Source organism: Streptomyces xanthochromogenes (assembly GCF_014650455.1).
Classification (GTDB): Bacteria; Actinomycetota; Actinomycetes; order Streptomycetales; family Streptomycetaceae; genus Streptomyces; species Streptomyces xanthochromogenes.
Map to the genome: position 1 here is coordinate 501,039 of NZ_BMUZ01000005.1, position 103,291 is coordinate 604,329.

The 103,291-nt window shown below is 72.2% G+C and carries 91 protein-coding genes, 1 tRNA gene and 1 pseudogene (1 of these 93 running past the window's edge); 49 read left to right on the top strand and 44 right to left on the bottom strand.

Annotated features, from left to right (window positions below; all coding sequences use genetic code 11):
• Together IE267_RS16395 and sp36 are read right to left on the bottom strand one after the other, a co-directional pair.
• Positions 1-22, bottom strand: the start of a protein-coding gene (locus IE267_RS16395; RefSeq protein ID WP_161250157.1) for a RidA family protein. The gene continues 446 nt to the left of window position 1, outside the view; only the first 22 of its 468 coding nucleotides appear in the window; the start codon lies at positions 20-22; its stop codon lies off the left edge, out of view.
• Positions 19-180, bottom strand: a complete 162-nt coding sequence (gene sp36 / locus IE267_RS16400; protein WP_003975360.1) for a Sp36 family protein — start codon at positions 178-180, stop codon at positions 19-21. Before sp36 ends, IE267_RS16395 begins: the two co-directional genes overlap by 4 nt.
• A gap of 156 nt (positions 181-336) precedes the next feature.
• Here sp36 and bagA point away from each other — a divergent pair, with 156 nt between their 5' ends.
• Together bagA and bagB are read left to right on the top strand one after the other, a co-directional pair.
• Entirely contained in the window at positions 337-1,299 is a 963-nt protein-coding gene (gene bagA, locus IE267_RS16405) for an ATPase BagA (protein ID WP_167158933.1), read from the top strand.
• Positions 1,296-2,825 (top strand): ArsA family ATPase, encoded by a 1,530-nt coding sequence (gene bagB / locus IE267_RS16410; RefSeq protein ID WP_189763704.1) that lies wholly within the window; start codon positions 1,296-1,298, stop codon positions 2,823-2,825. Before bagA ends, bagB begins: the two co-directional genes overlap by 4 nt.
• A 13-nt stretch (positions 2,826-2,838) precedes the next feature.
• Here the strand turns inward: bagB and IE267_RS16415 are convergent, their stop codons facing one another.
• Entirely contained in the window at positions 2,839-3,207 is a 369-nt protein-coding gene (locus IE267_RS16415) for a WhiB family transcriptional regulator (protein WP_189763779.1), read from the bottom strand.
• 416 nt (positions 3,208-3,623) lie between these two features.
• On the opposite strand from IE267_RS16415, the gene IE267_RS16420 reads away from it, so the two are divergent.
• Positions 3,624-5,900, top strand: coding sequence for a transglycosylase domain-containing protein (locus IE267_RS16420; RefSeq protein ID WP_167158929.1), 2,277 nt, complete (start codon positions 3,624-3,626; stop codon positions 5,898-5,900).
• Between the two features lie 154 nt (positions 5,901-6,054).
• Here the strand turns inward: IE267_RS16420 and IE267_RS16425 are convergent, their stop codons facing one another.
• The gene (locus IE267_RS16425; protein ID WP_100573834.1) at positions 6,055-6,519 is read right to left on the bottom strand and encodes a GatB/YqeY domain-containing protein; all 465 of its coding nucleotides are present in this window, start codon (positions 6,517-6,519) and stop codon (positions 6,055-6,057) included.
• Between the two features lie 78 nt (positions 6,520-6,597).
• Between IE267_RS16425 and IE267_RS16430 the strand changes: the two genes are divergently transcribed.
• From IE267_RS16430 to IE267_RS16440, 3 genes are all read left to right on the top strand, one after another.
• On the top strand, positions 6,598-7,524 hold the full coding sequence (locus tag IE267_RS16430; RefSeq protein ID WP_161250165.1) for a metallophosphoesterase: 927 nt from the start codon (positions 6,598-6,600) through the stop codon (positions 7,522-7,524).
• A gap of 99 nt (positions 7,525-7,623) precedes the next feature.
• Positions 7,624-8,436: a Pr6Pr family membrane protein gene (locus tag IE267_RS16435; protein ID WP_189763705.1), complete on the top strand. Its 813-nt coding sequence runs from the start codon at positions 7,624-7,626 to the stop codon at positions 8,434-8,436.
• A gap of 29 nt (positions 8,437-8,465) precedes the next feature.
• Positions 8,466-8,539: transfer RNA gene (locus IE267_RS16440), tRNA-Pro, on the top strand.
• Between the two features lie 218 nt (positions 8,540-8,757).
• Here IE267_RS16440 and IE267_RS16445 read toward each other — a convergent pair.
• From IE267_RS16445 to IE267_RS16460, 4 genes are all read right to left on the bottom strand, one after another.
• Positions 8,758-9,396 carry a TetR/AcrR family transcriptional regulator gene (locus IE267_RS16445; protein ID WP_167158925.1) on the bottom strand — a complete coding sequence of 213 codons (639 nt, stop codon included), beginning with the start codon at positions 9,394-9,396 and terminating at the stop codon, positions 8,758-8,760.
• A gap of 688 nt (positions 9,397-10,084) precedes the next feature.
• A complete protein-coding gene (locus tag IE267_RS16450; RefSeq protein ID WP_167158923.1) occupies positions 10,085-10,588 on the bottom strand; it encodes a PaaI family thioesterase in 504 nt (167 codons plus the stop codon).
• Between the two features lie 176 nt (positions 10,589-10,764).
• Positions 10,765-11,409: a TetR/AcrR family transcriptional regulator gene (locus IE267_RS16455; RefSeq protein WP_167158921.1), complete on the bottom strand. Its 645-nt coding sequence runs from the start codon at positions 11,407-11,409 to the stop codon at positions 10,765-10,767.
• 117 nt (positions 11,410-11,526) lie between these two features.
• A complete protein-coding gene (locus IE267_RS16460) occupies positions 11,527-15,387 on the bottom strand; it encodes a type I polyketide synthase (protein ID WP_189763706.1) in 3,861 nt (1,286 codons plus the stop codon).
• A gap of 287 nt (positions 15,388-15,674) precedes the next feature.
• On the opposite strand from IE267_RS16460, the gene IE267_RS16465 reads away from it, so the two are divergent.
• From IE267_RS16465 to IE267_RS16575, 23 genes are all read left to right on the top strand, one after another.
• The gene (locus tag IE267_RS16465; RefSeq protein WP_167158917.1) at positions 15,675-16,490 is read left to right on the top strand and encodes an alpha/beta fold hydrolase; all 816 of its coding nucleotides are present in this window, start codon (positions 15,675-15,677) and stop codon (positions 16,488-16,490) included.
• Positions 16,491-16,553: 63 nt separating this feature from the next.
• A complete protein-coding gene (locus tag IE267_RS16470) occupies positions 16,554-17,378 on the top strand; it encodes an oxidoreductase (protein ID WP_167158914.1) in 825 nt (274 codons plus the stop codon).
• A 28-nt stretch (positions 17,379-17,406) separates the two neighbouring features.
• Positions 17,407-18,642 (top strand): MFS transporter, encoded by a 1,236-nt coding sequence (locus IE267_RS16475; protein WP_189763707.1) that lies wholly within the window; start codon positions 17,407-17,409, stop codon positions 18,640-18,642.
• A 97-nt stretch (positions 18,643-18,739) separates the two neighbouring features.
• Positions 18,740-19,204 carry a PPOX class F420-dependent oxidoreductase gene (locus IE267_RS16480; RefSeq protein WP_229861229.1) on the top strand — a complete coding sequence of 155 codons (465 nt, stop codon included), beginning with the start codon at positions 18,740-18,742 and terminating at the stop codon, positions 19,202-19,204.
• Between the two features lie 34 nt (positions 19,205-19,238).
• Positions 19,239-20,384 (top strand): FAD-dependent monooxygenase, encoded by a 1,146-nt coding sequence (locus IE267_RS16485; RefSeq protein WP_167158910.1) that lies wholly within the window; start codon positions 19,239-19,241, stop codon positions 20,382-20,384.
• A gap of 28 nt (positions 20,385-20,412) precedes the next feature.
• Positions 20,413-21,510 carry an amino acid adenylation domain-containing protein gene (locus IE267_RS16490; RefSeq protein WP_167158907.1) on the top strand — a complete coding sequence of 366 codons (1,098 nt, stop codon included), beginning with the start codon at positions 20,413-20,415 and terminating at the stop codon, positions 21,508-21,510.
• Positions 21,511-22,863 (top strand): aldehyde dehydrogenase family protein, encoded by a 1,353-nt coding sequence (locus IE267_RS16495; protein ID WP_189763708.1) that lies wholly within the window; start codon positions 21,511-21,513, stop codon positions 22,861-22,863.
• 42 nt (positions 22,864-22,905) lie between these two features.
• Positions 22,906-24,108, top strand: a complete 1,203-nt coding sequence (locus IE267_RS16500) for an acyltransferase family protein (protein WP_167158903.1) — start codon at positions 22,906-22,908, stop codon at positions 24,106-24,108.
• A gap of 126 nt (positions 24,109-24,234) precedes the next feature.
• Positions 24,235-24,750 carry a hypothetical protein gene (locus tag IE267_RS16505; protein WP_189763709.1) on the top strand — a complete coding sequence of 172 codons (516 nt, stop codon included), beginning with the start codon at positions 24,235-24,237 and terminating at the stop codon, positions 24,748-24,750.
• 51 nt (positions 24,751-24,801) lie between these two features.
• Complete coding sequence (locus tag IE267_RS16510) at positions 24,802-26,034, top strand: 3-deoxy-7-phosphoheptulonate synthase (protein ID WP_189763710.1); 1,233 nt, start codon at positions 24,802-24,804, stop codon at positions 26,032-26,034.
• A 129-nt stretch (positions 26,035-26,163) separates the two neighbouring features.
• Positions 26,164-26,694 carry a hypothetical protein gene (locus tag IE267_RS16515; protein ID WP_229861231.1) on the top strand — a complete coding sequence of 177 codons (531 nt, stop codon included), beginning with the start codon at positions 26,164-26,166 and terminating at the stop codon, positions 26,692-26,694.
• The gene (locus IE267_RS16520) at positions 26,681-28,384 is read left to right on the top strand and encodes a GH3 auxin-responsive promoter family protein (RefSeq protein WP_189763711.1); all 1,704 of its coding nucleotides are present in this window, start codon (positions 26,681-26,683) and stop codon (positions 28,382-28,384) included. Before IE267_RS16515 ends, IE267_RS16520 begins: the two co-directional genes overlap by 14 nt.
• 52 nt (positions 28,385-28,436) lie before the next feature.
• A complete protein-coding gene (locus IE267_RS16525) occupies positions 28,437-29,294 on the top strand; it encodes a class I SAM-dependent methyltransferase (protein ID WP_167158897.1) in 858 nt (285 codons plus the stop codon).
• 1 nt (position 29,295) lies between these two features.
• Positions 29,296-30,735: an NAD(P)/FAD-dependent oxidoreductase gene (locus tag IE267_RS16530; RefSeq protein ID WP_189763712.1), complete on the top strand. Its 1,440-nt coding sequence runs from the start codon at positions 29,296-29,298 to the stop codon at positions 30,733-30,735.
• Positions 30,732-31,886, top strand: coding sequence for a hypothetical protein (locus IE267_RS16535; RefSeq protein ID WP_167158893.1), 1,155 nt, complete (start codon positions 30,732-30,734; stop codon positions 31,884-31,886). Before IE267_RS16530 ends, IE267_RS16535 begins: the two co-directional genes overlap by 4 nt.
• Complete coding sequence (locus tag IE267_RS16540; RefSeq protein WP_167158891.1) at positions 31,883-32,638, top strand: DUF6182 family protein; 756 nt, start codon at positions 31,883-31,885, stop codon at positions 32,636-32,638. Before IE267_RS16535 ends, IE267_RS16540 begins: the two co-directional genes overlap by 4 nt.
• Complete coding sequence (locus IE267_RS16545) at positions 32,631-33,269, top strand: LysR substrate-binding domain-containing protein (protein WP_189763713.1); 639 nt, start codon at positions 32,631-32,633, stop codon at positions 33,267-33,269. Before IE267_RS16540 ends, IE267_RS16545 begins: the two co-directional genes overlap by 8 nt.
• Complete coding sequence (locus IE267_RS16550; protein WP_189763714.1) at positions 33,266-34,084, top strand: alpha/beta fold hydrolase; 819 nt, start codon at positions 33,266-33,268, stop codon at positions 34,082-34,084. Before IE267_RS16545 ends, IE267_RS16550 begins: the two co-directional genes overlap by 4 nt.
• Positions 34,078-34,926: a class I SAM-dependent methyltransferase gene (locus IE267_RS16555; RefSeq protein ID WP_189763715.1), complete on the top strand. Its 849-nt coding sequence runs from the start codon at positions 34,078-34,080 to the stop codon at positions 34,924-34,926. The genes IE267_RS16550 and IE267_RS16555 overlap by 7 nt, the downstream gene beginning before the upstream one ends.
• Before the next feature lie 48 nt (positions 34,927-34,974).
• Positions 34,975-36,312, top strand: coding sequence for a cytochrome P450 (locus IE267_RS16560; RefSeq protein WP_167158883.1), 1,338 nt, complete (start codon positions 34,975-34,977; stop codon positions 36,310-36,312).
• 49 nt (positions 36,313-36,361) lie between these two features.
• Positions 36,362-38,188, top strand: coding sequence for an AMP-dependent synthetase/ligase (locus IE267_RS16565; RefSeq protein WP_189763716.1), 1,827 nt, complete (start codon positions 36,362-36,364; stop codon positions 38,186-38,188).
• Between the two features lie 188 nt (positions 38,189-38,376).
• The gene (locus IE267_RS16570; protein WP_229861266.1) at positions 38,377-39,777 is read left to right on the top strand and encodes an MFS transporter; all 1,401 of its coding nucleotides are present in this window, start codon (positions 38,377-38,379) and stop codon (positions 39,775-39,777) included.
• A 99-nt stretch (positions 39,778-39,876) separates the two neighbouring features.
• Entirely contained in the window at positions 39,877-40,524 is a 648-nt protein-coding gene (locus IE267_RS16575; protein ID WP_167158879.1) for a helix-turn-helix transcriptional regulator, read from the top strand.
• Here the strand turns inward: IE267_RS16575 and IE267_RS16580 are convergent.
• The 3 genes from IE267_RS16580 to IE267_RS16590 form a co-directional block, all read right to left on the bottom strand.
• The gene (locus IE267_RS16580; RefSeq protein ID WP_167158877.1) at positions 40,490-42,043 is read right to left on the bottom strand and encodes a long-chain-fatty-acid--CoA ligase; all 1,554 of its coding nucleotides are present in this window, start codon (positions 42,041-42,043) and stop codon (positions 40,490-40,492) included. The genes IE267_RS16575 and IE267_RS16580 overlap by 35 nt on opposite strands.
• Complete coding sequence (gene hemA, locus IE267_RS16585) at positions 42,040-43,290, bottom strand: 5-aminolevulinate synthase (protein WP_189763717.1); 1,251 nt, start codon at positions 43,288-43,290, stop codon at positions 42,040-42,042. The genes IE267_RS16580 and hemA overlap by 4 nt, the downstream gene beginning before the upstream one ends.
• Positions 43,291-43,358: 68 nt before the next feature.
• Positions 43,359-44,939 (bottom strand): class I adenylate-forming enzyme family protein, encoded by a 1,581-nt coding sequence (locus IE267_RS16590; protein WP_189763718.1) that lies wholly within the window; start codon positions 44,937-44,939, stop codon positions 43,359-43,361.
• A 470-nt stretch (positions 44,940-45,409) separates the two neighbouring features.
• Between IE267_RS16590 and IE267_RS16595 the strand changes: the two genes are divergently transcribed.
• The 6 genes from IE267_RS16595 (at position 45,410) to pdxR (IE267_RS16620) (ending at position 53,571) form a co-directional block, all read left to right on the top strand.
• The gene (locus IE267_RS16595; RefSeq protein ID WP_229861232.1) at positions 45,410-46,144 is read left to right on the top strand and encodes a DUF3761 domain-containing protein; all 735 of its coding nucleotides are present in this window, start codon (positions 45,410-45,412) and stop codon (positions 46,142-46,144) included.
• Positions 46,145-46,371: 227 nt separating this feature from the next.
• On the top strand, positions 46,372-47,100 hold the full coding sequence (cseB, locus tag IE267_RS16600) for a two-component system response regulator CseB (protein WP_268251555.1): 729 nt from the start codon (positions 46,372-46,374) through the stop codon (positions 47,098-47,100).
• Between the two features lie 5 nt (positions 47,101-47,105).
• The gene (locus tag IE267_RS16605; protein ID WP_229861234.1) at positions 47,106-48,386 is read left to right on the top strand and encodes a sensor histidine kinase; all 1,281 of its coding nucleotides are present in this window, start codon (positions 47,106-47,108) and stop codon (positions 48,384-48,386) included.
• A gap of 155 nt (positions 48,387-48,541) precedes the next feature.
• On the top strand, positions 48,542-49,324 hold the full coding sequence (locus IE267_RS16610) for an ABC transporter ATP-binding protein (protein WP_189763720.1): 783 nt from the start codon (positions 48,542-48,544) through the stop codon (positions 49,322-49,324).
• A gap of 59 nt (positions 49,325-49,383) precedes the next feature.
• A complete protein-coding gene (locus tag IE267_RS16615; RefSeq protein ID WP_189763721.1) occupies positions 49,384-51,945 on the top strand; it encodes an ABC transporter permease in 2,562 nt (853 codons plus the stop codon).
• Between the two features lie 60 nt (positions 51,946-52,005).
• The gene (gene pdxR, locus IE267_RS16620; RefSeq protein WP_189763722.1) at positions 52,006-53,571 is read left to right on the top strand and encodes a MocR-like pyridoxine biosynthesis transcription factor PdxR; all 1,566 of its coding nucleotides are present in this window, start codon (positions 52,006-52,008) and stop codon (positions 53,569-53,571) included.
• Here the strand turns inward: pdxR (IE267_RS16620) and IE267_RS16625 are convergent.
• The 10 genes from IE267_RS16625 to IE267_RS16670 all read right to left on the bottom strand — a co-directional run bounded on the left by IE267_RS16625 (position 53,543) and on the right by IE267_RS16670 (position 63,488).
• Positions 53,543-54,979 carry a UbiD family decarboxylase gene (locus tag IE267_RS16625; RefSeq protein ID WP_189763723.1) on the bottom strand — a complete coding sequence of 479 codons (1,437 nt, stop codon included), beginning with the start codon at positions 54,977-54,979 and terminating at the stop codon, positions 53,543-53,545. The genes pdxR (IE267_RS16620) and IE267_RS16625 overlap by 29 nt on opposite strands.
• Entirely contained in the window at positions 54,976-55,347 is a 372-nt protein-coding gene (locus IE267_RS16630; RefSeq protein WP_189763724.1) for a chorismate mutase, read from the bottom strand. Before IE267_RS16630 ends, IE267_RS16625 begins: the two co-directional genes overlap by 4 nt.
• A complete protein-coding gene (locus IE267_RS16635; protein WP_161248212.1) occupies positions 55,344-55,688 on the bottom strand; it encodes a cupin domain-containing protein in 345 nt (114 codons plus the stop codon). Before IE267_RS16635 ends, IE267_RS16630 begins: the two co-directional genes overlap by 4 nt.
• A gap of 61 nt (positions 55,689-55,749) precedes the next feature.
• Complete coding sequence (locus IE267_RS16640) at positions 55,750-56,421, bottom strand: flavodoxin family protein (RefSeq protein ID WP_167158862.1); 672 nt, start codon at positions 56,419-56,421, stop codon at positions 55,750-55,752.
• Between the two features lie 136 nt (positions 56,422-56,557).
• Complete coding sequence (locus IE267_RS16645; protein WP_189763725.1) at positions 56,558-57,862, bottom strand: TrpB-like pyridoxal phosphate-dependent enzyme; 1,305 nt, start codon at positions 57,860-57,862, stop codon at positions 56,558-56,560.
• Between the two features lie 60 nt (positions 57,863-57,922).
• On the bottom strand, positions 57,923-59,152 hold the full coding sequence (locus IE267_RS16650; protein WP_229861236.1) for an MFS transporter: 1,230 nt from the start codon (positions 59,150-59,152) through the stop codon (positions 57,923-57,925).
• Between the two features lie 2 nt (positions 59,153-59,154).
• On the bottom strand, positions 59,155-60,369 hold the full coding sequence (locus IE267_RS16655; RefSeq protein WP_167158859.1) for an ATP-grasp domain-containing protein: 1,215 nt from the start codon (positions 60,367-60,369) through the stop codon (positions 59,155-59,157).
• Positions 60,370-60,440: 71 nt separating this feature from the next.
• Positions 60,441-61,220 (bottom strand): B3/B4 domain-containing protein, encoded by a 780-nt coding sequence (locus IE267_RS16660; protein ID WP_189763726.1) that lies wholly within the window; start codon positions 61,218-61,220, stop codon positions 60,441-60,443.
• Positions 61,221-61,377: 157 nt separating this feature from the next.
• Entirely contained in the window at positions 61,378-61,968 is a 591-nt protein-coding gene (locus IE267_RS16665; protein WP_167158855.1) for an anthranilate synthase component II, read from the bottom strand.
• A complete protein-coding gene (locus IE267_RS16670) occupies positions 61,965-63,488 on the bottom strand; it encodes an anthranilate synthase component I family protein (protein ID WP_205380408.1) in 1,524 nt (507 codons plus the stop codon). The genes IE267_RS16665 and IE267_RS16670 overlap by 4 nt, the downstream gene beginning before the upstream one ends.
• A gap of 304 nt (positions 63,489-63,792) precedes the next feature.
• Between IE267_RS16670 and pdxR (IE267_RS16675) the strand changes: the two genes are divergently transcribed.
• Positions 63,793-65,193 carry a MocR-like pyridoxine biosynthesis transcription factor PdxR gene (gene pdxR / locus IE267_RS16675; RefSeq protein ID WP_167158853.1) on the top strand — a complete coding sequence of 467 codons (1,401 nt, stop codon included), beginning with the start codon at positions 63,793-63,795 and terminating at the stop codon, positions 65,191-65,193.
• 57 nt (positions 65,194-65,250) lie between these two features.
• Here the strand turns inward: pdxR (IE267_RS16675) and IE267_RS16680 are convergent, their stop codons facing one another.
• Positions 65,251-65,793: a GNAT family N-acetyltransferase gene (locus tag IE267_RS16680; protein ID WP_161244821.1), complete on the bottom strand. Its 543-nt coding sequence runs from the start codon at positions 65,791-65,793 to the stop codon at positions 65,251-65,253.
• Positions 65,794-66,017: 224 nt separating this feature from the next.
• On the opposite strand from IE267_RS16680, the gene IE267_RS16685 reads away from it, so the two are divergent.
• Positions 66,018-66,527 (top strand): molybdopterin-dependent oxidoreductase, encoded by a 510-nt coding sequence (locus IE267_RS16685; protein WP_229861238.1) that lies wholly within the window; start codon positions 66,018-66,020, stop codon positions 66,525-66,527.
• Here IE267_RS16685 and IE267_RS16690 read toward each other — a convergent pair.
• The 6 genes from IE267_RS16690 to IE267_RS16715 all read right to left on the bottom strand — a co-directional run bounded on the left by IE267_RS16690 (position 66,482) and on the right by IE267_RS16715 (position 71,866).
• Positions 66,482-67,759 (bottom strand): 4-hydroxybenzoate 3-monooxygenase, encoded by a 1,278-nt coding sequence (locus tag IE267_RS16690; protein ID WP_189763729.1) that lies wholly within the window; start codon positions 67,757-67,759, stop codon positions 66,482-66,484. The genes IE267_RS16685 and IE267_RS16690 overlap by 46 nt on opposite strands.
• Positions 67,746-68,918 carry a bifunctional 3-oxoadipate enol-lactonase/4-carboxymuconolactone decarboxylase PcaDC gene (gene pcaDC / locus IE267_RS16695; protein WP_189763730.1) on the bottom strand — a complete coding sequence of 391 codons (1,173 nt, stop codon included), beginning with the start codon at positions 68,916-68,918 and terminating at the stop codon, positions 67,746-67,748. The genes IE267_RS16690 and pcaDC overlap by 14 nt, the downstream gene beginning before the upstream one ends.
• A 209-nt stretch (positions 68,919-69,127) precedes the next feature.
• On the bottom strand, positions 69,128-69,697 hold the full coding sequence (gene pcaG, locus IE267_RS16700; RefSeq protein WP_189763731.1) for a protocatechuate 3,4-dioxygenase subunit alpha: 570 nt from the start codon (positions 69,695-69,697) through the stop codon (positions 69,128-69,130).
• Entirely contained in the window at positions 69,694-70,401 is a 708-nt protein-coding gene (gene pcaH / locus IE267_RS16705) for a protocatechuate 3,4-dioxygenase subunit beta (RefSeq protein ID WP_189763732.1), read from the bottom strand. The genes pcaG and pcaH overlap by 4 nt, the downstream gene beginning before the upstream one ends.
• Positions 70,398-71,066, bottom strand: coding sequence for a 3-oxoacid CoA-transferase subunit B (locus IE267_RS16710; protein ID WP_167159768.1), 669 nt, complete (start codon positions 71,064-71,066; stop codon positions 70,398-70,400). Before IE267_RS16710 ends, pcaH begins: the two co-directional genes overlap by 4 nt.
• Before the next feature lie 20 nt (positions 71,067-71,086).
• Positions 71,087-71,866, bottom strand: coding sequence for a CoA transferase subunit A (locus IE267_RS16715; protein ID WP_167158843.1), 780 nt, complete (start codon positions 71,864-71,866; stop codon positions 71,087-71,089).
• A 189-nt stretch (positions 71,867-72,055) separates the two neighbouring features.
• Between IE267_RS16715 and IE267_RS16720 the strand changes: the two genes are divergently transcribed.
• The 3 genes from IE267_RS16720 to IE267_RS16730 all read left to right on the top strand — a co-directional run bounded on the left by IE267_RS16720 (position 72,056) and on the right by IE267_RS16730 (position 76,277).
• Positions 72,056-73,753, top strand: a complete 1,698-nt coding sequence (locus IE267_RS16720; protein WP_189763733.1) for an IclR family transcriptional regulator domain-containing protein — start codon at positions 72,056-72,058, stop codon at positions 73,751-73,753.
• Positions 73,754-73,950: 197 nt separating this feature from the next.
• Complete coding sequence (locus tag IE267_RS16725) at positions 73,951-75,156, top strand: cytochrome P450 (RefSeq protein WP_373300142.1); 1,206 nt, start codon at positions 73,951-73,953, stop codon at positions 75,154-75,156.
• 29 nt (positions 75,157-75,185) lie between these two features.
• A complete protein-coding gene (locus IE267_RS16730) occupies positions 75,186-76,277 on the top strand; it encodes a type III polyketide synthase (protein ID WP_167158839.1) in 1,092 nt (363 codons plus the stop codon).
• A gap of 46 nt (positions 76,278-76,323) precedes the next feature.
• Here IE267_RS16730 and IE267_RS16735 read toward each other — a convergent pair whose 3' ends face one another.
• The 3 genes from IE267_RS16735 to IE267_RS16745 form a co-directional block, all read right to left on the bottom strand.
• Positions 76,324-76,845, bottom strand: coding sequence for a hypothetical protein (locus IE267_RS16735; protein ID WP_189763734.1), 522 nt, complete (start codon positions 76,843-76,845; stop codon positions 76,324-76,326).
• Positions 76,846-77,015: 170 nt separating this feature from the next.
• Positions 77,016-78,542 (bottom strand): alkaline phosphatase, encoded by a 1,527-nt coding sequence (locus IE267_RS16740; protein ID WP_205380407.1) that lies wholly within the window; start codon positions 78,540-78,542, stop codon positions 77,016-77,018.
• A gap of 175 nt (positions 78,543-78,717) precedes the next feature.
• Positions 78,718-80,238 (bottom strand): LCP family protein, encoded by a 1,521-nt coding sequence (locus IE267_RS16745; protein ID WP_167158834.1) that lies wholly within the window; start codon positions 80,236-80,238, stop codon positions 78,718-78,720.
• A gap of 173 nt (positions 80,239-80,411) precedes the next feature.
• Between IE267_RS16745 and tatA the strand changes: the two genes are divergently transcribed.
• The 4 genes from tatA (at position 80,412) to IE267_RS16765 (ending at position 85,145) form a co-directional block, all read left to right on the top strand.
• Entirely contained in the window at positions 80,412-80,687 is a 276-nt protein-coding gene (gene tatA, locus IE267_RS16750; RefSeq protein WP_189763735.1) for a Sec-independent protein translocase subunit TatA, read from the top strand.
• Between the two features lie 26 nt (positions 80,688-80,713).
• On the top strand, positions 80,714-81,676 hold the full coding sequence (locus tag IE267_RS16755; RefSeq protein WP_189763736.1) for a threo-3-hydroxy-L-aspartate ammonia-lyase: 963 nt from the start codon (positions 80,714-80,716) through the stop codon (positions 81,674-81,676).
• An 83-nt stretch (positions 81,677-81,759) separates the two neighbouring features.
• Positions 81,760-83,544 carry a S9 family peptidase gene (locus tag IE267_RS16760; RefSeq protein ID WP_161256634.1) on the top strand — a complete coding sequence of 595 codons (1,785 nt, stop codon included), beginning with the start codon at positions 81,760-81,762 and terminating at the stop codon, positions 83,542-83,544.
• Between the two features lie 791 nt (positions 83,545-84,335).
• The gene (locus tag IE267_RS16765; protein WP_167158830.1) at positions 84,336-85,145 is read left to right on the top strand and encodes an SURF1 family protein; all 810 of its coding nucleotides are present in this window, start codon (positions 84,336-84,338) and stop codon (positions 85,143-85,145) included.
• Positions 85,146-85,166: 21 nt separating this feature from the next.
• Here IE267_RS16765 and IE267_RS16770 read toward each other — a convergent pair whose 3' ends face one another.
• The 7 genes from IE267_RS16770 to IE267_RS16800 all read right to left on the bottom strand — a co-directional run bounded on the left by IE267_RS16770 (position 85,167) and on the right by IE267_RS16800 (position 91,714).
• The gene (locus tag IE267_RS16770) at positions 85,167-86,363 is read right to left on the bottom strand and encodes a hypothetical protein (RefSeq protein WP_189763737.1); all 1,197 of its coding nucleotides are present in this window, start codon (positions 86,361-86,363) and stop codon (positions 85,167-85,169) included.
• Positions 86,364-86,461: 98 nt separating this feature from the next.
• Positions 86,462-87,136 carry a SigE family RNA polymerase sigma factor gene (locus IE267_RS16775; RefSeq protein WP_161248158.1) on the bottom strand — a complete coding sequence of 225 codons (675 nt, stop codon included), beginning with the start codon at positions 87,134-87,136 and terminating at the stop codon, positions 86,462-86,464.
• 267 nt (positions 87,137-87,403) lie between these two features.
• Complete coding sequence (locus IE267_RS16780) at positions 87,404-88,462, bottom strand: aspartate-semialdehyde dehydrogenase (RefSeq protein WP_167158826.1); 1,059 nt, start codon at positions 88,460-88,462, stop codon at positions 87,404-87,406.
• A complete protein-coding gene (locus tag IE267_RS16785) occupies positions 88,459-89,730 on the bottom strand; it encodes an aspartate kinase (RefSeq protein ID WP_161248162.1) in 1,272 nt (423 codons plus the stop codon). Before IE267_RS16785 ends, IE267_RS16780 begins: the two co-directional genes overlap by 4 nt.
• A 209-nt stretch (positions 89,731-89,939) precedes the next feature.
• Positions 89,940-90,605, bottom strand: coding sequence for a DUF5063 domain-containing protein (locus tag IE267_RS16790; RefSeq protein WP_167158824.1), 666 nt, complete (start codon positions 90,603-90,605; stop codon positions 89,940-89,942).
• A gap of 47 nt (positions 90,606-90,652) precedes the next feature.
• A complete protein-coding gene (recR, locus tag IE267_RS16795; RefSeq protein WP_167158822.1) occupies positions 90,653-91,252 on the bottom strand; it encodes a recombination mediator RecR in 600 nt (199 codons plus the stop codon).
• 126 nt (positions 91,253-91,378) lie between these two features.
• Positions 91,379-91,714, bottom strand: a complete 336-nt coding sequence (locus IE267_RS16800; RefSeq protein WP_100573786.1) for a YbaB/EbfC family nucleoid-associated protein — start codon at positions 91,712-91,714, stop codon at positions 91,379-91,381.
• Between the two features lie 475 nt (positions 91,715-92,189).
• Here IE267_RS16800 and IE267_RS16805 point away from each other — a divergent pair, with 475 nt between their 5' ends.
• A complete protein-coding gene (locus IE267_RS16805) occupies positions 92,190-92,933 on the top strand; it encodes an SLATT domain-containing protein (protein ID WP_189763738.1) in 744 nt (247 codons plus the stop codon).
• A gap of 84 nt (positions 92,934-93,017) precedes the next feature.
• On the opposite strand, the gene IE267_RS16810 is transcribed toward IE267_RS16805, so the two are convergent.
• The 4 genes from IE267_RS16810 to IE267_RS16825 all read right to left on the bottom strand — a co-directional run bounded on the left by IE267_RS16810 (position 93,018) and on the right by IE267_RS16825 (position 98,458).
• The gene (locus IE267_RS16810) at positions 93,018-93,668 is read right to left on the bottom strand and encodes a putative DNA-mimic protein (RefSeq protein ID WP_161252664.1); all 651 of its coding nucleotides are present in this window, start codon (positions 93,666-93,668) and stop codon (positions 93,018-93,020) included.
• Between the two features lie 180 nt (positions 93,669-93,848).
• Positions 93,849-96,296: a dolichyl-phosphate beta-glucosyltransferase gene (locus tag IE267_RS16815; RefSeq protein ID WP_189763739.1), complete on the bottom strand. Its 2,448-nt coding sequence runs from the start codon at positions 96,294-96,296 to the stop codon at positions 93,849-93,851.
• Positions 96,272-96,943 carry a GntR family transcriptional regulator gene (locus IE267_RS16820; RefSeq protein WP_161252660.1) on the bottom strand — a complete coding sequence of 224 codons (672 nt, stop codon included), beginning with the start codon at positions 96,941-96,943 and terminating at the stop codon, positions 96,272-96,274. The genes IE267_RS16815 and IE267_RS16820 overlap by 25 nt, the downstream gene beginning before the upstream one ends.
• Before the next feature lie 153 nt (positions 96,944-97,096).
• A complete protein-coding gene (locus IE267_RS16825; protein ID WP_167158818.1) occupies positions 97,097-98,458 on the bottom strand; it encodes an aspartate aminotransferase family protein in 1,362 nt (453 codons plus the stop codon).
• Between the two features lie 295 nt (positions 98,459-98,753).
• Here IE267_RS16825 and IE267_RS16830 point away from each other — a divergent pair, with 295 nt between their 5' ends.
• Positions 98,754-100,316: a serine/threonine-protein kinase gene (locus IE267_RS16830; protein ID WP_189763740.1), complete on the top strand. Its 1,563-nt coding sequence runs from the start codon at positions 98,754-98,756 to the stop codon at positions 100,314-100,316.
• On the opposite strand, the gene IE267_RS16835 is transcribed toward IE267_RS16830, so the two are convergent.
• Positions 100,313-101,083, bottom strand: a complete 771-nt coding sequence (locus tag IE267_RS16835) for a polysaccharide deacetylase family protein (RefSeq protein ID WP_167158814.1) — start codon at positions 101,081-101,083, stop codon at positions 100,313-100,315. The two genes, IE267_RS16830 and IE267_RS16835, sit on opposite strands and share 4 nt — an antisense overlap.
• A 147-nt stretch (positions 101,084-101,230) precedes the next feature.
• Positions 101,231-101,635, bottom strand: coding sequence for a hypothetical protein (locus IE267_RS16840; protein ID WP_189763741.1), 405 nt, complete (start codon positions 101,633-101,635; stop codon positions 101,231-101,233).
• Positions 101,636-101,791: 156 nt separating this feature from the next.
• Here IE267_RS16840 and IE267_RS16845 point away from each other — a divergent pair, with 156 nt between their 5' ends.
• From IE267_RS16845 to IE267_RS16855, 3 genes and pseudogenes are all read left to right on the top strand, one after another.
• Positions 101,792-102,628, top strand: a complete 837-nt coding sequence (locus IE267_RS16845; RefSeq protein ID WP_189763742.1) for a helix-turn-helix domain-containing protein — start codon at positions 101,792-101,794, stop codon at positions 102,626-102,628.
• A complete protein-coding gene (locus IE267_RS16850) occupies positions 102,625-102,825 on the top strand; it encodes a DUF397 domain-containing protein (RefSeq protein WP_189763743.1) in 201 nt (66 codons plus the stop codon). The genes IE267_RS16845 and IE267_RS16850 overlap by 4 nt, the downstream gene beginning before the upstream one ends.
• 254 nt (positions 102,826-103,079) lie before the next feature.
• Positions 103,080-103,291, top strand: a pseudogene (locus IE267_RS16855) (hypothetical protein); the annotation flags it as partial.

The following is a 103,291-nucleotide window of genomic DNA, read 5'->3' on the forward strand; positions in this document are numbered from 1 at the left end:
GCTTGGCCTCGACGGCGCTCATGCCTGCTTCTCCCGCTTCAGGTAGGCCACCAGCTGCTCGGGGTTGTTCGGCCCGGGGACGACCTGGACAAGCTCCCAGCCGTCCTCGCCCCAGGTGTCCAGAATCTGCTTGGTCGCGTGCACGAGAAGGGGCACGGTCGCGTATTCCCACTTGGTCATGGGCCCGACTGTAGCCGCTGCCCGCCGCCCCCTCGCGCGGGCTCCTTACGCCGACCACATGCGCGGCCACATGCACGGCCACGCGCACAGCCGCCCGCACAGGTCTTACGCCGACCACATGCGTAGGTCGCGGGCGGACTGGTTAGGCTCGAAGGTGTGAGCAGGCTCCAGGTCGTCAGCGGCAAGGGCGGTACCGGCAAGACCACGGTCGCCGCAGCACTCGCGCTCGCCCTCGCGACGGAGGGCAGGCGCACGCTCCTCGTCGAGGTCGAGGGCAGACAGGGCATCGCGCAGCTCTTCGAGACGGAAGCCTTTCCGTACGAGGAGCGCAAGATCGCCGTGGCGCCCGGTGGCGGGGAGGTGTACGCACTGGCCATCGACGCGGAACGGGCGCTCCTCGACTACCTCCAGATGTTCTACAAGCTGGGCGGCGCGGGCCGGGCACTGAAGAAGCTCGGCGCGATCGACTTCGCGACGACCATCGCGCCGGGGGTACGGGACGTGCTCCTGACCGGCAAGGCGTGCGAGGCGGTGCGCCGCAAGAACAAGCAGGGCGCGTACGCGTACGACTACGTCGTGATGGACGCTCCGCCCACCGGGCGCATCACCCGCTTCCTGAACGTGAACGACGAGGTGGCGGGCCTGGCGAAGATCGGCCCGATACACAATCAGGCGCAGGCCGTCATGCGGGTCCTCAAGTCCCCTGAAACGGCAGTGCACTTGGTGACCCTCCTGGAGGAGATGCCCGTCCAGGAGACGGTCGACGGGATCGCCGAGCTGCGCGGGGCCGAGCTGCCGGTCGGCAAGGTGATCGTGAACATGGTCCGCCCGCACGTCCTGGACGAGGCTGCGGTCCGCGCGGTCACCGGCGACCGGCGCAAGGAGGTCGCCAGGACGCTGACGCGGGCCGGGGTCTCCGGCTCGGCGAAACTGGTGACACCGCTCCTGGAGCAGGCCGCCGAGCACGCCGAGCGGGTGGAGCTGGAGCGTGAACAGCGCGCGGTTCTGGGCACGTTGGGACTTACCACGCACGAACTGCCGTTGATCGGCGAGGGAATGGACCTGGCCGGGCTCTACCGCCTGGCTTCGGAACTGCGCAAGCTCGGGGTGGGTGAGTGACGTTGGACGCGGCCGGGACACTGGCGATCGATCCGCTGCTCGACGATGCGGGCACCCGCATCATCGTGTGCTGCGGGTCGGGCGGAGTCGGAAAGACAACTACCGCCGCCGCACTGGGAGTTCGGGCGGCCGAGCGGGGCCGCAAGGTCGTGGTGCTCACCATCGACCCGGCCCGCAGGCTCGCCCAGTCCATGGGCATCGACTCGCTCGACAACACCCCGCGCCGGGTCAAGGACGTCGAGGGTGACGGCGAACTGCACGCCATGATGCTCGACATGAAGCGGACCTTCGACGAGATCGTCGAGGCGCACGCGGACCCCGAGCGGGCCAAGGCGATCCTGACGAATCCGTTCTACCAGTCCCTGTCGGCCGGCTTCGCGGGCACGCAGGAGTACATGGCGATGGAGAAGCTGGGGCAGCTGCGGGCCAGGGACGAGTGGGACCTGATCGTGGTGGACACCCCGCCGTCGCGGTCCGCGCTCGATTTCCTGGACGCGCCCAAGCGGCTCGGTTCGTTCCTGGACGGCAAGTTCATCAAGCTCCTCATGGCGCCCGCGAAGATGGGCGGCCGGGCCGGGATGAAGTTCCTCAACGTCGGCATGTCGATGATGACCGGCACGCTCGGCAAGCTGCTCGGCGGACCGTTCCTGCACGACGTGCAGACCTTCGTGGCGGCCATGGACACGATGTTCGGCGGGTTCCGGACCAGGGCGGACGCCACCTACCGGCTGTTGCAGGCACCCGGTACGGCGTTCCTCGTCGTCGCCGCGCCCGAGCGGGACGCGCTGCGCGAGGCCGCGTACTTCGTGGAGCGCCTGGCCGCCGACGACATGCCGCTCGCCGGGCTCGTACTGAACCGCGTGCACGGCAGCGCGGCGGCCCGGCTCTCGGCCGAGCGCGCCCTGGCCGCCGCGGAGAGCCTGGAGGAGACACCGGAGGAGACCCCGGACACGGCGGATCACCCGACCCGAAGCCCCGCGGCGAACGCGGCAGAAATGCCTGCCGAAAATCTTGACGAACGCGGCATTGTGGATCAGGAGGCCGGGAAGGCTGATGGTCGTGGCGCCGGCGTTCCCTCTCCCGAAGCCGCCAAGACCGCCAAGGCCGTCGAAACCGCGGAAGTCGCCCCAGAAGCCGCAGCAGTCGCAGAAGCCCCCGGCCCCTCCGAGGCCGCCGCAACCGGCGGGACCACCGGAGCCACCGGAACCGCCGAAGATCCCGAAGACGAAGATCCCGAAGGCACTGCCGGTGCCGCCGAGCCCGCGAACCATGCCCTGACGGGGGCCGATTCCGTATCGGCGGACGATTCCGTCGAGCGGCTGACCGCAGGATTGCTGCGGCTGCATGCCGAGCGGATGCAGGTGCTCGCGCGTGAACAGCGGACGCGCGCCCGTTTCGCCGCACTTCACCCCGAGGTCAAAGTCGCCGAAGTGGCCGCCCTGCCGGGCGATGTGCACGACCTCGCGGGTCTCCGGACCATCGGGGACCGGCTCGCGGCCGGTGGATCTCCGGCCGGAGCTGCCTGAGTCCCCGGCTCCGTCAGCCCACTGCCGCGTACGCCTCGTCTCCGAAGGAATGCGGGTAGTCGTAGTCCGCGTCCTCCTCCGCGCACACGGGCAGGATTCCCGTGCTGCGCTCGTACTCGGTGCGCGCGGTCTCCAAGAGGCGGTGCCACGAGGTGACGGTGGGGCGCCTGCGCAAAAGGGCGCGTCGCTCCCGTTCCGTCATGCCGCCCCACACGCCGAACTCGACACGATTGTCGAGCGCGTCGGCCAGGCACTCGGTCCGCACCGGGCAACCGGTGCACACCGCCTTGGCCCTGTTCTGCGCTGCACCCTGTACAAACAGTTCGTCCGGATCGGTAGTGCGGCAGGCTGCCTGCGCACTCCAGTCGGTTACCCAGCCCATGCCGGCGCCGTCCTCTCCCGAATCGAGGCTCCCCCACGGCGGCAGAGGCATATTCACCGCTGCCAGTTGAGGACGTTACGGAAGGTGGGCACAGCGCAACACCCCCGTCGGGCCCAATCTTGAATGGCCCGAACGGACTATGCGTACGCGGCAGATCACCCAACGGAGTGAGCGGAGGACATGCGTGACGAATCCGAAATAATGGGACGTATCAGCTGAGGCGCAACGGACACGAGATGACGCATGAGGCGCAATCGGACATCAACTGGGCTGGTTCCCGCCGGATTCGGGGACGGCGGATCACTTCCACACGCGGCCGGGGTCTTGATGCGCAGCCGCACTGCTGTGACAGTTGAGAGCAGCTTAGGCCAGAGCCTTCACCTGTGTCCGGCGATTGAGAACGTAGGCTGCCCTCCATGGCAATGAAGCGATCGGGCGGAGGCCTGACCGGGACCCAGCAGGCGGCCAAGTTCCTCGGCGTGAGTGTGTTGGCGGGGGCGGTGCTCGCCGGGATCGCCCTGCCGGCGGCCGGCGCCCTGGGGCTCGCGGCCAAGGGCACGGTCGAGGGGTTCGACGAGATCCCGGCCAACCTGAAGACCCCGCCGCTGAGCCAGCGCACCACGATCCTGGACAACAAGGGCGGCACGATCGCCCAGGTGTACTCGCGCGACCGCACCGTGGTGCCGCTCGCCGACATCTCCCCGTACATGCAGAAGGCGATCGTCGCGATCGAGGACTCGCGCTTCTACGAGCACGGCGCGATCGACGCCAAGGGCGTCCTGCGCGCGCTGAACAAGAACGCGACCAGCGGCGGTGTGGCCCAGGGCGCGTCCACGCTCACCCAGCAGTACGTGAAGAACGTCTTCGTGGAGGAGGCCGGCGATGACCCCGACAAGGTCGCCGAGGCCACCCAGCAGACGATCGGCCGCAAGGTCAAGGAGCTGAAGTACGCGATCCAGGTCGAGGAGGAGCTCGGCAAGAAGAAGATCCTGGAGAACTACCTCAACATCACGTTCTTCGGGCAGCAGGCGTACGGCATCGAGGCCGCCGCCAAGCGCTACTTCTCCAAGTCGGCCAAGGACCTCACCCTGGACGAGTCGGCGATGCTGGCCGGCATCGTGCAGTCGCCCAGCCGGTACGACCCCGTCAACGATGCCCAGGAGTCCAAGAAGCGCCGCAACACGGTGCTCCAGCGGATGGCCGACATGAAGGACATCTCGCAGGGCGAGGCCGACAAGGCCAAGGAAGAGCCGATCAAGCTCAATGTGAGCCGGCCCAAGAACGGCTGCATCACCGCCGTCGAGGGCGCGGGCTTCTTCTGCGACTACGTGCGCGAGGTCTTCCTGTCCGACCCGGTCTTCGGCAAGACGAAGGAGGAGCGGGCCAAGCTCTGGAACCAGGGCGGGCTCACCGTCCAGACCACGCTCGACCCGCAGGCCCAGAAGTCGACGCAGGAATCGATCAAGTCGCACGTCTACCAGAAGGACTCGGTCGCGACGGCCGTCACGCTGGTCCAGCCCGGCAGCGGCAAGATCCTCGCGATGGGCCAGTCGAGGCCGTACGGCTTCGGGGACACCGAGACGCAGATCAACTTCTCGGTCAACCGCCAGATGGGCGGCTCCAATTTCGGCTTCCCGGTCGGCTCGACGTTCAAGCCGTTCCTGGCCGCGGCCGCGATCGAGGGCGGCAAGCCGCCGACGCAGCAGTACTCCGCGCCGTACGAGATGGACTACCCGAACGTCCAGACGTGCAACAGCGGCAAGCCGTGGGTCAACGACGGCAAGCCCCAGCCGTATCACCTGGAGAACGAGAACGAGTCCGAGGTCGGTCCGTTCTCGCTCAAGGAGGCGATGGCCAAGTCGGTCAACACGTACTTCGTGCAGATGCTCGGCGACATCGGCATGTGCCCCGTCTCCCAGATGGCGGACAAGCTGAAGGTCATCCAGGGCAACGGCGAGAAGCTCCCCATGGTGCCCTCGGCACTGACGCTCGGTTCCACCGGTATGTCGCCGCTGACGATGGCCTCCGCGTACGCGGCCTTCGCCAACCGGGGCACGTACTGCACGCCGATCGCCATCGAGTCCATCAAGAAGGTGGACGGCTCGCCGCTGCCGGTGCCGAAGTCCGCCTGCTCGCAGGCGATGTCGCAGAACACCGCGGACAGCATCAACACGCTGCTGCGCGGCGTGGTCGACTCCGGTACGGGTGCCGAGGCCGGCCTCAAGGACCGTGACAACGCGGGCAAGACGGGTACCACCGACGGCCGCAAGAACGCCTGGTTCGTCGGCTACACCTCGAACCTGTCGGCCGCGGTCTGGGTCGGCAGCCCCTCCCAGCGGGTCGAGATGAACAACATCACCATCGGCGGCCAGTTCGTGGAGCAGGTCTACGGTGGCCAGGTCCCCGGCCCCATCTGGCGGGACGCCGTGACCGGCGCGCTGCAGGGGCAGAACTCGGCGCCGTTCGTCAACGTCAACATCCCCGACAACGGCGGCCAGAAGCCGGGCGGCGACCCGGCCACGACGGCCGGCGCGCAGGGCAACAACGGCGACAAGAGCAAGAACAAGGGCAAGCACAAGCCGAAGCCGGGCGGCGACAACAAGCCTCCGGGCCGCGGCGGCCAGGACCCCTTCCCCGGCATCTCCCTCCCGCCCGGCGTGGTGGGCGGGGACTCGGGCGGCTGGCCGCAGTAGCGGTGTCGCGGTACCGGTGACGGACCCGTGCCGACCGCACGGGAAACGGACACCCGCCGATCCGCACAGGAAAGGGGCGCCCCGGGAAGCGATTCCCGGGGCGCCCCTTTCCGTACGTGTGCTCCGGGCCGGGTCGGCCCGTAGGTGCTCCGGCTCAGCCGGCCAGGCGCTGCTTCACCGCGGCGGCGACGCGGCCGCCGTCGGCGAGGCCGGCCACCTTCGGGTTCACGATCTTCATGACGGCGCCCATCGCGCGCGGCCCCTCGGCACCGGCGGCCTTCGCCTCGTCGACGGCGGCGGCGACGATGGCCGCGAGCTCGTCGTCGGAGAGCTGCTTGGGCAGGTACGCGTCGAGGATCTCGCCCTCGGCCAGCTCACGGGCGGCGGACTCGGCACGGCCGCCCTTGTCGAAGGCCTCGGCCGCCTCGCGGCGCTTCTTCGCCTCCTTGGCGATCACCTTGAGGACCTCGTCGTCGGAGAGCTCACGCGCGGCCGTGCCGGCGACCTCTTCCTTGGCGACGGCGGTGAGGGTCAGCCGGAGCGTGGACGAGCGGAGTTCGTCGCGCGCCTTCATGGCGGTGGTGAGGTCGTCCTTGAGTCGGGCCTTGAGCGTGGTCATGTCCCCAGTGTGTCAGGTGCCGTGGGCTGCCCGCCCGCCGATTAATGCCGCCGCCGCCCGGTCTGCGACGATGGACGCATGCGCGCGCGATACGGAATTCCCTTGGGTGTCACGGCGGTCGGGGCCGCCGGTCTCGCCTATGCGGCCGGCTTCGAGGTGAGATCGTTCCGGCTGCGCCGGGTGACGGTGCCGGTGCTGCCGCCGGGGGCGCGCCCGCTGCGCGTGCTCCAGGTCTCGGACATCCACATGGTGTCCGGCCAGCGGAAGAAGCGGGCGTGGCTGCAGTCGCTCGCGGGCCTGCGCCCCGACTTCGTGGTGAACACCGGGGACAACCTGTCCGACCCGGAGGGCGTCCCCGAGGCGCTCGACGCCCTCGGCCCGCTGATGGAGTTCCCCGGCGTCTACGTCTTCGGCTCGAACGACTACTACGGCCCGAAGCTGCGCAACCCGGCCCGGTACCTGTTCGAGAAGGCGCAGGGCAAGCACGGCCTCAACGGCAACGCGCCGGCCGTCGGCGTCGTGCACAACCCGTGGGAGGACCTGCGGGACGCCTTCGACTCGGCGGGCTGGGTGAACCTGAGCAACGCCCGGGGCCGCCTCAAGCTCGACGGGATGGAGCTGGCCTTCACCGGCCTGGACGACCCGCACATCAAGCGCGACCGGTACGAGCGGGTGGCCGGCGGCCCCGAGACGGGCGCGGACCTGTCGATCGCGGTGGTCCACGCGCCCTATCTGCGCTCCCTGGAGTCGTTCACGGCGGACGGCTATCCGCTGATCCTGGCCGGCCACACCCACGGCGGCCAGCTCTGCATCCCCTTCTACGGCGCCCTGGTCACCAACTGCGACCTGGACACGGACCGCGTGAAGGGCCTGTCCACGCACGAGGCCGAGGGCAACCGCGCCTACCTCCACGTCTCGGCGGGCTGCGGCACCAACCGCTACACCCCGGTCCGCTTCGCCTGCCCGCCGGAGGCCACGCTCCTGACGCTGGTGGGGCGGCGGTAGGGCGCTGATGGGACGGCGTGGGGCGCCGGCCCGGGGTGCCCGCCCTGCCCGCCTCCCCCTGTACCGGCGGGCCCGGGGGCGACCCCCTACCGTGAACGCATGCGGTACGACCGGATTCCCTCTCATTCGCCCCGTACATCCCCTGCGTCCGGCTCCTCGCGGGACACGACCCTGCCGGGCGGCGCGGGCACGGCGGACGCGCCCGCCTCCGCCGTGCTGCCGACCGTCCGCCGCCCGTACGCGGCGGCCTTCCGCGCGCTGATCTGCGCGGCGGCGGTGACCGGCATCGTGATCGACCTGGCGGTGGGCAGCCCACCGCGCGTCCTGAGCTACTTCACGGTCCAGTCGAACCTGCTGGTGGCCGTCGCCTTCGGCTGGTCGGCGGTGCGCGCCTGGCGGGGCCGGCCCCCGCTCCCGGCCCGGGTCACCGGGGGCGTGCTCCTCTACATCTCGATCACCGGCCTGGTCTTCCACCTGGTCCTCGCGAACAGCTCCAGCGGCTTCTCGATGACGGGCGACCAAGCGGTCGCCGTGACCGGCTGGCGCACGGTCTCCAACCAGCTCCTGCACACGGTCACACCGCTCGCCGCGGCCCTGGACTGGCTGCTCCTGACCCGCCCCGGCGGCCTGCGCCCGCGCCACGCCGCGCAGTGGCTCCTGTATCCGCTGGCCTACTTCGCGTTCGCCCTGATCCGGGGCGCCCTGCTGTCCCCCGGCACCACCGCCCGCTACCCGTACCCCTTCCTGGACGTCGCCCAGCACGGCTATGCCGGCGTGCTGACCAACGCCGTGGTCTTCGGCCTCGCCTTCTACGCCCTGGCCCTGACGATCACCGGCCTGGACCACGTCCGCCCCTGCCTGCGGGGCCCCCAAAACCGGATTTCGTCTCCGGGCGCCAGTGGGCTAAAGTAAACGACGTCGCCGCGACAAGCGGAGACAATCGGGGTGTAGCGCAGCTTGGCAGCGCGCTTCGTTCGGGACGAAGAGGTCGTGGGTTCAAATCCCGCCACCCCGACAGCCGCAAGAACACATCGGGCCCGGTTCTCCTTCACGGAGAACCGGGCCCGATGTGCGTTCCGGAACCGCCGGGAAGTGATCCGGGACGCCCGCCGGTCGCGCCGTGGGTGACAGCCGCGATGCGCACCACCCGGAGCAAGGCGGCGCAGGACAGGCGTCGTTCGCCGGGGCGGTGGGGCTGCTGTTTCTCCGGCGGCCGGCCGGGGGTCCGGCTCGTCAGCCGGGCCGGTGGGGGCTGTCGCTGAGGATGCCGGGCAGGACGATGTCCAGGACGCGCTGCAGCTCGACCCCCAGGTCGACGTCCTTCGCGTCGCTGCGGCACAGCCGGAACAGCGCCCCCAGGTAGGCGTCGCGCAGGAGATGCCCCACCTGCATGGGTTCCGTGTCGGCGCGGATCTGGCCCCTCGCGACGCCGGTCCGGATGACGTCCGCGAACACCTCGGCGGTGTAGGGGTGTTCGCTGATCGGCAGGCCCGCGCGGACCCAGCACATGAGCATGACCTGGTTGAGCTCCGCCGCCTCCCCGTCGTTGATGTCGACGAGCGCGGTCATGCACCGCCCCAGGGTCCTGCTCACGTCCGCTTCCGTGAGCACCTCCTGTTGCAGCTTGTCCTCCAGCCGTTCTCTGCGCTGGTTGCTCCAGGTGGTGATGAGCTCTTCCTTGTGCTGGAAGTGGTTGAAGAACGTACCCCGCGCGACATCGGCACGCTCGGTGATGTCGTCGATCGTGGTCTGCTCGAAACCCTTCTCGGCGAAGAGGCTCAGGGCGGCGGAGAAGATGCGTCCCCTCATCCGCTGCTTGTTGCGTTCCCGGCGGCTCGTCGCTACAAGTGTGACGGAGCTTTCGTCGGCCATGCGTTCTCCTGTGGCGAGGGTGTCGATTCTTGAAGCCCTGCTCCACGGATGGGGGGCTCTTCGACCACCGACTCGGCGCCCGTACAAGCCCGCGGAGGGCTGGGGCGGCCCTTGCGTATTTATACTCGGGTTTAAATTTAGAGTAACATACCATCTTAATGTTTTGTTGAGGTCCAGGCCCGGCCGACCGGGAATAGTCGGCTCCCCGCACCGCAGCGCCGGACCCGCCGCGGCCGGGGCGGAAGGCGACAACCGCATGTCGGCCCCCGCCCGGTCGGGCGCGGTGCCATGGTCATCGACCAGGGCGGGCGGACCGCGGCGGCATGTGCGGCGCCCGGCGCCGTGTCCGAATGGCGGCCGCCGCTGCCCTCGTCGACCGGCGCCCGGGTCGGCGTCCCGCACCCGTGCGGCCGGAAGTCGCGCCGACTCGGCTCACTGCCGGTCGAGTTGAGCGTGCCGTGCCGGACCGAACGGCATGGCTCGGCCCGCGCTCGCGGCCCCGGTCCCCTCGGGCGTCAGGTAGAACGGCCCACCCGGGCGGGACCGGTCGCCCCCACCCATGGTGAGAGCGGGCCCCTGCCGCGGCAGGGGCCCGTCGGTGGCGGGTGCGGGGACGGCACCGATGCGGGACGGTCCGGAAGCGGGATCGTGCGGATGCGGGACCGTGCGGGTGGGGAGGGGCAGGGCGTCAGTGGGACGCGCCCGCGCCCTTCGGAGCCGCGTCCCGGATCAGGCACGTCAGGCGGGAGGTGCAGACACGGCGGTCCTGGTCGTCGGTGATGACGACCTCGTACGTCGCCATGGTGCGGCCGCGGTGGACCGGAGTCGCCGTGCCCGTGACGATGCCCGAGCGCAGGCCCCTGTGGTGGGTGCAGTTCAGCTCGACACCGACCGCCACCTTCGCGGGGCCCGCGTACAGCGTCGCGCCGATCGAACCGAGGTGTTCGGCCAGGACCGCCGAGGCGCCGCCGTGCAGGAGGCCGTAGGGCTGCGTGTTGCCCTCGACCGGAAGCGTGCCGACGACGAGGTCGGAAGAGGCTTCGATGAGCTCCACGCCCATGCGGTTGCCGAGGTGGCCGCCGGCGAACATCGACTCCAGGTCGACGCCCGCGTCGGCGAAACGGCTGAGGACCTCAGGCTGGATCTTCGCCCCCGCGCGCGGCGGGGTCTGCGTCTGGGTCTGCTCACCCATGAGTGCGGCTCCGATCGGGTCGAGAGTCGAGAAGGATCGCTCGTTGAATGGAACTCTTGCACCAACTGTTCGGCGTAACACGGTGATCGGCGTCTCGCGGCGGGACGTCGACTGCCCTGACGCTCCGTCATCTTGGGGGAGTGGCAGGGATGTTGCCCTGCCACTCCCCGTTACGGCTACTTCGTGGCTGCGACCGCGGGGCTGTCGCTGACGATGCTGGGCAGAATGAATGCCACGATGCCCTGCAGTTCCGCGGCCAGGCCTTCGGCCTTCAGGTCTCCGCGACACCATCGGAACAGCGCCCCCAAGTAGGCGTCGCGCAGCAGGTATCCGACCTGCACGGGATCCACGTCGGACCTGATCCTGCCTTCCGCCAAGCCGGTCCGAATCACGTTGGCGAAGACCTCGGCCGTGCGTGGCGGTTCGGTGATCGGCAGGCCCGCTCTCACCCACGAGGTGAGCATGACCCGGTTGAGCCCCGGTTCCTCCTCCTCGTTGACCTCGACGAGTGCCGCCATGCACCGTCCGAGGGTGACGGACAGGTCGTCGTTCTCGAACGTCCCCTGCCGCAATTTTTCCTCGAATCGCGATAGGCGTTGACTGCTCCAGGTGGTGACGAGCTCTTCCTTGTGCTGGAAGTGGTTGAAGAACGTGCCGCGCGCGACGTCGGCGCGCTCCGTGATGTCGTCGACCTTCGTCTGCTCGAAGCCCTTCTCGGCGAACAGACTCAGGGCAGCGGAGAAGATGCGTGCCCTCATCCGCTGCTTGTTGCGTTCGCGGCGGCCCGTGGCAACGGGCGCGGCAGGGGATTCAGCAGACATACGTTCTCCAGCGACAAGGGAGGGGACCTTGTAACCATGTGGCGCGGCCCGTACGGCTGGGCCTGGTTCTCCTCTACAGTTTTATACCAGAATTTAACTTTGATGCAAAGTATTCGTTTACATCTTGGTCGCCGCCACCAGTTGGCCGATGCTCTCCCGGCCGAGCAGGCGCCCCACGGGCAGGTCGATTCCCATGGCGTTCCGTATCCGCTGGCGCAGCCTGACGGCCGTGATGGAGTCGAGGCCGAGCTCGCGCAACGGGCGTCGGCGGTCGATGCGTTCGGGCCGCATGCCGAGGAGCGCCGCGGCATGTGTCAGAACGGCCGCCTCACCGTCGGCGGCCGGCTCGGGCGCGGATTCGGGCGCGGATTCGGGTACGGGTACGGGTCCGGGCAGGTCCGCCACGGCCGGATGTGCCGGCCCGGTCGCCCCCGCCGCCCCGGCCCGCTGCCGCGGCGGGGTGTCGCGGGCTTCCGCCGCGCCGGGTGAGCCGGTCACCTGCAGGAGTTGGACCCCGTGCAGCTCCGCCAGTACGCGTTCCCCGTCGTCCGCGTGGATCACGACGTCCGCGCGGACGATGGAATCCCAGGAATCCGTGCCGTCCTGCGCCACCGGCCGGAGCACGGCCGAGCTCCACACCGGCCCCGTCAGGTCGGCCGAATCGCCGTGCACCTCCACGGAGTCGAGGCCGACGGGCAGATACGTGTAGCTCGTGCCGTCCGGTCCGCTGCGGGGCAGCACCGCGAGCAGCGGCTGCAGCGGTATCTCCCACGCCCCGGCGTGTCCGGGTTCCGGCAGACGCATCCGGGCGACCGCACGCCCCGCCCGGCGCCAGAGCCGGCCGACGCCCGCGAGGTCGCCGGGGACCTCGTACCCGTACCCCCGGAGCTCGTCGTAGAAGTCCGGTCCCGGCAGGTACTCGGTGCAGTGCGCGAGCAGCGCGTCCAGGCTCTCGGTCGTCCCGCCGCCCTGGAGCGGGGCCGAAGTGACGCGGGCCGTAAGGCAGTTACGGGCCGGCTCGCCGGTCGACCCCGGGGCAACGACCTGGACCGTCACGAGGTGGTCGGCGCCCTGGGGGCGCAGCTTGACCCGCACGGAGGCCCCGAGTGCCTGCCTGCGGTCGATGAGTTTCCCGGTCAGCGCGATGTCCTCGATGCGGTGCTCTCCGCCGAGTTCGGAACGCACCGCGCTGAGCACGGCGTCCACGTACAGCATCGGCGGCACGACCGCCCTGCCGCGGAACGAGAGCCCCAACCCCTCGACGCCCAGCGGCCGTTCGTAGGTGAAACCGGTGGCCGTCGGCGGGGCAGCCGGTTCCCGCAGGTGCTCGTTGTCCCAGGGGTACCGGGGCAGTGGTACGGGGCGTGCCGCGTCCCGGAACCACCGGGAGAAGTCGATGGCGGCGCCGGCGGCGTGGAGGCGCCCGGCCGCGCGGGCGAGCTCGACACCCTCGTCCTCCTTGCGGTGCAGGGAGGCGACGGTGAGGAAGCGGACACCGATCGCGTCCAGGGTCTCCTCCACGGCCGAGGTCAGCAGCGGGTGCGGGCTGATCTCCAGGAAGACGCTCTCCTCCTGTTTCGCCAGCTGCGACACCGCGCCGGCGAAGCGCACGGGACGCCGCAGGTTGTCCATCCAGTACCGCGCGTCGAGGGCCGTCCCGGGGACGGACTCGGCGCGCACGGTGGAGTAGAGCGGCAGCGACGTCTCGCGCGGCCCGATGTCGGCCAGGGCGTCGAGGAGTTCGGACCGCAGCGCGTCCATGTCGGGAGAGTGGGAGGCCACGCTGACGTTCACGAACCGGGCCAGTCGGCCGCGCTCCGCCATGCCTTCGGCGAGCCTGCCCAGGCTTTCCGGGTCTCCGGCGAGGACGGTGGAGTGCGGCGAGTTCTCCACCGCGACGCACACGTCGGGATACCGGGCGGCGACCAGATCGGCCTCGTCCGGCGACAGGTCGGTGGCCAGCATGCGGCCCCGGCCGCCGAGCCGGCGCATCAGCCGGCTGCGCCGGCAGATGACCGCGGCCGCGTCGCGCACCGGCAGCGCGCCGGCGATCACGGCGGCGGCCGTCTCGCCCATGCTGTGCCCGATGCACGCGGAGGGGCTGACACCGAGGTCCTGCCAGAGGGCGGCCAGCGACACCTCCATCGCCCACAGCGCCGGCTGGACCACGTCGATCTCGGTGGGGAACTCCTCCTGCTCGCGCCGCAGTAAGGCGATGACGGACCAGCCCAGTTCCGCCTGGATCGCGGCATCGCACTCGGCCATGCGCTCACGGAAGGCGGGGAAGGCGTCGAGCAGCCTGCGCCCCATGCCCGGCCACTGCGCTCCCTGCCCCGGGAAGACGAACACCGTCTGGCGCTCCGCGCCGAAACCGGCCTCGCCGCGTCCGCCGTCGGCGATCTCCTCGCCCGCGGCCAGCGCCGCCAGCCGGCCGGCGATCTCCTCGTGGCTGGTGCCGATCACCCACATCCGGTAGGGATGGTGGTCGCGGCGCAGGGCGGCCGCGGCGCAGATGTCGTGCAGGGGCTCCTCGTGGCCCGCGCCACCGGGCCGCAGATGGCGGGCGTAGGACGCCGCGAGCCGTTCCAGGGAGCGCTGCGAACGGGCGCTGATCACCAGCAGCTCGGGGCGCCCGTCCGCGACGACGGGAGCGGGCTCCGAGCCGGGGCCCTCGGGGTGCCTGCCCACGACGACATGGGCGTTGGTTCCCGACAGGCCGAAGGAGCTGACCCCGAGGTACGTCCCGTCGCGGTCTTCGAGGGGTTCGTTCTCGGTGACCACGTGGACGGGGGAGTTCGGGCCGGCGAGCAGCGCGTGCGGGCTGTTCAGGTGGAGCGAGGCGGGGATCACGCCGTTGCGGGCGATCAGGACGGTCTTGATCAGTCCCGCGATGCCGGCGGCCGCCTCCGCGTGGCCGATGTTGCTCTTCACCGACCCGGTCCGCAGCGGCCGGTCCGGGTCGCGCTCCGAGCCCATCACCGCTGCCAGCGCGGCCAGTTCGACGGCGTCCCCGACGGAGGTGCCGGTGCCGTGCGCCTCCACGTAGGCGAGGTCGGCCGGGGTGATCCCCGAGCTGCGGCAGGCCTCGCGGAGCATGTCGACCTGGCCCGAGACGGAGGGCTTGACCAGCAGCCCGCTGCTGCGTCCGTCGTTGTTCACCGCGCTGCCGGCGAGCACCGCAAGGACCGGGTCGCCGTCGCGCCGGGCGTCCGCGAGGCGCTTGAGCAGGACGACGCCGACGCCGTCACTGCGGACGAACCCGTCGGCGTCGGCGTCGGCGAACGCACAGCGCCCCTCCGGGGAGAGCATGTCCGCCTGCGAGTAGGCGATGGAGTCCCGAGGTGAGAGGACCACGTTGGCGCCGCCGACGACGGCGAGGTCGCTCTCCCCGGTGAGCAGGCTCTGCCGGGCCAGGTGCACCGCCACCAGGGACGAGGAGCAGGCGGTGTCGAGGACGACGCTGGGGCCGCGCAGGTCCAGGGCGTACGAGATGCGTCCCGAGGCCATGGCCCGCAGCTGGCTGCTGATGGTGAACCGGATGTCCTGCTCGGTCAACGGCCTCGGCTCGTCGCCGTATTCGGCGGTCGCCTGGCCGACGAAGACACCGGTCCGGCTGCCGGCCAGGGCGGAGGGGCGGATGCCCGCGTCCTCCAGCGCCTCCCACACGACTTGGAGCAGGACGCGGTGCTGTGGGTCGATGGCGCGGGCCTCGGCCGGCGAGATGCCGAAGAAGCCGGGGTCGAAGGCGAAGGGATCGGCGATGAACCCGCCTTTCGCCGATACCGACTTGCCCGGGGTGGCCGCGTGGGGAGCGTGGTACGCGGCCGCGTCGTACCGGTCGGCGGGAATCGCCGTGACGCTGTCGGCATTGCCGATCAGCCGCTCCCAGAACTCGTCGACGTTCGCGGCGCCCGGCAACCTGCATCCCAGGCCGATGACGGCGATCGAGCGATCGGACGCTACTTCAGGCTGATCCATGTGGCGTGCCTGCCTTCCCCGTGAGCGAAGCATCGGTGCTGCACAAGTGATAGTCGTCCAATCATTGATGCGAGGTCAAGATTGGACCGACGCCGCCTACTTGCATCGCTGGCCACCCGATACGCCCCCACCTGCACCGCACGCCAATTTGCCCCGTGGGCGTCAACTCCCGTTCCCGGTACGGGCAGTCCGCTTACTTGGCTTGCAGTTAAAAGTGATACTTGCATCTAACCTCGACTCGTGGTCCCATCTTGTCCGGCAGTTGACCAATCTCGAGGAGGCACCACATGCCGAGTGCGGGGATACGGATCAGCGGCGGCGATGCCGACGTCGCGTACGGCATCGACGGCATCGGCCCGGCCCTGCTGCTGGTGCACGGCACCGGCACGCGCGGCGACGCCTGGGCCCAGCAAGTCGATGCGCTCAAGGGCCGGTTCACCGTCGTCACCCCGGACCTGTCCGGTTCCGGCGGGACGGTCGACCACGGCGGGCCGCTCACCCTGGACGACCTGGTCGCCGAGGTGCTGGCGGTGGCCGACCACGCCGGCCTCGACACCTTCCACCTCGCCGGTCACTCCCTCGGCGCGGTGGTGGCGCTCCGCCTCGCCGCCGAGCACCCCGAGCGCGTGCGCTCGGTCGTCTCGCACGCCGGCTGGGCGTACACCGACGAGCGGATGACGACCGACTTCCGGTACTGCCTCGATCTGCTGCGCACCGACGCGGAGTTGGGGACCTCGCTCGTCCCGCAGATGTTCCCCCTGGCCACGCTCGGCCCCCGGTACTGGGCGGCGACGGACGAGGCGTCGCACCAGAAGCTGGTCCAGCAGATCGCGGAGAACGCCCAGCCAGGCACGGCCCGGCAGTTCGAGGTCGGCCTCACCGTCGACCTGCGTCCGCTGCTCGGCCGCATAGCCGCGCCGACGCTGGTGTTCGCCAGCGAACACGACCGCGTCTGCGGAGCGAACCAGCAGCAGCTGCTGCGCGAAGAGATCCCCGGTGCGGCCTACGCCGAGATCGACGCGGGCCACAACGCGCTGGCGGAAGACCCCCAGGGGTTCGCCGCGGTGCTCGGCTCGTTCCTCGCCCAACACGCCGGCGCCTGAGCACGGCACCCGCGGAACCCGGCCCCCCGGCCCACGCAACACACCGAACGTTGGAGGAAGTTCATGTCCGTTTGGCTGATCACCGGCAGCTCCCGTGGCCTTGGCCTGCACATCGCCCGGGAGGCGCTGGCCGCCGGGAATCAGGTCGTCGCGACGGCCCGCGACGCTGAGGTCGTGCGCGCCGCGCTCGGCAAGGACGGCGGTGAGCTGCTGTGCCTGCCGCTCGACGTGACCGACGAGCAGCAGGCCCGGGAAGTGGCGCAGGCCGCCGTCGAGCGCTTCGGCCGGATCGACGTCCTGGTGAACAACGCCGGCCGGGGCCTGCTCGGAGCCGTGGAAGAGGCCTCGGACGCCGAGGCCCGCGCGGTCTTCGACATCAACGTCTTCGGTCTGCTCGCCGTCACCCGGGCGGTGCTGCCGCACCTGCGCCGCGAGCGCGCCGGCCGGATCTTCAACATCAGCTCCGTCGGCGGCTTCACCGCCGGCTCGGGCTGGGGCATCTACAACAGCACCAAGTTCGCCGTCGAGGGCCTCAGCGAGGCCCTGCGCGCCGACCTCGCCCCGCTCGGCATCCACGTCACCATCGTCGAACCCGGCGTGTTCCGGACCGACTTCCTGGACGACTCCTCGCTGCACAGCACCACGTCGATCGAGGACTACGCGGGCACCGTCGGCAAGACCCGCCAGTGGGCGCTGGACAACAACCACCAGCAGCCCGGCGACCCGGTCAAGGCCGCCCGGGCGATCGTGACCGTGGCCGGGGCGGACGCTCCCCCGATGCGCCTGCCGCTCGGCGCGGACTGCGTCGCCCGCGTCGAAAGCAAGCTCGAGACCGTCGCCAAGGAGGTCGAAGCCTGGCGCGAGCTCGCGCTGGACACGGCCATCTGATCAACCGTCCCCGGAAAGGAATACTCCGATGTCCTCGGTGAGTTCGGCCGGGCGGGTGGACCCGCGGGTGTGGCTGCTCGCGCTCGGAACATTCGCAACCGGCACCGACCTGTTCATCGTCTCCGGACTGCTGCCGGCAGTGGGACGGGACCTGCACCTCTCGACGGCGCTCGCGGGCCAGACCTCCACCGCGTTCGCCGCCGCGTACGCGGTGGGAGCGCCGATCCTGGCCGGACTCACCGCCAAATTCCGCCGCAAGCCGCTGCTCATCTCGGTCATGCTGGTCTTCGGCCTCGGCAACGCCCTGTCGGCCTTTTCGGCCAACTTCACCGTGCTGCTGATCAGCCGGGTGATCACCGGCGCGGGCGCCGCCCTGTACTCGGCGAACGCCTCCGCGGTCGCCGCCCGCATCAGCCCGCCCGAGGTGCGTGGCCGGGCCCTTGCCATCGTCTACGCGGGCATGACCAGCGCCATCGCCTTCGGTGTGCCGATCGGCAACTGGATCGGCGAACTCGCCTCCTGGCGCTGGGCGTTCGGCCTGGTCGCGGTCCTCGCGGCCGTGACGGTCGCCGGCATCCAGCTCTTCCTGCCGCACGTGCCCACCGGCCCCGGTGCCACGGTACGGGAGCGGATGGCCGCGATCCGTATCCCGCAGGCGCGCACGCACCTGCTGGTGACGGCCGCCTGGACCGCCGGAACGTTCACCGTCTACACCTATCTCGGCTCCATCCTTGAGCAGATCACGGGACTGTCCGCCGGCCGGCAGTCGTGGGTCCTGCTGCTCTTCGGCGTCGGCAGCTTCGGCGGTGTCTTCGTCGGCGGCCGGCTGGCCGACCGGTTCGGCTCGGTCGTCGGCCTCACGCTCACCATCACCGCGCTCGGCCTCTGGCTGGTCGTGCTCACCCCGGCCATCCACTGGCCGCTGGCCGCGGCGATCGCCGTCGGCATCTGGGGCCTCGTGCACTGGCCCAGCTTCCCGCTGCTGCTGCACCGGGCCCTGGGCATCGGCGGAGACCGCGGCGACATGCTCCTCGCACTGAACAACAGCGCCGTCTACGTGGGCCAGATGATCGCCGCCGCGGTCGGCGGGCTGCTGGCCAACGCGGGGATGCTCCGCTGGAACCCCCTGGCCGGCGCCGGCTTCGAGGTGCTCGCCGGCATCGCCCTGGTCGTCAGCGTGGGCGCGCTCCGCGGCCGCGGGCGCCCGCGGCCCGCCGAAGTACCCAGCAACGCCGAGGAGTCCAGTCCCGCGCTGCGGGGCTGAACCTCCGCCCGGGCCGCGCCCCGGCACCCGCTCCGTCCTGCCGCACGAAGGAACCGCATCCCGAAGAAGGAACCGCATCCCGAAGGAAGGACACAGCATGCCCCCTCACCAGGAGATGGAGGTCGAGGCGGGACCCCGTCTCGCCCCCGAGGTCCGCGCTCTCGCGGACGGGCCGAACTTCGCCGCCCTGACCACCCTGATGCGCGACGGAACCCCGCAGACCCAGATCGTGTGGGTCTCCACCGTGGGTGACCACCTCGCCCTCAACAGCGAGGTGGCCCGGCAGAAGGTGCGCAATCTGCGCCGCGATCCGCGGGCCACCGTCACCATCTGGCAGCACGACGACCCCCTGAACTTCGCGGAGATACGCGGCCGGGTGGTCAAGGAGGTCCTCGGCGCAGAGGCCCGCGAGCACATCGACGAGCTGTCCACCAAGTACCTGGGCGGCCCCTTCGCGGACGAGTTCATCGCCTCGGACCGCGTCATGCTCCTCGTCGAACCCGACCGCCAGCTCGTCCGCAACCACGCGCGCTGGGTGGCGGGGCTGTCTCAGCACCAGTGACCCGGAATCGTCCACTCATGCGTGAGGAGTCACAGTGAAACGCCGCATCCTGATCATCGGAGGGGGCATCGGCGGACTCGCCGCCGGTGCCGCGCTCGGACAGCAGGGCATCGAGACCACCGTCGTCGAGATCCAGTCGGAGAACGTCGTCGCCGGCGTCGGCATCAACATCCCGGGCAACGCGCTGCGGGCCCTGAAACAGCTCGGCCTGCTCGACGAGGTCCTCGACCACGGCTTCACCTTCGACCGGGTCGATTTCCACGACTCCGCCTCCCGGCTGCTGCTCGGGCTGCGGTCGAAGCTGGGCGTCGGCGGCGTACCCGCCAACTGCGCCATCCAGCGCAGGGATCTGGCCCGCATACTGGAAAAGGCCTGCGTCGACGTGGGGACCACGGTCCGCTACGGCACCTCCGTGGCCGAGATGCAGAACACCGCGGACGGCGGGGTCTCGGCCACCCTCACCGACGGCAGCACCGAGCACTACGACCTCGTGGTCGCGTTCGACGGAATCCGGTCCTCCTTCCGCAAGGCGGCCCTCGGCGTCGAGCCCCGGTTCACCGGCTACTCGGTGTGGCGGGTGGCCATCGAACGGCACCCCGACGTCACCCGGAACATGTACTTCCAGGGCATGGGCACCAAGGCGGGCCTCTTCCCGCTCAACACGGACGTCATGTACCTGCTGCACGTGACGCCGGAGCCGGACAACCCGCGCCACCAGAAGGAGCGGTTCTACGGCCATCTCACCGAGCGGCTGGCCGGCTACACGGGTCTGATCGGCGAACTGCGCGACAGCATCAAGCCCGACGACGACATCGTGTACGCGCCGATCGAGGAGGTGCTCCTCCCGCTGCCCTGGTACCACGAGGGGCTGCTGCTGCTCGGCGACGCCGCCCACGCCATGGCGCCGCACCGCACCCAGGGCGCGGCCATGGCCATCGAGGACGCCGCCGTACTCGGCGACGTGCTCGGCCGGGACGGCGAACTCCGGGGCCTGCTGGCCGAGTTCCAGGACCGCCGCTTCCCCCGCGCCAAGATCGCCCAGGACGCCTCCCGCAACATCCTCCTGGCCGAGATGAACACCGTCGACCAGGCATCCCTCGACCGGCAGACCGACTTCCTCAGGAACGGCCTGGAAGTGGTGGCCCACCAGGTGGACGACGCGCTCAACCAGCCGTTCTGACGCCGCACAGCTCCGAAGGGACGAACGCGTGACCATCACTCCCGCCCAGCCACCCGGCCCGCACCGGCCACCTTCCGGGCAGGCCGACTTCGACGCCCATGTCCGCGCCATGACGGCCTGGCACTTCGACGACCGTACGGGCTCGCCGTTCTGGCTCGCCCGCCGCTCGCAGCTGGGCTTCGACCCGCTCACCGATGTCACCGGCGCGCCCGACCTGGTCCGCTTCCCCGATGTCAGCCGCGAACTGCGCACCACCCCGGCGGCCGACCTCATACCCAGGGGGGCCGCACCGGGACAGGTCTTCCGCGTCTACGAGTCCGGCGGCACCACCGGCGCCCCCAAGCGGATCGTCGACGGTGCCTACCGCTCGCGGATGGGCGTCTGGACCCGGCAGCGGCTGACCGACCACGGCGTACCCGAGACCGGCGACTGGCTGCACCTGGGGCCCACCGGCCCGCACGTGGTGGCCTTCGACACCTCGCGGTACGCCGAGCCCGCCGGCGGCCTGTGCTACACCGTCGACCTCGACCCGCGCTGGGTCAAACGCCTGCTCGGCTCCGGGCGGCAGCAGGAGGCCGACGACTACATCGACCACCTCCTCGACCAGGCGCGCGAGATCCTGCTGAGCCAGCCGGTGCGCGTCCTGAGCACCACGCCCCCGCTGATCGAGGCCATCTGCGCGCGGCCGGACCTTTACGAACTCGTCGCCTCCCGCATCGAGGCCATCATCTGGGCCGGCACCTCCTTCAGCCCGGAGAGCCTGCGGCTGGTCCAGGAGGACTTCTTCCCCACCGCCCGCCTGGTCGGGATCTACGGGAACAGCCTCATGGGTGTGGCCCCCCAGCGCGTGCGGACGCCCGAGGACACCCATCCCTGCGTCTTCGAGCCGTTCGCCGAGACCACCCGCCTCGACCTGGTGGACGAGGACGGCCGGCAGGTCGGCTACGGCGAGCGCGGCCGGGTCCGGGTGAACCTGGTCAGCGAGGAGATGTTCCTGCCCAACGTGCTGGAGCGGGACACCGCCGTGCGGGTCCGGCCGTCCTCGGACGGCGGCGTCGACGGCCTCGCGGAAGTCGCGAGCGTGGCGACCTACGAGGACGCCGACGTCGTGGAGGGGGTGTACTGAGTGCTCACCATCGACCCCTTCGTCGCCGGTGAGAGCCGGCCGAGCGCCGACCGCGGCGTCCTTGCGGACGTGCACGGCGAACCGCTCGCGGACGTCGGCCTCGCCCCCAGGCTGGCCGCCCAGGCCGCCGTCAACCGGCTGCGCCGCTCGGCCGACGGCCTGCCGCCCGAGCCGGAGGTGTTCCGCACGGCCGCGCGGCTGTTCGCCACGGCCGAGCTGGACGGCGAGAGCGCCGACGCCTATGTGCACCGCACGGTGCGCGGCACCGGCCTCGCGTCCACCACCGTCCGGCGGGCCCTGACGGACATGGCCACCGAGATCGAGGAACTGCCCGCCACCGCCGCGGCGGACCTGCCGGCCGCGCAGTTGCGTCCGACCCACCGCGTCCACCGGGCGCCGTCGGGCCGGGTCTTCACGGCCGTGATGGCCAGCAACCACCCGCTGCCGCACGCCTCGTGGGTGCAGCCGCTCTACCACGGCTACAGCGTCGCCGTCCGGCCCGGCAGCCGCGATCCGTTCACTCCGCGCCGGCTGGCCGCCGCCCTGCTGTCCGCCGGACTGCCCCCGGAGAAGCTGGCCTTCCTGCCGAGCCCGCACGCCGTCGGCTCGTTCCTGCTGAACGCGGCGGACCGCGGCATCATCTACGGCAACGAGCAGGCGGTGAGCACCTGGACCGATCACGCCCGGGTGGCCACCCGCGGCCCGGGTCGCTCCCGGGCCCTGCTCGACGTGCCGCTGACCGACGCCCTCCTGGATCACCTGACCACGAGCGCCGCCTTCGACGGCGGCACCCGTTGCACCAATCTCTCCGCCGTCCTGACCAGCAACGCCGTTCACGACACCGCGGCCGCGCTCGCCGAACGGCTGGCCCGCGTCCCGGTGCTGCCCGTCGCGGAACCGGAGAGCGTGCTCCTCGCCGTCGGGCGCGAGCGCGCCGACGCGCTGCGCCGGCAGATGGCGAAGCTGGCCACCGAACTCACGGACCACAGCAGCCCGTTGTACGGCGACGACTTCCTCGTCGACCTCGGCGACGGCTCGTTCCTGCCGCGCCCCATGGTCCTCGCCGCCGACCGCGCGGACCATCCGGCCGTCGGTACGGAGCTGGCCTTCCCGTTCGTCGTGGTCGCCCCCTGGAGCCCGGCCGACGGCATCGCTCCGCTGCGGCCGTCGCTGGTGCTCAACCTGCTGACCGACAACGCCGCGATCACCGGACAGGCGCTGCTCGACCCGTCCGTCCGGAAGATCACCGATGGTGCCGTCCTGCCGTGGGACCTGGTGCCGGGCATGCCGCACGACGGCAACTACACCGAGTTCCTCCTGGACGCCAAGGGCGTAGTCACACCGGCCGGTTGACCCGGTCGCCAACCGCTCACCACACATCGGGGAGTCTTCACCATGTCCAGAGCAGACAGGACGACCGTGCCCGCGTCCGCGCGCTTCGCACGGCTGCCCTCGCTGACCGGCATGCGGTTCTTCGCCGCGTTCTCGGTCTTCCTCTTCCACTCCACGCTGCCGCCGTACACGCCGTTCAGCGGCGGCAGCGCCGAAACCGTCACGCACGTCGTCAGCAAGGCGGGCTGGCTGGGTGTCGGATTCTTCTTCGTGCTCAGCGGCTTCGTGCTGACCTGGTCGGCACGCCCGGGCGACCGGCCCCGGCAGTTCTGGCGGCGCCGGATCGTCAAGATCTACCCCAACCACGTGGTGACCTTCGTCGCCGCGCTGGCGCTGTTCGCCTGGGCCCACAACACCTGGAAGCAGGAGGTGCCCAACCTGCTGCTGCTGCACACGTGGATACCCGACGCGAAGACGTTCCAGAGCGTCAACCCGCCCAGCTGGTCGCTCTCCGTGGAGATCGTCTTCTATCTGTGCTTCCCGTGGCTGCACCGGGTGATCCAGCGCATCCGGCCGGAGCGGCTGTGGCTGTGGGTGGGCATCCTGGCCGCCGCGGTGTTCGCCATCCCGGCCATCGCCTACGCGGTCCTGCCCGGCTCCCCCACCATGCCGCTGGGCTTCCGGGCCTCGGTGTGGCAGTACTGGTTCGTCTGGCAGCTGCCGCCGTTCCGGATGCTTGAGTTCGCCGTGGGCATCCTGATGGCCCGGATCGTCATGACCGGCCGCTGGATCAACTTCCGGGTCGTCCCGGCGCTGCTCCTGGTCGCCGTCGCCTACGTGGCCGAGATGTGGGTGCCGTGGCTGTTCGGGATGAGCGCCGTGACGCTGGTCCCGGTCGCGCTGCTGATCGCCGCGATGGCCACGACCGACATCGCGGGCCGCGGCTCGGTCCTGCGGCACCGGGCCTTCGTGTGGCTCGGCGAAGTCTCGTTCGCCTTCTACCTGGTGCACGACATCACCGTGCACGTCTTCGTCGACCGCTTCGGCCTCAGTCCGGTGCACAGCGCCCCGGCCGCGGCCGGGCTGCTCGCCCTGGAGGCGGCCATCAGCGTCTTCTTCTCCTGGCTGCTCCACATCGGCGTGGAACGGCCGCTGATGAACCGCTTCGGACGCACCCGCCCGCCGCTGCCGCGCGACTCCGCGGGCCCCACCGGCAGCACCGAGCCCTCCCACAACGAGCCGGCCGAAGCGGCGCGGGCCAGCTGACGCACGCAACCCTCCAGCAGGGGTGGCCGCGCACATCCCCCCGGCGTGGCCACCCCCTCCCTCGTACTGGCGCGATCGCCGGACCCTCCCTCTCCAGCACACCAAGGGCAGCCCAGGAGACCAATGATGACCACGCTCCAGCCGACGCCCGAACTGAGTGCCAGCACCCGCATGCTGCTGGCCTGTGACGGTTCCACCACCCTGCTCCTGCAGGCCCTCACCGGCCACAACCTGTCGATCCGGGTCGATGCCCAGGGCGATACCCCGGCAGGCCGGCTCCCGCGCGGCATACGGTCCGCGCTCGGACTCGTGGACACCTCCGTCGTACTGGAGCGCCGCTCCTGCCTGGTGACCTCCGAACAGGAGGTGGTCAGCATCAACCGGGTGGTGTTCGACGGGGCGGCCCGCAAGCGGATGGGGGTGCCCGACTCACTCACCCCCATCGGCCTGCAGCTCCGTGACCAGCAGGTGCACCAGCACCGCGAGCAGTTGTCCACCGGGCTCATGCGCTGGCGCGACAGCCTCACCGAGCGGTGGGTGGACTCCGCCTTCAAGGAGTACGTCATCCACTACGCCGCCGGCGGACGGGCCTATGTGCACGAGCAGTTCAACCCGCACATGGTCCATCTCGCGGATGCCTAGGCCCGAGACGCCACCCGCCCGATCGCCGTTCGACCCAGCGAAGGAACTCTCATGCCCCAGGCCCTCGCGGCCGCTGAAGAAGCGGCCCGTACTCCGCATTCCCACGCCGGGGACCAGACCGGCTGGCGCTTCTACCGAGCAGGCCAACAGCCCTCCTGGGCCGACCCGGCCCGGCGTGACGAGGTCTGCGCCGACCTATCCGGCCGTCCCGTCCTCACCCGGCTGCCCGACCTGCTCCGGTTGCGCCGCGAACTCGCGGGCGTCGCGGCCGGCGACAGCCATGTTCTGCAGGCCGGCGACTGCGCGGAGGACTTCGCCGAGTGCACGCCCGAGCACGCCGCCCGCAAGGAGGCGGCCCTGGCGCGGCTCGCGGGCGTCATCGCGGCCCCGACCGGGCTCCCGGTCGTCCGGATCGGCAGGCTGGCCGGCCAGTTCGCCAAGCCGCGGTCCGCTGCCACGGAGGACGTGAACGGCCGCCGGCTGCCGGCCTTCCGCGGCCACATCGTCAACTCCGAGGCCCCGGACCCCGCGTCGCGCAGGCACGACCCCGACCGCATGCTGCGCGCCTACCGGGCCGCCAAGGCGGTGGCCGATGCCCTCGACGGGCGGCACGCCCGGAATCCGGCGGACGGCACGCGCACCTGGATCAGCCACGAGGCCCTGGTGATGGACTACGAGACGGCCCTGGTGCGGTTCGACGAGTCCGCAGGCGGCTGGTTCCTCGGCTCCACCCATCTCCCGTGGATCGGAGAGCGCACCCGGCACAGCATGGGCGCGCACGTCCGGCTCCTTGCGGACGTGATGAATCCGGTGGCCTGCAAGGTGAGCGGCAAGGTGCAGGTGCGGGACCTGCTCGACGTCGTCGAGCGTCTCGACCCCGGGCGCGAGCCGGGCCGCCTGACGCTGATCGCGCGGTTCGGCAGGGACGACGTGCGCACGCTGCTGCCGCCCCTCGCACAGGCCGTGAAGAACGCGGGCCACCCCGTCGTCTGGCTCTGCGACCCGATGCACGGCAACACCTACAAGGCGTCGAACGGACTCAAGACCCGCCGCCTCGACGACATCTGCGACGAGATCCGGGGATTCGTCTCCGCCCTGCGCGGCGTCGGAGTCCGCCCCGGCGGCCTGCACCTGGAGACCGCCGCCGAGGACGTCACCGAGTGCGTGGGCGCGGACGTGCCCGACGAGGCGGCCCTGACGGCGCGCTACACCAGCCTCTGCGACCCGCGGCTCAGCCCGGTGCAGGCGGGGCTGGCCGTCGACACCTTCGTGTCGGCCCTGTAGAGGAGGTTTCCCATCGACTTCGACACCGAGCACCCGCCCTTCTGCGTACTCCTTGGCCCCGACTACTCGGGCAAGTCGTCGGCATTCGACCAACTCGCCCGCACCGAACCACGGTTGACGCTCCTGTCCGTGGACGACGGCCGCCTCTCCCCCGAGCACGCCCTCATCGGCCGGCTGCGCCGCAACGTCGTCAAGGACGTGGCGCCGTACCGGAGCACCTGGTCCGCGGACTTCTTCACCACGCTCGTGCAGACCGCCGTCGTCCACCTGCGCGACCAGTTGCTGCGCACCGACGCCGGCAGCCCTGTCGTCGTCGACTCCTACTACTACAAGCTGCTGGCCAAATGCCGCCTCGCCGGGGCCGCGGAAAGCCCCCTGCTGGCCTGGTGGCGCACCTTTCCCCGGCCGGCCCGGGTGATCTACCTCGACGTACCACCCGAGACGACCTGGCAGCGCAGCCACCGGGGAGCCGATCTCAACCTCCTGGAGCACTACGGTCCGCGGCCGGCCTGGGACGGCTTCCGGCGGTACCAGACCGACCTGGCCAAGGTCATGAGGGACGAGATCCAGGACCTGCCCGTCACCGTCATCGAGGAAATGGATCGCCCGGAACCCACCGCCGCGGCGATACGAGAGGTGCTCACCCATGAATTCGGCTGAAGCCTGGGCCGACCCCGACCGCCTGCGGCGCTACCGCGAGCGCGTCTTCGCCGAACGGCAGGCCCTGCGGACCGCGTTCGCCGACCCCGTCGGCCGGCAGCGGCGGGTCCTGGCCGACCTGCTGGAGTTCAACGCGGGTACGGCGTACGGAAAGCAGCACGGCTTCGCGCGCATCCGCACCCTCGACGACTTCCGCAGGGCCGTCCCCGTACAGACGTACACCGACCTGGAGCCGTGGATCGAGCGGGCCGCGGGCGGCGAGGCCGACGTCCTGACCGCCGACCGCCCCGCGGTGTTCTTCACCAGCAGCGGCAGCACCGGCGCCCACAAGAAGATCCCGGTGACCCCGCGCTTCATGCGCACGACCTTCTTCCCCTTCTACTACGCCGCCTGGGCCCCGCTGATCGAGCACTTCCCCGACGTTCTGGCCTCTCCCGACGCGGTCCTGAACCTCAAGCACGACCCCCTCACGGCCCCGCCCACCACGGCCTCCGGGCGTCCTCACGTCGGTGCCAGCCAGGTCGACTTCGGCGCCGCGTTCGGGGAGCCGCTGTCCGCGGAGCCCGGCACCGGCGCGCCCTGGGCGAGGCTCGCCGTGCCCGTCGCCGCGGACCGGCACGCCGAGAAGATGTATCTGCGGCTGCGCCTGGCGGTGGAGAGCGACGTGCGCTGCGTCATCGGCATCAATCCGGCGATGGTCGCGGCCCTGCCGTACCAGCTGAACCTGTGGTGGCCCCGCATCGTCAAGGAGGTGCGCGACGGCACGCTCGGCGGGCTGCCGCACCGGTCCCCCAACCCCGCCCGCGCCACCGAACTCGAACGTCTCGCCCACCGGCACGGCACCGTGCGCCCGTCCCACATCTGGCCCCGGATGCGCGCCCTGTTCTGCTGGACCACCGGGCTCGCCTCGCTGTATCTCCCGCGGCTGCGCGCGGAGTTCGGGCCCGACGTGGCCGCCCTGCCCGCCCCCGTGGCCGCCTCCGAAGGCCCGGTGGGCGTCGCCCTCGACCGGCACTCCGGGGCCGGCAGCCTCGTGGTGAACGCGGCGGTGTACGAGTTCGCCGACGCCGACCGGGACCTCGGCCCCGACACCGTCACCCTCCAGCCCCACGAACTGGAGACGGACCGCGACTACCACGTGGTGTTCAGCCACGTCGGCGGGCTCTACCGCTATGCGGTCGGCGACGTCGTCCGCGTCGTCGACCACCGGGGCGGCGTCCCCCGCATCGAATACACCGGCCGCGCCAACCGCTCCGACCACGCCGGTGAGCGGCTGCGCGACGCCCAGGTGATCAGGGCCCTGCACAGCGCACTGGACGCGACCGGCCTGGAGCTGCGCAACGCCGCCTGCCGGGTCACTGAAGCCGCGCACCGGGCACCGGGCTACACGTTCGCCGTCGCGCCGCGCACCGAGTGGCGGCAGGACGAGTCCGACCGCTTCACCGCCCTCCTCGACGAGGCCCTGGGCCGCGAGTCGGCCGGTTACGGCACGGCACGCACCGAGGGCCGGCTGTCCGCACCGACGCTCCTCCCCCTGGACCCCGACGCCTTCCTGCGCGACTGGCAGGCCCAGGTCGAGAGCGGCATCCGGCCCACTCAGGTCAAGGACCGGCTGTTCCGGCAGGACCCGCGGCAGTGGGCCCGGCTGACCGGGCAGGACCCCGAACGGCACGGCGCAGCAGCCCCCTGAGCCCGGCCTGCGACGAGCCGCCCCGGGCGCACCCACCAACAGGAGGACCGACATGAGCACATCGCTGGATGCCGTCGAGCGCACCGCGCTTCTCACCGCCGCCCTGCGCGCCGCCGAGACCGAGCGCGCGGACCGCCTCTACGAGGACCCGTACGCCGCCGGCCTCGCCGGTGACATCGGCCCCGAACTGCTCGCCGAGGTACGGCACGCCACCTTCCCGCCGGGCCGCGAGCGCACCGTGCCGAGCACTCCCGACTACAACGCGATCCGCACCCGGTTCTTCGACGACTACCTCCAGGAGGCGGCCGCCGACCCGGGCACCACGCAGATCGTGCTGGCCCCGGCCGGCATGGACTCCCGTGCCTACCGTCTGAACTGGCCCGATCGGGTGCGGTGGTTCGAGGTCGACCGGCCGGCCGTCCTCGCCTACAAGGACGAACGGTTCGGGGCCGCCGAGCCGCGCACGGACCACCGGAAGGTCGCCGTCGACCTCACCTCGCCCGACTGGGAGGCCCGCCTGGAGGCCGCGGGGTACGACCCCGCCGTGCCCTCCACCTGGCTGCTCGAAGGGCTCCTCTACTACATCCCCGAGCCCGACGCCCACCGCATCCTGGAGCGGGTCGCCGCGATCTCGGCCCCCGGCAGCCGCATAGCCGCCGACATCGTCAACTCCGCCGCCCTGACCCTGCCCCACATGCGGGCCCTGCTCGATGTCTTCGACGGCTGGGGATGCCCCTGGCTGTTCGGCACGGACGAGCCGGAGGAGCTCTTCGACCGCTACGGGTTCGACGTGCGGGCGGCCCAACCCGGCCAGGAGGGCGCCGACTTCGGCCGGTGGCCCGATCCGGTGCCCCCGCCCGGCGAGCGCGATGTGCGCCGGGTCTTCTTCGTCCACGGGCGGCGGCGCTGACATGCCGACCGCAGTGATCGCCGGCGGAAGCGTCGCCGGCCTGGCGAGCGCGCTCGCCCTGGCCGGCATCGGGTACCGCGTCCTGGTTCTGGAGCGCGCCCCGGAACCGCCGCCGTGGTCCGGGGCGGACGTCACCACCCGGTGGCGGCGCCCGACCGTGCCCCAGGGCCTGCAGTCGCACACGCTCACCTCACTCGGCGTACGCGTCCTGCGCGAGCGCGCCCCCCAGGTGCTGGCCGACGCCACGGCCGCGGGCGCGCTGCTGCTCGACCTCACCCGCGCGCTGCCGGCCGAGGCCACCGACAGCGCCCCGGAGCCGGGCGACCGCGAACTGGTCGCGCTCGGCTGCCGCCGCTCCACTCTGGAACTCCTGCTGCACCGGGCGGTCGGCGCACTGGCCGACGTCACCGTCCGGCACGACACCACCGTCGCCGGCCTCGAACTCCACCCCGGGCACGGAAGCGTGCGGGCCGTCGTCACCGGCGCGGGCGAGCGCCTCCCGGCCGACATCGTGGTGGACGCGACCGGGCGCCGGTCGCTGTCCCGCCGCTGGCTGCACGCCGCCGGAGTCCCCGTGGCCGCCGACCGCACGAGCCCGTCCGGGCTGGCCAGCCACACGCGCTTCTACCGGCTGAACGGCCGCACCCTGCCGGGGCCGCTCGACCGCGGCCACGGCGTCGGGGCCGTCCACGGCCACTACTCGGGCGTGCTGCACCCCGGCGACGACGGCACCTTCGCCATCGCCCTGGGCTGCCTGCCGGGCGACGCGGCGTTGCGGGGCCTGCGCACCCGTCCCGGGTTCACCGCGGCCGCCCGCGCCACCCCGGGCCTCGCCCCCTGGCTGGAGGACGGCGTCAGCTCCCCCCTGTCCGCGGTGCGGGTGATCTCCAGTCCGTCCAACGCCCTGCGGGGGGTGGCCGGTCCCCAGCAGCACCCGGTTCCGGGCCTCTTCCAGGTCGGGGACGCGGCCTGTGTGACCAACCCGAACTTCGGCCGCGGCCTGTCGCTCGCCCTCGACCACGCCTTCAGGCTCGCGGACCTGCTGGCCGAGCGGCCCGCCATCGACCGCGCGCAGCGCCGGGCCGTCGCCCGGATGACCTCCGAGCTGTTCCTGCCCTGGTACGAGCAGTCCGTGGCGGCCGACCGGCTCCGCATCGCCCGCTGGAAGGCCGCCGTCGACGGCGGCCCGGCCGTGCCCGCGCCGCGGGGCGATCTGCCCACCACCGAGGACCTCGCGAACGCGGCCCGCAGCGACGGCACGGTGTGGCGCGGGCTCATGCGCATGTACATGACCCTGTCCACGCCCGCGGAGCTCTTCGGCGACGACAAGCTCCTGGCCCGGGTCCGGCAGGCGCCCGACGCCGGTCCCGCGCCGTCCCCGCCGCCCAGCCGCGCAGAGCTCCTACGCCGTGTCACCGCGGCAGAAGGGACCCGCACATGACGACCCTTTCCGTGGCGGGCCCCCGCCCGCGGCCGGACGCGGCGGGCCGGCCCCGGGTGCTCCTCGCACCCGTCACCATCACGCCGTCCAAGCCGCTCACTCCGAGCCATCTCAAGGGGCTGCTGTGGACGGACGTGATGTACCGGGCGACCCGCCCCCTCGCGGACGTCACCTACCGCTACAGCCACACCACCTACCACCGCACCGAACAGACCCTGGGATTCTGGGAGTTCCTCGACCGCGGCCGAGGCGCCACCGACTACGACGACTTCACCGAGGAACGGATCGGCGAGCTGTACGTCGCCTTCCGCGCGGCCGAGCGCGCACCCGCAAAAGCGCTGCTCCCCTACGCCGAGGCGGCCGAACGCGGCTGGGTGCATCCGGTGAGCACCCGCGTCCTGCGGCTGTGGTCCCGGCACTACGCGGCCCTCGGCCTGCACGACCCGGGTCTGCTGCGGCACCAGCCTCCCGGCCTGGGCCTGGACGCCGCACTGGAGCGGCTCACCGGCCTCGGCATGTGCCTGGACCAGCGCGAGGTGGGCGGCCCCGCCTACCTGGACCTCACCCGCTTCGGGCTTCCCCTGCGCCGCCTGGTCACCGCGGACGGGCGCCCGAACTACCTGGCCTGCGCCCTGCGGGAGCTCATTCCGCTCGCCCCGGACTTCGACGAGGTGGTCCTCCTCTACGACCACGAACTCGACTCCGACTACGCCCAGTTGGAGCGGGTCCTGACCGTGCTCGGCCCCCGCGTGCGACGGGTCGCGCTGGGCCGGGTGCCCATCGAGGGCCGCATCCGATCGGCACGGCACGGAGGCTGGCGCGGCCTGCACGCCGGGACGCTCATCGACGCCGCACGTGCCGAACACCACGAGGACGCCGTACGCCTGGGCATGCGGCTGTACTTCATCGCCGTGCTCGGCCCCGGACGGCAGCAGTCGTTCCGCTCGGACCTGCTGCTGCAGTGCGTCAGGCGGGCCGCGCGGCTGCTGGACGCGGCCGGAGCGGACCCGGACGGGACCGCGCTCCAGGACCGCCTGGCGCAGCACCGCAAGGACCATCTCCACGTCAACCCCTACCGGCTGACCTCCCACCTCCTCGGCAAGCGCCGCACCGCCCCCGCCGACGACCTGCTGAGGACGGTGTTCCTGTGACGACGACGGTGGCCCCCCCGACGCAGGACTTCCTGCGCGAACGGGAAGCGGTGCGCATCCGCGCCGCCCGTCCCGACCTCGCCGCCCGGCACGACCTGTCCTCGCTCGACGGCCTGATGGCCGCCCGGAGCGACATCGCCGCGGAAGGCGACACGGGAAGCGTGGTCGCGGTGGTGCTCCGGTCCTTCGATCTGGCCGCATGGGTGCGCGACACCTGCGTGTTCGCCCTCGGTGTCGGACCGGAACAGGCCGCGGACTGGCGTACGTCCTTCACCCGCACCGTCTTCCTCGCGGGCAACCCGGAGCAGCTGCTCGAACGGTTCGACTTCGCGCACGTCGCCGACGACGGTTCCGCGGCGTGGACCGCACCCGGGCCCGCCGCCCGGACCTCCTCGCTGCGCCGGCTCCTGAAGCTCTACACCGCGCCCGCCGGGGTGCCGGCCCGGCCGGACGTCCTGGTCGAGATCCCGCGGGCACACCGCCCGCCGGAGCGCCCCCGAGCCCGCCGCGACCTGTACGTCGCGACCGCGGACTGCACCATCTCGGAGGCGCTGGTGCACGTCAACCACGTACTGGCGGAAGCCGTCCTGGACGGCCTCGTCGCCCCCGGCGACCACCTGGTGGTGCACCAGGTGCCCCGGCTCGTCGGGCTGCCCGCGCGCCTGGCGACCGTACGCGTGACCACCGAAAAGCACTTCCCCGGGCGGCTGAAGGCGGCCGCCGGGCTGACCGAGGAGGCCCCCGTTGCCTGAGCAGACCCCGACCGCCGTCGACTCCAGGACCGTCCGGTTCGGCTACCACGGCTCCACCGAGGTGGTCGGCCGCATCGTCCGGCTGGCCGGCCGCGAGGACGCCGACGTGCGGCTGATCGAGTACGACATCACCGATCCGTTCCACGGCGTGCGCGCCGGCGAACTCGACGTGATGATCGTGAAGTTCGGCATCAACGAGCCCGACCTGGCCGTCAGCCGGGTGCTCACCGAGGACGCCCGTGCCGCGGTCCTCGGCGCGGGGCATCCGCTCGCCGACCGCGCGTCGGTCTCCATCGAGGAACTCGCCGACTACGACGCCTTCGCCGCGCCGGGCAAGTTCCCCGCCCGCGTCTGGGACGACGTCGTGCCGCCTCGCACCCCCTCCGGGCGTCCCGTCCGCCGCAACCGCCAGGCCGCCACCATCCCCGAGCTGATGCGCATGGTCGCCGCCGGCGAGGCCATCCACATCTCGCTGATCTCCCTCGCCGACCTCGCGCCGTCCGGCGTCAAGGTCGTACCGATCCACGACCTGCCGCCCGCCCCGGTCACCCTCGCGTGGCGCCGCGGCGCCGAAGTCCACGATCACGTGCGGGAGTTCATCACCACGGCCGAGGCGGCGGCGTCCCGATGACCGTGACCTCCCCGCCGCCCGGCACCCGGCACCGCACACCCGTCGTGCTGCTGCACGCCCTGTCCCTGCACGCCTCGATGTGGGACGCCCAGGTGCGCGCCCTGCGCACCCGGGGGCACCCGGTCCTGGCCGTCGACCAGCGGGGCTTCGGCCGAGCCCCGCTCGGCGACCGCCCGCCCTCCCTCGACGTGATCGCCGACGACCTGGCCCGCACGCTCGACGGGCACGGCATGGGCCGGGTGGTCCTCGTCGGATCGTCCATGGGCGGCTACGCGGCCATGGCGTTCCTGCGCCGCTTCCCCGGCCGGGTCGCGGGGCTCGCCCTCCTGTCCGCCCGGGCCACCGCCGACGGCCCCGGAGCGGCCGCTCAGCGGCACCGGTTCGCGGACCTCGTCCAGGACCCCGCCCACCGTCCGGCACTCGTGGAGCGGGCCACTCCCCTGCTGCTCGCCGACACCACCCGCGCCGACCGGCCCGAGCTGCTCGCCCGCGTCCTGGCCGACGCCCACGCCGCCGACCCGGCGGCACTGGCCTGGGCCCAGCGGGCGATCGCGGCCCGCCCCGACTCCACCGGTGTCCTGCGGGCCGCCCGGATGCCGGCGCTGGTGATCGCCGGTGCGCGGGACGCACTGGTCACCCCGCCGGAGGCCCGACACGTCGCGGACGCACTGCCGCGGGGGCGCCTGATCACCCTCGCGGGCGCGGGACATCTGCAGCCCCTGGAAGCCCCCGACGAGGTCACGCACGCGCTCGGCGGACTTCTCGACGAAGTCGACGCCACGGCGGGCGTCGGGAGCGAGGTCCCGGCATGCTGACCAAGGACCACGCGGACTGGGGCTACACCGCGTCGACCGGCCTCGGCTTCACCCATCGCACCATCGTCGACGCGCACTTCCGCGCCTGCGAGGAGCCCTATCTGGCGCTGCTCGGCCAGGCCGGCCTCCGCCCGGGGGACCATGTGCTCGACGCGGGCTGCGGCACCGGCGACTTCCTGCCGCACCTCGCCGCGCTCGTCGGCGGCGAGGGCAGGGTCACGGCCGTCGACCTGGCCGAGGAGAACGCCGCGCTCGCCGCGGAGCGCGCGGCCGCCCTGCGGCTGCCCTGCCCCACCGAGGTCCGCACGGCCGACCTCCTGGACCTGCCCTACCCGGACGACGCCTTCGACGCCGCCTGGTGCGCCAACACCGTGCAGTACCTCGACGACGACGAACTCGCCCGTGCGCTGGCCGAGTTGAGGCGCGTGGTGCGCCCCGGCGGCACCCTCGCCGTCAAGGACCTGGACGCCCACCTGATCACCGCCCGCCCCGGGGACCCGTACCTCTTCGCCGACTTCTTCCGCACCGCGGGTGCGGAACCCGGGTACGCCCGTCAGCTCCTGCGCACCCGCGAGCTCTACCGGCACCTCAAACGCGCCGGGCTCACCGACGTGCGCCAGCGGACCGTCCTGATCGAGCACCACGCCCCGCTGACGCCCGCCGCGCAGGACTACTACAAGGCCGCGTGCGCCCAACTGGCCCGACAGGCAATGAAGTTGGACCCTCACAGCGCATGGCGGCCGTTCGCCGACCCGGCCGGTCCCGCCCACCCGCTGGACGACCCCGACGGATACATCAGCGAGGGCAACGTGCTCGCCCTCGGCACCGTGCCCCGCCCCTGACCCCCACGGAACCTGCCGTCCAGGCAACGACGAGGAGCCCGTAGCACCATGTCAGCGACCACCACCGTTCCCTGTCCGCCGGCGCCCGGGCGGGTGCCCGTCCTGGGCCACGTTCCCGCACTGCTGCGCAGGCCGCTGTCGTTCTTCGAGTCCATCAGGACCCAGGACCCGCTGGTGCGCGTCGGGTTCGGCCCCATCGGCCTGTACCTGGCCAACGACCCGGCCCTGGTGCACCGCATCCAGGTCGACGCCGACACCTTCGAACGCGGCCGCTTCTTCGAGGTCATGGCCGGGCACTTCGGGAACCCGCCGATCGCCTCCGACGGTGCGACCCACCGCCACCAGAGGCGCACCCTCCAGCCGGGCTTCAGCCGGACCAGCGTGCGCGACCACACCCGGGCCGTCGTCGACGAGGCGGAACAGCGCTTCGCCGCCTGGCGGCCCGGAGTGCCCGTGCAGGCGGACGAGGAGATCGCGGACTTCGTCGCCACCGTGGTGCTGCGCTCCCTGTTCGGCGCCGAGCTGCCCCCGGCCGTCGTACGCGACATCCGGCGCACCGTCGCCCTCATCACCGGCAAGCTGTTCGCGGGCACGGTCTTCCCCGAGGTCCTGACGTCGCTGCCCACTCCGGCCAACCGGCGTTTCGAGGCCGCCATGGGCCGTTTCCACGCCGTCATCGACGGGCTGGTCCAGGACCGGCGGGCCAACCCGGGCTCCGTCCCGGACGTCCTCGACATCCTGCTGAAGGCGACCCGCCCGGACACCGGCCGCCCCCTCACCGACCACGAGATCCGCGGCGAGTTCCTCATTCTCGTCTTCGCCGCCCTCGACACCACCAGCACCACACTGACCTGGGCCGTCTTCGAGACGGCCATCCGGCCCGAGGTGCAGCAGCGGCTGTACGAGGAGGCCCTCCTGGTCCTGGACGGACAGCCGCTCACCTACGACCGGGTCAGGGAGCTCTCCTACACCCGCAAGGTCGTGGACGAGACGCTGCGGCTGCACGCGTCGATGCTGGCCACCCGGCGCACCCGGCACGACGTCGTCCTCGCCGGCACCCTCGTCCCGGCCGGTTCCGAAGTCGGCTACAGCCCGCGCGCCATGCACCGCGACCCGGACACCTACGCGGACCCCCACCGCTTCGACCCGGAGCGCGCCGAGTCGGGTCCCGGCCACGCGCTCCCGCCCGGCGCCTCCTTCCCCTGGGGCATCGGACCGCACCGCTGCATCGGGGAGCACCTCGCCGCGACCACGATGACGATCGCCCTGGCCACCCTCGCCGCCCGCTGGCGGCTGCGCATCCGGCCGGGCGCCCGCATCCGCGTGGCGACGAGCTCCCTGCCACGCCCCGACAGCCTTCCCCTGCTGGTGACGCCGCGGGGCTGAAGCGGCGCCGAGCAGACCCGGAATGACCTTGCGATGAAGGGAGCCCGCCGTGGCCTCAGCAACACCGCTCCACCCGTCCGTCGTCACCGAGGACGTGACGATCACCGGGCTGCTGCGCCGCAACGCCCGTGACTTCGCGGACCACCCCGCGCTCACCAGCGGCATCGGCCCGGACGCCACCACCTGGACCTGGGCGCGGCTGCGCGCCGAGACCGCCGCGCTCGCCCACGGCCTGGCCGGGCTCGGCCTGTCCCGCGGTGAGCGCGTGCTGGTGGCGATGTCCAAGCGGCCCGAGCACTGGGTGGCCGATCTGGCGGCGGTCCACCTCGGCGCGCTGGCCTGCACCACGTACGACACGCTGAGCACCGAACAGCTGCACTTCGTGGCCCGGCACAGCGCGGCCACGGTCGTCGTCCTGGAGGACGCGGAGCAACTGCTGCGCTGGCAGCCGGTGTTGGCGGACATGGACCGGCTGCGCGCGGTCGTGGTCGTGGACCCGGACGCGGTCCCGGCGGGCGCCGGGCCGTGCGTCACGTACGCCGAGCTGATCCGCGAACTGCCCGACGAGGACGCCTTCGAAGAGCTCACCGACGCCGCGACGCCCGACACGCCCCTGACCGTCGTCTACACCTCGGGCACCACAGGCGATCCCAAGGGCGTGGTGCTCACGCACCGCAACGTCGTTCACGAGTCTTTGATGCAGGACGGTCTGGTCGCCGTGCCCGAGCACCCGCGCACCGTCGCCTACCTGCCGCTCGCGCACATCGCCGAGCGGGTGCTGGGCATCTACATGCCGATCTGCAACGCCGGCCACGTCACCCTCTGCGCCGACCCGGCGCAGCTGCCCGCGACGCTTCAGGCGGTGCGCCCGCATGCGTTCTTCGGCGTACCGCGCATCTGGGAGAAGCTGGCGGTCGGGGCGCGCGCACGGATCGCGGCGTTGCCGCCCGAGCAGGCCGCCGTCGTCGCGCAGGCGCAGGACACGGCCATCGAGGTGTACCGGCTGCGGTCGGCCGGAAAGGCGGTGCCCGCCGAACTCACCCTGCGCTGCGCGCAGTTGGACCGTGCGGTGCTGGCGCCGATCCGCGCCGCCATCGGGTTCGACGACTGCCGCCGCGCCTTCAGCGGGGCGGCCCCGATCCCCACCGCCGTGCTGGAGTTCCTGGCCGGTCTCGGGCTGTGCGTGTACGAGGTGTGGGGGCTCAGTGAGACCACGGGCGCCGCGACCGTCAGTACGCCCGAGGACTTCACGCTCGGCGCGGTCGGCCGCCCGGGGCCCGGCGTCGAGGTCCGCACCGGCGCCGACGGCGAGCTGTTCGTGCGCGGGCCCGTGGTGTGCGCCGGCTATCTGCGCGCCGACGGCGGCATCGACCCCGCCACCGACGCCGACGGCTGGCTGCCCACGGGCGACGTCGGCGTCGTGGACGACCGGGGCCTGGTCGCCGTCACCGACCGCAAGAAGGAGCTGATCATCACCGCCGGCGGCAAGAACATCGCCCCCACCCGGCTGGAATCCCTGCTGCGCGCCCACCCGTTGATCGGCCAGGCCGCCGCCATCGGCGACCGCCGCCGCTATGTCACCGCCCTGCTCGTCCTGGACGAGGAGGCGGTGCCCGCGTGGGCTCGGGCCAACGGGATCGAGGTGGCCGACCCGGACGACCCGGCCCGCCACCCCGCCGTGCGGGCCGCCGTGGCGCAGGCCGTCGCCGATGCCAACGCCGTCCTCGCCCGCGTCGAGCAGATCAAGAAGCACCGCCTGCTGCCCGGCCCGTGGACGCCGGAGTCCGGCGAGCTGACCCCGAAGCTCAGCCTGCGCCGCACGGCGATAGCCGAGCTGCACGCCGACGCCATCGAGTCGATGTACGCCGAGGACTGACCTCCCGAGCGGACCCCGCCGGCCCCTTGCCCCCTTTGACTCCCTGACCCCTTTGACTCCCTGACCCCTTGACCCCTTTGTCCCGGCTCCCGACAGCCCGACTCCCGAAAGGAGGTACCCCTGTGTCCGACGGCCTCCGTGCTCAGAACAGGGCCGCCTTACTCACCTTGACCTGCATCGGCCAGTTCATGGTTCTCCTCAACAACACCATCACCAGTGCGGCACTGCCCGACATGCAACGGCGTCTGGACACGACGTTGACCGGTCTGCAGTGGATCGTGGACGCCTATGTGCTCGCCGTGGCGATGCTGCTGCTGGCCGGCGGGGTCTTCGCGGACCGCTTCGGCGGCAAGCGCATCTTCCTGGGCGGCATGGCCGTGTTCACGCTCGCCTCGCTCCTGTGCAGCCTGTCCGCCACCGTCGGCTGGCTCCTGGCCGCCCGCATCCTGCAGGGCACCGGGGCCGCCGCGCTCAGCCCGGCCAGCCTCGCGCTTCTCGCCTCCGCCCACCCCGTCCCCCGGGACCGGGTCAAGGCGATCGGCCAGTGGGCCACCTTCAGCGGCATCGGCCTCGCGGTCGGGCCCGCGGCGGGCGGCATCCTGGTCGAGGCGTTCGACTGGCGGGCCATCTTCCTGATCAACATCCCCATCGGCGTGGTGACGCTCATCGTGGGCGCGCGCGTCCTGCCGGACCGCCGCAACCCCGACGCGCCCCCGCTCGACCTGCCCGGTCAGGTGCTGGCACTCCTCGTCGTGGGCACGCTGACCTTCGGACTCACCGAAGCGGGCGACCGCGGCTGGACGGACCCGCTGATCCTGTCCTGCTTCGCCGCGACGATCGTCCTGCTCACGCTGTTCCTCGCCGTCGAATCCCGTGCGGCCGCTCCCATGCTGCCGCTGCGTCTGTTCAAGCACCGTCTGTTCACCGTCTCGAACGCGGCGATGACCGTCGTCGGCTTCGGCCTGATGGGATCGGGCTTCTTCTTCACCCAGTTCTTCGCCACCGTCCAGGGCCATTCGGTGCTGCGCTCCGCAATGGAGACGCTGCCCTGCACGCTCGCGATGGTGGTGTGCAGTCCGTACGCCGCACGCATCGCCGCCCGGTTCGGCTTCCGCAGCGTCGTCACGGTGGGCCTGGCCTTCGCCGGTACCGGCCTGGTCACGATGGCCGCCGTGCACGCGAACACGCCGTACGCGGACGTGTGGTGGCGCTTGGCGGTCACCGGTGTCGGCTTCGGCCTCACCATGTCCCCGCTGACCGGAGCGGCCATCTCCTCGGTCGGTCCCCGCGAGGGCGGCCTCGCCTCGGGCATCAGCAGCACCACGCGCCAGATCGGCGCGGTCTTCGGGGTCGCGGTGCTCGGTGCCGTCGTACGCACACGTCAGGAGCAGGGCGCCTCCTTCGGCAGCGGGCTGAACACCGCGTTCCTCACCGCCGGGATCGTCACGCTGGTCAGCGCCGTCTTCACCGCCCTGTGGCTGGTGCGCCGGCAGGCGCCCGCGCCCGGCGCCTCCGGCCCCGACGCACCGCAGCCCGTCACCGTTCCCGCCACCGCCCCTGAGCCCCAGGTGACGGTCTCCCCACTCTGACCGGCACCCCGGACACGCACAGGAGGGTGGGCCGCCCCGTTCGGGGCGGGCCGCCCTCCAACGGCCCGGGGCCCCGCCTCGTACAAGGAGAAGAAGAGCATGTCCCTTCCGACATCCGAGTCCGCGCGGGGCCTCACCGTTGCCCTGGCGGTCCGCAAGGACATCCACCGCTACGGGCTCGAAGGGATGCTGCATTCCCTGGAGTCGATCGCGAGCATCTTCAGCTATCCGACCATCGCCGACGCCACGCGGGCCGCCCCGGAGCTCTCGCCGGACCTGCTGCTCACCTCCACGGCCGAGCTGGCGGAGGCCACGGACCCGGCGCTGGCCCGGCAGCTGCGCGAGCACGAGGTGCGCCTGCTGGTCCTCATCGGCCCCGACGAGCGGATGACTCCGGCCTGGGCCTCGCACGTGCACGGTTTCGTGGACCGGTCGGCCCTCCACCTCAGCCTGCTGCGCGACGCGGTCGGCGACGTGAGCGCCGGGCGCTTCCACGTCTCGGCGAGCCTGGCACGGCGCTTGATCGTGCCCGCCGACCCCGCCCCCGCCGTCGCCCTGACGGGCCGCGAGACACAGGTCCTGGAACTGGTCGCGGGCGGCCTGAGCAACAAGCAGGCCGCCCGCTCCCTGGGCATCTCCGAGAACGGCGTCAAACGCCTGATGGGGAACATCCTCGCCAAGCTCAACAGCCCCAACCGCACCCTCGCGGTGGTCAGGGCGCTGGAGATCGGACTGCTGGCGAAGTGAACAGCCGGGCCAGCTCACGCTTGAGCACCTTGCCGCTGGGGCCGAGTGGCAGTCGCTCGACGAACTCCACCCGGCGCGGGCGCTTGTAACCCGTCAGCTCCTGACGCGCCAACTCGACTATTTCACCGGCGAGTTCGGCGTCCGTGCCGGCGTTGTCCCGGCGCACCACGACCGCGCAGACCTCCTCGCCGCGTGCCGCGTCCGGGACGCCCACCACGGCGATCTGCTCGACGGCCGGATGACGCAGCAGCACGTCCTCGACCTCACGCGGGTAGACGTTGTAGCCACCCTGGATGATGACGTCCTTCTTCCGGTCCACGAGGGTGAGGTATCCGTCCGGCGCCAGGTGCCCGAGGTCTCCGGAGCGGAACCACCCGTCCACGAGCACCTCGGCCGTGGCCTTCGGCAGACCGAGGTATCCGGCCATCACGTTGTGACCCCGGACGACGACCTCGCCCACCTCGCCCACGGGCAGCAGTTCCACGCTGCCCTCCCGATCGGCACGGGCGACGGCCACCTCCACGCCTTCGACCGGAAATCCCACGGTGCCGGGCCGCGGCGGAGTCCCCGGCTGGTTGTACGCGACGCAGGGAGAGGTCTCGGTCAGCCCGTACCCCTCGTACACCTCGCAGCCGAAGGCGCGCCGCACCTGTTCGAGGGCCGGTACCGCCAGCGCCGATCCGCCGCTGTAGGCGCGCCTGAGCCGGGGCGCGGGCGCGCCCGCGGCCACCGCTTCGAGGAGTGCGTGGTACATGGTCGGCACGCCCATGAAGATCGTGCAGCCATGGCGTTCCATCGCCCGCAGCGCCTGCTCGGCGGCGAACCTGGGCGCGAGGACCAGCGTGGCGCCGGCCAGGAAGCAGGTGCCCATGACGCAGACCTGCCCGAAGGTGTGCGACAGCGGCAGGCAGCCGTAGAGCACGTCGTCGTCCTTGACCCCGAAGGGGGAGACGGCGGTCACCTCGATGTTGGTGACGATGTTGCGGTGGGTCAGCATGGCGCCCTTGGGGCGGCCCGTGGTGCCCGAGGTGTAGAGGATCGCCGCCAGGTCGTCCGGGGCGGCGTCCGTGTGGCGCGCGACGGGCGGTCCGGCGTGCGGGGCGTCGAGATCGATCCCGCCGGCACGCTCGTCCGCCACGGTGAACAGCTCGACCCCGGCGGCCGAGGCCGCGGGAGCACCCTGCTCGACGGCCGTGCCTTCGCAGACGAGGGCGCGCGCGCCGCAGTCCTTGAGCACGAACTCCACTTCCGCGGCCCGGGACTGCGCGTTCATCGGCACGACGACCGCCCCCAGAGCGAGGACGCCGTAGTAAATCGGCGGGAAACAGGGCGAGTTGGGCACGAGCAGCGCCACCCGGTCGCCTGGCCCGACGCCGTGGCGGCGCAGCACTCCGGCGTAGTGGCGGGCCCGGTCCCACACCTGCTCATAGGTGACGACGTCGTCGTCCCAGATGAGCGCCGGGCGGTCCGGCCGCCGTGCTGCCGTATCGGCGAGCACGGCGGCCAGAGGCCGGGTCACACAAGCTCCTTCACCGCAGAGGTGCGTCCCGCCACGCGGTCGGACGCGGTGGCGATCTCCAGCTCCTGCCAGATGCCCGCGAGGGCCTCGGCGAACTTCTGCACGTCGGCCTCCGTGTGCGTCGCCGACGGGGCGATGCGCAGGAGTTCCTCGCCCGCACGGACGCTGGGGGCGTTGATGGCCTGGACGTAGATCTTGTGCCGGTCCAGGAGGAGCGCCGAGGCCTGCTTGCACAGGGCGTCGTCGCCGACGAGCGCCGAGACGATGTGCGAGTCGGACGACAGGTACGGCACGTCGGCCTCGTCGAGCAGCCGGTGCAGCAACTGGGCGTTCCTGGCCAGGCTCTGCCGCTCGGCCTCGGAGGTCCGCAGGTGCCGTACGGCGGCCAGGGCACCGGCCGCGGTGGCGGGCGGCAGCGACGTGGTGAAGACGAACGCCCGCGACAGGGTGCGCACCGCGTCGATCAGGTCCTGCGGTCCGGCGATGTAGCCACCGGCGGTGCCGAGGCCCTTGGCGAGGGTGCCCATGATGACGTCGAACCGGTCGGCGATCCCCTCGCGCGGCGCTATGCCGGCGCCTTCGGGGCCGTACATGCCGATGGCGTGCACCTCGTCGAGGAAGGTGGTCGCGCCGTACTGGTGGGCCAGTTCGGCGATCTCGGCGAGCGGCGCCACGTCACCGGACATGGAGTACACCGACTCCAGCACGATCAGCTTGGGTGCCTCCGGGTCCGCCTGCGCGAGGAGCTCGGCCAGGTGCGCGACGTCGTTGTGCCGGAAGATGCGCTTCTGGGCGCCGCTGCGCCGCAGACCGTCGATGATCGACGCGTGGTTCAGCTCGTCGGAGAAGACCACGGTGCCCTCGGGGTTGCCCGCGATCACCGCGAGTGCGCCGTCGTTGGCGGTGTAGCCGGAGGTGAAGAGCAGCGCGGCGTCCTTGCCGTGCCAGTCGGCGAGTTCGCGCTCCAGCTCCACGTGGCGGTGGTTGGTGCCGCCGATGTTGCGGGAGCCGCCGGAGCCGGCGCCGAACCGGGCGACGGCGTCGTGGACTGCGGCCAGGACCGCGGGGTGCTGTCCCATTCCGAGGTAGTCGTTGCTGCACCAGACGCTGACCTCGCTGTCCTCGTCGGCCGTGCGGGCGATCGCGCTGGGGAAGTTTCCGGCCCGGCGGCCGATCTCCAGGAAGGTGCGGGTGCGGCGCTGCTCATCGGTGAGCTGGTCGGTGAAGTAGTCGAGGTGCCTGGGCATGGGGGTTCCTCTCGATCAGCTGAAGGTGAACTGGGCTTGCGTGAAAGGGAAGTTGAGGAGGGCGGGGGTCAGGCCGCCGCCGCGCTGTGCTCGCGCAGCCGCGCCTTGTCGGGCTTGCCCGCCGGGTTCATGGGGAGGTCGTCGAGCACCAGGACCCGCTCGGGGGCCTGGGCCGGGGAGAGGGAGGCGCTGATGTGCTTGCGCACCGCGTCGGATTCGACGAGCGTGCCGGGGCGGCAGGTCAGCGCGGCGTGGAGGTGCTCGACGCCGTCGGTGTCGCGGATTCCGTAGACGGCCGCGAGGGCGACGCCGGGGACGGTCAGCAGCTCGCGCTCGACCACGGCCGGGTAGACCTTGACTCCGTCGACCTTGACGACGTCGGAGACGCGGTCGAGCAGATGGACGTAGCCGCGTTCGTCGCGGTAGCCGATGTCGCCGGTGCGGTACCAGCCGTCGTGCAGCACATCGGCGTCCAGGGCCGGATCGAGGTAGCCGTCCATCAGCTGCGGCGAACGCATCCGGATCTCACCGACCTGTCCGTCGGCCAGCAGCGCCCCGGTGTCCAGGTCACGGACCTCCACCTGGACCTCGGGGAACACCCGGCCGACCGTCGCGGCCAGTCCGGGGTCGGCGTGCCCGGCCGGGTCGAGGTAGGTGATGCGGCCGCTCTCCGTGGTGCCGTAGAGCTGGAGCAGGATCGGGCCGAACACCTCGTGGGCGGCGGCGATGCGGCTCGGCGCTGCCGACGTCCCGCTGTAGCTCAGGCTCCGCAGACCGGCCAGGCCCGCCGCCTCGGCGTTCCGGTACCCCAGGTCGTCGAGGTGGTCGAGCAGCCGGTACAGCTGGGTGGTGGCCATGAAGGTGCGGGTGACACCGTGCTCGATGACGGCACGCACCACCTGGCGCGCGTCGAACTCGGGCAGCAGCACGATGTCGCCGCCCACCGCCAGGGCACCGTCGGCCAGGAGCCCGGCGCTGTGGCTCAGCGGGGTGCTGAACAGGGCGGTGATCCCGGCGGCCTCCGCGGGCGCCTCGATCGCGATGCGCACCGTGCCCTCCCAGGACCGCAGCGACTTGCGGATTCCCTTGGGGCGGCCGGTGCTGCCGCTGGTGAACATGATCACCGCCAGGTCGTCGGGCTCCCCGCGCTCCGGGGCGACGGCCCCGGGGTCGTCGGTGGGCGCGACCCCGGCGGGTCCGGCCTGACCGGGACCGACGAGAACCGCTCCGGAACGCTCGGCCAGTTCGGCGGCGCGCGCCGCGCTGGTCGGGTCGGCGTAGAGGACGGTCGCGCCCGTGGCCCGCAGGATGCCGAGCTGGTCGGTGAGCGGCAGCATGGCCGTGCTGGTACCGGGGTTGGTGGAGCGCAGGAAGCAGACGGCGGCACCGGCCAGGTGTGCGGCGTGCCGCACGCTGATCATGTCCGGGCTGTTGGGTGCGGTGAGGACGGCGACCACGGTGCCGCGGCCGACGCCGGTGGCGCGCAGGGCGCGATAGGTACCGGTGACGACGCGCAGGTACGCGGCCGCCGTCAGCTCCGTACCCGGGTAGCGCAGCACCACCTTGTCCGGCTGCTCCGCCAGCACCTTCAGCACGCCGGGCACATAGCCACCCACGTTCGACCACCAGGCCTCGCCCGCAGTCACCATGCCGCCCCGCTCCTTCCTGCCACGGCGACCGCGGCAGTCAGCTGTTGACCTGACGACTTGAGTCTTCTGGTCGCGAACCATCCGGAACAGGCGTGTTCGTGCACGCCGATGGTGCGCCCGTGCGGCAGCCCGAGGGGGGTACCCGAACGGGTAGGCCACCCGTTGCCCCTCGTCCTGTCGGCCCCCGGTTCCACCCCGTGCCGCCGGCGTTCAGCCCTGCCCCGACCGGGCCGTGCCGCGCACCTTCCGGCTTCTCGCCCATCGCTTTTCGTGAACGCTCACCCGGTCTCGGGGACGCGGCTAAAGTCGTCGCCCTGACAACACCGTTCCCCGTGTTCGCCGAGGCCGGCCGCGCGCGGGAGCGGGACGCGCGCTGGGGAGCGTGCGGTACGTGGTGAACGAGGGGGGAACGGGACGTGGTTCGGAATCGGAGACCTCGGCCGACGGCGGCGGACAGGAAGAACGCACGCGTGGGGTGCGGCATCATGGTGGCCGCCCTGCTCGTGGTTGGCGGATGCAGCGCGCTGATCAACGGCGACGACGGCGGATCGACGGCCAGTTCGTCGGTCAGCTCGACGGCCGGCGCCACAGCCAGTTCATCCGCGAGCGACGCGAAGGACGCGAAGGCCAAGACGGTCGCGGTCAGGAACTTCGTCGGCATGGGGCTGCAGGCGGCCCAGGACGCGGCGCAGGGCGACGGCATACGCAAGCTCGACTCCACCGACGCGACCGGTCAGGGCCGTTCCCAGCTGTGGGACCGCAACTGGACCGTCTGCGCGCAGACGCCCGCGGCCGGGAGCTCGATGAGCACCGACGCCACGCTCACGTTCGACACCGTCAAATCGAGCGCGGGCGAGACGTGTGACGGGGCGGGGCGCGGCAGTAGCAGCACCCCCGCCCCGGCCGCATCCGAGGCCGCGCGGGACGCCGGCGCTGCCCCCACTCCGAGCGTCGAGGAAGACAACTCCGGCTCCGTGAGCGGCAGTTCGGGCTCGACCGGCGGTGATTCCGCATCATCGACCGGCGGCTCAAGCTCGTCGGGGGACGATGCGAGTTCCTCCTCGTCCGCGAGCGGCTCACAGCAGGCGCCCGCCGGAGCAACCGCCCTGTGCAACGACGGCTCGTACAGCTACTCCGCGCACCGCCGCGGCACGTGCTCGCACCACGGCGGTGTGGCCACCTGGCTCGCCGGCGCACCGTCGTAGCGGGCATTCCGTAAACGAGGGCGACCGTCGCGGCCGCCTTTGTATCGACCCCGTATCGGCCCCGCGTCCGCCACCGCTCCGTTCCCCCTCGGATCGCCCGTCCGGCCCGCGGGGCGGCCGGGCGGGGCGGTCGCTGTCGTATCGTTCCTTGCGATCCGCCGAGTCGCCCGCTGCGTACAGATATGACCGAGTTGCACGGGAGGGCTCGCCCTCGAACAGGAGCCGCCGTGTCCTCGCCAAGCCCCGCCCCGGCCGACGCGCGGCCCGTACGTGTGCTGCTGGTCGAGGACGACGACCTCATGCGGCGGGCCTTCGCCGTGGCGCTGGGGCGGTACGGGTACGAGGTCGAGGCCGCCGCCGACGGGCTCGCGGGGCTGGAGGCGTTCCGGGCCGGAGCCTTCGATCTGCTGGTCCTCGACGTGATGCTGCCGGGGCTCGACGGCATCGGACTGTGCCGACGGGTCCGGGAGAGCAGTCTCGTCCCGGTGCTGATGATGTCCGCGCGGGGCGACGGACTCGATGTCGTCGCCGGGCTGGAGGCGGGGGCCGACGACTACGTCGTCAAGCCCGTCGACACGTTCGTCCTGGTCGCCCGCATCCGGTCCCTGCTGCGGCGGGCCACCTACGCCCCACCTCCGTCCGGAGGGTCCCAACCGGCTGCGGGCGAAGGGGAGTTGCTCGTTTTCGGTGAGCTCTCCATCGACACCGCGGGGCTTGAGGTGTTCGTGTCAGGGGCGCCCGTCGCGCTCACCCCCACCGAACTGAAACTGCTCCTGGAGTTCGCGGCGCACCCCGGCGTCGTCCTCGAACGGCACACCCTGCTGCGGGACGTCTGGGAGTACGGGTGGGACGGGGACAGCCGGGTCGTCGACCTGTGTGTACAGCGGCTGCGCAAGAAGCTCGGGCGGGACCGGATCGAGACGGTCCGCGGGTTCGGCTACAAGTTCCGGCGCTGACGTCCGTGCGCCCCTTCGCCGCCCTGCGCGGGAAGCTCCCCGCCCCCGCCTCGCTGCGCTGGAAGATCGCCGCCCTCGCCGCGGCCACCGCGTGCCTGGTCGCGCTGGCCGTCGGCGTCCTCGTCCACCTCTGGACCGCGCGCGACATCCGCGGCCGGGCCGAGGCCCGCGCCTTCAACTCCGTGTACTCGGCCATGGACACCTACCACCGCACCGGCACCCTCGCCGACGGCGCCGCGCTCGACCCCCCGGACCTCCCCGCCTCGCTGCGCCACCCCGCCGACGGGAACCGGCACACCGCCTACGACGGGAGCGTGCACGACAACGTGGGGCCCAGCTTCTGGGCCGCCCAGCGGGTCGGCGGGCCGGGCAGCGCCGTCCTCGCCGTCGAGATCAACATGAGTCCCGAGCTCTACGACCTGCGCCGGCTCGACGCCACCATGGCCGTCGCCTCGCTCGCCTCCGTCGCGGCCGCGGTGCCCCTCGCGGTGTACGGGGCCGGGCTCGTGGGGCGTCGGCTGCGGCGGGTCTCCGAGACCGCCGTACGCATCTCCGCCGGGGACCTCGACGCGCGGACCGGGCCCACCCGGGGCCGCGACGAGGTGGCCGACATCGGCGTCGCCGTCGACCTCATGGCCGACAGCCTCGGGCGGCGGCTGCGCGGCGAGCGCCGGTTCACCGCCGACGTCGCCCATGAACTCCGCACCCCCGTAGGGGGGTTGCTCGCCGCCGTCGATCTGCTGCCGGACGGCGAGACCGAGGACCTGATCCGGGGCCGGGTGCGCGATCTGCGCGGACTCGTCGAGGACCTCCTGGAGATCTCCCGCCTCGACGCCGGGGCCGAGCTCCCCGCACCGGTTCCGGTGCCGCTCGGCGCCGTCGTCCGCGAGGCCGTCGCCCGTACCGGACTCGACACCGCTGTCCGTGTCGTGGAGACCCGGCAGACCGTGGAGACCGATCCGCGCCGCCTGGAGCGCATCGTGGGGAACCTCGTCGTCAACGCCCACCGGCACGGCGGCGCACCCGTCGAGGTCACCGTCGAGGGCCGCACGGTCGTCGTCCGCGACCACGGGCCCGGCTTCCCCGCGGACCTGCTCCGCGACGGGCCCCGGCGCTTCCACACCGGGGCGCGGGAGCGCGGTACGGGCCACGGGCTCGGCCTCACCATCGCGTTCGGCCAGGCCCGCGTCCTCGGCGCCGAGGTGACCCTGCGCAACGCCCCGGGCCCGGACGGCGGGGCCGTCGCCACGCTCCGGCTCCCCGGACCGCAGGTCCCGGGAGCGTAGGCCCTTGGCCGTACGGCTGTCGCAGGACTGCCGCACGGTGGCGCGTCAGCCGATACGGGCGTGCCCCGGTCCCGATACATCCGCCGGACACCCTTCGAAGTGACCGTTCGCCCTGTTCCGCAGCCGAACCCCGCACTCGAAGTGGAGCCCACTCCGTGACCGCCAACTCCCTCACCGCACAAGCCCTTTACCCCGAACCGGGGGTCGCGGCGGCCGCCACCGACCTGTGCAAGGTGTACGGCAGCGGGGACACCCGGGTCGTCGCCCTCGACCGGGTCAGCATCGGGTTCCGCGAGGGCGAGTTCACCGCGATCATGGGGCCGTCGGGCTGCGGCAAGTCCACGTTGATGCACTGCGCCGCCGGCCTCGACGCGGCCACTTCCGGGTCCGTCCGCATCGGCACCACCGAGCTGGGCACCCTCGACGACCGCCGGCTCACCGAGCTGCGCCGGGACCGTGTCGGCTTCATCTTCCAGGCGTTCAACCTGCTGCCCACGCTCACCGCCCTGGAGAACATCACGCTCCCGATGGACATCGCGGGCCGGGAGCCCGACCGGGAGTGGCTCGACCGGATCATCTCCATGGTGGGTCTGGCCGACCGGCTCGGCCACCGCCCCGCGCAGCTCTCCGGGGGCCAGCAGCAGCGCGTCGCCGTGGCCCGGGCCCTGGCGTCCCGGCCGGCGATCGTCTTCGGCGACGAACCGACGGGCAACCTCGACTCGCACGCGGGGGCCGAGGTGCTGGGGTTCCTGCGCGGCTCCGTACGGGAGCTGGGGCAGACCGTGGTCATGGTGACCCATGACCCGGTCGCCGCGTCGTACGCGGACCGGGTCGTCTTCCTCGCCGACGGGCGGATCGTCGACGAGATGCTCCGCCCCAGTGCCGAGGGGGTGCTCGACCGGATGCGGGGCTTCGAGCCCCGGCCCCGCACCCCCTGATCCCGGACAAGACCCCCGGGCGCCGCACCACCACGACACCACTCAGGACTGAGAAGCCCATGTTCAGAACCGCCCTGCGCAACGTACTCGCGCACAAGGCCCGCCTCCTGATGACCGTGCTCGCCGTCACCCTCGGCGTCGCCTTCGTCTGCGGCACGCTCGTCTTCGCCGAGTCCTCCTCCGCCGCCCACCGCGCCGCCGCGTCCAAGAACTTCGCCGGTATCGCGCTCACCGTCACCCCGAAGGAACCCCTGCCCGGGGAAGCCACCGCAAGCGGGGGCAACGCGCTCGACGCGCCCCTCGTACGGAAGTTGGCCGCGCTGCCCGGCGTCGCCGGGGTGCGGCCCTCCGTCGACGGGTCGGCGACGCTCAACGCCGCCGACGGAAGCCCGCTGCGCGGCGGCAAGGCGTGGGCGAACCTCGCCGGGGCGTACGTACCGGGCGAGGACGGTACGGACGAGCGGTATCCGCTGGTCGCCGGGCGTGCCCCGGCGCACGCGGACGAGCTGGTCGTGGACCGGGGCAGCGCCACGGCCGGGCACCTGGGCGTCGGCGACGTCGTGACCCTCGCCACCGACGGGCCGGTGCTCAAGAAGCGGCTCGTCGGCATCGTCGACACCCGGGACTCGCGGGTGACCGCGGGCGGCACCCTCGCCCTGTTCGACACCGCGACCGCACAGCGGCTGTTCTCTTCCCCCGGTCACTTCACCTCGATCGATCTGACCGCCGCCCACGGCACCGACCCGGTGACGCTCGCCACCGAGGTCGACCGCGTGCTCCCGGCCGACCGCGCCCAGGCCACCAGCGGGACCGCGCAGGCCGCCCAACAGGCCACCAACGTCGACCTGATGACCCGCGGCTACCAGAAGATGCCGAAGATCTTCGCCGGGGCCGCGCTGTTCATCGGCTCGTTCCTCATCGTCAACACCTTCACGATGCTCGTCTCACGCCGCACCCGCGAGATCGCCCTGCTGCGGGCGATCGGCGCGACCCGTCGCCAGGTGGTGCGCTCGGTGCTGTGGGAGGCGACCCTGGTCGGGCTCGCCGCGTCGGCGGCCGGGTTCGCGCTCGGACTCGGCGTCGCCTCGGCGCTGCCCGATCTTCTGAGTATCGGTCAGGACCCGCTGCCGCACGGCCCGTTGGTGATCGGGATGCGTCCCGTCGTCGCGGCCCTCGGGGTCGGCGTGGGCGTCACCGTGCTCGCCGCGTGGCTGCCGTCGCGGCGGGCCGCGAAGGTCGCGCCGATCGAGGCGCTGCGCTCCGCCGAGCAGCCGCCGACGCCCGCCGCTTCCCGCGCACGCGGCATCGTGGGCCTGGTCCTGCTCCTCGCCGGGGCCGGGCTGCTCGTCTCGCTGACCGGGGCGAAGGACGCCTCGGACGCCAACCTGCAGAACGCGATGGCCGGCTGCGCCCTCCTGGTCGCCGCCATGATCGCGCTGGCGCCGCTGCTCGCGAGGCCGGTGATCCGGCTCGGCGGGCGGCTGCCCGGACGCCTCGGGGTCGCCGGACGCCTCGCCCGCGAGAACGCCCTGCGCGATCCGCGGCGCACCGCGGCCACCGCCTCCGTCCTGATGGTCAGCACCGCGCTCGTCGCGGGCCTCGCGGTGATCGGCAACTCCACCGGGCAGGCCCTGGACCGGCAGGCCGCCGACGGGCTGAGCGCGGACTACGTGATCGAAGCCCGCACCTCCATGGCCGCCCTCGACCCGGCCGCCCCCCAGCGCGTCGCGGACGTCCCCGGGGTGCGGACGGCGGCGGCGGTCGCCGACTCCACGCTGTTCACCGGCGGAAGCGTCCGCAGTATCTCCGGCGTGGACCCCGCCACCCTGCACCAGGTCATGAAGCTCGACTTCACCAGCGGCTCCGCCGACCGCATCGGCCCCGGCCGGATCGCCGTCTCCGACACCGTCGCCCGGGCACAGGGCCTGCGTACGGGCTCCGCGGTCAAGGCGCGCATCGGCCCCGGCCAGGACTTCAAGGACTACACCGTCGTCGGGGTCTACCGGGACAACCCGCTCGCGCAGGACGTGCTCGGCGCCCGCGCCGAGGTGCAGCACGACAGCTTCAGGCCCGGCACCGTCCAGCGCCTCCTCGTGCGCACCGACGGCGCGGTGTCCGAGGCCACCGCGGCCCGGTTGCGCACCGCCACCGGCAACAGCCCGCTCGTCCGGGTCAAGGACCGCGAGGAGCTCGTCGCCGAGGCCGGCGGGACCGTGAGCGAGCTGCTGACCCTGATGTACGGGCTGCTCGCCATCGGCGCGGTGATCTCGCTGCTCGGCATCGTGAACACGCTGGCCATGTCGGTCGCCGAGCGCACCCGGGAGATCGGGGTGCTGCGCGCCATCGGCATGGACCGGGCAGGTGTCCGGCGCATGATCCGGGTGGAGGCGGTGACCGTGGCCGCCTTCGGCACGCTGCTCGGCCTGGCCGGCGGGATGTTCGGGGCCTGGGCCGTCGGCTCGCTGGCCGGCGGCGCGATGACCCGGTACACCCTCGCCCCGCCCTGGGGGACGCTGGCCCTGCTCGCGCTGCTGTCGCTGGTGACCGGCGCGCTCGCGGCCGCCGTACCGGCCCGCCGGGCGGCCGCCCTGAGCCCGTTGGAAGCGGTCGGACAGACGTGAGCCGGGCACGGCCCCACCCCGTGGCACACTCGGCGCGGGAGCCTGGCGAAGGGGGAAGGCGTGGGGTCGTCGGAGTTGCTCATCGTCCTCGACCGGGACGGCGGAACACCGCTGCAGCAACAGCTCTGTGAGCAGATCACGGCCCTGGTCCGGGCCGGCCGGTTGCGCCCGGGCGACAGCGTGCCCGCGTCGCGCGAGCTCGCCCAGCAGCTCGACGTGTCGCGGACCGTGGTCACCCGGGCCTACGAACTGCTGCGGGCCAACAGCATCATCATCGCCAGACGCGGCTCCGGCACCAGGGTCGCCCCCCTCGCCGGGGACGGCCCGGCTGCCCAACCCCCTTCCCCACAGGCCAAGTTCGCGCCGCAGCCGCCCCGGGCGACCGACGGCAGCAGCCCGCTGTGGCAGCCGTGGGAGCCGCCGCCCACCCACCATCCGGGCGGCGCCCTCGACTTCCGGCACGGCACCCCGGCACTCGCCGAGTTCCCCGTCGCCCGCTGGCGCCAGTCCCTGCACGACGCGTACGGCCGGGCCGACGTGGCGTCCCTCGGCTACGGCCCGGCCGAGGGCTCGCCGACGCTGCGCACCGAGATCGCGACGCTGGTGCGCCGGAGCCGGGCCCTGGACGCCTCGCCGGACCACATCATGGTGACCAGCGGCGCCACCCAGGCCCTGGACATCCTGGTCCGGATGCTGGTGGGGCCCGGTGACGTGGTGGTGATCGAGGACCCGAGCCACACCGTCCTGCGCCAGGTCTTCGGCTGCTCGCAGGCGCACGTGGTGCCGGTGCCGGTGGACGAACAGGGGCTGCGCGTCGGCGACATCGACGCGTGCGTCCGCGCGCACGGCCACGACCCGGCGCGCGTGAAGCTGGTGTACGTGACGCCCTCGCACCAGTTCCCGACCGGCGTCATCCTGTCCGAGGCGCGGCGGCGCGCCCTGGTGCGGTGGGCGTATGACCACGGGGCGACCGTCCTGGAGGACGACTACCACAACGAGTTCACCTTCACCGGCGAGCGGCTGCCCGCGCTCGCCGCCGAGCGGCACCGCGACACCGTGGTGTACGTCGGCAGCTTCAGCAAGACGCTCTTCCCGGCGCTGCGCATCGGCTACGCCGTGCTGCCGCCGCACCTGGTGCGGCCCTTCCTCGGCATCAAGTGGATCACCGACCGGCTCACGCCCACGGTCGCCCAGGACGCGCTGGCCGACTTCATCGCCACCGGCGCCTACGCCCGGCACATCAGCCGGATGACCCGCCTGTACCGCCAGCGCCGCGGCCGCCTCCTGGAGGCGCTGTACGAGCACTTCGGCGCGGAGGTGCGGATCTCCGGGGAGGCGGCGGGCCTGCACGTGCTGGTCACCCTGACCGGCGCCCGCGGCACCCCGGAGGGGCGGATCGCCGAGATCGCGGCCGGGCTCGGGGTGCGGATCTACCCCGCGTCCGGCTACTTCGTCCAGGACCCGCCGCCCGAGCCGACGTTCCTCATGGGGTATGCGGCCCTGCCCGCCCCGCGCATCACCCGCGGCGTCGCCCTGCTCGCGGACGCGGTCCGGGAGGCGACGGGGCGGACGGGCGCGGTCACGGCCGCGCGGCCCGTCAACTCCGTTCCTCCTGCGGCTCGGTGAAGCGCGGCCGGTGGAACCGGGCGCGCAGGGCGTGCGGAACCGTGCAGTCGAAGTGCGCCTTCGCGGTGCGGCCGTCCGCCGACAGGTGCGGTGAGTACGCGGTGGACTGCGAGGGGTCGAGCGGGAAGCCCGGCCGGTCGGGCAGCACCGCCACGTCGCGGTCGGCCTGGAGGCGGGTGGTCATCGCCCACCACAGGTCCGCGTCGGACTCGATGTCGACGTCCTCGTCCACCGACACCGCGAGCTTCGCCATCCGGAACTCCTCCAGGACCGACTCGGCGGCCTTGCGCACCACCTCGTCGTCGGCGGCCGACCGCTTGGCCCGCCACTGCAGGACGACCATGAGCTGGCCGCCGCCCGCGGTGTGGCAGTGCACGCCCTTCACCGGCGCGTCCAGCTCGCGCAGCCGGGCGAGCACCGCCGCCTCCATGCCGAAGCCGAGCAGCACGGACTGCTCGTGTCCGGGCCCCGACACGGTCTGCAGGATCGCGCCCTCGCGCGCGGTGATCCCGGTGACCCGCACGGTCGGGAGCGCCGGATGGGCGCGGCCCCGGTAGCCGAGGAACTCCGGTGTGGCGTAAGGGCCTCGGGGGTTCTCCGGGGCCGTGTCGGCGAGCAGCTCGCCCTCGATGACGTATTCGGCGTGCGCTATGCACTCCGCCGCCACGGTCCGGCAGTCGGTCAGCTCGACCGGCGCCCCGCCGAGCGCGCCCGCCACGCCGAGCTCGTCGACTCCCCCCGGCACCAGGGAAGTGGGGCAGCACGACGACAGCAGGACGGCCGGGCCGAGCCCGAGGTGGATCGCGACGGGCAGGTTCTCGCCCCGCCGCCGGGCCGCCTGGTGGGCGGCCTCCAGATCGCGGCCCGGCACCATCCAGAGGGAGAGCCGGTCCGGGCCCTGGACGCACATCCGGTGGACGGAGAGGTTGCGCACCCCGGTGTCCGGGTCGGTGGCGAGGACCGAGCCGAGCGTCAGATACGGGCCCGCGTCCTCGTCGGTGAGGACCGGCACCGGCAGCGCCGTCAGGTCCGGCGCGAGCGGGACGCGCACCGGCTCCCGGCCGCCCCGGCCGCGTACCGGCGCGACCGGCGACCCCACCGCGTCCACGATGCGCTGGGGCAGCAGGCCCGGGGTGGTGCCGAGCAGGGCCGCCGCCCGGCGCCTGGTCCCGTACAGGCCGATGAGCACGGCCCGGGCGGGCGCCCCGCCCTCCGGGGCGACCCGCTCGAAGAGGACGGCAGGGCCGGGACCGGTGGGCGGCGGGGCGGGCGTGCCGGCCCACTTCGCGTAGCGGGCGGAGACCCCGAACCGGGCCGGGACCTCCGCCCGCTCCCGCACCAGCTCGCCGGGCATGGGATCGAGCCCGGCGAGCGCGGTGCGGAGGTCGGCGAGCCGGCGCGCCGTCATGCCGTGCCCTCGGGGACCGCGGCCGGCCCGGCCGGGCGGGCCGCTGCCCTGCGCTCGGCGAGCAGCTCCATCTGGAGGTCGGTCAACTCGGTGATGAGCGTGCGGTAGACGCTCTCCGCGATGCCCGGCGGCATGCCCTCCTCGACGGCCAGACCCCGCACCTTCTCGATGACCTGGGCCACCCGCCCGGGCGAGCGCACGGTCTCCTCGTCCTTCTTGAACGCCGTCAACTCGCGCACCACGGCGGTGCGTTGAGCGAGCAGCGCGACGATTTGGCGGTCGAGCGCGTCGACGGACAGGCGCAGCTCGTCGATGCGCTCGGCCCCGGCGACGGCTCCGGCAGCGGGTCCGGCGGTTCCCGCGGTCACGGGGCGGGGACCTCGTCGATCACGTAGACGACGGTCGGCTCGTCGTCGGAGCCCTGGGAACGGTGGCGCTCGTCCCCGGGGATGATGAAGCCCATGCCGGGACGGCACGGCACCGAACGGTTGTCGAAGTGGATGGTGAACTCGCCCTGGAGCACCCAGCCCTGGTGGCCGCGCTCGCACCACTCCAACTCGTTGAATCCGGCGGGCAGTTCCATCAGCCGGACCCGCTTGCCGCCGGTGTACGCGATCTTGACCCGGCCGTCGGCGCCGGGCTTGTTCCATTTCTCCCAGGGGATGGCGTCGAAGTCGATGCCGACCAGGGCGGGCGTGGTGGTGCTCACAAGGCTCTCCTCGGAGATGGTGATCGGGTACGGGTACGGGTGCGGGTACGGCGGTGGCTGCTCAGGACAGCGAACGGCTGCGCTCCACCCGCTCGTTGCGGTCGTCCAGGGGGAGCACCGGCTCCCCCGTGTCCGCGTGGTACTTGCGCAGCAGCAGGGTCATGTCGATCATCCGGTGGGCCATCCGCTCCAGGGCGTCGATGCCCTCGGGGTCGTTCAGGCCCGGCTTGCCGGTGGTGTTGCGCAGCAGCGCCGGGAAGCCGCTGCCCACCAGGATCATCCGGTTGAGCAGCAGGTTGTCGACGAGCTGGTTGTGCACGGAGGCGTCGCTGTAGCGGCGGCCCGTGACGATGATGCCGCCGACCTTGTTGGCCAGCGGGCGGTCGAAGCGCAGGAATCCGACGCCCGCCCGCTCTATGAAGATCTGCATCAGATGCGCGAGGCCGAAGCCGTGCACGGGCACCGCGTAGATGATCCCGTCCGCGCGCTTCATCTCCTCGACGATGCCCGGCATGTCGTCCGGCAGCGCGCACGGCAGGGTGCGGCTGTTGCAGTCGCCGCACGGGCTGCACGGCGAGATGCGCCGGTCGCGCAGGTGGACCGTGCGGAAGGTGGCTCCCCTGCCCCGCACGAGTTCTCCCGCGTAGTCGAGGGCGAGGTCGGTGTTGCCGCCCGCCCGCTCGGAGCCCGATATCCCGAGGATGACGGGTTGGTCGGAACGTACTCCTGGCATGTCTCCCCCATTGACCGCTGGTCCGGTGACCGCTGGTCCTGCGGGGCGGGCCGTCGGGGCTCGCCCCCTTTCCCCCTGACGGCCGGCTCCCCCCGGCCGTCAGTCGTGCCCTCGCTCGCCGTACGGCCCCGGACGGTCAGTCCTGGAGCTTTCCGGCGAAGTAGTCGATGTAGGCCTGCATGTCGAAGTGGCCGTGCCCGGAGAGCGAGAACAGGATGCTCTTCGATTCGCCGGACTCCTTGCAGGCCAGCGCCTCGTCGATGGCCGCGCGTACGGCGTGGGTCGACTCGGGGGCCGGCACGATGCCCTCGTTGCGGGCGAAGGTGACCCCGGCCTCGAAGCAGGCGGTCTGCGGCACCGCGCGCGCCTCCAGGTAGTCGAGTTCCTTCAGCTGGCTGATGATCGGCGACATGCCGTGGTAGCGCAGGCCGCCCGCGTGGATGCTCGGCGGCACGAAGGTGTGGCCGAGGGTGTGCATCTTGGTGAGCGGGGTCATTCCGGCCGTGTCGCCGAAGTCGTACTCGAACGTGCCCTCGGTCAGCGTCGGGCAGGACGACGGCTCTACCGCGATGGCCCGCACCGAACGGCCGCCGCGCAACTGCTCGCCCAGGAACGGAAGGGCCAGGCCGCCGAAGTTGGAGCCGCCGCCGGCCGCGCCGATCACGATGTCCGGGTAGTCCTCGGCCAGCTCCATCTGGAGCAGGGCCTCCTTGCCGATGATCGACTGGTGCATCAGCACGTGGTTGAGCACCGAGCCGAGCGCGTACTTGGCGGTGCCGCCGCTCTTGACGGCCGCCTCGACCGCCTCGGAGATGGCGAGGCCCAGGCTGCCGGGCGAGTTCGGGTCGGCGGCGAGCGCGGCCCGGCCCGCCTCGGTCCGCTCGCTGGGGCTCGCGGTGACACTGGCCCCGAACGTCTCCATCAGGCCCCGGCGGTACGGCTTCTGCTGGTAGCTGACCTTCACCATGTAGACCTCGCAGATGAGGCCGAAGTACTGGCAGGCGAGCGAGAGCGAGCTGCCCCACTGCCCGGCGCCGGTCTCCGTGGTGAGGCGCTCGACGCCCGCCTGCTTGTTGTAGTACGCCTGCGGGATCGCGGTGTTGGGCTTGTGGCTGCCGGCCGGGCTGACGCCCTCGTTCTTGAAGTAGATGCGCGCCGGTGTGTCGAGAGCCTTCTCCAGCCGCCGGGCCCGCACCAGCGGGCTCGGCCGCCACTGCTGGTAGACGTCGATGACCGCGCCGGGGATGTCGATCTCCCGGTCGGTGGAGAACTCCTGCGCTATCAGCTCCGCGGGGAACAGGGGCTCCAGGTCGGCCGGGGTGATCGGCTGGCGGGTGCCCGGGTGCAGCATCGGGTCCAGCGGCTTGGGGAGGTCGGCGACCACGTTGTACCAGGTGGTGGGGATCTGGGCTTCGGACAGCAGGAACTTCGTCTGGGGCATGGAAACTTTCCTGTGAGTGAAGTGGAGCCGGTACGGGGCGAGGAGGAGCGTGCGGCAGGGTCAGGTGTTCGCCGGGGCCGCCTTCGGCTCCGGGTCGGCACTGGGCTTGCGGGCCGCGGGCGGCCTGATCCGCAGCACGGAGAACGCGGCGATTCCGACGAGCGGGGCGATGAGCAGCGTCACGAAGACGGGCCGGTAGCCGTCGGCCGTCCACAGCACGCCCAGGCCGACCGGCACGACGAGCCGGGCGAGGCCGAGGACGAAACCGTTGAGCGCCATGAAGCGGCCGACGCGCCCCTCGTCGACGTGGTCGGCGACATAGGTGGGCACCACGACGGACACGATGATCTCGCCGAGCGTCCACACCACGGTGGAGAGCAGCAGCGCCGGCAGCGAGAAGCCGAAGACGATCACGGCGAGACCGAGCGTCCACAGCAGCCCCGCCACCAGGAGCAGCGCCTTGGTGCCCCGGCCGCGGATGTGCTTCTCCATGAACAGACCCAGGCTCACCACCACGACACTGTTGATCGTGTAGACCGCGCCGACCAGCCCCGCCGAGTCGTGCAGGACCGTGGTGACCGCGAGCGGCAGCGCGTATTCGAGGCCGATCAGCGGCACGACGTAGAAGAAGGAGACGAGGACGATCAGCAGCACGTGCCGGTGCCCCAGCGGCCCCGAACGGCCTTTGCCCGCAGCCGATTCGGGTTCCCGCCTCCGGCGGTCGCGCGGCACCCACAGCGTGATCATCGCCGCGCACAGCAGGCCCGCGAAGATGTTCCCGGCGAACATGACGTGGTACGAGTACGCGGCGGCGACACCGCCGAGCAGCGGGCCCACGCCCATGCCCAGGTTGTTGCCGACGTAGCTGATCGTGTACGCGAACGGGCGCTGCTCGGGGGTGGTCAGATCGGCGACCAGGGTGTTGGAGGCCGGGCTGAACATCCCCATCCCGACCAGGGCGACGAACAAAAGCGCCGCGTACGTCCAGGGCGCGCCGTCGAGCAGGGCGAGGCCGAGATAGCCGGCCGCGTTGAGGATCAGCGCGCTCAGGAGCGCGGTGCGCCGGCCCTTCAGATCGCACAGCGGGCCGCTCAACAGGCTGCCGACCAGCAGGCCGGTGCTGCCGATGGAGATGAGCAGGCCCGCCTCGCCGGGGCTGAGGTCCTTGCCGCGCACCAGATAGACGGCGAGCAGCGGGAAGACGAACATGCCGGCCCGGTTGACGAAGGAGGCGAGGAACAACACCCGCAGGGCGAGCGGGAGTTCCTTGAAGCGCGCGACCCACAGCACGGCTAGGCCCCGGTCTCTACGCGGAAGCTGTCGCGCACGGTCTTGAAGCGGGCCTTGACGTCCTCGAAGTCGGTGCCCTCGCACACGTACCAGCCGAGCACGTCGTTGGAGGCGGTCGGCGGGGCGAGCACATCGCCGACGCGCTTCCACACGTCCGCGTCCAACACGCCTTCCAGGGAGGTCAGTTCGGCGGCGGATGTGATGGCGGTGATGGTGCCGTATTCGCCGGACGACAGGTACTCGGTGCCGACCTCCGGGCCGAGCCGGACGGCCGGGCGGTGGTCGGGGTCCAGCTCAAGGCGGCACCACTCGCCCGCCAGGTTGATCCCGCGCCCCGCCTCGACGGCGGGCACGATGGAGCCGCCCCCGGCCCGGGCGCCCGCCTCGCCGAAGACGATCTCGCCGTCGTCCAGGAGGAAGAACTCGGCGTGCACCACCCCGGTGCTCAGGCCGAAGCCGCGAAGGACCACCGCGTTCAGCTCCAGGATGCGCTGCTCCCTCGGCGTGAGGTCGTGCTTGCGGGAGATGGTGCCGCCGGGTTCGTCGCGGTACTCCAGGACGGAGTACGTGTACTGGGACAACTGCTCGAAGACGACCTCGCCGCCCTGGAACAGGGAGTCGACGTGGAACTCGGCGCCGCGGATGAACTCCTCCACCCGGTACTCGTGCCGGTCGTCACCCATCTCGCCCCAGACCCGGTCGAGTTCGGCCCGGTCGTCCACCCGGTAGGTGTTGCCGCAGGCCCAGCCCGCGTACGGCTTGACGACGACGGGGTAGCCGACCTGCCCGGCGAACTCGGCGACGGCGGTGACGGTGTCGGGGCGGCAGGAGCGCGCGACCCGCACCCCGAGCTCCTCGGCCCTGCGGTGCATGACGTTCTTGTCGCGGAAGTTGAGGGCCTGGTCGGGGGTGAGGCCGGGGATGCCGTGGTCACGGCGGGCCCGGCTCGCGGGCAGCACATCGCCCTCGAACAGCGGGAAGATCCGCTCGATGCGGTGCTCGGCGACGATGGAGTCGACGGCGGCCCGCACGGCCGCGGTGTCGTCCAGGTCGGCCCGGTACTGCGGGAGGCCTTCGGCCTCGGGGGCCTCCCAGCCGGTGGGCAGCAGCACCACACTGGCCACGCCGAGTTCGGCGGCGGCCGCGACCACCGCGCGGAACTGGGCGGTGTAGCGCCCTGCCGCGGGCCGGTAGACCACCAGGATCGAGGGGTTCATGGGGTGCTCCTCAGACGAGTCCGGGATACGAACCCGGGGCGGGCGGGACGGGAAGGCGGCATCGGCGGACGTCATCGGCGGACGGACGCGGCCGAGGGGGCGAACGGCTGCCCGCTCACGGTGGCCGCGTCGAGCACCAGGGCCGGTCCCGGCTCGGCGCCGAGCCCGGTGAGCGCACCGGCCAGCCGGTCGAGCGCCTCCTCGACGACGGCCCGGCCGCCGTCGTGGGCGGACTCCACGGTGAGCAGCAGCCTGCGACGGCCGACGTCGGTCTTGACCACGTCGCCCTGGCGCCAGTTCCAGCGCCGCGAGTGGGCCCGGCCCTGTCCGTCGGCGTAGACGACCTCGCCCGGGTCGGGATGCTCGGTCGCGCCGGGTGCGCCCAGCGGGGCGAAGACCTCGTCCCCGTGGGCGAGCCGTACCTCCAACTCGCCCTGGATGTCGCCCACGTCGCAGGAGGCGACGGGGAGGCGGGTGTCCAGGGAGACGGCGTTGCAGAGGTCGACGAGCGCGTTGATCCGGGGCAGCCGGTCCCCCTTGGCCACCCGGCGCAGGACCGACTCGGCGGCGCACGGGAAGCGGTTCGGGTTGACGTCGACCGCGCGGTAGGCGTCCCGCCAGGCGGCGATCGGGGGCAGCGCGGACACGTCCGCCTTGCCGAGGCGGGCCGCGTGCAGCGCGTCCTCGGCCGCGGTGAGCCATCCGTCGACCTCCCCGGACTCCCTGACGACGTCGACGTCCGGTACCGCTATCAGGCCGAGCACATAGCCGGGCACCCGCTCGGACAGGCGCCCGTCGATCGTGACGGTGAAGGGGCGAACGCCGCCGCGGACGTGGGTGGAGCTCTCCATGGACGTGGATTCCTTCGGCTGTGGGATTCCGTCGCTGTTACCAGGCGGACCGCTGATGCGGTTCCGACAGTAGGGAGCGGGCAGGGGCCCGGCTGTGGCCAATTTCCGGCAATTCCAGAAGTCCACTTGCGCCCCCGCGGGCGCCCCGGACGCCCCGTCAGGCGGGGGCCGAGGACGGTGAAACGGCCCTGTGGCCCAGGAAGTTGGCGAACAGCCTCATGCCGTCCTCGGTCATCACGCTCTCGGGATGGAACTGCACGCCCTCCACCGCGAGGCTCCCGTGGCGGACGCCCATGACGTAGCCGTCGTCCTGCGAGGTCGCCGTGACCGTCAGCTCCGGCGGCGGGTCGGTGACGATCAGGGAGTGGTAGCGGGTGACGGTCAGCGGTTGCGCGGCGCCCGCGAAGACACCGAGGCCGTCGTGGCGCACGGGGCTGGTCTTGCCGTGCATCAGGCGCTGGGCGACGGCGATCTTCGCGCCGTACGCGAGGCCGATGGCCTGGTGGCCGAGGCAGACCCCGAGCAGCGGGACCCGCCCGGCGAAGGCGTGCACGAGCTCGACGTGGCCGGAGTCCGCCGGGTGGCCGGGGCCGGGGCCCAGGACCACCGCGTCGGGGGCGGAGGCGATCAGCTCGGCCACCGTGCGGGTGCGCGAGCGCACCACGTCCGTCTCGGCACCGAGGCTGAGCAGGTACTGGTCGATGATGTGGCTGAAGCTGTCGTACGCGTCGACGAGGAGGACCTTCACTTCAGCAGCTCCTCGCCCGTCAGCGCCCAGTACGTGGCGCTCATCTTGGCCAGCGTCTCGCGCCATTCGGCGGCGGGCTCGGAGTCGGCGACCAGCCCGGCCGAGGCCTGGGTGCTGTAGCGGACCCCGTCGTGGACGGCGGTGCGGATGCACAGGGCGAGCACCGCGAAGCCGCGGACGTCGACGAGCCCGAGAGCGCCCGCGTAGATGCCGCGCGGGTGCTCCTCCAGGTCGTCGATGATCTCCATGGCGCGCAGCTTGGGCGCACCGGTCATCGTGCCGGCCGGGAAGGTCGCGCAGATCGCCGCCCACACGTCCGTGCCGCGCCTGACGCGGCCCGAGACGGTGGACACCAAGTGGTGGACGTACGCGAAGGGTTCGACCTCCATCATCGTGTCGACGGACAGCGTGCCGGGCTCGCAGACCCGGCCGATGTCGTTGCGGCACAGGTCGACCAGCATGACGTGCTCGGCCCGCTCCTTGGCGCTGTCCCGCAGTTCGGCCACCCGGCGGGCGTCCTCGTCGGGGTCGGCGGCGCGGCGCGCGGTGCCGGCGATGGGCCGCATCGAGATGGCGTCGTCCTCGACCCGGATGAACAGTTCGGGGCTCGCGCCGATCACGGTCCGCCCGGCCCAGGGCACGAGGTACATGTAGGGCGAGGGGTTGCGGTGGCGCAGCCGCCGGTAGACCTGGAGCGGGGTCAACTCCGTTTCCACGTCGATGCGGTGGCCTATCTGTATCTGGTAGCTGTCGCCGATGCCTATGTGGTGCAGGCAGCGCTCGGCCCGCTCGACGAAGGTGGCCTCGTCCACGGTGTCCCGTACGGACGCTGCCGTCGGCGCCTGCGGGACGCTCTCCGCGCCCCCGGCCGCCCGCACGGCCTCGACGACCGTGCGCAGCGGCGGCTGGTCGGCGTCGGTGGTCAACTGGGGCCCGGAGGCGCTGAGATGACGGACGCCGCCGCGCTTCAGGTCGTACCAGACCGTGTCCTTGAAGAGCGTGAGCGTGCAGCGCGGCAGGCCGGTGTCGGCCTGGCTCGTGGGGAGTTCCTCCATCGCCCACGCCGCCTCGTAGGCGAGGGTGGTGAGGAAGCCGAAGGCGAAGGTGCCGGTGGGTACGTCCGTGTCGAGGTCGAAGAGGGCCTGGACGGCGCGCAGTATCCGCCAGACGGTGCCGGAGTCGCGCACCGGCCACTGCCGGGCGCCGGCCGTCGCACCCGCGACCGTCCTGCCGCTCTCTCCCACGGTGGCCGTGAGCGCGGCGGCGAGCCGGTCGCCGAGCGGCCCGGGAGCGACGAGTTCCAGCCGGTCGGCGTGAATGCGCAGTTCCGCGAGGCGGCCGTACCCCACGGCGGCGTAGTGGCGGTCCTGGTCGGGACCGTCGAGACTTTCGAAGAGGTAGACGTCGCCCTCCTCCCGGGTGCGGGAGAGCGCCTCGTAGAGTCCCAGCGCTTCGACCTGGGGGAGTTCCTCGGAAACCAGCCGGACCGGAATGTTCGCAACCGTTTCGTCCGGAGCCAATTCCCCGTCGTACGCTGGCACTTCTGACAGTTCTGGGAGATCTGACAACTCTGACAACAAGGACACGTCGAAAGCCTTCCTGATCCGAGTGGACCGTAGGGGCTTCGAGGAATGAGCATGCCCGTCGACGGGGCGCCGTCGGCCCGGATTCGCACGTCACGCATGTCCGGGCCGTTCACGCCGGACTCCCCGCCCCACCCTCATTCGCCGTTTTCCACCGGCGGCGCATCTGTGTGCTCGACGACTCCATCAAATGTGGGACCGGCCCAGCCATACCACTTCGGCCTCCGGAGAGGAGACCACTTTGTCGCTGCAGCTAGCCCTCACCCTGGACCGTGAATCGCGCCTCCCGCTCGCCGTTCAAATACGCAATTCGCTGCGCAAACTGATTGAGGACGGAACTTTATGGCCGGGGACGCGGATTCCGTCCAGCCGCCAACTGGCCCTGGATATGGGGGTGTCCCGCAGCGTCGTGGTGGAGGCCTATGAGCAGCTGTCGGCCGAGGGCTATTTGCAGACCAGACACGGCTCGGGGACGACGGTCTCGGAGCGGGCCGGTGCGCCCGACACGACGTCCCGCCTGGTGCCGCCCGATCCGGAGACCGCGCCCGAGGCGATGTGGGACCTGCGCACCGGAACGTCCAACGTCATGGACTTCCCCCGCCAGGAGTGGATCCGCTCCATGGCGGCCGTGGTCGCCGACGCCGGCCACCTGGAACTCGGCTACTCCCCGCCGGCCGGGGTCCCGCTCACCCGGCGGGTCCTGACCGGCTACCTCGGCCGGGTGCGCGGGGTGCGCAGCCGGCCCGAGGACCTCATGGTCACCGCGGGCTTCGCCCAGGGCCTCGCCCTGATCTGCCGGGTGCTCCTGGACCGGGGCCACACCACGCTCGCGGTGGAGGACCCGGGGCATCCGGGCGAGCGCGAGTTCGTCACCAGCTCGGGGCTGCGGGTGGTCGGCATCCCGGTGGACGAGGACGGGCTGCGGGTCGACCTGCTGGAGCGGAGCGGCGTACGGGCGGTGCTGCTGACCCCGGGCAACCAGTTCCCCACCGGGGTCCGGCTCTGCGTGCCCCGGCGGGAGCGGCTGATCGCCTGGGCCCGCGAGGTCGGCGGCTACATCATCGAGGACGACTTCGACAGCGCCTTCCTGCACCGCTCCGACCGGCTCCCGGCGCTGCAGAGCCTCGCGCCGGACCGGGTGGTGTACGCGGGCAGCGCCAGCAAGACCCTGGCCCCGGCGCTGCGGCTCGGCTGGCTCGCCGCGCCCTCGGAGCTGATGGCGTCGGTGGAGTACGTACGGGCCGGCTGGGACATCGGCTGCTCGGGTCTCGAACAGCTCACCTTCGCCCGCTTCATCGACACCGGCGCGCTCGACCGCTACCAGCGCCAGCTGCGTACGGAACTGCACCGGCGCCGCCAGACCGTCCGCCGCCAGGTGGAGGCCTGCCTGCCCGGAGCCCGCCTCACCGGGGGCGAGAGCGGGCTCCAGGCCTATGTCCAGCTCCCGCCGCACATGGCGGAGTCGGCCCTCCTGCGCGCGGCCCGCCGCCGCTCGGTCCTGACCCGCGGCGGCGCCTTCTACACCCTGTCGGACACCAGCCGGCCGCCCGCCCTGGTCCTCAGCTACGCCACGGTGGCGTGCTCGGGCCTGGGCCGGAGCATGGCGGCGCTGGGGGCGGCGTACCGGGAGGTGGGGGGCTGATCGTCGGCGGCCGGGGCCGCCGGGCGGGCTCTGCCCTCGCCGGGACGTTGCGCGCCCTCACCCCGACGGGCGGCGTATCCAGGCGTCCAGGGCGGGGCCCTGTGGGGGCGGGGTGGTGAGGGGCGACCGGGTCCAGCCCCAGGCGGCGCAGGCCGCCGCCGCCGCGGTGTTCGTGGTGGCGACCAGGGCGGTGAGCAGGTCGGCCTCCTGGCGCTCCAGGAGGCGTTCCTGGAGGCGGGTCGCGATGCCGGTGCGACGGCGGTTCGGCAGCACCATGAGTTCGGCGAGCGCGAACACCCGGTCGGCGGTGGCCAGTTCCTCGATGCCGTCGGTCGAGGCACCGCGGAAGCCGTGCCACCACTCGCCCTCGCGCCCGGGCGGGTAGCCGTAGGCGCAGCCCACCAGGAACGGATCGCCCGCGATGATCATGTCGAAGCCGGGGCGCTGCACGTCCTCGGCGAAGCGGCGCAGGAACCCGCTCCGCCCCAGGGGCTCGACGCCCGGCACATCGTCGTACGCCGCCGTGTACAAGTCCGCGACGGATTCCCTCTGCTGCTCGGCCTGCCATCGGGACAGCCGCCGCAAGAACACCTCTGTCATCGCAACAGCGTGGCAGGTCACGGCGGTTGGAGGAAGGTGCACGGAGAGTGCGGGCCCCTCGGTGACGAGCCGGACGCGCTGGGTACCGAAGTCCGCCGCCCCGGCCGCACGGGCGTACCCTCCCCGACGCCCGGGCCGGACGCCGCCCGGCAGGGTGCAGGCCCCGGGAACAGGGGCCTGCGCACCCTGATGCAAAACGGCAGATGCGAGCCATAATCTCGTACATGACTCATAAACGCGTGGCCGAGCGGCACATTGCGGTAGTGGGTGCGGTGGACCGGCCCGTCGAGCTGAGCGTGGCCGAACTGCGGGAGCGGTGGCCGCAGCGGACCGCGGCCGTCACCTTCGACTGCGCGACCAGCGGGCCACGTGCCCACACCTTCACGGGCCCCCTGCTGCGCGAGGTGATCACCGAGGCGGGCCCCGGCTTCGACCCGGCCCGCCGCAAGGACCGCTCCCGCTTCCTCCTGGAGATCACCGGCGAGGACGGCCACGCGACGGTGCTGTCCTGGGCCGAGATCGACCCGGACTTCGGCGACTCGCCGGTGCTGCTCGCCACGACCCTGGACGGCAACCGACTGGACGGCGTGGGCGCCCAGTTGGTGGTGCCGTCCGACCGTTGCGGGGCGCGGTACATCAGCGGGATCACCCAGGTGCGGCTGCGCGCCTGCGGCGGGGTCGCGGGGGATCAGCTCGCGTACGGGGACGGCGGGGCGATCGGCAGACCCGTGTAGTTCTCGGCGAGCTCGGCCGCCGCGTGCCGGGAGTGGGCGATGCGGTCGAGCTGCGAGAGCTGCAGCCGGGTCTGGAAGGGGGTCTGCGCCGGGGCCGTGTGCAGCAGCTCGGTCATCGTGTACGAGAAGTGCTCGGCCCGCCAGACCCGGCGCAGACAGGTCGCGGAGTACGCGTCGAGGCGCTCGGTCGAACCGGTGACATGCTGCTGGACGAGCGCCCGGGACAGCTCGACGACATCGGCGACGGCCAGGTTCAGCCCCTTGGCGCCGGTCGGCGGCACGATGTGCGCGGCGTCCCCGGCCAGCAGGAGCCGCCCGTACCGCATCGGCTCCATCACCCAACTCCGCATGGGCAGAACGGACTTGGCGGTGACGGGGCCGCGGCCGAGCCGCCAGCCGGGGTCGGCGTCGGTGGCCAGACGGGCGTCCAGCTCGTCCCAGACCCGGGCGTCGGGCCAGTCCACGGGGTCGGTTCCGTTGGGCACCTGGAGGTAGAGCCGGCTGACCTCGGCCGACCGCATGCCGGCGAGGGCGAAGCCGCGGGTGGAGTGCGCGTAGATCAACTCGCGGTACACGGGCGGGGCTTGGGCCATGACGGCGAGCCAGGAGTAGGGGTACGCCCGCTCGTACGTGGTGCGGAGCGTGGCGGGGACGGCGGCGCGGGACACTCCGTGGGAGCCGTCGCAGCCGATGACGTAGTCACAGCTGAGGCCGGCGATGGGGCGGGATTCCTCCCGGCCGGGGCCACGGGGGCCGGGGCGTCGGTAGTGGATGCGGGCGTGGCTCGCGTCCGAGCCCGGGTCCACCCCCGCCACCTCCACCACCTCGGCGTCGAACAGCAGCGGGGGACCGTCGGCCAGCTGCCGGGCCACCAGGTCCTTCACCACCTCGCTCTGCGCGTAGACCAGCACGCGGCGGCCGTCCGCGAGGGACGGGAAGTCGATGCGGTGGGAGCGGCGGTCGTAGCGGAGCTCGATGCCGTCGTGCGGCAGGCCCTCGCGGTCCATGCGTTCGCCCACGCCGGCGGCCCGCAGCACGTCGACGGTGCCCTGTTCGAGGATGCCGGCCCGCTGGCGCTGCTCGATGTACGCGCGGTCGCGGCTCTCCAGGACCACGCAGTCGATCCCGGCATTGTGCAGCAGCCGGGCGAGCAGGAGCCCGGCCGGGCCGGCCCCGATGATGCCGACGGTGGTGCGGGCGGGGGCGGCGGCGTCCTGGTCAGCGCTGGGCATGCCGGGCGTCCTCCCCGTCGGAGTGGCCCTCGTACTCGGCGATCGCCCGTTCCGCCACGGCGAAGGCGGAGTTGGCGGCGGGCACCGAGCAGTACACGGCGCACTGGAGCAGCACCTCGGCGATCTCGTCGGGGCTCAGACCGCCGCGGAGCGCGCCCTTCACGTGCAGGGCCAGCTCGTCCTTGTGGCCGCCCGCGACCAGGGCGGTGAGCGTGATGACGCTGCGGGTACGGCGGTCCAGGGTGGCCCGGCCCTCGGCCCGGCCCGGGCCGCCCGTCGCGGCCTCGCCCCAGATCTCGCCCCAGGCGTAGCGGGTGATGAAGTCCTGGAAGCGGGCGGTGAAGGGCGTCGTGCGGGCCTGGGCGCGGTCCACGTGGGCGTCGCCGAGCACGGCGCGGCGGGCCGCCTCGCCGGACTGGCGCAGGGGGTCCGGGTGGGTGCGGGCGAGGTGCTGGAGCAGGGCGTCGGTCACGGCACGTGGCTGCTCCACGTTGGCGAGGTGTCCGGCGCGGGGCAGCTCGACGAGCTGGGCGTCGCGGATGCCGTCGACGAGTTCGCGGGCGTGCGGGGGCGGGGTGGCGGTGTCGTCGCGGCCCGCGAGCACGAGGGTGGGGGCGGTGATGCGGGCGAGGTCGGGACGCAGGTCGAGCCCGGCGAGGATCTCGCAGCAGACGGCGTACGCCTCCGGGTCCACGCGGTGGTGGTCGGCGAGGAGCTGGGCGGGGGCCGGGAAGCCGGGGGTGAACCAGCGCTTCGGTGCGCTGTCGGCGACCGCCCCGATCCCGTTCGCCCGCACGGCCCCGGCCCGCTCGGCCCAGGGCTGGTGCGGTCCGAAGTGGGCGGAGGTGCAGAGCAGGGCGAGGGAGGCGACGCGCTCGGGGTGGTGTGCGGCCAGCCACGTGCCGACGGCTCCGCCGAGGGACACCCCGGCGAAGGCGAACCGTCCGACGCCGAGCGCGTCGAGCCGCGCGAGAAGCAGCTCGCCCAGCGCCTCGATGCGGGCGGCCCCCGGAGCCCGCGCCGGGGCCGGGGCAGCTCCGTGCCCCGGCAGGTCCCAGGTGATGACTTCGAAACGGGCTGTCAGGGCGGGGAGTTGGGGTTCCCAGAGCGCCTGGGTCGTGCCGAGGGAGGGGGCGAGTACGAGGTGGGGCCGTGGCATGAAGGTCCTTGGGACGGGGCGGCCCGTGCTCCCGCCCGTTCGGCGGGGTCGGGCGGGCCGAGGCACTGGGGGCGGGTGGAACACCCTGGGCGGGTACGGGCGGAGCACTCCGGCGGGGAGCACAGCGCACAGACTCCTTCGGACCCTGCCGAGGGGGCCCTGCTGAGGGGCGCGGCCCCTCGGGGGTCCGGGCGCGGCCGCGGGGCCGGTCAGTGTCCGAAGGACAGGAACACCGTCTCCCCCTCCCCCTGTAGTCGCACGTCGAAGCGGAACACCCCCGCCCCCTCCCTGCGGGCCAGCAGCGTCTCGGCACGCTCGGCCGCCAGCGCCGTCAACTCCCGCTCCCCGCCGAGCCCTTCGACGTAGGCCCGCGTGAAGAGATGGCGGGACAGGCCCCGGGCGAACAGGCAGATCGACAGGTAGGGGGCGGCCGGCGGCGGGGGCAGGGTGCGGAGCGTCCAGTGGCCGTCCGCGCCCGTCGGGACCCGGCCGAAGCCCGTGAAGCCGAACGCGTCGCGGGGAAGGAGGCCGCCCGATGCGGGGTCCCGGCGCCAAGAGCCGGGGCGGCCCGCGAGGGAGCCGTCCGGTGCGGCCTGCCAGAACTCCAGGAGCGCGTCCGGCACCGGCTCGCCGGCGCCGTCGTACACGTACCCGTGCACGGTGATCGCGGCCGGATCACCGGCCGGCGCGACCTCCCCGCCGCCGGGAAAGGGCAGGGCGTACCCGTAGAAGGGACCCACGGTCTGGGTCGGGGTGGGAGTCGGGACGGGGTCGGTCACGGCGTCGCCTCCGGGTCGGGCAGGGTCGCGGCCGGACCGTCGAGCACGATGTCCCAGTGGTAGCCCAACGACCAGTCCTGGACCGAGAGTTCGGGGTCGTAGGCCGCCACCAGGCGGTCCCGTTCCGCCGCGTCGGTCACGGTGTGCAGGATCGGGTCGTACGCCAGGAGCGGGTCGCCCGGGAAGTACATCTGGGTGACCAGGCGCTGGGTGAAGGCGCGGCCGAAGAGCGAGAAGTGGATGTGCGCGGGGCGCCACGCGTTCTCGTGGTTGCCCCACGGGTAGGCGCCCGGCCGGATCGTGGTGAACGCGTACCGTCCCTCCGCGTCCGTCAGGCACCGGCCCGTACCGGTGAAGTTCGGGTCCAGGGGGGCCGGGTGCTGGTCGCGCCGGTGGGCGTAGCGCCCGGAGGCGTTCGCCTGCCAGATCTCGACGAGCTGGCCCCGGACCGGCCGGCCCGCGCGGTCGAGGACGCGGCCGGACACGGTGATGCGTTCGCCGTGCGGCTCCCCCACGTGGTGCCGGGTCAAGTCCGCGTCCAGTGCGCTCACTTCGGTGACGCCGAAGACCGGACCGTACAGCTCGACCGCCTCCGGGTCACCGCCGACGGCCAGCGGCGCCCGCGTCGGTACCCGCAACGCGCCACTGCGGTACGGGTCCACGACCCTGCCCGGGGTCCTTTCGTCCACCACCACATCCGTCATCGTCCTGTCACCTCTCCCACTCCCTCTCCTCCTTCTTCTGTGCCGGCCGCCACCGGCACGCGCACCGGCGCACCCGTCCGCGCGCGGACCTCCTCCGCATCGACCCCCGGCGCCGTCTCGACCAGGACGAAGCCGTCGTCGGGGTCGACGTCGAGCACCGCCAGGTCGGTGACGACCCGGTGCACACAGGCCCGTCCGGTGAGCGGCAGGGTGCAGCGCTCGACGAGTTTGGGGGTGCCGTCCTTCGCGGTGTGCTCGGTCAGCACGAGGACCCGGCGCACCCCGTGCACGAGGTCCATCGCACCGCCCATCCCCCTCACCAGACGCCCCGGAACAGCCCAGTTGGCGAGGTCACCGCCCGCCGAGACCTGCATCGCGCCGAGGATCGCGGTGTCGACGTGGCCGCCGCGGATCATCCCGAACGACAGCGCGGAGTCGAAGAACGCGGCGCCCGGCCGTACGGTCACCGTCTCCTTGCCCGCGTTGACGAGGTCCGGGTCCACGTCCTCCTCCCGGGGGTACGGTCCGACGCCGAGAATGCCGTTCTCCGAGTGGAGCACCACATCCACGCCCGGCGGTAGATGGCCCGGCACCAGGGTGGGCAGACCGATGCCGAGGTTCACGCAGCTGCCGTCGGCCAGTTCGGCCGCGGCCCGCGCCGCCATCTCGTCCCGTGTCCAGCCGCTCACCGGCCCACCTCCCCCGTGTCGCCCCTTCGCACGGTCCGCTTCTCGATTCCCTTGTCGGCGGCCTGGGTCGGCGTCAACGGCACGACCCGCTGCACGAACACGCCGGGCACGTGCACCGCGTCCGGGTCCAACTCGCCCGGCTCCACGAGGTGTTCGACTTCGGCCACCGTGGTCCGTCCGGCCATCGCCGACAGCGGGTTGAAGTTGCGGGCCGCGCGCCGGAAGACCAGGTTTCCGTGCCGGTCGCCCTTCCAGGCCCGTACGAGGGCGAAGTCCGTGGTGATGCCGTGTTCCAGGACGTGCCCGCGTCCGCCGAACTCCCGTGTCTCCTTGGGCGCCGAGGCCACGGCCACTTGGCCGTCGGGCCCGTACCGCAGCGCAAGCCCGCCCTCGGCGACCTGGGTGCCGACGCCCGCCGGCGTGTAGAACGCGGGGATGCCGCAGCCTCCGGCGCGCAGCCGCTCGGCGAGCGTGCCCTGCGGGACGAGCTCCACCTCCAGCTCGCCGGCCAGGTACTGGCGGGCGAACTCCTTGTTGGTGCCGATGTACGAGCCGGTCACCCGGGCGATGCGACCGGCCGCGAGCAGGATGCCGAGGCCGCCGCCGTCCACCCCGCAGTTGTTGGACACCACGCTCAACGCGGTGGCGCCCTGCGCGTACAGGGCGGCTATCAGCACGTTCGGCACGCCGCTGAGGCCGAAGCCGCCGACCGCGAGGGAGGCCTCGTCCGGGATGTCGGCCACCGCGTCCGCCGGGGCCCCTACGACTTTGTCCATGGAAAGCTCACGCCCGCTCTCGGCGCCGGGCCGCCGGCCGGGGGCCGAAGACGCCAGGCTCTCGCCAGTTGTTCGCCAGATGAACTAAGGTTCAGAATCGTGTCGGCCCGAGTCTGCGTTCTGCGGGCCCACGCGTCAACACCCCCGCGAACCAGCCACGTGCCTCAACAGGCCGTATCCGGAGGCCAGATGAGCACCGCCCCCGCCGAAGCCGTCGGTCCGCTGATGCGTGGGGTCGCCGTGCTGCGCGCGCTCAGCGACGCGGACGGGCGGACCGGCCTCGGCGACCTCGTCCGGGCGACGGGCCTGGCCCGCTCCACCGTCGACCGGATCGCGGCGACCCTGGCGCGCATGGGATACGTACGCCTCGACGGGCCCGTCGTGACCCTGGCCCCGCGCCTGATGGAACTCGCCAACGCCTACCTGGGCGCGCTGGGCCTGCCCGCGCTCCTCGGCCCGCTCGCCGTCCAACTCGCCGAAGAACTGGACGAGTCGGTGTCGCTCGCGGTCCCCGACGGCGACGGCATCCGCTTCGTCCACCAGAGCACCCGGCGCCGCGCGATGTCGCTGACCTTCCGCATCGGGGACCTGCTGCCCGCCGAACGCACCGCGCCGGGGCCGCTGTTCGCCGCGCACTGGACGCCCGGGCAGTGGACGTCCTGGCGCGAGCGGCGCGCCGCCGACCCCGAGGGGCTCGGCTTTCCCGGCGTCCCTGCGGGCACGGGCGACCACTTCGAGGAGCGGGTCGACCGGGCCCGTGCCGCGGGCTCGGCCGTCGACGACCAGCTCATCGAGCCCGGCCTCATCGCGGTGGCCGTGCCGCTCCGCGACCCGGCGGGCGTCCCGCTCTGCGCCCTCAGCGTCGTCAGCCACACCAGCCGCCACAGCGCCGAATCCCTGCGCGAGGCCGTCCTGCCCCGGCTGCGCGCGGCCGCCGCCGCCATGGAGGCCGAGCTCGCCCGCCCCGCCGAAGCGCCACGGGCCGCCCACACCGCCGGCCGGGGCGCCGGGGCCGCCCACGCCGCAGCGGCCCCCACCACCCCGGCCGCGGCACCGGCGCCGTCCGGTCTCGCCGCCTGGACCTCCGCCTCCAAGCAGGAACTCGGCGCCGAGTTCGTCGAGTCGCTGGCCCGCGGGCTCACCGTCCTCACCGCGTTCGGGCCCGGCCGGGCCGAGCTGCCCCTCAGCGCCGTCGCCGAGGCCACCGGGCTGCCCCGGGCCACCGCCCGGCGCGCCCTGATCACCCTGGACCACCTGGGTCTGGTCGCCACCGGGGGCCGCGCCTTCCGGCCCACCCCCCGCGTCCTGGCGCTCGGCTGCCCGCCCCTGTCCCGCACGACGCTCTCCGACATCGCGGCACCGCACCTGGCCGCGCTGGTGCGCACCGCGCACGACTCGGCCTCGCTCGCCGTGCTCGATGGAGACGCCATCCAGTACACGGCCCGGGTCGCCACCACCCGGATCATGAGCGTCAACATCACCCTGGGCACCCGCCTCCCCGCGTACGCCGCCGCGATGGGCCGGGTCCTGCTCGCCGACCTGCCCGCAGCGGAGCGCGCGCAACGGCTCGGCCGTACGGCACTGGCGGCGCTCACCCCGCGCACGGTCACCTCACCGGCGGTACTGGCCGGGCTCCTCGACGAGGTGGCCGAGCAGGGGTACGCGGTGGTCGACGAGGAGCTGGAGGAGGGGCTCCGCTCCCTCGCGGTCCCGGTGCGGGACGCCGCGGGGCGGGCGGTCGCCGCGGTGAACGTGGCCATGCACACGACACGGCGCACCCTGGCCGAGTGCCGCGCCGACCTGCTGCCCGAGCTGCGCGCCACGGCCGCGGCCATCGAGGCCGACCTGCACGTGGTGAACCGCTTCTGCCGCGCCTCGGCCACCTGATCGGCACCCACGCCCACCAGCACTGGAGCATCGGGTTGGGAAGCGGCACGCGTTTGTCACCTCGACTCCCCGCCCTCTCCCTCTAATCGGTTAATTCAGGGGAAGGCGGACATGTTCATGACCCCGGTCGGGGATACAGGGCAAGTCCGCTGCCCAGCTGGCCAGCTGTCCCCCTGACACACACCGGAGTACGCCACGTGGAGACCACAGACGCCGTGTGGAGCTGCCCCTTCGACTACGCCGATGCGCTCGAATTCGACCCCCAGCTCCAGCGGATGCTGGCCGAGGAGCCGGTCGCCCGGATTCGGATGGCGTACGGCGAGGGCGAGGCATGGCTCGTCACCCGGTACGAGGACGTGCGGACGGTGACGACCGACCGCAGGTTCAGCCGTAGCGCCGTCATCGGCCGCGACTTCCCGCGGATGACCCCCGAGCCCATCGTGCAGGCCGAATCCATCAACCTCATGGACCCGCCCGCCAGCAGCCGCCTGCGCAGCCTCGTCGCGAAGAGCTTCGCCGCGAAGCACGTGGCACGGATGCGCGAGCGCACCCAGAAGAAGGTCGACGAGCTGCTCGCCACCATGGCCGAGCACGGCTCGCCCGCCGACTTCGTCGAGCACGTCGCCGCCCCGCTGCCCCTCGTCACCATCTGCGAGGTCCTCGCCATCCCCGACGGCGAGCGGGACTGGCTGCGCGCCCACGCGCTGACCATGATGAACATCGGCGCCGCCGGGCGTGAGGCGGCCGTCCTCGCCAAGGCCGAGCTGCGCGCCTACTTCACCGACCTCACCGCGGCCCGCCGCCGGTCCCCCGGCGACGACCTGATCTCCACCCTCGCCACCGCCCGCGACGGCGACGAACTCCTCGACGACCAGGAGCTCGCCGTGATGGCGATGGTCCTGCTCATCACCGGGCAGGACACCACCACCTACGAGCTCGGGAACATCGCGTACACGCTCCTGACCAGGCCGGACATCATCGATGACCTGCGTGTGCGCCCGGACCGCTTCCCGGCCGTCCTCGACGAGCTGCTCCGCTTCATCCCGTTCCGCAAGGGCGTCGGCATCCCGCGCGTCGCCACCGAGGACGTCGAGCTGAGCGGGGTGCTGATCCGGGCCGGCGACATCGTCCACGTCTCCTACCTCACCGCCAACCGGGACACCCGCAAGTTCGACCGGCCCCACGAGGTCGACCTCGACCGGGGATCGGTTCCGCACATGACGTTCGGCTGGGGCGCCCACCACTGCCTCGGCGCCCCGCTCGCCCAGATGGAACTGGAGGTGGCGTTCACCTCCCTGCTGACCCGCTTCCCGGGTCTGCGGCTCGCCGGTGACCCCGGCGACGTGCCGTGGAACACCCACTCCATCTGGCGCCACCCGCTCAGCCTTCCGGTCGCCTGGTGACCAACACCCCATCATCGAAGGGAAGTTAAATGGCCACCTTGTGCCGACCGGCGGTCGCGGTACCCGACCACGTCATCACCCAGGAACAGACCCTGGCGCTCGCCCGCGAGACCCATGCCGGGCATCCGCAGCGCGATCTGGTCCTCAGACTCATCGAGAACACCGGCGTCAAGACCCGCCACCTCGTCCAGCCCCTCGAAGAGACCCTGGCCCACCCGGGGTTCGAGAAGCGCAACCAGGTGTACGAGGCCGAGGCGAAGAAGCGGGTGCCCGAGGTGGTGCGCCGCGCCCTCGCCCACGGCGAGGTCGAGGCCGCCGACATCGACATGATCGTCTACGTGTCGTGCACGGGCTTCATGATGCCCTCGCTGACCGCCTGGCTGATCAACACGATGGGCTTCCGCTCCGACACCCGGCAGCTGCCCATCGCCCAGCTCGGCTGTGCGGCCGGCGGCGCCGCGATCAACCGCGCGCACGACTTCATCACGGCCTACCCGGGCTCCAACGTGCTGATCGTGTCGTGCGAGTTCTGCTCGCTGCTCTACCAGCCGACCGACATCGGCGTGGGCTCGCTGCTGTCCAACGGCCTGTTCGGGGACGCCCTTTCGGCCGCGGTCGTCCGTGGCGAGGGCGGGGTCGGCATGCGGATCGAGCGCAACGGCTCGCACCTGGTGCCGGACACCGAGAACTGGATCTCGTACGCCGTGCGCGAGACGGGCTTCCACTTCCAGCTCGACAAGCGGGTCCCGGGCACGATGGAGATGCTCGCCCCCGCCCTCAAGACCCTGGTCGCACAGCACAGTTGGGAGGTCGGCGGGCTCGACTTCTACATCGTGCACGCGGGCGGCCCCCGCATCCTCGACGACCTGTGCCACTTCCTCGACCTCGGCCCGGACATGTTCCGCTTCAGCCGCAACACCCTCACCGAACGGGGCAACATCGCGAGTTCGGTCGTCTTCGACGCGCTCGCCCGGCTCTTCGACGAGGGCGGCATGACCGACGGCGCCCGCGGCCTGATCGCGGGCTTCGGCCCGGGCATCACCGCGGAGATCGGGGTGGGCAGCTGGAACGCGGGCCCGCACCTGGACGAGGAACTCACCGCCATGGCGGCCCGCGTCTGAAGGGCCCCTGCTTGTGGGCCCGTCGGGGCCCGGCACGACCGATCGGCTACTCGTTGACCAGCACGGGAATGGAGAGCACCGCGCTGGTCGGCGTGCCGGTCAGGGCCTTCGGGCCGACCTCGAAGTCGATGCCGGCCCCCTCGGCGGTCGGAGTGTGGCCGCCCTTGTGCTCGTCGTGGCCCTCCTCGGCGTACTGGAACGAGCCGGTGCCGAGCAGCTTCCCGTCCGCGTCGTAGTAGGCGGCGCGCAGCTCAAGCGCGATCAGCTCGCTGACGTCCGAGGTGACGGCGAGGTGCCCGGTGACGGCCGATCCGGCACCGAGGGCGCCGCCGGTCACCTTGACCCGGTCCGTGAACGGGCCCTGTTCCAGGCGCACTTCACCCCGGGCGAGCTTCTGGTACGCGGCGGGGGCGGCGGCCCGCTCGGGCGCCGCGAAGCTCACCGAGGGGACGGGGGCCGGAGCGTCTTCGGCCCGGTCGTCCGGGGCTCCGCCGGACCCGCCGCCGCAGGCGGTCAGCAGGGCGAGGGCGAGAGCGGCCAGGACGGCCGGGGCGGCGGTGCGGCTCATGGCGGGGGACTCCTGCGGAGTAGTACGAGGGGGCCGGGGGCGGGTGCCCCCGGCCCCTGGCCTGCGGGAGGCGGGACGGCCCGGGCGGGCCGAGCCGGGACGAGCCCGGGCGGCCGGCTCAGCCGGGGCGGCCGACCGCGCGACGGCCGGCCGCGCGGGGTGGCCGACCGTCAGCCGCGCGGGGTGCGGCCGAACAGCGAGCCGTACATCTTGCCGTACAGATCGGTGTTCAGCTGGCTGGCGGCGAAGCGGTCCGCACCGGGACCGTAGGCGAAGATCGGCACATCGGCGCCGGTGTGGTTGCCCGAGAGGTACGTCAGCCACAGGCTCGCCTCGGGGCTGCCGTCCTTGACGCCCTTGGGGTCGTCGGGGGTGCGGAAGGTCGCCGGGGCGAAGTTCTTCGCGTCGCCCGCGCCCGCGCCGTTGGCGATGCCGGTCGAGCGGGCCGGGTCCTTTGCGCCCGAAGTGGCGCGCGAGGGAAGGGAGTTGTTGGCCGGGTTGCCGGCGTCCGTGTTCGACGGGGGCGCCACCGACTCGGCGTTGGTGTACGTGCCCTTCTCGATGATGTTGAAGCCCGCGCACTCGTGGTCCGCGGTGACGACGACCAGGGTGTGACCGTCGCGCTTCGCGAAGTCGGTGGCCGCCTTGACCGCGTCGTCGAACGCCTTGACCTCGGCGAGCGTCTGGGCCGCGTCGTTGGCGTGCGAGCGCTTGTCGATCTGGGCGCCCTCGACCTGGAGGAAGAAGCCCTTCCTGGAGCGGCCGTCGAGCAGGTCGATGGACTTCTTCGCCATCTCGGCGAGCGTCGGCTCCTGCTTCTGCGGGGCGCCGGCGGGCAGGGCCGCCTTCGCCTGCTCGACCGTCAGGTTGCCCCGGTTGAAGAGGCCCACGACCTTCTTGCCGCGCACCTTGTCGAGGTCGGCCTTGGTCGCGGCCTTCTGCGAAGCGGCGGTCTGCGCGGGCAGCTTCGGGTCGCCGAAGGAGCCGAGCACCTGGTAGCCCTGCTTCTGGAGGGCCTGCTGGTCGTCCGGCTCGAAGCGGGCGAGGCCGCCGCCGAGGACCACGTCGGCGGTGCCGTTGCGGGCGATCTGCTCGGCGATCGGGGTGATCAGCGTCTTGTCGGCGGGCGCCTTCTCGTAGCTGCCGTCGGCGTTCTTCGGCAGGCAGGCCGCGTCCGAGTAGGTCGGGCCCTGGCAGCCGCGGAGCAGCGCGTGGCTGAACTGGGCGGCGGGCGTGGCGTCGGTGATCTCGGCCGTCGAGACGTTGCCGGTGGCGAAGCCGGCCGCCTTGGCCTGCTCCATCAGCGTGACGCGCCGCTTCTCGTAACTGTCCACGCCGATCGCGGCGTTGTACGTCTTGACGCCCGAGGCCCAGGCGGTGGCGGCGCTCGCCGAGTCCGTCACCAGGGCGGGCTGGTCGCTGCCCTTCTCCACGGCGTACGTGGCGACCGCGCCGGTGTAGGGCAGGCGCTCCATGTTGAGCTTGCCCTGGGCGCCGTAGAAGCGCTCGCGGCCGGCCGTGACGTGGGTGCGCCCCATGCCGTCGCCGAGCAGGTAGATGACGTTGCGTATCTCACGGTTGCCGTGCTCGCCGTGACTGCCGTGCTGGGGCTGGGAGTTGGCGGTGACGGCCGAGCCGGCGGCGACCGCGGAGGCCGCCGCGACGACCGCGAGCACCTTCATTGCCTTCTGTCTCATGGCGGCGAAGCTATGAGTCGCATGTGAACGGACCGGGAGGTTCAGGCGGCCGCGAGGCGAACGCCTTTACCTTCCGCATAACTTTTCCGCCCCGGCACTTTGCCCTTTGCGGACGTTCCCCTTACCCGGGGCCCCGGTCCCGCGGTCCGCGGGAGGGGCCCCTCGGCGGCTGGGCCTATCCGTAGGACAGGTTGGAGCAGATGTTGTCGTCGGCCGAGCGGGCCTTGTCGGCGACGGCCGACGGGACCGCGGCGGGGGCGCTGGACGCGGCGTCCGCGCCGCCCGCGCCGTCCGCCTTGTACTGCGTGCCGACGATGACGTTCAGGCCCGGTGTCTTCGCCTGGCGCAGCAGGGCGCCGGGGAAGTGCGTGGCGAGCGTCTTGGCCTTGGCCTCGTCGTTCGCCCCGTACTCGATGACCGTGTGCGTGTAGTCCTGGGAGGCGGCCGTGGTGGCGCCGGTGACGGTGAAGCCCGCGGACTTCAGCGACTCGGCGACCTGGGCCGCGAGGCCCTTGGTGACGGTGCCGTTGTAGACGGCCACGCTGATGCCCTTGCCGGAGGCGGGCGCGGGGGCCGCCGCCGACGGGCTCGGGGAGGCGGACTCACTCTTGCCCGCGGCGTTCTGCCCGTCGACGGTGCGGTCCGCGCGCAGCGCCGCGAACAGGGCGTCGGCCTCCGGCTTGACCACGGCGACGCGGGCACCCTCGTAACGCCAGGGCAGGGTCACGAACTTGGTGTTGTGCAGGTCGATGTCCTTCATCGACATCGCGAACGAGATCAGCTTGCTCGGCGAGCCGAGGCCCGAGTCGACGGTCATCGACTTGGTGGCCGCGTTGGCGAGCGGCAGCAGCGTCGTCGGGTCGAGGCCCTTGCCCTTGACCTTCTTGATCAGGCTGCCGATGAAGGCCTGCTGGCGCTGGATGCGGCCGATGTCGGAGCCGTCGCCGATGCCGTGCCGGATGCGCACGTAGTCGAGCGCCTTCTGGCCGGAGACGCTCTGCGGGCCCTTGGCGAAGACCAGACCGCCCCTGTGGCCGAGGTTCGGGTTGAGGTCGCCCTGGTAGACGTTGCCGGGCACGCACACGTCGACGCCGCCGACCGCCTCGGTCATCCTCGCGAAGCCCGCGAAGTCCATGACCATGGTGTGGTCCACGCGCAGCCCGGTCAGCTTCTCGACGGTGTTCTGGGTGCAGGCGGGGTTCCCCTGAACCGTTTCTCCCACCTCGAACGCCGAGTTGAACATCACATTGTGCTTCTCCTTGGTCCAGCTGCCGCTCGGCAGCTTGCACGACGGTATGTCGACCAGCGAGTCACGCGGTATCGAGACGGCGACGGCGTGCTTCTGGTCCGAGTAAACGTGCAGCAGGAGCGCGGTGTCCGAGCGGCCGATGTCGCCCTTGCCGTGGCCGTACTGGGCGTTGTCGCCCGAGCGGGTGTCGGAGCCGATGATCAGGACGTTGGAGCCCTTGGTCGAGGCGGCGGGGCGGTCGGCGGAGATGCCGCCGTCGTCGAAGGTCTTGATGTTGCCGTTCAGCTGGAAGTAGATCCAGCCGCCGCCGGCCACCGCGAGGACGACGACCGACAGGCCGGTGACCCCTGCGATGCGGGCACGGCTGCGCTTGTCGCGGCGCTGCGGTGCGGCCGAACCGCCACCCTCACGCCTGCCTGCCGCACCCGCTTTGTGGCTCCCGGCCATCGGACCCCTCATCCCTCATTCGCGCCTCTTCTGTAGAGGAGACGGTGAGTCGCACCCTCTGGTTGTACAGTTGCGCAATGTAGCAAGTCTCATTGAGAGCCAGCAGCCCCGGCCGAACCAAGAATTCGGCCGGACGAAACGGCTGCAGGACGCGAACGAGGAAGGACGGCGGGATGTTCCTGCGCAATGGTCTTGAACCGTGGCATCTGCTGATCGTGGCCGTAGTACTGATCCTGCTGTTCGGTTCCAAGAAGCTGCCCGACACGGCACGCGCGCTGGGCAAGTCCCTGCGCATCCTCAAGAGCGAGACCAAGGCGATGCGCGAGGACGACACCGAGCCGGCCCCCGCCGCCGCCCCGGCCCCGCAGGTCGTCACCCCGGCCCCGGCGACGGTGCACACCGCCGCCGACCGCACCCAGGCGGACGCCCCCGCGCGCCCCGCCCCGTAATCCCGCACGCCGTACGCTCGGCAGGCATGGAGCAGCTGCCGACGTACGACGACGTGGTCCGCGCGCACGAGCGGATCGCCCCGCAGGCCCACCGCACCCCGGTCCTGACCTCCCGGCTCACCGACGCCGAGCTCGGTCTGAGCCTCTTCCTCAAGTGCGAGAACCTCCAGCGGATGGGGGCGTTCAAGTTCCGCGGCGCCTACAACGCGCTGTCCCTGTTCGACGCGGACCAGCGCCGCGCGGGCGTGGTCGCCTACTCCTCCGGCAACCACGCCCAGGCCGTCGCGCTCGCCGCCTCGCTGCTCGGCATCCCGGCGACCATCGTCATGCCGCACGACGCGCCCGCGGCGAAGCTGGCCGCGACCAAGGGGTACGGGGCCGAGGTCGTCCCGTACGACCGCTGGAGCGAGGACCGCGAGGAGATCGGCCGGGCCCTCGCCGAGGAGCGCGGCCTGACGCTGGTCCCGCCGTACGACCACCCCCACGTGATGGCGGGCCAGGGCACCGCGGCCAAGGAACTCTTCGAGGAGACCGGCCACCTGGACGCCCTGTTCGTGCCGCTCGGCGGCGGCGGGCTCCTGTCCGGCAGCCTGCTCGCGGCAGGCGCCCTGGCGCCGTCGTGCGCGGTGTACGGGGTCGAGCCGGAGGCGGGCGACGACGGGCGCCGGTCGCTGCGCGCGGGCGAGATCGTGCACATCGACACCCCGGCGACCATCGCGGACGGCGCCCAGACGCAGCACCTCGGCATCCACCCCTTCCCGCTGATCCGCGACCTCGTGACCGACATCGTCACCGCCTCGGACGCCCAACTGGTCGACTCCATGCGCCTGTTGGCCTCCCGGATGAAGATCGTCGCCGAGCCGACGGGCTGTCTGGGCCTGGCCGCCGCCCGGGAACTCGCGGAGGGGTACCGGGGGCGGCGCGTCGGCGTGATCGTCAGCGGCGGCAACGTGGACATGGCCCGGTTCGCGGCGCTCCTTTCCGGGTGACGCCGGCGGGTGCGGGCCGGAGGTTGTCCACAGGCTGAGGGGGACGCGCACGGGATGTGGGCGCTTCGGCGCATGATGGGGGCATGAGCGACATGAACGAGATGCCGGAGTGGGAGAAGCGGTTCAGGGCGCCCCGGGTGGGGCTCCCCGACTGGGCAGAGGACGCCCCGGACCGCTCGCTGTTCGTGTCGAACGCGACGGGGACGTACGAGCTGTACGCCTGGGACCGGGCGACGGGCAGCCAGCGCCGGGCCACGGACCGGCCCAACGGCACGACGGACGGCGTGCTGACGCCCGACGGCGAATGGATCTGGTGGTTCGACGACACCGACGGCGACGAGTTCGGCGTCTGGCGCCGCCAGCCGTTCGGCGGTGGGGCGGACGAGACGGCCGTGCCCGGGCTCGACCCGTCCTACCCGGGCGGTCTCGCGCTCGGCCGGGACGGCACCGCGGTGGTCGGCCGCTCCACCGACGAGGACGGCTCCACGATCCACGTCGTGGGCCCCGGCTCGGCCCCGGTCGAGATCTACCGGCACCGCGAGTCCGCGGGCGTCGGCGACCTCTCGCACGACGGGACGCTGATCGCCGTCGAGCACACCGAGCACGGCGACGCGATGCACTCCGCGCTGCGCGTGGTTCGGCCCGACGGCTCGACGGTGGCCGAGCTCGACGACACCAAGGGCGGCACGGAGGAACTGGGCCTGGAAGTGCTCGGGTTCGCGCCGCTCGCGGGCGACACCCGGCTGCTCGTCGCCCACCAGCGGCGCGGGCGCTGGGAGCCGATGATCTGGGACGTGGCCTCCGGCGAGGAGAGCGATCTCGCGCTCGACCTGCCGGGTGACGTCTCCGCCGAGTGGTACCCGGACGGCTCGGGCCTGCTCGTCGTCCACAGCTTCGAGGCCCGCAGCGGTCTGTTCCGCTTCGACCTCGCCACCCGCTCGCTGATCGAGATCGAGACCCCGGCCGGTTCGGTCTCCGGGGCCACGGCCCGGCCCGACGGCACGGTGGAGTACCTGTGGTCGTCCGCGGCGAGCCCCTCCGAGGTGCGCTCCACGACGGGCGAGGTCGTGCTCGACCCGCCCGGGTTCAAGGCGCCGGGTTCGGTGCCGGTGGAGGACGCCTGGGTGGAGGGCCCCGGCGGCCGCATCCACGCGCTGGTGCAGCGTCCCGCGGGGGAGGGGCCCTTCCCCACCCTGTTCGAGATCCACGGCGGTCCGACCTGGCACGACAGCGACGCGTTCGCCTCCGGCCCGGCGGCCTGGATCGACCACGGCTTCGCGGTGGTCCGGGTCAACTACCGCGGCTCCACCGGATACGGGCGGGCGTGGACGGACGCGCTCAAGCACCGGGTGGGGCTCATCGAGCTGGAGGACATCGCGGCGGTCCGCGACTGGGCGGTCTCCTCGGGCCTGGCCGACCCCGCGCGGCTCGTCCTCGCGGGCGGCTCCTGGGGCGGCTACCTCACCCTGCTCGGCCTCGGCACCCAGCCGGACGCGTGGGCGCTCGGGCTCGCGGCGGTGCCGGTCGCGGACTACGTCACGGCGTACCACGACGAGATGGAGGCGCTGAAGGCGATGGACCGGACGCTGCTCGGCGGCACGCCGGAGGAGGTGCCGGACCGCTTCCGCGCGTCCTCGCCGCTGACGTACGTCGACGCCGTGACGGCGCCGGTCTACATCTCGGCGGGGGTCAATGATCCGCGCTGCCCGATCCGGCAGGTCGAGAACTATGTGGACCGGCTGGTCGAGCGGGGGGCCACGCACGAGGTGTACCGGTACGACGCGGGGCACGGGTCGCTCGTGGTCGAGGAGCGCATCAAGCAGGTACGCCTCGAACTCGACTTCGCCGCGCGCCACTTGCCGAAATAACCCCCTGGGGCTGCGCCCCGGGCCCGGGGGTTTGCCCACCCTCCCCCAAGCTCTTAATGAGCAGGGGGACCCCCATCCCGTTGCCCGGGGTTGGTTGGGTTCCGGCCCCTGGGGCTGCGCCCCAGACCCCGGGGGGTTTGCCCTCCCTCCCGCCCGTGCGGCGGGTTGGACCGGCTGAGCCCTGGGGCTCCGCCCCAGACCCCGGGGGGGGTTCACCCACCCACCCGCCCGTGCAGCGCGTTGAAGGGTTCAGCTCCCTGGGGCTGCGCCCCAGACCCCCTGAGGGGCTGCGCCCCTCGAACCCCCGCAAGGGGCTCCGCCCCCTGCACTCCCGTTCGGGGCTCCGCCCCGGACCCCATTCGCGCCTGAACGGCGCTCGTCCTCAAACTCCCCCAAGGCCTCAAGGGCCAGGGGGGACCCCCATGACAGGCTGAGGTTGCCCGGTGCTGGCCCGCACCGGGCATTTAGGGGCGCGGGGAACTGCGCGACCAGCCACGCACGGCCCGCAGCCGAAAACGGGTTTTGGGGGCGCGAGGAACTGCGCGAGAAGCGACCACAGCCCGCAGCCGACGACGGGCTTCGGGGGGCGCGGGGAACTGCGCGAACGGCCCCCGCGGACCCCAGCCGAATGGACGCCCCAGCCCCTGCGGCGGCTGAGGAGCGGACCCGGGGGCGCAGCCCGCGAAAGAGGGGCCGGGGCGGGAGCCACGAGGGGGTCGGGGCGGGAGCCACGGGGTACTTGCGGGCACCCCGGAGCCCAGCCCCCCGGCAGGATTCCGTACCGTGGGGGTGTGTACCGGTTCCTGCTCACACCCCGCTGGTGGGGAATCCACGTCTTCGTCCTGCTCGCCATCCCCGTGTGCGTCTTCATGGGCTCCTGGCAGCTGGGCCGCTTCGAGGACCGCGTACAGTCCCACGACGCCGCCGAGAAGGCACCAGACCCCGCCACGCAGAAGGCCGAGCCCCTCGCCTCGCTGCTCCCCGTGGACCAGCGCACCTCCGGCCGCCCGGCCGCCGCGCACGGCCGGTACGCCGAGCAGTTCCTGGTGCCAGGCCGCGAGGTCGACGGCAAGTCGGGCAGCTACGTCCTGAGCCTGCTGCGCACCGACGCCGGCAAGGCCCTGCCCGTCGTGCGGGGCTGGATTCCGCAGGGCGCCAAGGCCCCGGCCGCGCCCGCCGGCGAGGTCGGCGTCACCGGCATATTGCAGGCCTCGGAGAACGCCGGTTCCGACGGGGTGCACGCGCAGGGCGGGCTCCCCCGGGGCCAGGTCGGGATGATCAGCGCGGCGGCCCTCGTCAACCTCGTGCCGTACCAGGTGTACGACGCCTGGGTGACGCTGCCGCACGCCGATGCCGGGATGACTGCGGTGCCTGCCAGCGCCCCCCAGAACAGCGGGCTCGACCTGAAGGCGTTCCAGAACCTCGGCTACACCGGTGAGTGGTTCGTCTTCGCCGGGTTCGTCGTCTTCATGTGGTTCCGGCTCGTCCGGCGCGAGGCAGAGGCCCTGGAGGACGCCGAGCTCGGGCTCTCCCCGGAGGACGGGGCCGAGGCCAGGACCGGGACCCCGGGCTCCTTGGAAGGTACGTCCCTGCCCGGTTAGGGCAGCGGCACCCGGTCGGGGCTACGGCGTCGCAGACGCCGGCGCACCCGCGTCCAGGACGCCCGTCTTGTAGATCGTCCCGGCGCACGCGTTCGGGATCTTCGCCTCCGCCGACGGCGCGCCCGGCTCGGCGACGTGGGTCACCGCCACCGTGCCGTCCGCCGTACCGGCCGGGGCGCCCCCGTCCGCGGCGAGTCGGCTGGTCTGGCCGGTGCCGCCCGCCGTGGGGGCGACGACCCCGCTGTTGCTGCCGGAGCTGACGTTGGACGGCGTCGGGTCGGGCGACGGGGTCGCCTTGGGACAGGTGTCGGACGGCACCCAGGCGAACCGCACCTCGTATGCCGCGGCCGGTGCGAGCACCAGGGTCTTCGCGTCCTGCGAGGGGTCGGGGAGCCCGGCGGCCGGATCGCCCGCCGCGTGCTCGACGACGGTGATCTTCGCCGGGTCGGCCGCGCCCTGCGCCTGCACGTCGAACTTGCCGACGCCGCCGATCGCACACTTCTTGGCGGAGGCGTTGACGATGCGGAAGGCGCCGTAGACCTTGCCGGACGCGTCGGGCTTGCCGACCTTCGCCGACTTCACGCTGAGCTCGGTCGCGTCGCACGTCGGCGAGTCCGCCTGCACGGGCCCGCCGCCCGGCGCGGTCATGCCGCCGGCGGTGCTGCCGGCCGCGCCCTTGCTGAGCGTCGGGGCGGGGCCGCTGCCGCCGGGCGTGCCGGGCGCGCTGCCGACGGTCGAGGGGCGGCTGCCGCCCTCCGTGCTGTCCACCGTGCCGGACGCCGTACCGGGAGCGGTGTGCGTCCGCTCGCCGTGCCCGGCGACGGCGGGCTGATCGTCCGTGCTGCTCCCGGTGTTGGCGACGTGCAGGAAGGCGGGCACCGCGGTGGCCACCAGGAGGGCCGCCGCCACCGAGCCGACGACGGCCTGCCGCTTGCGGGCACGCCGCACGGGCACCGCGGCCCGCAGATGTTCGAGCGCCCCCTCCGAGGGCTTCAGCTCGTCGACCGCACCGTGCAGGAGCCTGCGCAGGGCCTGTTCGTCGGCTGCCTGCGGGCTCCCCGGGGCGGATGGAGAGGTGAAGGGAGGGGTGCCGGTGCTGTTCTTTTCCGGCGATGTGTCCACGAATCCGTATCCAGTCAGGTCGTTCAGGTCGTTCCTGGGCCGCTGGTCCGGCCCGCTGCTGCCGTGTTCCCCGTATTCCCGACGTTCCCCGCGCACTCGGCGTGCTCCGTGTTCCCCCGGCCGCCCGTCGCCGTTCCTGCCGGAGCCGTTCCTGCCGGAGCCGTCCCTGTCGGGGCCGTTCCTGTCGGGGCCCTTCATGCCGGGGCCTCCATGGCGATGCGCAGCGCGGCTATGCCGCGCGAGCCGTACGCCTTCACCGATCCCAGGGATATGCCGAGCGTCTCGGCGACCTGGGCCTCGGTCATGTCCGCGAAGTACCGCAGCACGAGCACCTCGCGCTGGCGGCGCTGGAGCCCGCGCATCGCCTTGATCAGGGCGTCGCGTTCCAGCTGGTCGTACGCGCCCTCCTCGGCGCTCGCCATGTCGGGCATCGGCTTGGAGAGCAGCTTGAGCCCGAGGATGCGGCGGCGCAGCGCCGAGCGCGACAGGTTCACCACCGTCTGGCGGAGGTAGGCGAGCGTCTTCTCCGGCTCGCGCACCCGGCTGCGCGCCGAGTGCACCCGGATGAACGCCTCCTGCACGACGTCCTCGCAGGAGGCGGTGTCGTCCAGGAGCAGCGCGGCGAGACCCAGCAACGAGCGGTAGTGCGCGCGGTAGGTCTCGGTGAGGTGGTCAACGGTGGTGCCGGCCGCCATGACCTCGTCAGCGCTCTCGCGCGAGGGGGCCGTCTGGGACGGGACACGGGCGGGACGGGTGGCGGGCATGGGCGCGATCACCGGCATGCCACCGGGCGCGCCGAGCCGCCGTCGCGGGCGCACTGCCGTGCCGCCGCGCGCCGGTACCGCTCTGAAGTCGAGTACCTCTGCCACGCCTGTTGGACACGTTCCTCCCCGTCAGGGTTGTACGCGTACGACACTGTTTTTGGCGGTGCGACAAATACCCTCATCCGTACCCGCTCTTCCCCAATGCCCCGATTTTTACGGCACCTTGAGGGGCGACCGCATAGACGCTCCATGCCGTTCTGCGGTTGCAGGGACACGGAAATGAATCGTGTAACAAGGCATTGGTGCACTTCAAGTGGTACAGACCAGCGACTTGCTCACAGAGCGTTCACAGATCCTACAAATAGGTGGACGTCAGCGCTCGGTGAATTCGCGGGCCGCCAACTCGGCGATGTGCGCGGCGTTCAGGGCGGTCCCCTTGCGCAAGTTGTCGCCGCAGACGAAAAGTTCCAGTACGTGTGGATCGTCCGGCGAACTGCGCACCCGGCCGACCCACGTGGGGTCGGTGCCCACCACGTCCGCGGGCGTGGGGAACTCGCCGACCGCGGGGTTGTCGAAGAGCACCACACCGGGCGCGGTCGCCAGGATCTCGTGGGCCCGCGCCACATCCACCTCGGTCTCGAAGCGGGCGTGCACGGACGCGGAGTGCGTGGTGACGACCGGCACCCGCACACAGGTGGCGGCCACCGGCAGCCGCGGCAGATCGAGCAGCTTGCGCAACTCGTCGCGCAGCCCCAGCTCCTGCGAGGACCAGCCGTCGTCGGCGAGGTCACCGGCCCAGGGCACCACGTTCAGGGCGACCGGTGCCGCGAACGGACCGAGGTCGTCGCCCACGGCCCGGCGCACATCGCCCGGACTCGTGCCGAGCCCGGTCCCGGCCACCAGCGAGATCTGCCGGCGCAGCGCGTCGACTCCGGCCTGCCCCTCACCGCTGACGGCCTGGTAGGTGGAGACGACCAGTTCGCTCAGGCCGAACTCGGCGTGCAGCGCGCCGATCGCCACGATCATGGCGAGGGTGCTGGCGTGCGGGCTAGCGACGATGCCGCGCGGCCGCATCCGCACCGCGTGCGGATTGAGCTCGGGCACCACCAGGGGCACGTCCGCGGCCATCCGGAAGGCGGCCGAACTGTCCACCACCACCGCGCCCTTGGCGGCCGCGACCGGCGCCCAGCGGGCGGCGATGTCGGCAGGCACGAGGAAGACGACGACGTCGGAGCCGTCCAGGGCCTCTTCGCTCAGCGCGAGGACCTCGCACTCCTCGCCCCGCACGAGCAGCTTGCGGCCGGCCGAGCGCGCGGACGCGACGAGCCGCACCTCGCCCCAGACATCGGCGTGCTGGGACAGGATCTGGAGCATCACCGCACCGGCGCCCCCGGTCGCTCCGACGACCGTGAGCGCCGGCCTGTGGGTCATCGCCCGGTGCCTCCGTAGACGACGGCCTCGTCGCTGTCGGAGTCGAGGCCGAAGGCCGAGTGCACGGCGCGCACGGCGTTGTTGACGTCATCGGCACGGGTGACGACCGAGATGCGGATCTCGGAGGTCGAGATGAGCTCGATGTTCACGCCCGCGTCGGAGAGGGCCTCGAAGAAGCCCGCCGTGACACCCGGGTTGGTCTTCATGCCGGCGCCGACGAGGGAGATCTTGGCGATCTGGTCGTCGTAGCGCAGCGACTCGAAGCCGATGGTCGGCTTGGACCGCTCCAGGGCGTCGATGGCCTTGCGGCCCTCGGCCTTGGGCAGCGTGAACGAGATGTCGGTCAGACCCGTCGACGCGGCGGAGACGTTCTGCACCACCATGTCGATGTTGACCTCGGCGTCCGCGATGGTGCGGAAGATGGCCGCGGCCTCGCCCGGCTTGTCGGGCACCCCGACGACCGTGATCTTCGCCTCGGAGACGTCGTGGGCGACTCCGGAGATGATGGCGTGCTCCACCTGCTGGTCCCCTCGCGGTTCGTTGCTGACCCAGGTGCCCCGCAGCCCACTGAAGGACGAGCGCACGTGGATCGGGATGTTGTAACGGCGGGCGTACTCGACGCACCGGTGCAGGAGCACCTTGGAGCCGGACGCGGCCAGCTCCAGCATGTCCTCGAAGGAGATCCAGTCGATCTTCTTCGCCTTCTTGACGACCCGGGGGTCCGCGGTGAACACGCCGTCGACGTCCGTGTAGATCTCACAGACCTCGGCGTCGAGGGCCGCGGCGAGCGCGACGGCCGTCGTGTCCGAACCACCGCGCCCGAGCGTGGTGATGTTCTTGCCCTCCTGGCTGACGCCCTGGAACCCGGCGACGATGGCGATGTTGCCCTCGTCGATCGAGGTCCGGATGCGGCCCGGGGTGACATCGATGATCCGCGCCTTGTTGTGGACGGAGTCGGTGATGACGCCGGCCTGGCTGCCCGTGAACGACTGGGCCTGGTGACCCAGGCTTTTGATCGCCATGGCAAGCAGGGCCATGGAGATCCGCTCTCCGGCGGTCAGCAGCATGTCGAATTCCCGCCCGGCAGGCATGGGTGACACCTGCTCCGCGAGCTCGATCAACTCATCCGTCGTGTCGCCCATCGCGGAAACCACGACGACCACCTGGTGGCCGTTCTTCTTGGCTTCCACGATCCGCTTGGCGACGCGCTTGATGCCCTCGGCATCGGCAACGGAGGAGCCTCCGTACTTCTGCACGACAAGGCCCACGTGCGCTCCTCGCTCAGTTCATTACTGCGGTCGGCTCAGTTTAACGAGCGGGCCGGATTCGCCCCTGTCGTATCACTTCGTGAGATGTCCCGCTCACTTGGTGATCACCGGGCCGGTCCGGACCGCTCGCACGATCCGCCTGCCCATGGGGTACCGAAGTACTCGGCTTGTGGGCGGCGTCACAGACCGCCCGCCCCGGCCGGCCGGGGCTACTTGGCGTCGCGCAGACCGAGACCGAGCGGGCCCGCGAGCTCCTCGGCCATGACCCGGCCCGCCTCCTCCTCCAGGGCGTCCTCCGTCAGGTCCTCGTCGATGTCGAGGCCGTCCAGCGCCTGGAGCGGCTGGTCGAGGCGGACGTGGGCGACGAGCGACTGCAGCGCGCGCAGGGCGGCGGAGGCCGTCGAGCCCCAGTTGGAGAAGTAGGAGAACTGCCACCACCACAGCGCCTCGCTGGTGCGGCCCGCACGGTAGTGGGCCAGGCCGTGGCGCAGGTCGGTGACGACGTCGGCGAGGTCGTCGGAGATCCGGTGCGCCACCGGCGCCTTGCGCGGCTCATACGGGTCGAAGACCTCGGAGTACACGTCGATGGGTTCGAGCAGCCGGGCGAACCGCTCGCGCAGCTCGTCGAGGTCGGCCTCCGGGCCGAGGTCGGGCTCGTAGCGCTCGTCCGGGACGATGTCCTCGTGCGCGCCGAGCCGGCCGCCGGCGAGCAGCAGCTGGGAGACCTCCAGGAGGAGGAACGGCACGGCGCTGTCGGGCTCGTCGCCCTTGGCCACTTCCGTGACCGCGACGATGAAGGACTCGACCTGGTCGGCGATCTGGACCGCGAAGGAGTCCGGGTCCTGGGTGGTCGCGTGCAGCGTTGCGTCAGACATCGAGTTGACCTTCCTCGTACCCCTGCTGGGCGTGCCCCTGCTGAGCGTCATACATCGAGCAGCCGCCTTCCCTCGAAGGCCCGGCCCAGGGTGACCTCGTCGGCGTATTCGAGGTCGCCGCCGACCGGCAGGCCGCTGGCGAGCCGGGTGACCTTGAGGCCCATGGGCTTGATCATGCGGGCGAGGTAGGTGGCCGTGGCCTCGCCCTCCAGGTTCGGGTCGGTGGCCAGGATCAGCTCGGTGACCGTGCCGTCCGCGAGGCGGGTGAGCAGCTCGCGGATGCGCAGGTCGTCCGGGCCGACGCCCTCGATCGGGCTGATGGCCCCGCCCAGCACGTGGTAGCGGCCGCGGAACTCGCGGGTCCGCTCGATGGCCACCACGTCCTTGGGCTCCTCCACGACGCAGATGACCGTCTGGTCGCGGCGCGGGTCGCGGCAGATGTTGCACCGCTCCTCCTGTGCCACGTTGCCGCACACCGCGCAGAAGCGGACCTTGTCCTTGACTTCCAGAAGGGCGTGCGCGAGGCGGCGCACGTCGGTCGGCTCGGCCTGCAGGATGTGGAAGGCGATCCGCTGCGCGCTCTTGGGACCGACGCCGGGCAGCCTGCCCAACTCGTCGATGAGGTCCTGAACCACGCCTTCGTACAACGGAACGCCTCTCGTGGGTTGTTCTGACGCCTACGGTAGTTGGTGCGCGTCCGCCTCAGTAGGGCAGGCGCACGGACAGTCCGCGCGGGGCGGCGCGCGCCCCGGGGCCGGGGCCCCGGGCCCGTCCTAGAAGGGCAGGCCGGGCATGCCGCCCAGGCCCTGCGCCAGCGGGCCGAGCTTCTCCTGCTGGAGCTGCTGCGCGTTCTCGTTGGCGGCCTGCACGGCCGCCACGATCAGGTCGGCGAGGGTCTCGGTGTCCTCCGGGTCGACCGCCTTGGGGTCGATGGCGAGGGAGCGCAGTTCGCCCGAGCCGGTCACGGTCGCCTTGACGAGACCGCCGCCGGCCTGGCCCTCGACCTCGGTCGCGGCGAGCTCCTCCTGGGCAAGGGCGAGATCCTGCTGCATCTTCTGGGCCTGCTGGAGAAGCTGCTGCATGTTGGGCTGGCCACCACCAGGGATCACGTTTCACTCCGGATTTCGGTAGGACGGGTTTCGGTAGGACGGGTTTCGGTAGGACGGGTTTCGGTAGGACGGGCCGTCGGGGCGGCGGGGTTCCGTCGCCCCTTTCGGCACTCCGAGCCTACGTGGTCGACAGGCCGCCTGCTCCGCAACTCTTTCGAGTGACGCGGTGCGTGTTCCTATACCTGATCAAGGGCCACTTCCGGGCGGAAATACCTGGATATCGACGCCCGGGCCCTCCATTCGGCGGTAGGAATGGCGCTCGGGCGTCTCAGCAGGCGTCCATACGCCCTACGCACCTCGGGTGCCGACGGGCGTGACGTCATGTGCTTCGGCATTTACTACGTCAGGCACACGGAGCACGCGGCGCACGCTTTCACTACGTCCAGTACACGTCTAGGTCCAGTACACGTCCAGGTGCCCGTACGTCACTCGATGTCGCAGAGGGTCACAGCAGCAGTGCGGAGGGAGCGGCCGGGTGAGCCAGCCGGCGGACATGCAGCCCGAGGGGGCCCCGGGCCGGGCCCGGCGGGACGAGGGCACGCAGACGGGCGATCTGACCGGGCGGCCGTTCCCGCTCGGCGACTGGGGCGAGCCCGCCGAGCGCCTCGACGAGCTGTACCGCTGGGTGGAGGACGGCGCCCTGCGCACCGCCGAGTGGTACCTCGCCGACCGGCTGTGGAAGCGCCGCGGCGCGCGCACCCTGCGCTGCGGCACGGCGAGCGGCGCGATCGCGGGGGCGGTGCTCCCGCTGCTCGATCTGACCCGCGCCCTCGACGGCGCCGCGGGCTACGGCTATGTGTGCCTGCTCCTCGCCGGTGCGTGCATGGCCTGCGACCGCTACTTCGGGCTCACCTCGGGCTGGATGCGGGACGTGGCCACCGCGCAGGCCGTGCAGCGCAGACTCCAGGGGCTTCAGTTCGACTGGGCCTCGGAGAGCGTGCGCGAGGTGCTCGGACCCACCGAGGGCACCGCGAGCGAGGCCGCCGAGCGCTGCCTCTCGGTGCTGCGCCGGTTCACCGAGGACGTGACCGAGCTGGTCCGCTCGGAGACGGCGGACTGGATGGTGGAGTTCCGCTCGGGGCCCGCGCCGCTGGTCATGCAGACCCTGAGCGCGGCGGCCCCGCGCACGGACGGCGCCCCGGGCCCCGGCCGCTTCCCGCTGCCCCCGGCCACCCGGCCGAACATGCCGCGCCAGCGGCCGCCGGAGGGTCCGCGCTGAGCCCCTCCCGGCGACCCACGGCCGAGCCCGACCGGCTCAGCTCGATCGGCTCAGCTCGACCCGCTCGGCTCGAACCAGCTCGGCTCAGCTGAAGATGATCATCGAGCCCTGGGCGAGGCTGCGCGTGGCCGCAGCGTGCAGCCCCAGCCACACGTGCCGCTCGCGCGCGAACGGGCTCTCGTCGTACGGGATGGGTCCGGCCGGCTCCTCAAGGGACGTGGGCCGGGTCGGCGGGGCGGGGGCGGTCGGAGGGTTGGCCGGATCTATTCCAATGGCCGGGCCCACGAACTGCAGCTCCCGCAGCAGACCCTGCGCGGAGCCGAGCGGTCCGCCGCCCGCGAGGAGCTCCTCGTTGGAGAGCGGCGAGGCGAAGTCCACCGGCACGTAGGCGCCCGCGTGGTCGTAGTGCCACACGAGGTGGGACTGCTGGGCCGTCGGCTCGAACATCTCCAGGAGCTGCTCGTAGTCGCCGCCGAGCTCGTCGACGGGCGTCACCGCGAGGCCGCACAGCTGGAGCAGGTAGGCCCGGCGCAGGAAGTGCAGCGCGTCGTAGTCGAACCCGGCCACCGGTGCCACGTCCCCGGACAGGCCCGGCATGTACGCGAAGACCGGCACGGGCGGCAGCCCGGCGTCGCCGAGCGCCTTGTCGTACGAGGCGATCTCCTCCGCGAACGGATTGTCGGGGCTGTGGCACAGCACGTCGACGAGGGGGACCAGCCACAGGTCACAGGCCAAGACGGGCTCGCTCTCAACTCGTTTCGTGCGATGGTCGGGACAGCGTAATGCGCCGGGCACGCTGCGCGAAGAGTGCCCGTCAACTCCCGTTGCGGGGTGACCGGATACCCCCGTACCCGGTCGGGAGGGTTTACCCACGAGGCCGTCCGTTACTCGGACTCGGCGGCAGGTCGCGGGAGGTCACCGCACCTGCGACACGTCCCAGATCCAGACCCCGCCGACCTTCGTGCCCGGCTTCCCGCCGAGCAGCCGGCTCACCGTCTCGTACAGCTGGGGCGCCTGCGGCTGCGGAGCGAGGACGAGGACGCCCGCGTGCCAGTACGCGAGGTCCGCCCGGGCCTGGTTCTGCCAGTCCGTGCCGATGTCGGGGATGGGCTTGCCGGAGCGGATGTCGCCGAACAGGTTCGACGTCCAGCGCGGTGAAGCCCCGTAGATGCCGATGCGGTCCGGGCCCCAGGGCCCGTTGAAGTAGCCGCCCGGCACCGAGAAGCCGAGGCCGGTCGACGACTGCCAGTGCAGGGCCTCGGCCGAGCCGGGGTCGGGCAGCGGCACCGGGACCAGGGACTCGCCGGGCCCCACGTACTTCTTCCACATCCCCGAGGAGATGAACTCGGGCACCTCGGGCCGGGCGTTCGTCGGGAACGACGTCGGGACGATCGGCAGCAGGGCGAGCGCGATCGCGGTGAAGCCCGCCGCCCGGATCACGCGCGTGCGGCCGAGCGCGAGGCGGCCCGCGCCCAGCGCGATCAGGGCGCCGAGCGCCGGTGCGCAGATCATCGCGACCCGGCCCTCGATCACCGACTCGAAGAGCGGCTTGTGCGCGAACAGCTTCCAGGGCCCGGTGAACACCACGTCCGTGTAAGGGATGCGGATCTTCTGCCCGAGCGAGAGCACCGCCGCCGCGACCCCGGTGAACGCGAGCGCCTTGACCAGCGGCCGCCGCCACAGCCGTACGACGAGGGCGAAGGCGAGTGCCACGAGCGGCCAGCCGTAGAAGGCGTTCTGCTCGGTGCGGTTGAGGGCCAGCCTGTCCGCGGTGGTGTCGTCGCCCCACAGCGAGCGGCCCGCGAACTCGATCAGCGCGAGCGGCGAATTGCCCGCGCTGTCGCCGTGCAGCACGCTGTGATAGCTCTGCGCCCCCGCGAACTGCCGGTACAGCGGATACGCGACCAGGACCAGACACACCCCCACCGCGTACGCCATGCCCTGCGCGAGCGGCCTGATCGCGGCGCGGGCGACATCGCGCCGGGCGAGCGCGTACGACAGCGCGAACAGGGCCATGCCGAGCGCGGCGAGCAGCAGCACCTCCTCGCCGAGGAAGATCTGGTACGTCGTGAACAGGCCGAGGACGAGCCCGTCGCGGCGGATGTCGCGGCCCTCGCAGAGCCGCAGCGCACGGTCGATGATCAGCGGGATCATGAACAGGACGCAGAAGTTCGGGTGGGCGTTGGCGTGCGAGATCATCGGCGGCGCGAACGCGGCGAGCGCCCCGCCGAGCCCCGCCGCCCACCGGTTCCCGGTCACCCGGCGGGCGAACAGCCAGTACCAGGCGTACGCGGTCGCCGCCATCCCCAGGGTGAGGACGAGCGCCCAGGTGAGCGTCGGCCCGAAGGCGAGCGTGATCGGCGCGAAGGGCACCGACAGGCCCAGCATCGGGGTGTTGCCCATCAGGTTCACACCGTCGGGGAAGTTCTGGACGGTGGTGAACAGGGGGTCGCGCAGATGGGCCACGTTGTCCGCGGTGACCGCGAAGAACCACTCCCACTGGTTCTGGTCCTGCATCGAGTCGCTGAGATAGCTCCGCCCGAGATCGCCCCACAGGTTCTTGTAGAGCAGCACGGTCGACAGCAGGTAGAGGGCGCCGAGCACCAGATCGACGCGGCGCACCGCGCGCGCCTTGAGGCGGCCCAGCTCCCACAGGACCTTGCCGTAGTCGGCCGCGCCCACCTTGGAGCCCTCCTGGTGCGACCAGCGCACCGGCACCTCGGCGACCGGCCAGCCCCTGCGGCGGAAGAACTGGAGGATCTCCACGTCGATGCCCCAGCCGTCCAGGCGGGCGTCGGCGAACGCGGCACGCGCCTTGTCGCCGTCGAACAGCTTGAAGCCGCACTGGGTGTCGTGGATGCCGGGCACCGCCACGGCCCGGATCAGCCGGTTGCCCATCCGGCCGAGCGTCTCGCGCAACCGGCTCTGGTGGACCTCGATACGGGCCCCGGGGCGGGCGCGCGAGCCGATCGCGGCGGCCGTCTCGCCCTCGGTCATCGCCTTGGCGAGATGGTCCAACTCCTCGATGGGGGTGGCCAGATCGGCGTCCGTGACCAGCACCCGGCGCCCGTACGAGGCCAGCACCCCGAGCCGCAGGGCGTGCCCCTTGCCCCGGTTGGTCTCGCTGACGACGACACTGATGCGGGGGTCGCCCGCGGCGGCCTCGCGCGCGACCCGCACGGTCCCGTCGCCCGATCCGTCGTCGACGACTATCAGCTCCCAGGCGCAGCTGTCGCCGAGGTGGGCGCGGATCGCGTCGAGGGTGGGCGCGAGGCGCTGCTCCTCGTTGTAGGCCGGGACGACAACGCTCAGTTCGACCTGTCCGGCCGGATCGGTGATCACCGCGGCAGTCGCTCCGCCCATACGAGGGATTCGTCGTTGTAGGCGGCGATCAGCACCCGCGCCGCCTCGAAGTCGCCGAGGGCGAGCGCCGAGACGACCTCGCCGTGACCGGTCCACAGCCAGTCGCTGAGTTCGCCGTGACCGCGCAGATAGGGGACCGCGAACACCCAGCTCTGCATGCGCAGGCGGTGCAGGAACTCGGAGATGTAGGTGTTGCCGGCGAGCGCGCACAGCTCCCGCCAGAACCGCAGGTCGTAGCCGACCAGGATGTTCAGATCGCCGCCGCGGGCGGCCCGCGCGGCCTCTTCGCCGCGCCGCCGCACCGATACGAGGGCGGGGCCGTGCGGCTCGACGGCGCCGGGGACCGCGGCCCGCCGGAATATCCCGTCGACCACGAGGGCCCGGGCCTCGACCATGCCCTTGTAGTCCTCGACGGTGAACACCCGCACCCGGAAACCCCGGTGCTGGTCGGAGTCGAGCAGGCCCTGTGCACAGAGGTCGACGAGCGCCTCGCGCACGGGCGTCGCCGAGACGCCGTACTGCTCGGCTATCTGTTTGACGGTGAATTCCTCACCGGGCTGCATACGCCCCGCGAGCACCTCGTCACGCAGCGCGTCCGCTATCTGCTGTCGAAGGGTGTTGCGGGTGACCGCTCCGCTCGCGGGCATGACTCGCTCCCCTCCTCCGGCTCCGGGCCACCCTATGGGGTGCCCGGAAACCGGACAAAGGAGAGCGGGGTTCCGCCGCCCGGCCCCGGCCCGGCCGAGGCCCTGAACAGGGCGGACGCGCCGAGAGCAGCGGGGCCGCTCAGGACGTCCGCATCACACGGTGTGCTGGTCGGCCACCGTCAGCGCCTCGTCGAGCACCGCGAGGCCTTCCTTGGCCTCGCCCTCGGTGATGTTGCAGGGCGGGGCGACGTGGGTGCGGTTCATGTTGATGAAGGGCCACAGCCCGTTCTTCTTGCAGGCGGCGCCGAAGGCGGCCATCGGGGCGTTGTCCGCGCCGCTCGCGTTGTACGGGACCAGCGGCTCGCGCGTCTCCTGGCTGCGCACCAGCTCCAGCGCCCAGAACACACCGAGTCCGCGGACCTCGCCGACGGAGGGGTGCCGCTCGGCGATCTCACGAAGGCCCGGCTCCAGCACGGTCGCGCCGATGTGGGCGGCGTGCTCGACGATGCCCTCCTCCTCCATCACCTTGATGGTGGCGACGGCCGCGGCGCAGGCCAGCGGGTGTCCGGAGTAGGTGAGTCCGCCGGGGAAGGGCCGGTGCTCGAAGGTCTCGGCGATCTTCTGGCTGATGGCGACGCCGCCGAGCGGCACGTACCCGGAGTTGACGCCCTTGGCGAAGGTGAGCAGGTCGGGCACCACGTCGTAGTGATCGGCCGCGAACCACTTGCCGGTACGGCCGAACCCGGCCATCACCTCGTCCAGGATGAGGACGATCCCGTACTTGTCGCAGAGCGCGCGCACGCCGGGCAGGTAGCCGGGCGGCGGCGTCATGATCCCGGCGGTACCCGGCACGGACTCCAGGATGACCGAGGCGATGGTGCCAGGGCCCTCGAAGACGATGGTGTCCTCAAGGTGCTTGAGCGCGCGCGAGCACTCCTCGGCCTCGGTGGTGGCGTGGAAGGGCGACCGGTACAGGAACGGCGCCCAGAACCGCGCGACGCCCGCGGAGCCGCTGTCGGAGGCCCAGCGCCGCGGGTCGCCCGTCAGGTTGATCGCCGTGTTCGTACCGCCGTGGTACGAGCGGTACGCGCTCAGCACCTTGTGGCGTCCGGTGTGCAGCCGGGCCATCCGGATCGCGTTCTCGACGGCCTCCGCACCCGCGTTGGTGAAGAAGATCTTGTCAAGGTCCCCCGGGGTGCGCTCGGCGATCAGCCGGGCCGCCTCCGAGCGCGCCTCGACGGCGAACGCGGGCGCGAAGGTCGTCATCTTCGCGGCCTGCTCCTGGATCGCGGCGACGACCTTCGGGTGCTGGTAGCCGATGTTCGTGAAGACGAGCCCGCTGGCGAAGTCGAGATAGCGGTTGCCCTCGTAGTCCCAGAAGTAGGACCCCTCCGCGCCGGCCACGGCGAGCGGGTCGATCAGGCCCTGGGCGGACCAGGAGTGGAACACGTGCGCGCGGTCGGCGGCCTTCACAGCCGCGCCGGCCTGGGGATCGGGGGTGCCTTGAGGGGTCATGCCCCCAGGGTAGGTAAGCCCGGCTGAGAACGGCCATGGCCATCCTGTCCACCCTGGCCCGCGCCGCTCGGCAAAGTGTCGCCCACGCCTCCTCCGCGGAGCCCCGGCCCCCGGGCACGCCCGTGCCCGACAGCGGACGGAACCGGGCCCCAGGGGCGCGAGGGACTGCGCGAACGACCACGCACGCCCGCAGCCGGGAACGGGGCCGAGGGCAGCATGGCCCATACCGCCCGGCCCCGCGGGGACCCCGCATATCCTCACCGAGTCGACCCCCACCCCCCGAAGGGCACCCGGCATGGACCGCACGCAGCGCCTACAGCCGGCCGACCCGGAGCGAATAGGCGGCTACCGGCTGCTCGCCCGCCTGGGCGCGGGCGGCATGGGCCAGGTCTACCTCGCCCGTTCCGACCGCGGCCGCACCGTCGCCGTGAAACTGGTCCGCCCCGACCTCGCCGACCAGGCCGACTTCCGGGCCCGCTTCCGCCAGGAAGTACGCGCGGCCCGCAGAGTGGGCGGGCTGTGGACCGCCCCCGTCCTGGACGCCGACACCGACGCCCCGGTCCCCTGGATCGCGACCGGTTACGTCCCCGGCCCCGATCTCCAGACCGTCGTCGAAGACCACGGCCCGCTCCCCGAGCACTCCGTACGCGTCCTCGCGCAGGGCCTGGCCCTCGCCCTCCAGGACATCCACACCGTCGGCCTCGTGCACCGCGACCTGAAGCCCTCCAACGTCCTGGTCACCGTCGACGGCCCCCGCGTCATCGACTTCGGCGTCGCCCGCGCCCTGGAGGCCGGCACGGACGGCGGCCTGACCCGCACGGGCGCCCTCATCGGCTCGCCCGGCTTCATGGCCCCGGAACAGATACGCGGCGACCGAATCACCCCCGCCTGCGACGTGTTCTGCCTCGGCTCGGTCCTGGCGTACGCGGCGAGCGGCAGGCTTCCGTTCGGGGAGGCGGCGGGCGGGGTGCACGCCCTGATGTTCCGCATCGCGCAGGAACCCCCGGACCTCGACGGCGTACCCGAGTCCCTCCAGGAGCTGATCGGCGACTGCCTGCACAAGAATCCGGCGGCCCGCCCCACCCTCGACCGCGTCCTGGAGCGCATCCCCGCCCCCACTCACCACCCGTGGCTGCCCGCGCCACTGGTGGCCCAACTGGCAAGCGAAGCAGCCCGGTTGCTGGACCTGGAGGACCCCGCTCCCGAGTCGCGTACGCAGCCCTCGACGCAACCCCCGGCGTCGCCGCCCCCGCCGTACGACCCGTATGACGCCACCGCCTACGCGGCCTACTCCCCCGAGCCCGAACCGGAGCCCCCGCTGCGCCGCAGCGCCAAGTCCACGGCGGCGCTGATCGCGGTGGCCCTGGTGGTCGCGGTCGGCGCGGGCGGCTCGGTGTACGCGTTCATGAGCAGCGACCCCGAGCGGCCGGACCCGAAACCGACCGCCCCGCGCACCGCCCCCGGAGCGGCCACTCCGAGCCCGGGCCCCGCCGGGTCCCGCGGCGTCCCGGACGTCATACCGCAGCAGTACATAGGCAGCTGGTCGGCCGTCATACCCAGCAACTCCGGTGACAATCAACGCCACTTGGTGATCCGCGCGGGCCGGGTCGGCGACCCCGTGTTCACGCTCACGGCCGACGGCAGCGGCTACCACTGCATTTTCGAGGCCCGTCTGACCGAGGCCCCCGCCTCGTCCGACGCCCCGCTCAGGATCGGGCCGTCCGAGGTGGGCCCCGGGTCGACGGGCCCCTGCAACCCCGGCCGGGCGAGCACCGTCAGCGTCATGCCGGACGGCCGCCTGCACCGCCAGACCGTCGGCACGAGCGAGTTCCTCGACTACACGAAGGGCAACGGCTAGCGGATCGGGAAGCCGAACGTGTGGCCCTGGGCCTTGAACCACGGCAGGAGCCTGCGCAGGGCCTCCAGGGTCTGCGAGCGGTTGCCGCCCGCATCGTGGAAGAGGACGGTCGGCCCGTTGTGCAGCTCCTTCTCGACGGTGGCGACGATGGCGTCGGTACCGGGCCGCTCGAAGTCCTTGCTGTCCACGTTCCAGCCCAGCGGACGCATGCCACGGGAGGCGGCGAGTTCACGGCTGTACGGGGTGAACGCCCCGCCCGGCGCCCGGTAGTACATGGGCTTCACGCCACCGGACGCCTTGGTAATCATCGCCTCGGCGTCGAGGATCTGCTGCGACTGGTAGGCCTGCGACGCCTTGTCCATGGAGGTGTTGTGGGACACGGTGTGGTCGCACAGCCGGTGTCCGGCCGCGACGACCTTCTTCACGAGGTCCGGGTGGGCCTGGGCCTGCGTACCCACCATGCAGAAGGTGGCCTTCACCCCGTACTGCTTGAGCAGGTCGAGGACTTGCGGGGTCCACGTGGGGTCGGGGCCGTCGTCGATGGTGATGTTCACGCCGCGCGGGCCCGCGTCCGAGGAGTGCGCGATGGTCGTCTCGACACGCTTGCCGTCATTGCCGGGCGTGGCCGACGCGCTCGCCTTCGGCTTGGGGGCGTCCGCCGTGCCGGCCTGCGCGGTCCACACCGATGCCCCGGTGGCCAGCAACGTCACCCCGAGCGCGGCGCCGACCAACTTGCCGTGCCAGCCCCGCCCGCCGTGCCGTGCCATGTCCGCCTCTTTTCGTCGCAGTCCCTCGTCCCCGGTCACCTGACATGACGAGTCGCGACGGCCGGAGGCTCCCGCTGTTACCGACTGCGCACAATTCCGGGAAGGTTCCCGGACGTCCCGGATCGGCGCCACCGGCCGGCCGGCAATTCAACGCAGTTGCCATACGAGCGAGTTCAGCAGCGGCGTATGGACAAAACGATCGACCCCCGACGGCAGGCAGCGCCACGACAACGGCCACGTGTGTCCGCTCAGCGCGGGTACGGGTACGTAACTGACGCTGCCGAAATCCGAGTTGAACGGGATCGCGCGGGCGGGCCACGAACGGTGGGACGTGCTGCGCGGCGGCACCAGGAAATACACCGCCCGGCAGCCCAGCGCGTCCATGACGATCGGCCCCGGGTCGCCCCCGGTCAGCTCCTCCATCGCGTCCGCCACGCACCGCCCCGCGTCCCCGTCGATCCGTACCGCGTCGAATTGCACGCCCGCTTTGCTGAGCCGAATGCCGCAGAGCGGAATCCAGTCCAGGTTTGCGTCGCCGATTTCCGTATCCACGGGGACAGTCTGGGCCCGCCCCGCTACCGTTTTCCATGGCCTCGGAGGGACCGTCGGGGAGCCGTTGATCAGCCCCAACTCCCTTGTCGGGGAGTTGAATTCGGCGGGGTCGGGTTGTGACCGGTTGAGACCGGTCGAGACGGAGCGTGATCAGAAATGGCACGAGCGGAAAACAAGGAGACGGCTGGGCCGACGGCCCAGATGGTGGCGAAACTGGCCCGGAAATTCCGGGCCCGGAAAGGGTGGACGCAGGAGGAATTGGGTAAGCAGATCGGTTTCTCCGGCGCCTCAGTGAGTGCGATGGAGACACTGGCACAGCCGGCGTCGGACGACATGCTGGTTGCGCTGGAGCGTGTCCTCGGAGACGGCTTGGACATCTTCGAGGACGCCCGTGTGCCGATGCGGCTGGAGAGGTACCCCGCGCAGTTCCAGGACTACGTCGCACTGGAGCGGAAGGCCTTGGTGCTGCGACCGTACGTGACCTTCGTCGTCCACGGCCTCTTCCAGACCGAGGAGTACGCTCGGGCGCTCATCGGCGGCGGCTACCCACCGTGGACCGAGCAGCGCGTCGAGGAACTGGTGGTGGCGCGTCTGGCACGCAAGGCACTCTTCGACCGATCGCCCGCCCCACTGATCGAGCTGGTGCTGGAGGAGTCGGTACTGAGGAGGGTGATCGGGGGGCCGGAGGTCATGCGGGGGCAGATGTTGCATCTCGCGGAGTGCGCACGGCGGCGTAATGTGACCATCCAAGTGCTGCCGCTGGACTGCGGGTTGAGCGGTGAACACTCGGGTGATCGAGGAACGATGAACGTAATGGAGACCCTGGACCACGACCGCCTCGGCTTCTTGGAGGTACAGGGCGAAGGTCTGTTGATCACCGATGCTTCAAAGGTAAGTGCGCTTGAGCGGAGCTTCGCAAAGATCCAGTCACAGGCCCTGGACCCTCGCACTTCCCTGGGCCTCATCGAGGAGTTGGCGGGAGAGCGGAAATGAGCGACATCCTACAGTGGTTCAAGTCCAGCTACAGCGACAGCGGGGGCGGCGACTGCGTAGAGGTGGCCGCCAGCTGCGAGGCTGTCCACGTGAGGGACTCGAAGGTGGCGGACGGCCCCTCGTTCGCGGTCGCACCGCGCGCCTGGGCCGCGTTCCTGACGTGGGAAGGCGCGGCGCTCGGCCCGGCCGGGGTTTGAGGGTGCTAGGGGGCGGAGGACAGATCCACCGCCCCCAACCCCCTTGCCCGCGCCCACCACGGCGGAGCCGCAGCGTGGCACAGCGGGAAGGGGTGGGGCGGGGTGCTCCCCGAGGGCCCCGGTGACAAAGCTGCGACGGAAGCGCGTTGCACCCGCGACACCCGTTCGATAGACATGGAGGGCATGGAAGTCGCCGTACGAGGCCGGTGGTACGAGGCCACCGACGCGGCCGCATCGAATACGGGGGTGTGTGCGTGAAGTTCGACATGGGGTCCACGACTCTGTCCGATCTGGGGAAGAGCACCGAGGGGTCGAGTGGTGATCTCGGTTCGCTGATCCGGCAGTTGATCGCCGCGGCCGATCCGCTGGAGGGCAAGTTCAACGGGGCGGGCAAGGCCGCCTTCGACTCGTTCAAGGCGCACGCGGACGAGATCACCAACGATCTGAACGGGTCGCTCCAGGACAT

Excerpts from the sequence above, each read along its gene's own strand:
- sp36 (WP_003975360.1), bottom strand. The coding sequence starts at position 180 with ATGACCAAGTGGGAATACGCGACCGTGCCCCTTCTCGTGCACGCGACC.
- IE267_RS16415 (WP_189763779.1), bottom strand. The coding sequence starts at position 3,207 with ATGGGCTGGGTAACCGACTGGAGTGCGCAGGCAGCCTGCCGCACTACC.
- IE267_RS16420 (WP_167158929.1), top strand. The coding sequence starts at position 3,624 with ATGGCAATGAAGCGATCGGGCGGAGGCCTGACCGGGACCCAGCAGGCG.
- IE267_RS16425 (WP_100573834.1), bottom strand. The coding sequence starts at position 6,519 with ATGACCACGCTCAAGGCCCGACTCAAGGACGACCTCACCACCGCCATG.
- IE267_RS16430 (WP_161250165.1), top strand. The coding sequence starts at position 6,598 with ATGCGCGCGCGATACGGAATTCCCTTGGGTGTCACGGCGGTCGGGGCC.
- IE267_RS16435 (WP_189763705.1), top strand. The coding sequence starts at position 7,624 with ATGCGGTACGACCGGATTCCCTCTCATTCGCCCCGTACATCCCCTGCG.
- IE267_RS16445 (WP_167158925.1), bottom strand. The coding sequence starts at position 9,396 with ATGGCCGACGAAAGCTCCGTCACACTTGTAGCGACGAGCCGCCGGGAA.
- IE267_RS16450 (WP_167158923.1), bottom strand. The coding sequence starts at position 10,588 with ATGGGTGAGCAGACCCAGACGCAGACCCCGCCGCGCGCGGGGGCGAAG.
- IE267_RS16455 (WP_167158921.1), bottom strand. The coding sequence starts at position 11,409 with ATGTCTGCTGAATCCCCTGCCGCGCCCGTTGCCACGGGCCGCCGCGAA.
- IE267_RS16460 (WP_189763706.1), bottom strand. The coding sequence starts at position 15,387 with ATGGATCAGCCTGAAGTAGCGTCCGATCGCTCGATCGCCGTCATCGGC.
- IE267_RS16465 (WP_167158917.1), top strand. The coding sequence starts at position 15,675 with ATGCCGAGTGCGGGGATACGGATCAGCGGCGGCGATGCCGACGTCGCG.
- IE267_RS16470 (WP_167158914.1), top strand. The coding sequence starts at position 16,554 with ATGTCCGTTTGGCTGATCACCGGCAGCTCCCGTGGCCTTGGCCTGCAC.
- IE267_RS16475 (WP_189763707.1), top strand. The coding sequence starts at position 17,407 with ATGTCCTCGGTGAGTTCGGCCGGGCGGGTGGACCCGCGGGTGTGGCTG.
- IE267_RS16480 (WP_229861229.1), top strand. The coding sequence starts at position 18,740 with ATGCCCCCTCACCAGGAGATGGAGGTCGAGGCGGGACCCCGTCTCGCC.
- IE267_RS16500 (WP_167158903.1), top strand. The coding sequence starts at position 22,906 with ATGTCCAGAGCAGACAGGACGACCGTGCCCGCGTCCGCGCGCTTCGCA.
- IE267_RS16505 (WP_189763709.1), top strand. The coding sequence starts at position 24,235 with ATGACCACGCTCCAGCCGACGCCCGAACTGAGTGCCAGCACCCGCATG.
- IE267_RS16510 (WP_189763710.1), top strand. The coding sequence starts at position 24,802 with ATGCCCCAGGCCCTCGCGGCCGCTGAAGAAGCGGCCCGTACTCCGCAT.
- IE267_RS16520 (WP_189763711.1), top strand. The coding sequence starts at position 26,681 with ATGAATTCGGCTGAAGCCTGGGCCGACCCCGACCGCCTGCGGCGCTAC.
- IE267_RS16525 (WP_167158897.1), top strand. The coding sequence starts at position 28,437 with ATGAGCACATCGCTGGATGCCGTCGAGCGCACCGCGCTTCTCACCGCC.
- IE267_RS16530 (WP_189763712.1), top strand. The coding sequence starts at position 29,296 with ATGCCGACCGCAGTGATCGCCGGCGGAAGCGTCGCCGGCCTGGCGAGC.
- IE267_RS16535 (WP_167158893.1), top strand. The coding sequence starts at position 30,732 with ATGACGACCCTTTCCGTGGCGGGCCCCCGCCCGCGGCCGGACGCGGCG.
- IE267_RS16550 (WP_189763714.1), top strand. The coding sequence starts at position 33,266 with ATGACCGTGACCTCCCCGCCGCCCGGCACCCGGCACCGCACACCCGTC.
- IE267_RS16555 (WP_189763715.1), top strand. The coding sequence starts at position 34,078 with ATGCTGACCAAGGACCACGCGGACTGGGGCTACACCGCGTCGACCGGC.
- IE267_RS16560 (WP_167158883.1), top strand. The coding sequence starts at position 34,975 with ATGTCAGCGACCACCACCGTTCCCTGTCCGCCGGCGCCCGGGCGGGTG.
- IE267_RS16570 (WP_229861266.1), top strand. The coding sequence starts at position 38,377 with ATGGTTCTCCTCAACAACACCATCACCAGTGCGGCACTGCCCGACATG.
- IE267_RS16575 (WP_167158879.1), top strand. The coding sequence starts at position 39,877 with ATGTCCCTTCCGACATCCGAGTCCGCGCGGGGCCTCACCGTTGCCCTG.
- hemA (WP_189763717.1), bottom strand. The coding sequence starts at position 43,290 with ATGCCCAGGCACCTCGACTACTTCACCGACCAGCTCACCGATGAGCAG.
- IE267_RS16590 (WP_189763718.1), bottom strand. The coding sequence starts at position 44,939 with ATGGTGACTGCGGGCGAGGCCTGGTGGTCGAACGTGGGTGGCTATGTG.
- IE267_RS16615 (WP_189763721.1), top strand. The coding sequence starts at position 49,384 with ATGTTCAGAACCGCCCTGCGCAACGTACTCGCGCACAAGGCCCGCCTC.
- IE267_RS16625 (WP_189763723.1), bottom strand. The coding sequence starts at position 54,979 with ATGACGGCGCGCCGGCTCGCCGACCTCCGCACCGCGCTCGCCGGGCTC.
- IE267_RS16640 (WP_167158862.1), bottom strand. The coding sequence starts at position 56,421 with ATGCCAGGAGTACGTTCCGACCAACCCGTCATCCTCGGGATATCGGGC.
- IE267_RS16645 (WP_189763725.1), bottom strand. The coding sequence starts at position 57,862 with ATGCCCCAGACGAAGTTCCTGCTGTCCGAAGCCCAGATCCCCACCACC.
- IE267_RS16655 (WP_167158859.1), bottom strand. The coding sequence starts at position 60,369 with ATGAACCCCTCGATCCTGGTGGTCTACCGGCCCGCGGCAGGGCGCTAC.
- IE267_RS16660 (WP_189763726.1), bottom strand. The coding sequence starts at position 61,220 with ATGGAGAGCTCCACCCACGTCCGCGGCGGCGTTCGCCCCTTCACCGTC.
- IE267_RS16680 (WP_161244821.1), bottom strand. The coding sequence starts at position 65,793 with ATGACAGAGGTGTTCTTGCGGCGGCTGTCCCGATGGCAGGCCGAGCAG.
- IE267_RS16685 (WP_229861238.1), top strand. The coding sequence starts at position 66,018 with ATGACTCATAAACGCGTGGCCGAGCGGCACATTGCGGTAGTGGGTGCG.
- IE267_RS16690 (WP_189763729.1), bottom strand. The coding sequence starts at position 67,759 with ATGCCCAGCGCTGACCAGGACGCCGCCGCCCCCGCCCGCACCACCGTC.
- pcaDC (WP_189763730.1), bottom strand. The coding sequence starts at position 68,918 with ATGCCACGGCCCCACCTCGTACTCGCCCCCTCCCTCGGCACGACCCAG.
- pcaH (WP_189763732.1), bottom strand. The coding sequence starts at position 70,401 with ATGACGGATGTGGTGGTGGACGAAAGGACCCCGGGCAGGGTCGTGGAC.
- IE267_RS16710 (WP_167159768.1), bottom strand. The coding sequence starts at position 71,066 with ATGGCGGCGCGGGCCGCGGCCGAACTGGCCGACGGCAGCTGCGTGAAC.
- IE267_RS16715 (WP_167158843.1), bottom strand. The coding sequence starts at position 71,866 with ATGGACAAAGTCGTAGGGGCCCCGGCGGACGCGGTGGCCGACATCCCG.
- IE267_RS16720 (WP_189763733.1), top strand. The coding sequence starts at position 72,056 with ATGAGCACCGCCCCCGCCGAAGCCGTCGGTCCGCTGATGCGTGGGGTC.
- IE267_RS16730 (WP_167158839.1), top strand. The coding sequence starts at position 75,186 with ATGGCCACCTTGTGCCGACCGGCGGTCGCGGTACCCGACCACGTCATC.
- IE267_RS16735 (WP_189763734.1), bottom strand. The coding sequence starts at position 76,845 with ATGAGCCGCACCGCCGCCCCGGCCGTCCTGGCCGCTCTCGCCCTCGCC.
- IE267_RS16740 (WP_205380407.1), bottom strand. The coding sequence starts at position 78,542 with ATGAGACAGAAGGCAATGAAGGTGCTCGCGGTCGTCGCGGCGGCCTCC.
- IE267_RS16745 (WP_167158834.1), bottom strand. The coding sequence starts at position 80,238 with ATGGCCGGGAGCCACAAAGCGGGTGCGGCAGGCAGGCGTGAGGGTGGC.
- tatA (WP_189763735.1), top strand. The coding sequence starts at position 80,412 with ATGTTCCTGCGCAATGGTCTTGAACCGTGGCATCTGCTGATCGTGGCC.
- IE267_RS16755 (WP_189763736.1), top strand. The coding sequence starts at position 80,714 with ATGGAGCAGCTGCCGACGTACGACGACGTGGTCCGCGCGCACGAGCGG.
- IE267_RS16760 (WP_161256634.1), top strand. The coding sequence starts at position 81,760 with ATGAGCGACATGAACGAGATGCCGGAGTGGGAGAAGCGGTTCAGGGCG.
- IE267_RS16780 (WP_167158826.1), bottom strand. The coding sequence starts at position 88,462 with ATGACCCACAGGCCGGCGCTCACGGTCGTCGGAGCGACCGGGGGCGCC.
- IE267_RS16790 (WP_167158824.1), bottom strand. The coding sequence starts at position 90,605 with ATGTCTGACGCAACGCTGCACGCGACCACCCAGGACCCGGACTCCTTC.
- IE267_RS16815 (WP_189763739.1), bottom strand. The coding sequence starts at position 96,296 with ATGGGCGGAGCGACTGCCGCGGTGATCACCGATCCGGCCGGACAGGTC.
- IE267_RS16820 (WP_161252660.1), bottom strand. The coding sequence starts at position 96,943 with ATGCCCGCGAGCGGAGCGGTCACCCGCAACACCCTTCGACAGCAGATA.
- IE267_RS16825 (WP_167158818.1), bottom strand. The coding sequence starts at position 98,458 with ATGACCCCTCAAGGCACCCCCGATCCCCAGGCCGGCGCGGCTGTGAAG.
- IE267_RS16830 (WP_189763740.1), top strand. The coding sequence starts at position 98,754 with ATGGACCGCACGCAGCGCCTACAGCCGGCCGACCCGGAGCGAATAGGC.
- IE267_RS16835 (WP_167158814.1), bottom strand. The coding sequence starts at position 101,083 with ATGGCACGGCACGGCGGGCGGGGCTGGCACGGCAAGTTGGTCGGCGCC.
- IE267_RS16845 (WP_189763742.1), top strand. The coding sequence starts at position 101,792 with ATGGCACGAGCGGAAAACAAGGAGACGGCTGGGCCGACGGCCCAGATG.
- IE267_RS16850 (WP_189763743.1), top strand. The coding sequence starts at position 102,625 with ATGAGCGACATCCTACAGTGGTTCAAGTCCAGCTACAGCGACAGCGGG.